Origin of the sequence: Gellertiella hungarica (genome assembly GCF_014197145.1) — a bacterium.
Lineage (GTDB): Bacteria > Pseudomonadota > Alphaproteobacteria > Rhizobiales > Rhizobiaceae > Gellertiella > Gellertiella hungarica.
Genome location: NZ_JACIEZ010000005.1, coordinates 167,008 through 279,569, shown reverse-complemented (window position 1 = coordinate 279,569; position 112,562 = coordinate 167,008). Strand labels below are relative to the sequence as shown.

At 65.6% G+C, this 112,562-nt stretch carries 99 protein-coding genes and 4 pseudogenes (2 of these 103 only partly in view); 56 read left to right on the top strand and 47 right to left on the bottom strand.

What is annotated here, in order from left to right:
* Positions 1-839, top strand: the 3' portion of a protein-coding gene (locus tag GGR23_RS14585) for a DUF2336 domain-containing protein (RefSeq protein ID WP_343066689.1). Its footprint begins 259 nt before the window's first position; the window shows 839 of its 1,098 coding nt (coding positions 260-1,098); the start codon falls outside the window, past its left edge; it ends in the stop codon at positions 837-839.
* A gap of 689 nt (positions 840-1,528) precedes the next feature.
* On the opposite strand, the gene GGR23_RS14580 is transcribed toward GGR23_RS14585, so the two are convergent.
* The 3 genes from GGR23_RS14580 to GGR23_RS14570 form a co-directional block, all read right to left on the bottom strand.
* The gene (locus tag GGR23_RS14580) at positions 1,529-3,127 is read right to left on the bottom strand and encodes a calcium-binding protein (RefSeq protein WP_183367023.1); all 1,599 of its coding nucleotides are present in this window, start codon (positions 3,125-3,127) and stop codon (positions 1,529-1,531) included.
* A gap of 191 nt (positions 3,128-3,318) precedes the next feature.
* Positions 3,319-4,608 carry a calcium-binding protein gene (locus GGR23_RS14575; RefSeq protein WP_183367022.1) on the bottom strand — a complete coding sequence of 430 codons (1,290 nt, stop codon included), beginning with the start codon at positions 4,606-4,608 and terminating at the stop codon, positions 3,319-3,321.
* A 164-nt stretch (positions 4,609-4,772) separates the two neighbouring features.
* Positions 4,773-6,938 (bottom strand): transglycosylase domain-containing protein, encoded by a 2,166-nt coding sequence (locus tag GGR23_RS14570; protein ID WP_343066688.1) that lies wholly within the window; start codon positions 6,936-6,938, stop codon positions 4,773-4,775.
* Between the two features lie 413 nt (positions 6,939-7,351).
* Between GGR23_RS14570 and GGR23_RS14565 the strand changes: the two genes are divergently transcribed.
* Positions 7,352-7,813 (top strand): YcgN family cysteine cluster protein, encoded by a 462-nt coding sequence (locus tag GGR23_RS14565; protein ID WP_183367020.1) that lies wholly within the window; start codon positions 7,352-7,354, stop codon positions 7,811-7,813.
* 1,067 nt (positions 7,814-8,880) lie between these two features.
* Here GGR23_RS14565 and GGR23_RS14560 read toward each other — a convergent pair.
* Complete coding sequence (locus GGR23_RS14560) at positions 8,881-9,315, bottom strand: hypothetical protein (protein ID WP_183367019.1); 435 nt, start codon at positions 9,313-9,315, stop codon at positions 8,881-8,883.
* A 527-nt stretch (positions 9,316-9,842) separates the two neighbouring features.
* On the opposite strand from GGR23_RS14560, the gene GGR23_RS14555 reads away from it, so the two are divergent.
* The 3 genes and pseudogenes from GGR23_RS14555 to GGR23_RS14545 all read left to right on the top strand — a co-directional run bounded on the left by GGR23_RS14555 (position 9,843) and on the right by GGR23_RS14545 (position 12,446).
* Positions 9,843-10,316 carry a hypothetical protein gene (locus GGR23_RS14555; RefSeq protein WP_183367018.1) on the top strand — a complete coding sequence of 158 codons (474 nt, stop codon included), beginning with the start codon at positions 9,843-9,845 and terminating at the stop codon, positions 10,314-10,316.
* Positions 10,317-10,404: 88 nt separating this feature from the next.
* Positions 10,405-11,955 (top strand): annotated as a pseudogene (locus tag GGR23_RS14550) (DNA-packaging protein).
* A 188-nt stretch (positions 11,956-12,143) separates the two neighbouring features.
* The gene (locus GGR23_RS14545; protein WP_183367017.1) at positions 12,144-12,446 is read left to right on the top strand and encodes a Dabb family protein; all 303 of its coding nucleotides are present in this window, start codon (positions 12,144-12,146) and stop codon (positions 12,444-12,446) included.
* A gap of 572 nt (positions 12,447-13,018) precedes the next feature.
* Here GGR23_RS14545 and GGR23_RS14540 read toward each other — a convergent pair.
* The gene (locus tag GGR23_RS14540) at positions 13,019-13,390 is read right to left on the bottom strand and encodes an endonuclease domain-containing protein (protein WP_183367016.1); all 372 of its coding nucleotides are present in this window, start codon (positions 13,388-13,390) and stop codon (positions 13,019-13,021) included.
* A gap of 479 nt (positions 13,391-13,869) precedes the next feature.
* On the opposite strand from GGR23_RS14540, the gene GGR23_RS14535 reads away from it, so the two are divergent.
* The 20 genes and pseudogenes from GGR23_RS14535 (at position 13,870) to GGR23_RS14440 (ending at position 30,237) form a co-directional block, all read left to right on the top strand.
* Positions 13,870-15,015 (top strand): phage portal protein, encoded by a 1,146-nt coding sequence (locus tag GGR23_RS14535; RefSeq protein ID WP_183367015.1) that lies wholly within the window; start codon positions 13,870-13,872, stop codon positions 15,013-15,015.
* Between the two features lie 193 nt (positions 15,016-15,208).
* A complete protein-coding gene (locus GGR23_RS14530; RefSeq protein ID WP_382341789.1) occupies positions 15,209-15,604 on the top strand; it encodes a DUF6107 family protein in 396 nt (131 codons plus the stop codon).
* A gap of 38 nt (positions 15,605-15,642) precedes the next feature.
* Positions 15,643-16,229, top strand: a pseudogene (locus tag GGR23_RS14525) (HK97 family phage prohead protease).
* Complete coding sequence (locus tag GGR23_RS14520; RefSeq protein WP_183367014.1) at positions 16,226-17,530, top strand: phage major capsid protein; 1,305 nt, start codon at positions 16,226-16,228, stop codon at positions 17,528-17,530. Before GGR23_RS14525 ends, GGR23_RS14520 begins: the two are co-directional and overlap by 4 nt.
* Positions 17,531-17,954: 424 nt before the next feature.
* Positions 17,955-18,524: a head-tail connector protein gene (locus GGR23_RS14515; RefSeq protein WP_183367013.1), complete on the top strand. Its 570-nt coding sequence runs from the start codon at positions 17,955-17,957 to the stop codon at positions 18,522-18,524.
* Between the two features lie 2 nt (positions 18,525-18,526).
* Complete coding sequence (locus GGR23_RS14510) at positions 18,527-18,862, top strand: phage head closure protein (RefSeq protein ID WP_183367012.1); 336 nt, start codon at positions 18,527-18,529, stop codon at positions 18,860-18,862.
* Positions 18,859-19,281 carry a tail completion protein gp17 gene (gene gp17 / locus GGR23_RS14505; RefSeq protein WP_183367011.1) on the top strand — a complete coding sequence of 141 codons (423 nt, stop codon included), beginning with the start codon at positions 18,859-18,861 and terminating at the stop codon, positions 19,279-19,281. Before GGR23_RS14510 ends, gp17 begins: the two co-directional genes overlap by 4 nt.
* A gap of 26 nt (positions 19,282-19,307) precedes the next feature.
* A complete protein-coding gene (locus tag GGR23_RS14500; protein WP_183367010.1) occupies positions 19,308-19,715 on the top strand; it encodes a phage major tail protein, TP901-1 family in 408 nt (135 codons plus the stop codon).
* Positions 19,715-20,077: a gene transfer agent family protein gene (locus GGR23_RS14495; protein WP_183367009.1), complete on the top strand. Its 363-nt coding sequence runs from the start codon at positions 19,715-19,717 to the stop codon at positions 20,075-20,077. Before GGR23_RS14500 ends, GGR23_RS14495 begins: the two co-directional genes overlap by 1 nt.
* On the top strand, positions 20,074-20,334 hold the full coding sequence (locus GGR23_RS14490; protein ID WP_183367065.1) for a rcc01693 family protein: 261 nt from the start codon (positions 20,074-20,076) through the stop codon (positions 20,332-20,334). The genes GGR23_RS14495 and GGR23_RS14490 overlap by 4 nt, the downstream gene beginning before the upstream one ends.
* Positions 20,324-20,896: a phage tail tape measure protein gene (locus GGR23_RS14485; RefSeq protein ID WP_183367008.1), complete on the top strand. Its 573-nt coding sequence runs from the start codon at positions 20,324-20,326 to the stop codon at positions 20,894-20,896. The genes GGR23_RS14490 and GGR23_RS14485 overlap by 11 nt, the downstream gene beginning before the upstream one ends.
* Positions 20,897-20,908: 12 nt before the next feature.
* Entirely contained in the window at positions 20,909-21,544 is a 636-nt protein-coding gene (locus tag GGR23_RS14480) for a DUF2460 domain-containing protein (protein ID WP_183367007.1), read from the top strand.
* Entirely contained in the window at positions 21,541-22,431 is an 891-nt protein-coding gene (locus GGR23_RS14475) for a DUF2163 domain-containing protein (RefSeq protein ID WP_183367006.1), read from the top strand. The genes GGR23_RS14480 and GGR23_RS14475 overlap by 4 nt, the downstream gene beginning before the upstream one ends.
* A complete protein-coding gene (locus tag GGR23_RS14470) occupies positions 22,428-22,895 on the top strand; it encodes an NlpC/P60 family protein (protein ID WP_183367005.1) in 468 nt (155 codons plus the stop codon). The genes GGR23_RS14475 and GGR23_RS14470 overlap by 4 nt, the downstream gene beginning before the upstream one ends.
* Complete coding sequence (locus GGR23_RS14465; RefSeq protein WP_183367004.1) at positions 22,883-26,725, top strand: baseplate multidomain protein megatron; 3,843 nt, start codon at positions 22,883-22,885, stop codon at positions 26,723-26,725. The genes GGR23_RS14470 and GGR23_RS14465 overlap by 13 nt, the downstream gene beginning before the upstream one ends.
* A 51-nt stretch (positions 26,726-26,776) precedes the next feature.
* Complete coding sequence (locus tag GGR23_RS14460) at positions 26,777-26,986, top strand: hypothetical protein (RefSeq protein WP_183367003.1); 210 nt, start codon at positions 26,777-26,779, stop codon at positions 26,984-26,986.
* Between the two features lie 103 nt (positions 26,987-27,089).
* Positions 27,090-27,380: a hypothetical protein gene (locus GGR23_RS14455; RefSeq protein ID WP_183367002.1), complete on the top strand. Its 291-nt coding sequence runs from the start codon at positions 27,090-27,092 to the stop codon at positions 27,378-27,380.
* 50 nt (positions 27,381-27,430) lie between these two features.
* Positions 27,431-28,129 (top strand): response regulator transcription factor, encoded by a 699-nt coding sequence (locus GGR23_RS14450; protein WP_183367001.1) that lies wholly within the window; start codon positions 27,431-27,433, stop codon positions 28,127-28,129.
* A complete protein-coding gene (locus GGR23_RS14445; protein ID WP_343066687.1) occupies positions 28,126-29,529 on the top strand; it encodes an ATP-binding protein in 1,404 nt (467 codons plus the stop codon). The genes GGR23_RS14450 and GGR23_RS14445 overlap by 4 nt, the downstream gene beginning before the upstream one ends.
* A 264-nt stretch (positions 29,530-29,793) precedes the next feature.
* Positions 29,794-30,237 (top strand): hypothetical protein, encoded by a 444-nt coding sequence (locus GGR23_RS14440; RefSeq protein ID WP_246365431.1) that lies wholly within the window; start codon positions 29,794-29,796, stop codon positions 30,235-30,237.
* A 382-nt stretch (positions 30,238-30,619) separates the two neighbouring features.
* Here the strand turns inward: GGR23_RS14440 and GGR23_RS14435 are convergent, their stop codons facing one another.
* The 9 genes from GGR23_RS14435 to GGR23_RS14395 form a co-directional block, all read right to left on the bottom strand.
* Positions 30,620-31,081, bottom strand: coding sequence for a cytochrome c-type biogenesis protein (locus GGR23_RS14435; RefSeq protein ID WP_183367000.1), 462 nt, complete (start codon positions 31,079-31,081; stop codon positions 30,620-30,622).
* Entirely contained in the window at positions 31,078-33,072 is a 1,995-nt protein-coding gene (locus GGR23_RS14430) for a heme lyase CcmF/NrfE family subunit (RefSeq protein WP_183366999.1), read from the bottom strand. Before GGR23_RS14430 ends, GGR23_RS14435 begins: the two co-directional genes overlap by 4 nt.
* Positions 33,069-33,524, bottom strand: coding sequence for a cytochrome c maturation protein CcmE (gene ccmE, locus GGR23_RS14425; protein WP_183366998.1), 456 nt, complete (start codon positions 33,522-33,524; stop codon positions 33,069-33,071). The genes GGR23_RS14430 and ccmE overlap by 4 nt, the downstream gene beginning before the upstream one ends.
* Entirely contained in the window at positions 33,525-34,679 is a 1,155-nt protein-coding gene (gene ccmI / locus GGR23_RS14420) for a c-type cytochrome biogenesis protein CcmI (protein ID WP_183366997.1), read from the bottom strand.
* Between the two features lie 128 nt (positions 34,680-34,807).
* Positions 34,808-35,287, bottom strand: coding sequence for a type II toxin-antitoxin system YhaV family toxin (locus GGR23_RS14415; protein WP_343066686.1), 480 nt, complete (start codon positions 35,285-35,287; stop codon positions 34,808-34,810).
* Positions 35,288-35,290: 3 nt separating this feature from the next.
* Positions 35,291-35,611, bottom strand: a complete 321-nt coding sequence (locus GGR23_RS14410) for a type II toxin-antitoxin system PrlF family antitoxin (RefSeq protein WP_183366996.1) — start codon at positions 35,609-35,611, stop codon at positions 35,291-35,293.
* A gap of 149 nt (positions 35,612-35,760) precedes the next feature.
* Entirely contained in the window at positions 35,761-37,158 is a 1,398-nt protein-coding gene (locus GGR23_RS14405; protein WP_183366995.1) for a sensor histidine kinase, read from the bottom strand.
* Positions 37,159-37,170: 12 nt separating this feature from the next.
* The gene (locus GGR23_RS14400; RefSeq protein ID WP_382341774.1) at positions 37,171-37,905 is read right to left on the bottom strand and encodes a response regulator transcription factor; all 735 of its coding nucleotides are present in this window, start codon (positions 37,903-37,905) and stop codon (positions 37,171-37,173) included.
* A gap of 447 nt (positions 37,906-38,352) precedes the next feature.
* Complete coding sequence (locus GGR23_RS14395) at positions 38,353-39,924, bottom strand: Do family serine endopeptidase (RefSeq protein ID WP_382341813.1); 1,572 nt, start codon at positions 39,922-39,924, stop codon at positions 38,353-38,355.
* A gap of 574 nt (positions 39,925-40,498) precedes the next feature.
* On the opposite strand from GGR23_RS14395, the gene GGR23_RS14390 reads away from it, so the two are divergent.
* The 3 genes from GGR23_RS14390 to GGR23_RS14380 are packed head-to-tail and all read left to right on the top strand — an operon-like array spanning position 40,499 to position 44,175.
* The gene (locus tag GGR23_RS14390; protein ID WP_183366993.1) at positions 40,499-43,438 is read left to right on the top strand and encodes a bifunctional [glutamine synthetase] adenylyltransferase/[glutamine synthetase]-adenylyl-L-tyrosine phosphorylase; all 2,940 of its coding nucleotides are present in this window, start codon (positions 40,499-40,501) and stop codon (positions 43,436-43,438) included.
* 19 nt (positions 43,439-43,457) lie between these two features.
* Positions 43,458-43,772: a DUF4160 domain-containing protein gene (locus tag GGR23_RS14385; protein WP_246365428.1), complete on the top strand. Its 315-nt coding sequence runs from the start codon at positions 43,458-43,460 to the stop codon at positions 43,770-43,772.
* Positions 43,759-44,175 carry a DUF2442 domain-containing protein gene (locus tag GGR23_RS14380; protein ID WP_183366992.1) on the top strand — a complete coding sequence of 139 codons (417 nt, stop codon included), beginning with the start codon at positions 43,759-43,761 and terminating at the stop codon, positions 44,173-44,175. The genes GGR23_RS14385 and GGR23_RS14380 overlap by 14 nt, the downstream gene beginning before the upstream one ends.
* 8 nt (positions 44,176-44,183) lie before the next feature.
* Here the strand turns inward: GGR23_RS14380 and GGR23_RS23465 are convergent.
* Positions 44,184-44,306: pseudogene (locus GGR23_RS23465) on the bottom strand (type II toxin-antitoxin system MqsA family antitoxin); the annotation flags it as partial.
* 203 nt (positions 44,307-44,509) lie between these two features.
* Between GGR23_RS23465 and GGR23_RS14370 the strand changes: the two are divergent.
* Positions 44,510-46,807, top strand: a pseudogene (locus GGR23_RS14370) (PAS domain-containing sensor histidine kinase); the annotation flags it as partial.
* A gap of 726 nt (positions 46,808-47,533) precedes the next feature.
* Here the strand turns inward: GGR23_RS14370 and GGR23_RS14365 are convergent.
* A complete protein-coding gene (locus tag GGR23_RS14365) occupies positions 47,534-48,337 on the bottom strand; it encodes a helix-turn-helix domain-containing protein (RefSeq protein WP_183366991.1) in 804 nt (267 codons plus the stop codon).
* A gap of 285 nt (positions 48,338-48,622) precedes the next feature.
* Between GGR23_RS14365 and GGR23_RS14360 the strand changes: the two genes are divergently transcribed.
* From GGR23_RS14360 to GGR23_RS14330, 7 genes are all read left to right on the top strand, one after another.
* Entirely contained in the window at positions 48,623-49,441 is an 819-nt protein-coding gene (locus GGR23_RS14360) for a ParB N-terminal domain-containing protein (protein ID WP_183366990.1), read from the top strand.
* 56 nt (positions 49,442-49,497) lie between these two features.
* The gene (locus tag GGR23_RS14355) at positions 49,498-49,809 is read left to right on the top strand and encodes a hypothetical protein (protein ID WP_183366989.1); all 312 of its coding nucleotides are present in this window, start codon (positions 49,498-49,500) and stop codon (positions 49,807-49,809) included.
* Between the two features lie 385 nt (positions 49,810-50,194).
* Complete coding sequence (locus GGR23_RS14350; protein WP_183366988.1) at positions 50,195-50,695, top strand: hypothetical protein; 501 nt, start codon at positions 50,195-50,197, stop codon at positions 50,693-50,695.
* 160 nt (positions 50,696-50,855) lie between these two features.
* A complete protein-coding gene (locus GGR23_RS14345; protein ID WP_183366987.1) occupies positions 50,856-52,928 on the top strand; it encodes a phage tail tape measure protein in 2,073 nt (690 codons plus the stop codon).
* Positions 52,925-53,500 carry a helix-turn-helix domain-containing protein gene (locus GGR23_RS14340; RefSeq protein WP_183366986.1) on the top strand — a complete coding sequence of 192 codons (576 nt, stop codon included), beginning with the start codon at positions 52,925-52,927 and terminating at the stop codon, positions 53,498-53,500. The genes GGR23_RS14345 and GGR23_RS14340 overlap by 4 nt, the downstream gene beginning before the upstream one ends.
* A complete protein-coding gene (locus GGR23_RS14335; protein ID WP_183366985.1) occupies positions 53,500-54,390 on the top strand; it encodes a Mu-like prophage major head subunit gpT family protein in 891 nt (296 codons plus the stop codon). The genes GGR23_RS14340 and GGR23_RS14335 overlap by 1 nt, the downstream gene beginning before the upstream one ends.
* Positions 54,391-54,405: 15 nt before the next feature.
* The gene (locus GGR23_RS14330; RefSeq protein WP_183366984.1) at positions 54,406-55,332 is read left to right on the top strand and encodes a phage protease; all 927 of its coding nucleotides are present in this window, start codon (positions 54,406-54,408) and stop codon (positions 55,330-55,332) included.
* Between the two features lie 666 nt (positions 55,333-55,998).
* Here GGR23_RS14330 and pepN read toward each other — a convergent pair.
* The gene (pepN, locus tag GGR23_RS14325) at positions 55,999-58,644 is read right to left on the bottom strand and encodes an aminopeptidase N (protein ID WP_183366982.1); all 2,646 of its coding nucleotides are present in this window, start codon (positions 58,642-58,644) and stop codon (positions 55,999-56,001) included.
* A 325-nt stretch (positions 58,645-58,969) separates the two neighbouring features.
* Here pepN and GGR23_RS14320 point away from each other — a divergent pair, with 325 nt between their 5' ends.
* Positions 58,970-59,899: a DMT family transporter gene (locus GGR23_RS14320; protein WP_183366981.1), complete on the top strand. Its 930-nt coding sequence runs from the start codon at positions 58,970-58,972 to the stop codon at positions 59,897-59,899.
* Positions 59,900-59,902: 3 nt separating this feature from the next.
* Here the strand turns inward: GGR23_RS14320 and GGR23_RS14315 are convergent, their stop codons facing one another.
* Positions 59,903-61,129, bottom strand: coding sequence for an MFS transporter (locus GGR23_RS14315; RefSeq protein ID WP_183366980.1), 1,227 nt, complete (start codon positions 61,127-61,129; stop codon positions 59,903-59,905).
* A 271-nt stretch (positions 61,130-61,400) separates the two neighbouring features.
* On the opposite strand from GGR23_RS14315, the gene GGR23_RS14310 reads away from it, so the two are divergent.
* Entirely contained in the window at positions 61,401-62,348 is a 948-nt protein-coding gene (locus GGR23_RS14310; protein WP_183366978.1) for a hypothetical protein, read from the top strand.
* A gap of 7 nt (positions 62,349-62,355) precedes the next feature.
* Here GGR23_RS14310 and GGR23_RS14305 read toward each other — a convergent pair whose 3' ends face one another.
* The 4 genes from GGR23_RS14305 to GGR23_RS14290 all read right to left on the bottom strand — a co-directional run bounded on the left by GGR23_RS14305 (position 62,356) and on the right by GGR23_RS14290 (position 66,229).
* The gene (locus tag GGR23_RS14305; protein WP_183366976.1) at positions 62,356-62,544 is read right to left on the bottom strand and encodes a hypothetical protein; all 189 of its coding nucleotides are present in this window, start codon (positions 62,542-62,544) and stop codon (positions 62,356-62,358) included.
* 208 nt (positions 62,545-62,752) lie between these two features.
* The gene (locus GGR23_RS14300; RefSeq protein WP_183366975.1) at positions 62,753-63,631 is read right to left on the bottom strand and encodes a uracil-DNA glycosylase; all 879 of its coding nucleotides are present in this window, start codon (positions 63,629-63,631) and stop codon (positions 62,753-62,755) included.
* 47 nt (positions 63,632-63,678) lie between these two features.
* Positions 63,679-64,959, bottom strand: a complete 1,281-nt coding sequence (locus GGR23_RS14295; RefSeq protein ID WP_183366974.1) for an Hsp70 family protein — start codon at positions 64,957-64,959, stop codon at positions 63,679-63,681.
* A gap of 493 nt (positions 64,960-65,452) precedes the next feature.
* Positions 65,453-66,229, bottom strand: a complete 777-nt coding sequence (locus GGR23_RS14290; protein WP_183366973.1) for an ABC transporter substrate-binding protein — start codon at positions 66,227-66,229, stop codon at positions 65,453-65,455.
* Between the two features lie 191 nt (positions 66,230-66,420).
* Between GGR23_RS14290 and GGR23_RS14285 the strand changes: the two genes are divergently transcribed.
* The gene (locus GGR23_RS14285; RefSeq protein WP_183366972.1) at positions 66,421-67,389 is read left to right on the top strand and encodes a LysR family transcriptional regulator; all 969 of its coding nucleotides are present in this window, start codon (positions 66,421-66,423) and stop codon (positions 67,387-67,389) included.
* 81 nt (positions 67,390-67,470) lie between these two features.
* Positions 67,471-68,610, top strand: a complete 1,140-nt coding sequence (locus GGR23_RS14280; protein ID WP_183366971.1) for an NAD(P)/FAD-dependent oxidoreductase — start codon at positions 67,471-67,473, stop codon at positions 68,608-68,610.
* Between the two features lie 411 nt (positions 68,611-69,021).
* Here the strand turns inward: GGR23_RS14280 and GGR23_RS14275 are convergent, their stop codons facing one another.
* From GGR23_RS14275 to GGR23_RS14265, 3 genes are all read right to left on the bottom strand, one after another.
* Positions 69,022-69,813, bottom strand: a complete 792-nt coding sequence (locus tag GGR23_RS14275) for an SDR family oxidoreductase (protein WP_183366970.1) — start codon at positions 69,811-69,813, stop codon at positions 69,022-69,024.
* Between the two features lie 39 nt (positions 69,814-69,852).
* Complete coding sequence (locus tag GGR23_RS14270) at positions 69,853-71,271, bottom strand: FAD-binding oxidoreductase (RefSeq protein WP_183366969.1); 1,419 nt, start codon at positions 71,269-71,271, stop codon at positions 69,853-69,855.
* Positions 71,272-71,338: 67 nt separating this feature from the next.
* Positions 71,339-72,094: a DUF3667 domain-containing protein gene (locus GGR23_RS14265; protein WP_183366968.1), complete on the bottom strand. Its 756-nt coding sequence runs from the start codon at positions 72,092-72,094 to the stop codon at positions 71,339-71,341.
* Positions 72,095-72,383: 289 nt separating this feature from the next.
* On the opposite strand from GGR23_RS14265, the gene GGR23_RS14260 reads away from it, so the two are divergent.
* The 3 genes from GGR23_RS14260 to GGR23_RS14250 all read left to right on the top strand — a co-directional run bounded on the left by GGR23_RS14260 (position 72,384) and on the right by GGR23_RS14250 (position 75,740).
* Positions 72,384-74,048, top strand: coding sequence for an electron transfer flavoprotein-ubiquinone oxidoreductase (locus tag GGR23_RS14260; RefSeq protein WP_183366967.1), 1,665 nt, complete (start codon positions 72,384-72,386; stop codon positions 74,046-74,048).
* Between the two features lie 340 nt (positions 74,049-74,388).
* Positions 74,389-75,033 (top strand): HAD family hydrolase, encoded by a 645-nt coding sequence (locus tag GGR23_RS14255; RefSeq protein ID WP_183366966.1) that lies wholly within the window; start codon positions 74,389-74,391, stop codon positions 75,031-75,033.
* An 83-nt stretch (positions 75,034-75,116) separates the two neighbouring features.
* Complete coding sequence (locus GGR23_RS14250) at positions 75,117-75,740, top strand: L,D-transpeptidase (RefSeq protein WP_183366965.1); 624 nt, start codon at positions 75,117-75,119, stop codon at positions 75,738-75,740.
* A 20-nt stretch (positions 75,741-75,760) separates the two neighbouring features.
* On the opposite strand, the gene GGR23_RS14245 is transcribed toward GGR23_RS14250, so the two are convergent.
* From GGR23_RS14245 to GGR23_RS14220, 6 genes are all read right to left on the bottom strand, one after another.
* Positions 75,761-76,087, bottom strand: a complete 327-nt coding sequence (locus GGR23_RS14245) for a BrnA antitoxin family protein (RefSeq protein WP_183366964.1) — start codon at positions 76,085-76,087, stop codon at positions 75,761-75,763.
* Positions 76,063-76,347, bottom strand: a complete 285-nt coding sequence (locus GGR23_RS14240; protein WP_183366963.1) for a BrnT family toxin — start codon at positions 76,345-76,347, stop codon at positions 76,063-76,065. The genes GGR23_RS14245 and GGR23_RS14240 overlap by 25 nt, the downstream gene beginning before the upstream one ends.
* A gap of 112 nt (positions 76,348-76,459) precedes the next feature.
* On the bottom strand, positions 76,460-78,088 hold the full coding sequence (locus GGR23_RS14235) for an ABC transporter ATP-binding protein (RefSeq protein WP_382341755.1): 1,629 nt from the start codon (positions 78,086-78,088) through the stop codon (positions 76,460-76,462).
* Entirely contained in the window at positions 78,063-79,211 is a 1,149-nt protein-coding gene (locus tag GGR23_RS14230) for an ABC transporter permease (protein WP_183366961.1), read from the bottom strand. The genes GGR23_RS14235 and GGR23_RS14230 overlap by 26 nt, the downstream gene beginning before the upstream one ends.
* A complete protein-coding gene (oppB, locus tag GGR23_RS14225; RefSeq protein WP_183366960.1) occupies positions 79,204-80,127 on the bottom strand; it encodes an oligopeptide ABC transporter permease OppB in 924 nt (307 codons plus the stop codon). Before oppB ends, GGR23_RS14230 begins: the two co-directional genes overlap by 8 nt.
* A gap of 59 nt (positions 80,128-80,186) precedes the next feature.
* On the bottom strand, positions 80,187-81,785 hold the full coding sequence (locus GGR23_RS14220) for a peptide ABC transporter substrate-binding protein (protein ID WP_183366959.1): 1,599 nt from the start codon (positions 81,783-81,785) through the stop codon (positions 80,187-80,189).
* A 592-nt stretch (positions 81,786-82,377) separates the two neighbouring features.
* Here GGR23_RS14220 and GGR23_RS14215 point away from each other — a divergent pair.
* Complete coding sequence (locus GGR23_RS14215; RefSeq protein WP_183367059.1) at positions 82,378-82,803, top strand: type II toxin-antitoxin system HicB family antitoxin; 426 nt, start codon at positions 82,378-82,380, stop codon at positions 82,801-82,803.
* Here the strand turns inward: GGR23_RS14215 and GGR23_RS14210 are convergent.
* Positions 82,800-84,161, bottom strand: a complete 1,362-nt coding sequence (locus tag GGR23_RS14210; protein WP_183366958.1) for a glutamine synthetase family protein — start codon at positions 84,159-84,161, stop codon at positions 82,800-82,802. The two genes, GGR23_RS14215 and GGR23_RS14210, sit on opposite strands and share 4 nt — an antisense overlap.
* Before the next feature lie 200 nt (positions 84,162-84,361).
* Here GGR23_RS14210 and GGR23_RS14205 point away from each other — a divergent pair, with 200 nt between their 5' ends.
* Positions 84,362-85,729, top strand: a complete 1,368-nt coding sequence (locus GGR23_RS14205) for an aspartate aminotransferase family protein (protein WP_183366957.1) — start codon at positions 84,362-84,364, stop codon at positions 85,727-85,729.
* Positions 85,730-85,766: 37 nt separating this feature from the next.
* Here GGR23_RS14205 and vapC read toward each other — a convergent pair whose 3' ends face one another.
* The 3 genes from vapC to GGR23_RS14190 all read right to left on the bottom strand — a co-directional run bounded on the left by vapC (position 85,767) and on the right by GGR23_RS14190 (position 88,193).
* Entirely contained in the window at positions 85,767-86,153 is a 387-nt protein-coding gene (vapC, locus tag GGR23_RS14200; RefSeq protein ID WP_183366956.1) for a type II toxin-antitoxin system VapC family toxin, read from the bottom strand.
* A 248-nt stretch (positions 86,154-86,401) separates the two neighbouring features.
* The gene (locus tag GGR23_RS14195) at positions 86,402-87,904 is read right to left on the bottom strand and encodes an AMP nucleosidase (protein WP_183366955.1); all 1,503 of its coding nucleotides are present in this window, start codon (positions 87,902-87,904) and stop codon (positions 86,402-86,404) included.
* A gap of 82 nt (positions 87,905-87,986) precedes the next feature.
* Positions 87,987-88,193, bottom strand: coding sequence for a hypothetical protein (locus tag GGR23_RS14190; protein ID WP_183366954.1), 207 nt, complete (start codon positions 88,191-88,193; stop codon positions 87,987-87,989).
* Positions 88,194-88,326: 133 nt separating this feature from the next.
* On the opposite strand from GGR23_RS14190, the gene GGR23_RS14185 reads away from it, so the two are divergent.
* Both GGR23_RS14185 and GGR23_RS14180 read left to right on the top strand, forming a co-directional pair.
* Positions 88,327-89,031, top strand: a complete 705-nt coding sequence (locus GGR23_RS14185) for a glutathione S-transferase N-terminal domain-containing protein (protein WP_183366953.1) — start codon at positions 88,327-88,329, stop codon at positions 89,029-89,031.
* Positions 89,032-89,272: 241 nt separating this feature from the next.
* Positions 89,273-89,530 (top strand): YjhX family toxin, encoded by a 258-nt coding sequence (locus tag GGR23_RS14180; RefSeq protein WP_183366952.1) that lies wholly within the window; start codon positions 89,273-89,275, stop codon positions 89,528-89,530.
* Positions 89,531-90,046: 516 nt separating this feature from the next.
* Here GGR23_RS14180 and GGR23_RS14175 read toward each other — a convergent pair.
* On the bottom strand, positions 90,047-90,385 hold the full coding sequence (locus GGR23_RS14175; protein ID WP_183366951.1) for a DUF2147 domain-containing protein: 339 nt from the start codon (positions 90,383-90,385) through the stop codon (positions 90,047-90,049).
* Between the two features lie 535 nt (positions 90,386-90,920).
* On the opposite strand from GGR23_RS14175, the gene GGR23_RS14170 reads away from it, so the two are divergent.
* Positions 90,921-91,166, top strand: coding sequence for an SEL1-like repeat protein (locus tag GGR23_RS14170; protein ID WP_183366950.1), 246 nt, complete (start codon positions 90,921-90,923; stop codon positions 91,164-91,166).
* A 237-nt stretch (positions 91,167-91,403) separates the two neighbouring features.
* On the opposite strand, the gene GGR23_RS14165 is transcribed toward GGR23_RS14170, so the two are convergent.
* The 3 genes from GGR23_RS14165 to GGR23_RS14155 all read right to left on the bottom strand — a co-directional run bounded on the left by GGR23_RS14165 (position 91,404) and on the right by GGR23_RS14155 (position 93,466).
* Complete coding sequence (locus tag GGR23_RS14165) at positions 91,404-92,519, bottom strand: pyridoxal phosphate-dependent aminotransferase (RefSeq protein WP_183366949.1); 1,116 nt, start codon at positions 92,517-92,519, stop codon at positions 91,404-91,406.
* A gap of 102 nt (positions 92,520-92,621) precedes the next feature.
* The gene (locus GGR23_RS14160) at positions 92,622-93,023 is read right to left on the bottom strand and encodes a DUF2177 family protein (RefSeq protein ID WP_183366948.1); all 402 of its coding nucleotides are present in this window, start codon (positions 93,021-93,023) and stop codon (positions 92,622-92,624) included.
* Between the two features lie 92 nt (positions 93,024-93,115).
* Positions 93,116-93,466, bottom strand: coding sequence for a hypothetical protein (locus tag GGR23_RS14155; RefSeq protein WP_183366947.1), 351 nt, complete (start codon positions 93,464-93,466; stop codon positions 93,116-93,118).
* A 328-nt stretch (positions 93,467-93,794) separates the two neighbouring features.
* On the opposite strand from GGR23_RS14155, the gene GGR23_RS14150 reads away from it, so the two are divergent.
* Positions 93,795-94,262 carry a glyoxalase superfamily protein gene (locus GGR23_RS14150; protein WP_246365422.1) on the top strand — a complete coding sequence of 156 codons (468 nt, stop codon included), beginning with the start codon at positions 93,795-93,797 and terminating at the stop codon, positions 94,260-94,262.
* Between the two features lie 407 nt (positions 94,263-94,669).
* Here the strand turns inward: GGR23_RS14150 and iolB are convergent, their stop codons facing one another.
* The 5 genes from iolB to GGR23_RS14125 form a co-directional block, all read right to left on the bottom strand.
* Positions 94,670-95,464: a 5-deoxy-glucuronate isomerase gene (gene iolB / locus GGR23_RS14145; protein WP_183366946.1), complete on the bottom strand. Its 795-nt coding sequence runs from the start codon at positions 95,462-95,464 to the stop codon at positions 94,670-94,672.
* Between the two features lie 372 nt (positions 95,465-95,836).
* Positions 95,837-96,733 (bottom strand): myo-inosose-2 dehydratase, encoded by an 897-nt coding sequence (gene iolE, locus GGR23_RS14140; protein ID WP_183366945.1) that lies wholly within the window; start codon positions 96,731-96,733, stop codon positions 95,837-95,839.
* Between the two features lie 18 nt (positions 96,734-96,751).
* The gene (iolD, locus tag GGR23_RS14135; protein WP_183366944.1) at positions 96,752-98,596 is read right to left on the bottom strand and encodes a 3D-(3,5/4)-trihydroxycyclohexane-1,2-dione acylhydrolase (decyclizing); all 1,845 of its coding nucleotides are present in this window, start codon (positions 98,594-98,596) and stop codon (positions 96,752-96,754) included.
* 34 nt (positions 98,597-98,630) lie between these two features.
* Positions 98,631-100,556: a bifunctional 5-dehydro-2-deoxygluconokinase/5-dehydro-2-deoxyphosphogluconate aldolase gene (locus GGR23_RS14130; protein WP_183366943.1), complete on the bottom strand. Its 1,926-nt coding sequence runs from the start codon at positions 100,554-100,556 to the stop codon at positions 98,631-98,633.
* Between the two features lie 101 nt (positions 100,557-100,657).
* A complete protein-coding gene (locus GGR23_RS14125) occupies positions 100,658-101,518 on the bottom strand; it encodes a MurR/RpiR family transcriptional regulator (protein WP_183366942.1) in 861 nt (286 codons plus the stop codon).
* A 33-nt stretch (positions 101,519-101,551) separates the two neighbouring features.
* Between GGR23_RS14125 and GGR23_RS14120 the strand changes: the two genes are divergently transcribed.
* From GGR23_RS14120 to GGR23_RS14095, 6 genes are all read left to right on the top strand, one after another.
* Positions 101,552-101,722 (top strand): hypothetical protein, encoded by a 171-nt coding sequence (locus tag GGR23_RS14120; RefSeq protein WP_183366941.1) that lies wholly within the window; start codon positions 101,552-101,554, stop codon positions 101,720-101,722.
* A gap of 4 nt (positions 101,723-101,726) precedes the next feature.
* Positions 101,727-102,905: a tetratricopeptide repeat protein gene (locus tag GGR23_RS14115; RefSeq protein WP_183366940.1), complete on the top strand. Its 1,179-nt coding sequence runs from the start codon at positions 101,727-101,729 to the stop codon at positions 102,903-102,905.
* A gap of 126 nt (positions 102,906-103,031) precedes the next feature.
* Positions 103,032-104,252 carry an NAD(P)/FAD-dependent oxidoreductase gene (locus GGR23_RS14110; protein WP_343066685.1) on the top strand — a complete coding sequence of 407 codons (1,221 nt, stop codon included), beginning with the start codon at positions 103,032-103,034 and terminating at the stop codon, positions 104,250-104,252.
* Positions 104,253-104,384: 132 nt separating this feature from the next.
* Positions 104,385-105,674 carry a glycerate kinase type-2 family protein gene (locus GGR23_RS14105; RefSeq protein WP_183366938.1) on the top strand — a complete coding sequence of 430 codons (1,290 nt, stop codon included), beginning with the start codon at positions 104,385-104,387 and terminating at the stop codon, positions 105,672-105,674.
* A 207-nt stretch (positions 105,675-105,881) separates the two neighbouring features.
* Complete coding sequence (locus tag GGR23_RS14100) at positions 105,882-107,618, top strand: type I secretion system permease/ATPase (RefSeq protein WP_183366937.1); 1,737 nt, start codon at positions 105,882-105,884, stop codon at positions 107,616-107,618.
* Positions 107,619-107,628: 10 nt separating this feature from the next.
* Positions 107,629-108,987 (top strand): HlyD family type I secretion periplasmic adaptor subunit, encoded by a 1,359-nt coding sequence (locus tag GGR23_RS14095; protein ID WP_183366936.1) that lies wholly within the window; start codon positions 107,629-107,631, stop codon positions 108,985-108,987.
* A 66-nt stretch (positions 108,988-109,053) separates the two neighbouring features.
* Here the strand turns inward: GGR23_RS14095 and GGR23_RS14090 are convergent, their stop codons facing one another.
* The 3 genes from GGR23_RS14090 to GGR23_RS14080 form a co-directional block, all read right to left on the bottom strand.
* Entirely contained in the window at positions 109,054-109,557 is a 504-nt protein-coding gene (locus GGR23_RS14090; RefSeq protein ID WP_281375736.1) for a helix-turn-helix domain-containing protein, read from the bottom strand.
* Between the two features lie 447 nt (positions 109,558-110,004).
* Complete coding sequence (locus GGR23_RS14085) at positions 110,005-111,042, bottom strand: aldo/keto reductase (protein ID WP_183366934.1); 1,038 nt, start codon at positions 111,040-111,042, stop codon at positions 110,005-110,007.
* A gap of 38 nt (positions 111,043-111,080) precedes the next feature.
* Positions 111,081-111,818 carry a GntR family transcriptional regulator gene (locus GGR23_RS14080; RefSeq protein ID WP_183366933.1) on the bottom strand — a complete coding sequence of 246 codons (738 nt, stop codon included), beginning with the start codon at positions 111,816-111,818 and terminating at the stop codon, positions 111,081-111,083.
* Positions 111,819-111,916: 98 nt separating this feature from the next.
* Here GGR23_RS14080 and GGR23_RS14075 point away from each other — a divergent pair, with 98 nt between their 5' ends.
* Positions 111,917-112,562, top strand: partial view of a UxaA family hydrolase gene (locus GGR23_RS14075; protein ID WP_183366932.1) — the 5' portion only. The gene runs 881 nt beyond the window's last position; only the first 646 of its 1,527 coding nucleotides appear in the window; its start codon is at positions 111,917-111,919; its stop codon lies beyond the right edge, outside the window.

Below are 112,562 nucleotides of genomic sequence, written 5' to 3'. Positions count from 1 at the left end.
CGGCCGTCTTCCTCACCTGCGTTCCCGTCATTTCCGATGCCGTGCTGGTGGAGATCGCCAGCCGCGAGGGCGAGCCGCATGCGCGCGCCATTGCCCGGCGCGACCATCTCTCTCCCGCCGTCATCGATGCGCTGGTCGGGCTTCGTTTCGAGCGCCAGCAAAAAAGACGGGAGCCTTCGCAAACTGCCGCAATACGGCCACAGGAGCCCACCATTCTCCAGCCCAGCCAACAATTTGGGCTGACAGAGGACACCGAGAGGATGCAGGAGGAATACCGGATGGAGACCGAGGAAACCGCACCGGAAAGCGCGATTTCCATGAACCCCGCCAGCGAGGCCGCGCCGACGGCCGAGGCCGATCGCCTTGCCCGCGAGGAAAAGCTCCGCCAGGACATCAAGGCCCTTGCCCGCCATCTCAACCCGCCGGAAAACGATCGCCAGGGCCTGCGCCACATCCAGCCCGTGGAAATGGCGCTCTTCGCCCGCTTCGCCAAGGCCGGCGAGATCGGCCTCTTCACCACCGCGCTCTCCTACGCGCTGTCGTCGACCCGCTGGCTCGCCGAGCGCATCCTGCTCGACATGTCCGGCCTGCAGCTCGCCACCACGCTGGTCAGCCTCGGCATGCCCGACGAGGAAGCCGCCGAGGTGCTCACCGGCATCTACCCCCATCTCGCCGTGCGCGAGGGCCACGGCACCAAGGCCGAGATCCTGCTGGAGTCGCTCGACCAGCGCGACTGCGACCTGCGCGTCGACAGCTGGCTGCGCGCCGACACCTACTCCTTCCCCGCCGCCGGCTCCGGCAAGGCCGAAGACGCCAAATTCCGCCGCTTCCGCCGCTAAGGATTGCCGCCGGAGGTTGTGGGGGTGGGGTCGAGTTTGCCGCACCGCACCCCCCTCTGTCCCTGCCGGGACATCTCCCCCAGGCGGACGAGCTTCGCTCGCCGCGAGGGGGGAGATCGACCGTGATTTTATGACTTCCCCAAACAATCAGCGTCTCATCTGCTGAAACGGTGGCGAGGGACTGCCATCATGCACCCCATCCAATCTCCCCCCTTGAGGGGGAGATGGCCGGCAGGCCAGAGGGGGGTGCGGTGCGGCAAACGCAACGCCTCGCTGGCCAGAGGGGGGTGCGGTGCGGCAAATTCGACGTGCGGGGAGGGCGGCAGGCGCACCCCCCTCTGTCCCTGCCGGGACATCTCCCCCTCAAGGGGGGAGATCGACATTGCGGTTTTTGATTTCCCCAGACAACGAGCGTCTCATCCGCAGAACGGTAGCTGGGAACTGCCCTCATTATCCCCATCCGATCTCCCCCTTGAGGGGGAGATGGCCGGCAGGCCAGAGGGGGGTGCGCATCCGCAAACGCAACGCTCCGGCAGGTCAGAGGGGGGGCGCATCCGCAAACGCAACGCTTCGCGAGGCAGGGGGTGCACCTCGGCAAACGCAACGCTGCGCGAGGCAGAGGGGGGTGCGCATCCGCAAACGCCACCCCGTGCGAATCCCAAAGGAGTGCCCCGCCCCCGGCGCGCCCCTCACACCACCCCCATGCCGATCGAGCCGGAGAGGTCCAGGAACAGCACGCGCAGCGGTTCCGGGGCGGTGCCGTCGAGGGTGGCGAGGGGGGTGAAGGGGGTGTCGGGGGCGGTGAGGAGGGAGAGGGTGCGGTGGCCGTCCCCGGTGTCGAGCCGGAGCCAGGTGGCGAGGTCGGCGGCGGTGGCGAGGCCGGGGAGGAGGGCGGTGAGGTCGATCACGTCGCCGTCCGCGAAGCTGTAGTCGAGGATGCGGTTGTCGCCGGCGTCCTGCTTGAAGCCGGTGAAGACGAAGCGGTCCGCGCCGGCGCCGCCCGCGAGCGTGTCGCGGCCTTCGCCGCCATCCAGCCAGTCGGTGCCGGCGCCGCCCGCGAGGCGGTCGTCACCCGCGTCGCCGGAGAGAACATCGTCGCCATCGCCGCCCGACAGCGCGTCATTGCCGGCATCGCCGCGCAGGAGATCCGCCCCGCCGCGCCCCTCGATCACATCGTCGCCATCGCCGCCGGCAAGCGTTTCGTTGCCGCCGAAGCCGATCAGGACGTCGTCCTCAGGGCTGCCCTCGGTCTCGTCCGTGCCGGCGGAAAGGGCGGTGGCATCCCCGTCGCCGGGCCCGTCGGAAAGGGCCGGCGGCAGGGCATCCTCCGGAATTTCATAACCCGCCGCCCTCCCGTCCGTCAGCGGGAGACCGGCCCGGAAGAGCGGAAGGTCGAGGCCAGCCGCCGCAAGGGCGAAAAGCGCCTCGGGGGAGAGGAGACCGGAGAGGAATTCGGAAAGCGGCAGGCCGTCCGCCCCGGTCTCGATGGACGCCGGGTAATCCACCCCCGTGCCCGAAATGTGCCCCTCCGGTTCCCGAAGGCCCTCCTGCACGCCCGAATTGTACGGTCCCGTGTCCGAAGGATCCTCCTGTGCGCCCGGAAGGTCTCCCGTATCTGATAGGTCCCCTAGCGTGCCCCAAAGGTCTCCCGCGCTCCGAAAACATCCGGTATCCGGTTGGTCTCCCGTATCCGGCAGGTCTCCCGCGCCCCGAAAATCTCCCGTGCCGGAAAGGTCACCCTGCGCGCCCGGAAGGTCCTCCTCCGCACCCCAAAGGTCCCCCTCCACACCCGCAAGGTCTCCGGTGCCGGCAAGGTCCTTATCCGCGCCCGAAAGGTCCGCCACGGCGCTTGAAAGGTCCGCCTCCGCCCCGGCACCGTCTGCCCCGGTGCCGTCGGTTTCGCCCCCGGCCGCATCGGCGGGGTTGCCGGCGGAAGGTCCGTCGTCGCCGGTTCCGTAAAGCGCCGCGAGGAGGGCTGCGAGCCAGTTGTCCGGCGTGTCCGGTCCGGCATGGTCGAGGGTGGCGAAAAGCGCCGTAACCGCATCGGTGGAGGCGTCGTCCGGCGCAAGCCCGGCGTCGTCGGGGGCAAGGCCGTCCATGCCGTCCATCGGCGATCGCCGGGTCGATGCGCCGTCCCCGGCGGGTGGCTCCGCGATCTCGGTAAAGTCCGCGCCGCCCGGGAGATCGTCCTCGCCGTAGAGGCCGGCGCCGGTCCCGAAGTCCTCGTCGGCATCCTGGGCCGCGGGGCCAAAGGCCAGCCGATCATCCTCTTCCCCAATGCCCGGCATGTCCACGGCGGCAACTCCCTTCCTCGATCCCTGCCCGCATCCGGCCCCGGCGGCTCCACCCGCTCAGGCTGCATTTCCTGCGACCACAAGCGGTAAAGCATGCAGGCGCGTGCATCAACGGAAATATGAAGGGAGTGTAAATTAGGGAATCAAATGGTAAACGGCGGGAGAGCCGTGCTCCCGCCGTGCCGTCAGGCGATCAGGAAGAAATCGGAAGCCACGATCTTGGGGTGGTTCTTGTTCTCGTCGGTGAAGGTGGCGACGAGCCGCCGGCCGGTCCAGCCGTCCAAGGCCGCGCTCCCATTCGCATCGTACCAGAGCTTGCCGGTCGTCCGGTCATAGAGGAAGAAGTCGTCGGCATCCTTTGCATAGGGGCCTTCGACGAACATGTCCTTCGTCAGCACGGCGCCCGGCTTCAGCCCGGAAAGGGCGGAAAAGGTGGAGATGCTGAGCGCGATCCGGTCTTCGTCGGAGACAAAATCCGTGATGAGGTCGGCATTGGCCTGAATGGTGCTGCCCAGCACCTTGGAGCTCGCCTTGTCGCGATAATAGGCGGTGCCGAAGACGAAGGTATCCCGCCCGGCGCCGCCCGTCAGCAGGTCGAAGCCCTGGCCGCCGTCCAGCCAGTCGGCGCCCGCGCCGCCGTTCAGCGTGTCCCGATCGTAGCCGCCCAGCATCCGGTCGTTGCCCAGCCCGCCCTCGAGCGTATCCTCGCCGGCGCCGCCGAACAGGCTGTCATTGCCGCCGAGGCCGGCAAGCAGGTTGTTGCCGCCATTGCCGGTGATGGCATTGTTCAGCTCGTTGCCGGTGCCGGAAAGATTGCTCTTGCCGCGCAACGCCAGATGCTCGAGATTGCTGCCAAGGGTGTAATCCGTATTGCCGTAGACATAGACATAGTCGATGCCTTCGCCCTGATTTTCCTCGATTTTCGCCGTGCTGCCGATGGCGATGCGGTAGATGTCGTCGCCCGCGCCGCCGCGCATGACGCCGCCGGCCCCGGACAGGATTTCGTCATTGCCGTCGCCGCCTTCAATCACATCGGTGCCTGCAAACCCGGCAAGCTCGTCGTTGCCGTCGCCGCCATAGAGAAAGTCGTTCCCGTTGGAGCCGCAGATCACGTCGTTGCCACCATGCCCGTACAAGGTAACGCCGGGGCCTTTCAGCATGGCGACCATCCTGTTGTTGGCACTGTTGCCATGGGCCACGCTCACGCCGGCCTCGACGGCCATCGCCTCCACTTCGTTCGGCATGGTGTAGCCTGAAACGGAAACCTGCACCGTATCGAAGCCCTCGCCGGGCAGCTCGACAATGTCATCCCGGAGGTTGTCGACAAAGTAATAGTCGTTGCCGGGTCCGCCCTCCATCCGGTCGGCCCCGCCCTTGCCGTCGATCGTGTCATTCCCCGCGTAACCGACAAGCCTGTCGTCTGCCTGACGCCCGACGAGCAGATCGTCCCCCGGCGTTCCCGAGTATGTTGCCATTGCCATCTCCTGTATCGATGAATGGCGGCTTTATATCCGAATATAAGAAAATAACAACGTTCCGAATCGCAGTCGTGCACAGCTTCAAGAAAACGTGAACGGGAGCCCATCCGCGCCGGCAGGGGTGGCTGCGGCGGGCTTGCCGGCGGGTTCCGGGAAGGGGATCACTCCACGCTGCCCACCTTGGCGGGGTCGGGCAGGGCAGGGGCTGTCTTCAGGTCGGCGGCGATCTCGCGGATCAGGCGGGTGGAATCGGCCGACAGCGAGCGCGGGCGCTGGAGCGGCGGCATCAGGGGCAGGCCGGTATCCTGGTTTTCCGCCACCTTCTGCCCCTCGTCCGGGGCTTCGCCTTCGGGAACGGCCGGCTCCGGATTGGCAATGCCGGGGATGGGCCGAAGCTCGATGCCCTGATGGGCATAGTCCATCAGCCGCTTGAAGGTCATGGCGGGCAGCGAGCCGCCGGTCATGTTGTTCGACGAGGTATAGTCGTCGTTCCCGAACCACACCGCCGTGGTGTAGTTGCCGGTAAAGCCGATGAACCAGGCATCGCGATAGGCCTGGGTCGTGCCGGTCTTGCCGCCGACGACGATGCCGCGCTCCAGCGCCGCCTTGCGCGCCGTGCCGATGACGGGGATCTGCACCAGCATCGTGTTCATCGAGGCGAGCGCCTGTTCGGACAGCACGCGCCGGGCCGGCGGCTCGTCCCGGTCGAAATCGTAGACCACCCGGCCGTCGTCGGAGACGATCTGCTGGATGCCGTGCCGGCGCGACTGCACGCCCCCCGCCGGGAAGACCGCATAGCCGGTCGCCTGGTCGAGCACCGTCAGCTCCGAGGTGCCGAGCGGAATGGTCTTGTCCCGGCGGATCGGCGTTTCCACGCCGAAGGCCTTGGCCATGTTGACGATGGCGTCGATGCCGAGCACGTCCTTGGCCAGCCGGACGGGAATGGTGTTGATCGACTTGGCGATCGCCGTCGTCAGCGTCACCCGGCCGGAATAGGAGTTGTGGTAGTTCTGCGGCGACCAGCCGCGCCAGGTGATCGGTGCATCCACCACGACCGTTTCCGGCGTCATGCCCTTTTCCATCGCCGCGGCATAGGTATAGACCTTGAAGGAGGAGCCCGGCTGGCGCAGCGCCTTCGTCGCACGGTTGAACTGGCTCTCGCCGTAATCGCGCCCGCCCACCATGGCGCGCACCGCCCCGCCATTCTCGATCATGACCAGCGCGCCCTGCTTCACCCGGTAGCTCTCGCCGAATTCGCGCAGCGAGGTTTCCACGCTGTCTTCCGCCGCCCGCTGCAGCCCCATGTCGATGGTGGTGCGCACGGTGAGCGTATGCTCGGGAAAGCGGCTGGCAAGCCGCTGCACCTCGTCGAAGGCCCAGTCGAGGAAGAAATCCGGCGAGGCGATCTCGCCCCGGTCCACCACGGTTGCCGGGTTGCGGCGCGCCGCCACCACCTGGCCCTCCGACATCAGCCCGCCCTGGACGAGGTTGGTCAGCACCTCGTTGGCGCGCGCCCGCGCTGCCGGCAGGTTCACATGCGGGGCATATTTCGCCGGCGCCTTGAACAGGCCCGCCAGCATGGCGGCTTCCGCGAGATTCACGTCGGTAATGTTCTTGCCGAAGTAGAATTTTGCCGCCGCTGCCGCGCCGAAGGTGCCGCCGCCCATATAGGCGCGGTCGAGATAGAGGCGCAGGATCTCCTTCTTCGACAGGTTGGCCTCCAGCCACACGGCGAGGAAGGCCTCCTTGATCTTGCGCTCGATGGAGCGCTCGTTGGAGAGGAACAGGTTCTTGGCGAGCTGCTGGGTCAGCGTGGAGCCGCCCTGCACCACCTCGCCGGCGCGGGCATTCTCGCTGATCGCGCGCACGAGGCCGAAGAAATCGATGCCGAAGTGATCGAAGAAGCGCCGGTCCTCGGTGGCCAGCACCGCCTTGACGAAATGGTCCGGAAGCTCCTCGATCGGCACGCTGTCGGCATGGATGATGCCGCGATGGCCGATCACGTTGCCGTAGCGGTCGAGGAAGGTGACGGCGAAATCGCCGCGGTTCTTCCAGTCGCCCTTGGTGGCCTCGAAGGCGGGCTGGGCGAGCGCCAGCATCAGCACCGCGCCGGCCGTGCCCCAGGTCGCGGCCTCGCCCATCAGTTCGAAGACCGCGCGCGTGAGACCGCGCACGCGGAAGCGGCGGAAGAAGATGGTGATCTCTTCCCAGATCTCGGCGGCGCGATAGCCGGCATTCCACAGGCCCGAATCGATCCAGGAATCGATTCTCAGCAGGAGGAAGCGCTTTCTTTTTCCGCCATTCGGGGGTGGGGTCCTGTCCGTCACGCCTGCCTGCATTCCCGGTTTGCTTGAGAGGGGACGTGCTCCGGCCGGTCCGTCTTGCCGTCCGAATCAGCACGCCGCTGGTGCACCATGAAGGGTGCCAATCCTTAATGCCCGTTTGCCAGCCGCAGCCATTTCCGAACCCGCCTTGACCTTTGCCGCCGAAGGGGCCAAGAGCTTGGTCTTGAAGGCGGCGCAGCCGGCCTCCGGTCCCGATTGTTGGGCGATTTCGAGGCAAAGGACAAGGGCCGACAACAGGCCGGCGCCGAAAAAGATGCAATTTGTCGTTGGCTGTTGCCGGCACGCATGCTCCCGTTGCAGGGCGGCCTGCGGCGGCACCGCCCGCGACGCTGAAGGCGGCCGGTTTCGGCCGGGCCCTCGAGGGGGCTCGCCCCCTGCCGCGGAGTGACGATGCCATGAGCGAACCCTTCTGGAAGGTGAAGACGCTGGAGGAGATGACGCTTCCCGAATGGGAAAGCCTCTGCGACGGCTGCGGGCTGTGCTGTCTCAACAAGCTCGAGGACTGGGATACGGGCGAGGTGGCCTTCACCTGCATCGGCTGCCGGCTGCTCGACGGCGACACCGGCCGCTGCCGCTCCTACGAAAACCGCCAGGAAATCGTCGAGGACTGCATCCAGCTTACCCCGCAGGCGGTGCGCGACATCGCCTGGCTGCCGCCCACCTGCGGCTACCGCCTCGTGCGCGACGGCGAGGACCTCAAATGGTGGCACCCGCTCGTCTCCGGCGACCCCGACACCGTCCACGCCGCCGGCATCTCCGTCCGCGGCCGCATCGTCGCGGAAGAGGGCATCGACGTCGAGGACTACGAGGACTACCTCGTCGACTGGCCGCTGACGGTGGGGAACGACAAGGGGTAGGTTGATGGGGGTGCATCCCGCAAGGCGTTGCGTTTGCCGAGGTGCACCCCCCTCTGTCGCTGTATGGCGTCGAGTTTGCGGCGCCGCACCCCCCTCTGTCGGCTTCGCCGACATCTCCCCCTCAAGGGGGGAGATTGGCCGTGCCTCGCACTGTGTTTCCTTTGCCGCACCGCACCCCCCTCTGCCCTGCCGGGCATCTCCCCCAGGCGGACGAGCTTCGCTCGCCGCGAGGGGGGAGATCGGGATGGGGTTGATGCGGGCAGTCCCTCGCAAACGTAACTGCAAATGAGACACTTGTTATTTGGGGAAATCAAAAACCACGAAGTCGATCTCCCCCCCTTGAGGGGGAGATGCCCCGGCAGGGGCAGAGGGGGGTGCGGCGCGGCAAACTCGACGCCGCGCGAGGCACCCTCAATCTCCCCCCTTGAGGGGGAGATGTCGGCGAAGCCGACAGAGGGGGGTGCACATCCGCAAACTCGACCTTTAATCTCCCCCCTTGAGCGCCGCCGGCCACAAAAAAAGCCCGCGAGGGGCTATGGGGTCCTGTCGCCCGCCCGCGTCCATGGCCCGAGGGAAGAAGCCGGGAGGCGGGCGGGGGGACAGCGCGGAGGCCGGGGCCTCAGCGCAGGCCGAAGAAGGACAGGATGGCGAGCACGATGACGACGGCGCCGACGATCCAGATGATCTGATTCATGGAACTTCTCCTTTGAAACGGCCGGTCCTCACGGTCCGGCAAATGGGTTTTATCAACGTCCGGTCGCGCTATTGCCGGCCGGAGCCGCGCCTCCGGGGTATCAGCGGAAACCGGCGTAGCTCAGGATCGCGAGCACGATGACGATGGCGCCGACGATCCAGATAATGCGGTTCATGCCTCTCTCCTTGTCGCCCGGGCGACCTTGCTGCCCGGTGAGAGTGAAATCCCCAAGCGGGCCTTTTGTTCCCCTTCGCTTCGCTGCCCCGGCAAAATTTTTGCGCGCTGGGCTTCGGAACGGCGCCGGACGGCCAAGAAAAAAACCCGGCCGCGCGGGAAGCGGGCCGGGTTTCCGGAGAGAGCGGGCGAGGCGGCGTTAGCCGCCGTTGGTGCCCGAGCCAGAGCCCGAGCCGGAGCCCGAACCGTCCGAGCCGGAGCCCGAACCGCCGGAGCCGGAGCCGCCGCTGTTGGTGGAGCCGCCATTGGTGGCGCCGCCGGTGTTGCTGTCATTGTCGCTGTTGGTGGTCGAATCGTCCGGGTGGCTGTTGGCATTGCCCCCGGTCGGGGTCTTGGAAGCGTCGCTGCAGGGCTGTTCATTGCCCGTGGAGGACGTGCCGGTGGTGTTCTTGGTGCTCTCGTCCACGCAGTTTTCCGTGGACGGCATGGTCGTCGTGCCCGTGGTGGTGGTGCCATCCATGGTGGTGCCGTTCTGCATGGTGCCGGAACCGGCTGCCGTCTGGGCAAAGGCCGGGAGGGCGGCGGCGGAGGCAAAGAGCGCGGCGGCAAGCGCCGTGTTGGTCAGGGCTTTCATCGGATAGTCTCCTCTGGTCGAATGGATTGCGCCGCTTGTCCACCCTGCAGAAGCACCTCTTCCTGGGAGGGCCCCTTGCCGGGGCAGGGGTTCTTCTACAAGGCGGGATCGCGGGCGGCAGCGCCGCCCCGCCGAAGAGGGACGCAATCTCTCCGGCAAGGAAGAAACACCTCCCGGCGAGGGAAGTTCCGATTTTTCTTTGCCCGGAACCGGGGCCGCATGCGGGAACTTTTTGCCGGACCGGACATTCGGGACCCGCCGGAAAGCCCAGCGAAACGGGCATTTTCGAGCGGATTCGCCGGAAAGATCAACCGCTTGCCCGCAATTTGAGGAAAATTGAAGGTAATAGGAAAAATGTCCTTGACAGCGTGACGCCGCCGGTGTAGGGTACTGGCATGATCGGAAAGCTGCGGCCGGCGGGATGCCCGCCTGCTGCTGGCATGACCTTCCGCATCGATCCGTCTTCCCCCCATATCCGTCTTTGCCGTGCGCCGGCCCGAGGGCCTGCCAAACCGGGAGCACCCGTCATGGAAAACGATGCCCTTGCCGCCGTCTCCGGCGACGAGCCGCCGAGCCTTGCCTCGATGGCGGACCTGATGGCGCGCATCCGCGTGGAGCTCGACCAGCAGTTCCAGCTCTTCACCATGGCGCGCAGCCATGCCGAACGGCTGATGCGGCCCGACCTGCCGGAGGCGGAGCAGAAGCTTCTCCGGGCCGACATGAAGGCGGCCGTCGATGCGCTGTCGGTGATCGTCCGCACGCTGGAGAAGGTGGACGAGATGGAGCGGCGGCTTGCCCGCGAGCAGGCGGAGCTTGCCGCCCTTGCCGTCACGGAGGCGGATTACGACCGCGTCTGGGCCGATGTCGCGGCTTCGATGGAGGAACGCATCGCCGAGCGGCTGGTGCTGAAGGCCGGCCCGAACAGCCCTCCTTCCGATCCGGACTGGGGCCCGGGCGGAGGGAGCGGACCGCCGCAAGGGGCGGATGCCCATGCGGTCTGACCGACGGGGCGGAGGACCGCCCCTTTCTGCCAAGGGGCCGAGCAAGCGAAAGACAAGGCGGGCGGACAGGGTGCGGGCGGATAAAACCATGACGGCGCTGGGCGCGACGGCAAGGGAATACCGCGCCGACATCGTCCGCATCGAAAAACACCGCTCCGAAAGCCGGGCGGCGCTCGACAATATCCGCTCCGGCGAGACGCTTGCCGGGCAGATCGGGCACGGCTTGCCTGCGGTTCCGGTCTCGGACCCGGTTCCGGTTCCGGCTCCGGCTCCGGTCTCGGTCGCGGTCGTGGCCGCAAGGCCCGGTCCGGCGGCGGCACCGTCGCCGGATGCCGGCGCTGCGGGGAGGGGCGCGGCAGCGAGCGCCGTTCCGCCGGCTCTTTCCGAAGCGGTCCGCGCGCTTCCGGCTCCCGCTCTCCTGCGGCTTTCGCGGGATTTCCGGCTGATCGGACGGGCAAGCCAGCAACCGCCTGCGGGCGACTGGCGGCTCTGGCTGCTGATGGGCGGGCGCGGCTCCGGCAAGACCCGGGCCGGGGCGGAATGGGTGCAGGTGCTGGTGCGCCGGGCCGGCCCGCGCACCGACCTGCGCATCGCGCTGGTGGCGGAAACGCTCTCCGATGCCCGCGAGGTGATGGTGGAGGGCGTTTCGGGCCTGCTGTCGATCGCGGCGGGCTTCCGGCCGGATTACGAAAGCTCGCGCCGCCGGCTCGTCTGGCCGAATGGCGCGGTGGCGTAGATCTTTTCCTCGGAGGATCCGGATTCGCTGCGCGGTCCGCAGTTTCACCACGCCTGGTGCGACGAGCTGGCGAAATGGAAACACCCGCAGGACACCTTCGACATGCTGCAGTTCGGCCTTCGGCTGGGGGTGCATCCCCGGCAGGTGGTGACCACCACGCCGCGCCCGCTGCCGCTTCTCAAGGCGATCATCGCCGATGCCGGCACGGTCGTCACCCGGCTTTCGACGGCGGAAAACCGCGCCCATCTGGCGCCCGGCTTCATCGCCGCGCTCGAGGCGCGCTATGGCGGCACCCGGCTTGGCCGGCAGGAACTCATGGGCGAGCTGATCGAGGACCGCGCCGATGCGCTGTGGAAGCGGAACCAGCTGGAGCGGCTGGTGGCGCCGCTGGCCGGGCCGCTCTCGCGCATCGTCATCGGCGTCGATCCGCCTTCGGGCAGCGGCGCCGGCTCCTGCTGCGGCATCGTCGCGGCGGGAATGGATGCGCTCGGCCGGGCCGTGGTGATGGCCGACGGCTCGGTGGAGGGCGAAAGCCCCGCCGGCTGGGTGCGGGCGGTGGTGCAGCTTTTCCGCCGCTTCGAGGCCGACCGCGTGGTGGTGGAGGTGAACCAGGGCGGCGACATGGTATCGGCGCTGCTCCACACCGCCGCCGAGGCGCTGCCGGTAACGCCGGTGCACGCCTCGCGCGGCAAGTTCACCCGCGCCGAGCCCGTCGCCGCGCTCTACGAGCAGGGGCGGGTGGTGCATGCGGGGCATTTTCCGCATCTCGTCGACCAGATGTGCGATTTCGGGCCGGAGGGGCTTTCGGGCGGCCGCTCGCCGGACCGGCTCGACGCGCTGGTCTGGGCGCTCACCGCGCTGATGCTCGTCCCGGGCGGCGAACCCCGCATCCGGGGCCTGTGAACGCCCGGGGCGGCATCGCGCCCCTCCGGGCGGGCATCCGCCGGAGGGACCCTCCGGCGCGGCGCGGAGCCGCGCGGCGGGAGGAAATTCGCCGCATTGAACTTGGGGGGTGACCATGGTATCCGCCGGTCCGTCTCGTCCGGCCCCGGCCCCTTTCGCCGCGGGCCGCCATGCCCGGAGTGTGTCCCTTGATCCGCCACATCGTCTTCTTCACGGCCCGCGAGGGCCAGGACGTCGAAACCATCCGCGACGGCCTCGCGGTGCTGTCCGGCATCCCCCACGCGCTGAAGCTCGAGGTGGCCCTCAACAAGAAGACCGACCAGCTGGGCAACGAGGTCGACATCGTCGTCTACGGCGAATTCGCCGACGAGGCGGCACTTGCCGCCTACAAGGCCCACCCGCTCTACCAGAAATCCATCGACCTCGTCCGCCCCTTGCGCGACCTCCGCCTCGCCGCCGACTACGATACCGCTACTGCCACGGGTAGGTAGGGTGTTTGTGGGGGGGGCGATGGGTGGCGTTTGCCGTGCTGCACCCCCCTCTGTCCCTGCCGGGACATCTCCCCCTCAAGGGGGGAGATCGACCGTGGATTTTATGGTTTCGCCAGACAATAAACGTCTCATTTGCTGAAACGGTGGCTGGGGACTGCCCACATAAACCCCCATCCCGATCTCCCCCCTTGAGGGGGAGATGGCCGGCAGGCCAGAGGGGGGTGCGGTGCGTCAAACGCAACGCCCCGCGAGGCAGAGGGGTGCGGTGCGGCAAATTCGACGTATTGCAGGGCGGCAGGCGCACCCCCCTCTGTCCCTGCCGGGACATCTCCCCCTCAAGGGGGGAGATCGACCGTGGATTTTAAGATTTCCCCAGACAATAAGCGTCTCAATTGCAGATACGTTTGCGAGGGACTGCCCGCATCAACCCCATCCGATCTCCCCCCTTGAGGGGGATATGGCCGGCAGGCCAGAGGGGGGGTGCGGTGCGTCAAACTCCACCTAGTGCAGGCCAGAGGGGGGGCGGTCCTGCAAACGCAACGCCCCCGCAAGCCACCAGCCCCCGCCCATCCTCAGAACGCGGGAATTCCGACGGTGATCAGCACGTGGCGGCAGACGCCGGCGCAGTCTTCGAGCACCTCGTGGTTCCAGAATCGCAGCACGGTCCAGCCGGCGCGGGCAAGCGCGCGGTCGCGGTGGCGGTCGGCGTCGGCGAGCGGATCGAGGGCGTGGTGGCAGCCGTTGAACTCCACGATCAGCCGTTTTTCCGGGCAGGCGAAATCCACCACATAGCCAAGGATAGGCATCTGCCGGCGGAAATGCAGGTTCTCCAGCCGATGCGCCCGCACCGCATTCCAGAATGCCAGCTCCGCATCCGTCATCCCCTTGCGCATCCGCCGCGCATTCTTCCGCCGCTCCGGCGATACGGGATGATGCGAGGGCATGGGAGGACGCCTTCTATCGTGAGGACGTGCTTATTTAGAATGATGTTATGCGGGGTGTAAAGGGGGGAGGTCAATGGTGGCCTTCAAACCGTCGAGTTTGACGTACCGCACCCCTCACTGCCTCGCACGGCGTCGAGTTTGCCGATGTGCACCCCCCTCTGCCCTGCCGGGCATCTCCCCCTCAAGGGGGGAGATCGGGATAGGGATTCTTGGGGCAGTCCCCAGCCAACGTATCGGCAAATGAGACGCTTGTTATTTGGGGAAACCACAAATTCCACGGTCGATCTCCCCCCTTGAGGGGGAGATGTCCCGGCAGGGACAGAGGGGGGTGCAGCACGGCAAACTCCACATAGTGCGGACAGAGGGGGGTGCAGCGCGTCAAACTCCGACATGGTGCGAGGCAGAGGGGGGTGCGGTCCGTCACACTCCACGCCCCGCGACGCACAGGCGACACCGGAAACAGCAGGAGAGGAAAGACGATGCTGAAGGGATGGATGCGACGGGTGGTGAAGGGGCGGCAGGCGATGGGGGGCGGGCCGGTGGCGGCGGCGATGGCGGGGGTGGAGGTCGAGGGGCGGTCCTATGCGGCGCTGGCGCGGCGCGGCTATGCGGGCAATCCGGTCGCCCATCGCGCCGTGCGGCTGGTGGCGGAGGCTGCCGCCGCGGTGCCGCTGGTGCTGCAGGCCGAGGAGCGGGAGGTGCCCGGCCATCCGCTGCTGGCGCTTCTCGCCCGGTCGAACCCGCTGATGGCAGGGCCGGAATTCCTGGAGACGCTCTACAGCCACCTGGCGCTCGACGGCAATGCCTTCGTCGAGGTGGTGACGGTGGCGGGCGAAGCGCGCGAGCTCTATCCGCTCCGGCCGGACCGGGTGCGGATCGAAACCGGGCGGCAGGGCTGGCCCGAGGCGCTGGTGGTGGAAACCGGGGCCGGGCCGCGGCGGCTCGCCTTCGAGGGGCGGATCGGCGATCCCCTGCACATCAGGCTCTTCCATCCGCTCGATGCCACGCGCGGCCTTGCGCCGCTCGCCTCGGCGGCAGGGGCGATTGCCCTGTCCAATGCCGCGACCCGGTGGAACCGGGCGCTGATCGACAATTCCGCCCGCCCTTCCGGGGCGCTGGTCTACCAGCCGAAGGAGGGCGGCAACCTGTCGCCGCAGCATTACGAACGGCTGAAGCGCGAGCTGGAGGAGGGCTATGCCGGCGCGCAGGCGGCCGGCCGGCCGCTGCTGCTCGAAGGCGGGCTGGACTGGAAACCCATGTCGCTCACCCCGCGCGATCTGGATTTCGCCGAGGCGAAGAACGGCGCGGCGCGCGACATCGCGCTGTCGCTCGGCGTGCCGCCGCCGCTGCTCGGCCTGCCGGGCGACAACACCTATTCCAACTATCAGGAGGCAAACCGCGCCTTCTACCGGCTGACGGTGCTGCCGCTCGTGGCGCGCACCATGGCGGCGCTGGTGCAGGGCCTGACCCGGCCCGCCGACCGGGTGCGGATCGACCCCGATCCCGACGGCATCAGCGCGCTGTCGGCCGAACGGGGAGAGCTGTGGGCGCGCGTTGCCGCCGCCCCCTTCCTCACCGACGCGGAAAAGCGCGAGGCGCTGGGCTACGCGCCCGATCCGCGCTGAAAGACAAGCTTTCCCAATGCCTTGCCGCGATTGCCGGAATCCCTTCGGCAAGGCGCGCACCGAGACTTCGACCGGCTGAGGCGCCCGTTGAAGGCATCCCGCCAAGGGATTCATCCGTCACCTCTTTTTCCGTTTCGCGACTGCCGGGCAGGCCCGGCGGCGGCGAAACCCCATGCCATGAAAGGAACCCGCCATGACTGACCTTACCGGCGCGGACGGCTGGCTTGCCGAACGCATTGCGGGATCGACGGCCGGCGCCGCCGTCTCGCTCGTCTACCTGTTTCCCGGAAGCCACCGGGAAGCGGCCACCCGCTTTCTCACCGGGGTCTGCTGCGGGCTGGTCTTCGGCGGCCCGGCCGGGCTGTGGCTCGAGGAAACGCTGGGGCTCGGCGACCGCCTGTCCGGTCCCGAACTGGTGCTTTCGGGCTCGGCGCTGGCAAGCCTCGTCGCCTGGTGGGGGCTCGGAATTCTCGCCCGCATCGCCGCCAGCAAGGCGCGGATGCCGGGCGGCGCGGCACCCACGGGCAGCGCCGGTGGCCCGGGCAAGGCCCGCACCGGCGGCGACGCAGACGGGGAGGCAAGGCCGTGACCCCTTCCACCGAACCCGGGCCCGGGGAAGCGGCGGGGCTGCCGGCCCCCGTCCGGCGCATCGCCCCGCTTGCCGTTTCCGGCCTCGGCCGCCAGGGGCGCTTTACCGGCTATGCCAGCGTCTTCGGCCGGCCCGACCTTGCCGCCGACGTGATCGAGCACGGCGCCTTCCGCCTGTCGCTGGAAAGGCGCGGGCCGGAGGGCGTCCGCATGCTCTACCAGCACGACCCCGCCGAGGTGATCGGCCGCTGGATCGTGATCCGCGAGGACACCCACGGGCTCTATGTGGAGGGGCAGCTCACCCCGGCGCCGCGCGCGCTGAGGAGGTTCATGCCCATCTGCTCAACCGGGCGATCGACGGGCTGTCCATCGGCTTCCGCGCCATGCGCACCCATCGCGAGACGCGCGGCGGGCTTCGCCGCATCCTGGAGGCCGATCTCTGGGAAATCTCCATCGTCACCTTTCCGATGCTGCCGGAGGCGCGGGTCGGCGCGGTGAAGCAGGCGGCGCTGCCGCCCGCCGCATCCGCAGCCGTTCCCGTCCGCCACCGGCGCTCGCCCTTCGGCCCAAGATCCCTTTCACACCCATCATCAGGCAACAGCACGTCAGGAGGACTGCGCCCATGATCGAGACCAAGACCCTTGCCCCCGCCCATGCCCGCCCGCCGGAAGCGGGGGCCGCGCCCGGCCGCGCGCCCGACATCAAGGCCTGGCCGGACGGGCTTTCCGGTGCCCATGACGAGCTGATGGGCGCCTTCGAGGCCTTCCGCGAGGCCAATGACCGCCGGCTCGGCGAGATCGAGAAGAAGCTCGCCGCCGATGTCGTCACCACGGAGAAGGTGGAGCGCATCAACCGCGCCATCGACCAGCAGACGCGCCTTCTCGACGAGCTTGCGCTGAAGGCGGCCCGCCCGCCGCTGGGCGAGCTGCGTCCCGAGGGCGCCGCCCATGCCCCGCCGGAGCTCAAGGCCGCCTTCGAGGCCTATGTCCGGCGCGGCGACGAGGGGCCGCTGCGCGATCTCGAGGCCAAGGCCTATTCCGCCTCCGTCTCCTCCGATGGCGGGGTGGTGGTGCCGCCCGAAATCGACACCGCCATCGGCCGCCGCGTGGCGATGATCTCGCCCATGCGCCGGCTGGCCACCGTGCGGCAGATCTCGGGCGCGGTGCTGAAAAAGCCCTTCGCCACCAACGGGCTCGCCACCGGCTGGGTGGCCGAAACCGCCGCCCGCCCGCAGACCGGCAGCCAGACGTTGGCCGAGCTGTCCTTTCCCACGCAGGAGCTGTTCGCCCAGCCCGCCGCCACCCAGGCGCTGCTCGACGATGCCGCCGTGGACATCGAAAGCTGGATCGCCTCGGAGGTGGAAATCGTCTTCGCCGAGCAGGAAGGCACCGCCTTCATCGCCGGCGACGGCGTCAACAAGCCCAAGGGCCTCGTCACCTACAACACGGTCGCCGACGGCGCCTGGAGCTGGGGCAGCATCGGCTATGTCGCAACCGGCGTCGCCAACGGCTTCCGCGCGCAAAACCCCTCCGACACGCTCTTCGACGTCATCTACGCGCTGAAGGCCGGCTATCGCCAGAACGGCACCTTCCTCATGAACCGCAAGACGCAAGGGGAAATCCGCAAGCTGAAGGACACCACCGGCAACTACATCTGGCAGCCGCCCGCCGCCGCCGGCACCCCGGCCTCGCTCGCCGGCTTCCCGCTTGCCGAAAGCGAGGACATGCCCGACATCGCCTCCGGCGGCATGGCCATCGCCTTCGGCGACTTCCGCGCCGCCTACCTCGTCGTCGACCGCATGGGCACCCGCCTCATCCGCGACCCCTACACCGCCAAGCCCTACGTCCTCTTCTACGTCACCCGCCGCGTCGGCGGCGGCGTGCAGAACTTCGAGGCCGTCAAGTTCGTCCGCTTTGCGGTGAGCTGAGGGGCGTTTGCGTGTGACGCACCGCACCCCCCTCTGCCCCTGCCGGGGCATCTCCCCCTCAAGGGGGGAGATTGAGGGTGCCTCGCACGGCGTCGAGTTTGCCGCACCGCACCCCCCTCTGTCCCTGCCGGGACATCTCCCCCTCAAGGGGGAGATCGACCGTGGAATTTATGGTTTCGCCAGACAATGAGCGTCTCAAATGCAGAGAGGTTTGCGAGGGACTTCCCCGAGAAACCCCATCCCGATCTCCCCCCTTGAGGGGGAGATGCCCGGCAGGGCAGAGGGGGGTGCGGTTCGGCAAACGCCACGCCCGGCAGGGCAGAGGGGGGTGCGCATCGGCAAACTCAACGCCCGCCAGGGCAGAGGGGGCCACCACGGCAAACCCCGCCACCCCCGTTTTCAACCACATCAAAGGAACATCGACATGACATACATCACCACCCGGCCGCCGGTGGCGGAGGCGATGGGGGTATCGGACGTGAAGGCGCATATGAGGATCGGGGGAGAGGCGGAGGATGCCTATCTGGCCGGGCTGGTCCGGGTTGCTCGCGAGCACATGGAGCGGGCGACGGGGCTGTGCCTTGTCAGCCAGGGTCTGCGGCTTGTGCTTCCGGCGGTCTCCCGCGACGGCGTCGTGCAGATCCTCAAGGGTCCCGTGCAAGCGATTGATGCGGTTACGCTTTACGATGCGGATGGCGTGGCGCGGAGCCTGGCGGCGGAGGGGATTGCCTTCGAGCGCGAGGGGCCGCCGGCCCGGCTCTGGCTCGGGCGCGGCTTCGAGCCGGGGCAGGCGGAGAACGGCGTGGAGATCGATTTCACCGCCGGCTTCGGCGAAGCGGGCGCCGATGTGCCGGACAGCCTGCGCCGGGCGCTGCTGCTGCATGTGGCGGCGATGTACGAATACCGCGGCGCGGTGGGGCTTGCCGACCAGCCGGCGGCGATCCCCGACGGCTACGAGCGGCTCGTGCAGCCCTTCCTCGGGCGGAGGCTCTGACCATGGCGGGCGCGACCATCGATGCCGGGCGCTTCCGCCACGCCGTGGTGCTGGAGCGGCCGCTTTCGGGCGCAGACGGCGCGGGCGGCACGATTGCCGGCTTTGCGGCGGAGGCGGACCTCTTCGCCCTCGTCGAACCGGGGGCGGCGGAACCTGCCGAGGATACGGGCTTTGCCCTGCCGTATCGGCGCATGGCGGTGACGATCCGCTTTCGCCCCGGCGTGACGGCGGGAAGCCGCTTCCGCCTCGGCGACCGGCTGCTTGACATCGAGCACGCCTTCGATCCCGACGAAACCGGCCGCTACATCCGCTGCCTCTGCCGGGAGGAGGGGCCATGAGCCGCGCCGCCCTGCTGCTCGGGAAGGCGGTGGCGGCCGCCCTTGGCGGCGATGCGGCGCTCGCGCGCAAGCTCGGCGCCCCCGGCCGGGTGCTCGACCGGATGCCGAAGGGGGGCATGCCCTTCCTGCTCCTCGGGCCCATCGACAGCCGCGACTATTCCACCGCGACCGAACCCGGCGAGGAACATCGGCTGACCCTCGAGATCTGGACCGGGGCCGATCATCCGGCGCTGGCCAGCGAGATCGCGGCTGCGGCGCGCGCCGCCCTCGATGCGCTTGCCCCGGATCTCGGCGCGGGCGTGACGCTGTGCAGCCTTGCCCACGAGGCCACCCGCGCGCGGCGCATGCCCGCCGCCCGGGCGCTCGTCACCGCCATCACCTTCCGGGCCGTCACCGAGGACGGCCCGGCCCATCCTTGATCGCTTTTCATGACGGAGGACCCGATATGGTCACGCAGAGGGGCAGGGATTTCCTGCTGAAAATCGGCAATGGCAGCGGCTATGAAACGGTCGCGGGCCTGCGCAGCCGCAAGCTTTCCTTCAATGCCCAGACGATCGACATCACCGATGGCGAAAGCGCGGGACGCTGGCGGGAGCTGCTCGCCGGCGCGGGCATCCAGCGCGCCTCCATCTCGGCCTCCGGCCTCTTCAAGGACGCGAGCTCCGATGCGCTGATCCGCAGCGCCTTCTTTGCCGGGGAGGTGAAGACCTTCCAGATCCTCATTCCCGATTTCGGCACCGTCACCGGGCCGTTCCAGATCGCGGCGCTCGATTATGCCGGCGAATACAACGGCGAGATGAGATTCGAGATCGCGCTGGAATCGGCCGGCGCCATCAGCTTCGGGAGCGTGTGATGGGACGGTCCAAGGCATCCGCAAGGGCAAACCGCCGTCGCGGCGAGGTGGAGGCGGTGATCGGCGGCGAACGCCGCATCCTGTGCCTCACGCTCGGCGCGCTGGCCGAACTCGAAACCGCCTTCGCGGCGGATACGCTCGCCGATCTCGCCACCCGCTTCTCCGGCGGGCGGCTGAAGGCGGCGGATCTGGTGCGCATCCTGGGCGCGGGCCTGCGCGGCGGCGGCAATCTCTTCACCGACGAGGACGTGATGACGCTCGACATCGAGGGCGGGGTGGCGGCGGCGGTGGAGGTGGTGACGGCGCTGATGGCCGCCGCCTTCGGCACGCCGGACGAGGGGGCGGCACCCCACCGCCCCTGAGCGCCGCAGCCGCCGGGGCCGCCAGGCCCGCCGCCTTTCCCTGGGCGGCGGCCATGCATTTCGGCCTCGGGCGGCTGCGGCTTTCCCCTTCCGACTTCTGGGCGATGAGCCCGCGCGAGCTTTGCGCCGCCGCCGGACCGGCGCGGGAGGCCGCCGGCCCCGACCGGCCGGCGCTCGACGCGCTGATGGCCCGCTTCCCCGACCGCCGGGGCGCAGGCGAGACAGACCCGATCAGGAGACCGCGAAATGACCGGTGAGACCCCAACTTCCGCCCTTGCCCCCGCCGCCGGAGAGGCGGCAGCCCTCGGGCCGCTCCTTGCGGATCTCGAAATCCGCAGCGACCGGCTGGGCGCTGCGCTTTCCCGCGCCTTCGCCGATGCCGCGAGCGGGGCGAAGGGGCTGGACGAGGTGCTGAAGGGACTGGCGCTGAAGCTTTCGTCGCTGGCCCTCGATGCCGGGCTGAAGCCGCTCGAGGACCTGCTGTCCCGCGCGGGCGGGCAGCTGCTGGCGGGACTTTCCGGGGCAGACGCGCCCGCCGTCACGCCCTTTGCCGATGGCGGGGTGATTGCCGCCCCGGCCTATTTCACCGGCGCGGGCGGCGGGCTCGGGCTGATGGGCGAGGCCGGACCGGAGGCGATCCTGCCGCTCCGGCGCGGCGCGGACGGCTCGCTCGGCGTGTCGGTCTCGGGCGGTGCGCCGCCCGGCGGCACCGTCGTCTTCAACGTGACGGCTGCCGATGCGGAGAGCTTCCGCCGCTCGGAAGCCGCCCTTTCCGCCATGCTGGCGCGCGCGGCCCGGCGCGGCGCGCGGCATCTCTGAAGGAGGCGCGCCATGGCCTTTCACGAGATCCGTTTTCCGCTGCGGCTGGCGCTCGGCGTCAGCGGCGGGCCGTCCCGCCTCACCGACATCGTGAGCCTGTCCAACGGCCGCGAGGCCCGCAACCAGCGCTGGGCCAATTCCCGCCGGCGCTATGATGCGGGCTCCGGCATCCGCTCGATTGCCGATCTCTACACGGTGATCGAGTTCTTCGAGGCGAGGGCGGGCGCGCTGCACGGCTTCCGCTTCCGCGACCCGCTCGACTTCAGGTCCTGCCGGCCGGAATGGAGCCCCACGCCGCTCGACCAGAGCCTCGGCACCGGCGATGGCCGCACGCTGTCCTTCCCGCTCGTCAAGCTCTACGGCGACCGCGCCGGTAGCTGGGCGCGGCGGATCGCAAAGCCGGTGGCCGGCACCGTGACCGTCGCCGTCAACGGGCGGCTTGCGCCCGCCGCAGACCTGACGGTGGATGCGGTCTCGGGAACGGTGACCTTTGCCGAGGGGCGCGCCCCGCCCGCGGGGGCTGCCGTCACCGCCGGCTTCGAATTCGACGTGCCGGTGCGCTTTGCCACCGACCGGCTGGAGGTGAGCCTCGAGGCCTTCAACGCCGGCCGCTTCCCCGTCATTCCGCTGGAGGAGATCGAACCATGAGACGGCTTTCCGCCGCCCTTGCCGCCCATCTTGCCGGGGGCGCGACCACGCTTTGCCATTGCTGGAAGGTGACCCGCCGCGATGGCGTCGTGCTCGGCTTCACCGACCACGACCGCGACATCGCCTTCGGCGGCGTCACCTTTCGCGCGGGCTCGGGCTTCACCGGCCGCGCCTATGCGGAGGAGGCGGGCCTGCCCGCCGCCGCCGGCGAGATCGAGGGCGCCTTCTCGAGCCCGCTGATCACGCCGGACCATCTCGCCGCCGGGCTCTATGACGGGGCGGAGGTGGACCTCCACGCCGTCAACTGGGCACGGCCGGAGGAGCGCGTCTTCCTCAGCCGCCGCGACATCGGCGAGGTGACGGTGGAGGGAAACCTGTTCCGGGCGGAGCTTCGCCCGCTCACCCACCGGCTGCACCAGCCGCAGGGGCGGGCGCATGTCCGCACCTGCTCCGCCGAATTCGCCGACAGCGACTGCGCCCTCGTGCCGGTCCCGGGCCGCCACCGGGGAACGGGGCGCATCGCCGCGCTGCTTTCGGAAAGCCGCCTGGCGGTGACGGGCCTTTCCGGCTTCGACGGCGACGATTTCTCCCTCGGGCGGCTGACCTTCGAGAGCGGGGTGCTGGCGGGCACCGTATCCGGCATCGCCGCCTCGGCGAAGGAGGGCGACCGGCACATCCTCGATCTCTGGCTGCCGCCGGGGCTGATGCCCGCCGTCGGCGACCGGGTGGGGGCGCTGGTCGGCTGCGACAAGCGCTTCGAGACCTGCCGCAACCGCTTTGCAAACGGGCTGAACTTCCGCGGCTTCCCGCACATGCCGGGGCCGGATTTCGCCTATTCCTATGCCGACAGGGACACCGCCCATGACGGGCGGGCGCTGGTGCCATGACCGGCCGGGGCGCAGAGGCGCTTGCCCTTGCCGAGACCTTCCTCGGCACGCCCTACCGGCACCAGGGCTCGACCCGCGGGATCGGCTGCGATTGCCTCGGGCTGGTGCGCGGGGTCTGGCGCGCGCTCTACGGGCGGGAGCCCGAGCTTCCGCCGCCCTATCGCCGCGACTGGGCGCTCGATGCGCCGGGCGAACCGCTGATCGAGGCGGCGGAGCGGCATTTCGGGCCCGCGCTTGCCGCCTGCGCCCGCGCGCCCGGCGATCTCCTCGTCTTCCGCTGGACGGCGGAAGGCCCGGCGACCCATGCGGGCATCCTCGCCCTTCCCGACGAGGCGGGCGAGACCTTCATCCACGCCTATGAGCAGGTGGCGGTGACCCGCTCGCCGCTCGTTCCCTCCTGGCGCCGGCGGATTGCCGGCGTCTTCCGTTTTCCGATGGAGCCGAGACAGCCATGGCAACCGTGATCCTTCAGGCGGCGGGCGCAGCGCTCGGCAGTGCCTTCGGGCCGCTCGGCGCCGCCGCCGGCCGGGCGCTGGGCGCGCTCGCCGGCAGCGCAATCGACAATGCCCTTTTCGGGGCGGGCGGGGCCGGTCCCGCCCATCTGCCGACCGCCCGCATTCCCGGGCCGGAGGAGGGAACGCCGATCCCCCGCGTCTACGGCACCGTGCGGATCGGCGGCACGCTCATCTGGGCGACCCGTTTCCTGGAGGAGGCGGTGGAGGAGCGCGATGGCGCAAAGGGCAGCGGCCGCTCCGGCGAAACCCGTTTCACCTACAGCGTCAGCCTGGCGCTCAGCCTCTGCGAGGGGCCGATTGCCGGGGTGCGCCGCGTCTTTGCCGACGGGCGGGAGCTCTCGCTCGACGGCATCGAGATGCGGGTCTATCGCGGCACCGCGGGCCAGCAGCCCGATCCGCTCATCCTGGCCAGACAGGGCGCGGGCAAGGCCCCCGCCTATCGCGGCCTTGCCTATGTGGTCTTCGAGAACCTGCCGCTCGGCCCCTTCGGCGACCGCATTCCCGTGCTGCAGTTCGAGGTGATCCGCCCCGTCGGCGCGCTGGAACGGCAGGTGCGGGCCGTGACGCTTATTCCCGGCGCGACCGAGCATGGTTACGATCCGCAGACCGTGACGGAAAGCATGGGCGGCGGATCTTCCCGGCGGCTCAACCGCAACACGCTCTCCGGCCAGAGCGACTGGACCACCTCGCTCGACGAACTTCAGGCGCTCTGCCCGGCGCTCGAAACCGTGGCGCTCACCGTTTCCTGGTTCGGCACCAGCCTCGATCTCGGCGAATGCGCGGTGGTGCCGGGGGTGGAGGTGCCCGTCCGCAGCGGCGAAAGCCGCAGCTGGACCGTGTCCGGCCTGACGCGCTCCGGCGCGCGGCTGATCAGCACCGCAGGCGGCGGCCCGGCCTATGGCGGCACGCCCTCCGATGCCTCCGTCATCGCGGCGATCCGCGACCTCAGGCGGCGCGGGCTGAAGGTGGTGCTCTATCCCTTCCTGCTGATGGACATTCCCGCCGGCAACACGCTTTCCGATCCCTACGGGGCCGCCCGGCAGGCGGCCTATCCCTGGCGGGGGCGGATCACCTGCCGCCCGGCGCCCGGCCTGCGCGGCTCGCCCGACCGCACCGGCGCCATCCCCGGCCTCGTCGCCCGCTTTGCCGGCACGGCCGCGCCGGAGGATTTCACCCCCGGCGAGACGACGGTCGCCTTTCGCGGGGAGGGCTTCGGCTTTCGCCGGATGATCCTGCATTACGCCCATCTCGCCCGGCTTGCGGGCGGGGTGGACGGCTTCCTCCTCTCGTCCGAACTGCGGGGGCTGACGACGCTGCGCGACGGGGAGAACCGCTTTCCCTTCGTCGCCGAACTCGTGAAGCTCTCCCGCGAGGTGGCGGCGATCCTCGGCTCCCGCACGAAGATCACCTACGGGGCGGACTGGAGCGAATATTTCGGCCACCAGCCCGCCGACGGCTCGGGCGATGTCTTCTTCCATCTCGATCCGCTCTGGGCAGCCCCCGACATCCACGCGGTCGGGATCGACAATTACCTGCCGCTTTCGGATTTCCGCGACGGGGACCTGGCAAGCGCCCATCCCGACGGCTTTTCCCATGCGGAGGATCCGGCGGCGCTGCGGGCGGGCATCGTCTCCGGCGAGCGCTTCGACTGGTACTATGCCAGCGAGGCCGACCGGGCCGCCCGGCGGCGCACGCCGATCACCGACGGGGCGGCGGGCAAGCCCTGGGTCTTCGCGCCCAAGGACATCGCGGGCTGGTGGTCGAACCGGCATTACGAGCGGCGCGGCGGACGGGAGCTTGCCACCCCCACCGCCTGGATGCCGCGGATGAAGCCGGTCTGGTTCACCGAGCTCGGCGCGCCGGCCATCGACCGGGGCGCGAACGAGCCGAACCTCTTCTCCGATCCGAAATCCGCCGAAAGCAGCCTGCCCGCCTTTTCCCGCGGGCACCGGGCCGACAGCGCGCAGCGCCGCTTCCTCGAGGCACATTACCGGCACTGGACGGGTGGACAGGCGCCCGCCGGCATGGTCTCGCCCGCCGACATCTTTCTCTGGTGCTGGGACACGCGGCCCTATCCCGTCTTTCCGCATGGCAGCGTCTGGTCCGATGGCGGCAACTGGCGCACCGGCCACTGGCTGAACGGGCGGCTGGGCGCGGGCACGCTGGCCGACACCATTGCCGCGATCCTGCGCGATCACGGCATGGCCGATGCGGATGTCTCCGGCGTCAGCGGCGACCTGCCGGGTTACGTGCAGGCGGACATCGTGCCCGCGCGGGCGCTTCTCGAGCCGCTGGTCGCCGCCTTCGGGCTCGACGTGCTGGAGGAGGGCGGGCGGCTGGTGTTTCGAAGCCGCGCCGAGGCGAGCCTGCCGGCCATTCCCCTCCCGGTGCTGGCCGAACGGCCGGGCGAACCGCTCTTCTCCGAACTTCGCGGCGAGGCATCGGCCGTGCCGGAGGGCACGCTCCTGTCCTTTTCCGATCAGGCGGCCGATCACGAGCCGGCGCGGGCGCGGGCGGCAAGCCTGTCCGGCGGCGGGACCCGGCTTGCGGACATCGCGCTTCCCGCCGCGCTCGACGCGGGCCTTGCCGAGCGGCTGGCCGCGGCGCATCTGCGCGATCTCGGCGGCGCGCGCCGGGTGGTGCGCTTCCGCCTGCCGTCCTCTGCGCTTGCCGTCGAACCGGGCGATGTCGTCACGCTGCCCGGCCTTTCCGGCCGGTTCCTCGTGACCCGCATCGACGAGGAGCGCGAAAGGCTCGTCGAGGCGAGGAGCTTCGCCCCGGCCCCGGGCGGGGTGAGGGCGCTGCCGCCGCCGGTGCCGAAGGCGCCGCGCCTGCCGCCCGGCACCGGCTTTTCGCCCGAGATCGTCTTCCTCGACCTGCCGCGCATGGGCTCCGGCGAGACCGCCGGCGTCATCCGCGTCGCGGGGCTGATGCGGCCATGGCGGCCACTCATCCTGTCCACGACCCAGGGCGACGGCAGCGCCGCCCGCCTGACGCTCGACCGTCCCGCCACGATCGGCCGGCTGGCGGAGGCGCTCGCCCCCGCCGGCATCTACGGCCGTTTCGACGGCAAGCGGACGATCCTCGTCGATTTCGGCTTCGGCGCCCCCTCGTCGGCAAGCCGGGCGGCGGCGCTTGCCGGCGAGAACCGCATCGCCATACGCCAGCCCGACGGCACGGCGGAGATCGTCGGCTTCCGCAATGCCGAGGAGATCGCGCCCGGCCGCTTCCGCCTCTCGGGCCTCCTCAACGGGCTCGACGGCACGGACGAGGCCGGACGCCGGGGCGCCGCCGCCGGCGCGGTCGCGGTGCTGATCGGGCCGGCGGTGAAAAGCCTCCCGCTCGGCGAGGCGGAGCGCGGGCGCATGCTTGCCTATCGCGTCACCGGAACCGGCGCGCTCGGCGGCACGGCAGGCCCCTTCGCCTTTGCGGGCGGGCTCGGCGCCGAACGTCCGCTCGCGCCCGCCCACTTCCGGGCGGAGCGGACGCCCTCCGGCGACCTCCTCTTCCGCTGGGTGCGGCGCGGCAGGATCGACGCGGATGACTGGGAGGCAAGCGACATCCCCCTCGACCAGGAGACGGAGCGCTACCGCCTCGACATCCTCAAGGGCGGCTCGGTCGTCCGCCGCTTCACGCCCGGCGAGCCGCGCTGCCTCTATTCCGCGCTCCAGCAGCAGGCGGACGGGCTTGGCCCCGGCGATCCGCTGGAGGCGGAGCTTCGCCAGATCGGCCGGCGCGTGCCGGAGGGTGTGGCGCGGCGCATCCCGCTTCCCGCCTGAGGCCGTCACGGCCCGTCAACCGCAACCCTTCCGCAACGAAAGGAGCCAGCCATGGCCGAAACGAAATACTGGTACCAGTCGCGCGCCGTCTGGGGCGCGATCGCCGCGCTCGCGGCAACGCTGATCCGCGCCTCGGGATACGATCCGGGCATGGGCGGCGAGGCGGCGCTGGCCGATGCCGCGCTCAACATCGCCACCGGAATCGGCGCGCTCGGCGCGCTCTACGGCCGGCTTGCGGCGACGAGCACCATCGTCCGCTGAAGCCCTCCGGGGGACAAGGGCCCGCTTCGCCACATTCATTTGCCATTCAGTTGTCATGGGGTAAGTATTCCCTCATAGTCGCAGTGGTTGAAACGGGTACGTGATGGCGTCCAGGCTTTCCATGATGGTCCTTGCCTTCGGGCTGACCGGTCTTTCCGGGCCGCTCGCCGCCATGCCCGCCGATCCGCTCGGCGGGTTGGCCCGGGCCCGGGGACCGGTGCATCTCGCCGGCGGGGATTGCTCCGCCGCCGCCCAGCAGGTGGTGGACGAAACCAATGGCCAGCTGCTTTCCGCCGAGCCCACCCGCGACGGCCAGAGCTGCATCATCACCGTGCTCGTGCAGGGGGATGGCACCACGCGTCCGCGCAGGATAAGGGTTGTGGTGCCGATGTAGGGCGACGATTCTTCGCCCGCCGTTCTCTCAACAGGACAGGTCAGATAGCCATGCGCATTCTCGTGGTCGAAGACGACGCCCATCTCAACCGCCAGCTTACCGAGGCGCTGAAGGAAAACGGCTATGTGGTCGACCAGGCCTTCGACGGCGAGGAGGGCCATTATCTCGGCGATGCCGAGCCCTATGACGCTGTTATCCTCGATATCGGCCTGCCCGGCATGGACGGCATCACCATTCTGGAAAAATGGCGCGCCGGCGGCCGCACCATGCCCGTTCTCATCCTCACCGCCCGCGACCGCTGGTCGGACAAGGTGGCGGGCATCGATGCCGGCGCCGACGACTATGTCGCCAAGCCCTTCCATGTGGAGGAAGTGCTCGCCCGCATCCGCGCGCTCATCCGCCGCGCCGCCGGCCATGCCTCCTCCGAGATCGTCTGCGGCCCCGTGCGCCTCGACACCAAGAGCTCCAAGGCGACCGTCAACGGCGAACCGCTGAAGCTCACCTCCCACGAATTCCGCCTGCTCTCCTACCTCATGCACCACATGGGCGAGGTGGTGTCCCGCACCGCCCTGGTGGAGCACATGTACGACCAGGATTTCGACCGCGATTCCAACACCATCGAGGTGTTCGTCGGCCGCCTGCGCAAGAAGATGGGGGTCGACCTCATCGAGACCGTGCGCGGTCTCGGCTACCGCATGCAGCCGCCCGGTGACGGCAAGGCCGAGCCGAAGGCCGGGAAAGCCAAGTGAAGCCGAGGCTCACCTCGCTCACCGCCCGCGTGCTGCTGCTCGCCACGCTGTGGTCGGCGGTGGCGCTGGTGGTGATCGCGGTCGTCATCTCCACCCTTTACCGGCAGGGCACCGAGCGCGGCTTCCAGGAGCTGCTGCGCGCCCAGCTCTACAACGTCATCAACTCCGTCTCGGTGGGCGAGGACAAGCAGCTCGCCGGGCGTCCCGAGCTCGGCGACCTGCGCTTCTCCCAGCCCGCCACCGGCTGGTACTGGATGGTGGAGCCGCTCGGCGACTTCAAGGCCGAGCCGCTGACATCGGCCTCGCTCGGCGTGACCCAGCTGGCCATGCCGCCGATCGCGGAGGTGCCCTTCGACGACAATTACGAGCGCTTCTATGTGGAGGAAGACGGCCAGGGCAACACCGTGCAGGTGGCCGAGACCGAGGTGGTGCTGGACCAGGACGGCCGCGCCGCGCGCTTCCGCGTCTCCGGCAACCGCGCCCTCGTGGAGGCCGACATCCAGGCCTTCTCCAACCGGCTCTATCTGGCGCTCGGCGGCTTCGGCATCGGCTCTCTCGTCGTCAATGCGCTGGCCATCCTCATCGGCCTCAAGCCGCTCGACCAGGCGCGCGCCGCGCTCGAGCGCATCCGCCGCGGCGAGGCCGAGCGCCTGCCGACCGATTTTCCCCGCGAGATCCAGCCGCTGGCCTCCGAGGTCAATGCCCTCATCGACAGCAACCGCCGCATCGTGGAGCGCGCCCGCATGCAGGTGGGCAATCTCGCCCATTCGCTGAAGACGCCGATCGCGGTGCTGCTCAACGAGGCGCGCGTGCTGGACAGGGGCCATGGCGAACTGGTGAAAAGCCAGGCGGAGGCCATGCAGGGCCAGGTGCAGAGCTACCTCAACCGCGCCCGGATCGCCGCCCAGCGCGATACCGTGCTGGCCCGCAGCGAGGCCGAACCCGTGCTCGAGCGGCTCTTGCGCGTCATGCGGCGGCTGAACCCCGGCCTCGCCTTCGACCTTTCCGTGGTGCCGCCCGGCCTCTCGCTCGCCATGGAGCAGCAGGACGTGGAGGAAACCGTCGGCAACCTGCTGGACAATGCCGCCCGCTTTGCGAAAAGCCGCGTCAGCGTCGCCGTCAGCCCCTCTGCCGAGGGGCCGAGCGCCGAGGAGGCGCAGCGCCGCGCCTGGGTGGAGGTGCTCGTCGACGACGACGGCCCCGGACTGGAGCCGGAAGAGATCACCGAGGCGCTGAAGCGCGGGCGGCGGCTCGACGAAAGCAAGCCCGGCACCGGGCTCGGCCTGTCCATCGTCACCGAGATCACCTCCGAATACGAAGGGCGCTTCACGCTGACCCGCAGCCCCTCCGGCGGCCTGCGCGCACGGTTGATCCTGCCGGGCGTTGCGATTTCAGGTTGATGTGCTCATGCACAATTTTCCCTCTTCGGCTGCCCTTTCCTGAGGCCGGGCGATTGAAATTGTGCTGCGCCGCGCCATAATACCGCAAAAGATCGCATGTTTCGCCATCCGGCATCCGACTTGCATGGATCTGCATCGAGCTTCCGTGCCGCCGGTCCGCCAGCCGGGGCGGGTCGATGCTGAAAATCCGCCGCATTTCTGCCGGAAGCGGAAGCGAACCATTGGCATGAACGGGATACCGCCCGCCGCGGCAGGAGAAATTGATTGTCTGCATTTGCTTCGTCGATTCGTTTGGCCCGCGCACGGCTCGTCGTGCTGCCGGTCGCCGCCCTCCTGGTTTCCGCCTGCACCACCACCACGCCCTATCTCGGCAAGAGCCTGTTCTCCGAGGCCCCGCCTTCGCCCTCCGCGCGCATCCTCGCCGCCCTCGACGGCGGCATCGTGGGCACCACCGAGGCCGACCTTTCCGACAATGACACCAAGCGGGCGCTGGAGGCGGAATACCGCACCCTCGAGGCCGCCCCCGCCGGCCAGCCGGTCATCTGGCGCGGCGACGACGCCAACGGCGAAGTCATGGCCGCCGCCCCCTACCAGGTCGGAACCCAGAACTGCCGCCAGTACTCCCACCGCATCATCGCCTCCGGCAAACAACTCCAGGCCCGCGGCTCCGCCTGCCGCAACAACGACGGCAGCTGGTCGCTGCTGTAAGGGGGATTGGCGCGGAGGAACGTGCCCCGCACGGCGTTGCGTTTGCCGAGCAGCACCCCCCTCTGTCCCCTGCACGGCGTTGAATTTGCCGAGCTGCACCCCCCTCTGTCCCTGCCGGGACATCTCCCCCTCAAGGGGGGAGATCGACATCGCGTTTTATGATTTCCTCAGACAACAAACGTCTCATTTGCTGAAACGGTGGCTGGGGACCGCCAAGATAACGGCATCCCGATCTCCCCCCTTGAGGGGGAGATGCCCGGCAGGGCAGAGGGGGGTACCGTACGTCAAACACGACGGTTTGCAGGGTAGAGGGGGGTGCGCATCCGCAAACGCGACGCCATACAGCGGCAGAGGGGGGTGCGGTGCGGCAAACCCGATGCCCTCACTCCTCCCGCATCAGCTCCTTCAGCCGGGCCTCTTCCTCGGGAGAGAGGGGCGCGGGGCCGGGAGTGGGGCGGGAGCGGCGAAGGGCGGCGGCGAGGAGGATGGTGCCGCCGATGAGGAGGAGGGCGGCCGGGGCGCCCCAGAGGAGGGCGGTCTTCAGGGAGAATCGCGGCTTCAGCAGCACGAATTCGCCGTAGCGCGAGACGACGTAATCGAAGACCTGCTCGTCGGTATCGCCGCGGGTGAGCCGTTCGCGGACCAGCACGCGCAGGTCCTTGGCAAGCTCCGCATTGCTGTCGTCGATGGACTGGTTCTGGCAGACCATGCAGCGCAGTTCGGCGGAGATTTTACGCGCGCGGGCTTCGAGCGCGGGGTCGGCGAGGATTTCGTCCGGATTGACGGCAAGCGCCGGCAGCGCGGAGAGCATCAGGAAGAAGGCGAGGGCGAGCTTGCGGATCATTCGGCCGCCTCCAGCCCGGGCGCGAGGGCGCCGCGATTGGCCGCCCGCCGCGGCGCGCCGACGCGCAGGCGCCGGTCGGAAAGCGAGACGAAGCCGCCCACCGCCATGATGACCGCGCCGAGCCAGATGCACAGGATGGTCGGCTTCCACCAGATGCGCACCACGATGCCGCCATCCGGGGTGGGATCGCCGAGCGAGACATAGAGCTGCGACAGGCCGAAGGTGAGGATGCCCGCTTCCGTCGTCGGCATCTGGCGCGCCACGTAGATGCGCTTCGAGGACCAGACATCACCGACGGTTGCGCCGCCCCGGCTGATGGTGAAATGGGCGCGGCTTTCCGTGTAGTTGGGGCCCTTGGCGTCCTTCATGCCGTCGAAGCGGAGCTGGTAGCCGCCCGCATCGATCACGCCGCCGGGCTTCGTCTCGGTGACCGTTTCCGTGGCAAAGGCCGAGACCGCGACGATGCCGATGACCGTGACGCCGAAGCCGAGATGGGCGAGCGCCGTGCCGAAGGCCGAGCGCGGCAGGCCGAAAAGCCGCCGGAAGGCCTGGTCCGTCGCCACGCGGCGGAAACCGGCGCGGCCCCAGAGATCGGCAAGCGCGCCGAAGACGATCCAGAAACCGGCGGCAAGGCCGAGGATCGCCATGACGGGACCGCCGTTTTCCGCGTAGTACATCGCGAGCGCCACCGCGAGCGCCGCCAGCACCGCCACGAACAGGCGCTGCGAGGCGCCCGCCAGATCGGCGCGCTTCCAGGCCAGCAGCGGCCCGAAGGGCAGCACGATCAGCAGCGGCACCATCAGGAGCCCGAAGCTGAGGTTGAAGAAGGGGGCGCCGACCGAGATCTTCTCGCCCGTCAGCGTTTCCATCAGCATGGGATAGAGCGTCCCGATCAGCACCGAGGCGGTGGCGACGGTGAGGATGAGGTTGTTGAGCACCAGCGCCCCCTCCCGCGAGATGGGGGCAAAGAGCCCGCCCGCCCGCAGCGTCCCGGCCCGGAAGGCAAAGAGGCTGAGCGCACCGCCGATGAACAGCAGCAGCAGGACCAGGATGAAGATGCCGCGCGTGGGATCGGAGGCGAAGGCATGCACCGAGGTGAGAACGCCCGAGCGCACCAGGAAGGTGCCGAGCAGCGACAGCGAGAAGGTGAGGATGGAGAGCAGGATCGTCCAGATCTTCAGCGCGTCGCGCTTTTCCATGACGAGTGCGGAATGCAGCAGCGCCGTGCCCGCAAGCCAGGGCATGAAGGAGGCGTTTTCCACCGGGTCCCAGAACCACCAGCCGCCCCAGCCGAGCTCGTAATAGGCCCAGTAGGAGCCCATGGCGATGCCGAGCGTCAGGAAGGCCCAGGCGCCGAGCGCCCAGGGGCGAACCCAGCGCGCCCAGGCCGCATCGATGCGGCCCTCGATCAGCGCGGCGACGGCAAAGGAGAAGCAGACCGAAAAGCCCACATAGCCGAGATAGAGAAGCGGCGGATGGATGGCGAGGCCCACATCCTGCAGCACCGGATTGAGGTCCTGCCCCTCGACGGGGGCGGGGTCCAGCCGGATGAAGGGATTGGAGGTCAGCACGATGAAGAGCGAGAAGGCCGCCGCAATCCAGCCCTGCACCGCCAGCACGAGCGTGCGCAGGCGCACCGGCAGGTTCGACGAGAAGGCCGCCACCATCGCCGAAAACAGCGTCAGGATCAGCAGCCAGAGCATCATCGAGCCTTCGTGATTGCCCCAGACGCCGGAGATCTTGTAGATCGCCGGCACCAGCGAATGGGAGTTCTGCCAGACGTTCATCACCGAGAAATCGGAGGTGAAATGGGCATGGGTGAGCACCGCAAAGGCAATCGCCACCAGCCCGAAGACCACGAGCGTGCCGATGGGGGCGAGCGCCATCAGCGCCGCATCGCGCTTCATGACGCCGTAGACCGGCACCACCGAGACGAGAAGCGAAACGACGAGCGAGATGACGAGGGCGAAATGGCCGAGTTCGACGATCATGGTGTCCTGGCCTCCTCGCCGCGCCACTCGCCCTGCTGCTTCAGCCGGTCGGCGACATCCTTGGGCATGTATTTCTCGTCGTGCTTGGCCAGCACCGTATCGGCGGTGAAGAGCTTGCCGTCCGCTCCGAAGACACCCTCCGCCACCACGCCCTGGCCCTCGCGGAAGAGGTCCGGCAGGATGCCCGTATAGGTGACGGGCACGAGGGTGCCGGTCGTATCGGTGACGGAGAAGGTGACCGTGGAGCCCTGGCCCCGCACGACGGACCCCGTGGCCACGAGCCCGCCGAGCCGGATGCGCGTGCCGGGCTGCACATTGGCCTTGGCGAGATCGCCCGGCACGTAGAAGAAGGACACCGACTGGCCGAAGGCGAACATCACGAGAAAGACGGCGGCCATGATGAAGGCCACCCCGCCGCCGATCACCGCCAGCCGCTTCTGTTTGCGCGTCATTTACATGCCTCCTGCGGCCGGAATGCCCATGCTGTCGGCCAGCGCCTTCAGCTGGCGTCCCTGGTCGGTGTCGGCGGGGAAGGTCTTCAGCGCGCTCGCGAGCGCATCTGCCGCCTTGTCCTTCATGCCGAGCACCGCATAGGAGCGGACAAGCCGCATCCAGCCCTCGAAATTGTCGGGTTCGTTCTTCAGGCGGGCCGAAAGCGTCTCGACCATGCCCATGATCATCTGCTGCCGGTCGCCTGCCTCCATGCCTGCGGCGGCGGCGATATCCGCCTCCTCGGGATTGCCCGGCGGTGCCGCCTCCGGCGAGGGCGCGGGCTTCGACGGATCGGTGGCGGCCACATGCCGGTCGACCAGCTCCAGATAGGGGGCATCCGCCGGGGCATCCTTGCGGATCGCCTGGAAGGCGGCAAAGGCTTCCGCCCGCTTGCCCTCCTGCTCGAGCTTCAGCGCCAGATAGAAGCGGGCGCGGGCATCGCCGGGGGCGAGCTTCAGCACCTCGGCCAGCTGGGCGGCGGCCTCGTCGCCCACCTTGCCGCCGTCAAGCGCGATCAGCGCCTCGGCAAAGCTGCCGGAGCGCTCCGCGGACGGACCCAGCAGCCGCACCGCATTGCGATAGGCCTCCACCGACCGGTCGAAGACCTGGTTGCGGTAATAGATCGGCGCGATCAGCTCCCAGCCCTGTCCGTCTTCGGGGTTCTGCAGCAGGTGGCGCTCCACCTTCGCGAGCAGGAGCTCGATGTTCTGCCCGGGATTTTCAAGCCGTGCCTCGAGCGGCTGGTCGGGAAGGCCGGGCGCGCCCGTGAGAAGATAGAGCGGCACGCCGAGGGCCGGAAGCGAGAGGATGACCAGCATTTCCGCCACGCGCCGGCGCAGCGGCCGCGTCTCGGTCCGATCCGCCTCCGCCTGGTCTCCCGCCGCAATCAGCCGGCGGCCGATCTCGGCGCGCGCATAATCCGCCTCCGCCGGCGAAATCAGGCCGTTGTCGAGGTCGCGGTCGATCTCCTTCAGCTGGTCGCGATAGACCGCCAGCTCCTTGGCCCGGTCATCGGCGCCGGAGACGGCTGCGCCCTTTCCGGCGCGCGACAACGGCAGGAGGAGAACGATCGCCACGAGGGCGGTCATGACGGCAACGGCGATCCAGAACAACATGGCCAGTCAGATACTAAAATGCGCGCCGCAATCCAATCGGGAATAGTCCGTATACGCGGATTTGAGGCGTTTGGCCGCAATTTGATTGAGGTCAAGGCGGAAAGGCAGGATTTCGGGGCGGGATGGGCCTAGTTGTCCGTAGCGAGCCCCATGTCCTCGCCCTCAAGCGGCGCGCTTGCCTCGGCCATCAGGCTTGCCCAGTCATCCGGCGGGCGGCCGCGCTCCAGCATCCGGGAAAACACCCGGTAGGCATCGGTCCGGCTTTCATAGGCGCGCTTCGTATCCTCGTCGTTGACCCAGGCGAGAACGATGATCTTCTCTTTTTCATGGAAGCGGAAGAAGAGCCGGTATTGCTGGACATATTTCCCGCGAAACCAGTGCCGGTAGGCGGGGCCAAGCGTGTCGCCCAGGCGAAAGCGCGGATCGGCGGGATTTGACGGGATCTCCACAAAGGCCATCCGGCGTGTCGCCGCCAGAAGCTTGGCGGCGCGGCGCTGCCGGTAATTTTCCGGGTCGGCGCGGCGATCGCGCTCCACATCGGCCATCATCTGCCGCAGGGCAGAGACAAAGAGCGGATGAAGCAGAACCGTCCAGCCGTTGATCTTCACGGATCAGGCGTCCGGCAAGGCGGCGTCGAGGTCGACCTGCACCCCGTCTGTCAGCTGGTCGATCTCGTCCAGCAGGCCGGGATCGGCCGCAACCAGATTGCCGCGGGCAAGATCTGCCGCAAGAAAGGCCAGAAAGGCACCGATGGCGGGGTCTTCATGAACCTCTTCCTGCTTTGGCTCGATCACGATTCGACCGTCCGACAGCAGGCGAAAGGTGATCGCCCCCTTGCTGACACCCAGCAAACGGCGGATCGGCGCAGGCACGGTGGTCTGGCCGCGTTCGGTAATTGTCGCGTCGATGGCAAAGGTGGTCGTTGGTGTCATGGCCTCGATCTCCCGTCTTCCGCGAAGGTAATGCATTTGCATTGTAACCACAAGGGCAGCCGTTCCGGGAGACGGAATGCCCATTTTTTTGGGCAATCGCCCATGAATATGGGCATTCCGATTCCTGTTCTACCGGGCCGAAAACGCCCTCAGAACCTGAGCGTCACCGTCAGGCCGGGATGGTCGGGGGAGGTGGGGTCGGTGTCGGCAAGGGTGATCGTGCCGCCATGCAGCATCATCACCGCCTCGGCCATGGCGAGGCCAAGCCCGGTGCCGGGTTTCGAGCGGCTTTCGTCGAGGCGCACGAAGCGTTTCATCACGTCGGCGCGCCGGTCTGCGGGAATGCCGCGGCCGCGGTCGGAGACCGAGAGCGCGACGCCCCCGCCGTCATGAGCGAGGCTGACCCGGATCAGCCGCTCGATGCCTTCGCCGTCGCCATACTTGATGGCATTGTCGATGAGGTTGGCGAGTGTCTGGCCGATTAGCTCGCGGTTGCCCTTGATGCCGATGCCGGGGGCGATCTGCGCCTCCAGCCGGAAGCCCGCCTCCTCGGCCACCGGCTCGTAGAGTTCCACGCAATCGGCGGCGATGGCGGAGAGATCGAGATCGGTCAGCGAGGCAGCCTGCGAGCCCGCCTCCACGCGCGAGATCATCAGCAGCGAATCGAAGGTGCGGATGATCTGGTCCGCCTCCGCCTGGATGCCCTCGAGGCTTTGCCGGCGCGCCTCCTCGTCGCCGGCGGCGAGCGCCTCGTTGGCGCGGTTCTTCAGCCGGGTCAGCGGGGTCTTCAGATCGTGGGCGATGTTGTCTGAAACCTGCCGCAGCCCCTCGTTCAGCCTGCCGATCCGCTCCAGCATCTCGTTGAGCGAGAGGGAGAGGCGGTCGAATTCGTCGCCGGAGCCGGAGACCGGCAGCCGCTGGGCGAGATCGCCGGCCATGATCTTCTTGGAGGCGTCGGAGATGCGGTCGATCCGCCTCAGCGCGTTGCGGCCGATGAAGAACCACAGGATCAGCGCGCCGACCCCCATCACGCCCACGGTCACGAAGATCGCGCGGCGCACCAGAAGCCTGAGCGCCCCCGGTTCGGCAAGATCGCGGCCGACGAGGATGCGCATGCCGTTGTCGAGGAAGACGATGCGGGCGATCGCCACCCGCGGCGGATGCTGGCGCGCCTCTTCCTGATAGCGGCGATAGGCGAAGGGTTCCGCCGTCCAGCCTTCCCGGTCGAAGATGCCGGGCGGCACGGAGGCGACGTTGCCGGCGAGAACCTCGCCCGCCGGGCCGGCGATGATGTAGAGGTTCGCCCCCGGCTGGCGGGCGCGGATATCCATCACCCGGGCCAGCTGGCCGATCCCGCCGCGCTCATAGGCGCGTTCGATGGCGGAGACTTCCTGGTTCAGCGATTCCCTGATCTCGGTGATCAGCAGCCGTTCCGACATCGCGGTGACATAGAGCACCAGCGCGCCGGCGGCGAGCGCGAACAGCAGGATGAACAGGGCGGACAGGCGCACCGCCGTGGACAGGAAGAGCAGGCGGAAACGCGACATGGCGGCTTGTCCTCAGTCCCCGTCCTTGATCATGTAGCCCGCGCCGCGGATCGTCTTGAGCAGCGGCGGGCTGCCCGGCTTCTCGATCTTGCCGCGCAGGCGCGAGATATGCACGTCGATGACATTGGTCTGGGGATCGAAATGATAGTCCCACACATGCTCCAGCAGCATGGTGCGGGTCACCACCTGGCCGGCATTCTTCATCAGATATTCGAGCAGGCGGAATTCGCGCGGCTGGAGCATCAGGTCCCTGCCGGCGCGGCGCGCGGTGTGGGAGAGCCGGTCGAGCTCGAGATCGGCAACGCGGTAGACCATGTCCTGCTCCGGCGTGCCCTTGCGCCGGCCCAGCACCTCGACGCGCGCCAGAAGCTCGCTGAAGGCATAGGGTTTCGGCAGGTAATCGTCGCCGCCGGCGCGCAGCCCCGTCACCCGGTCGTCCACCTGGCCGAGCGCGGACAGGATCAGCACAGGGGTGTGCACGCCCTTGCGGCGCAGCTCCGCAATCACCGACAGCCCGTCCCGGCGCGGCAGCATCCGGTCGATCACCATCACGTCATAGCTGTTCTCCAGCCCCATGAAGAGGCCGGCCTCGCCGTCGCTCGCATGATCGGCCACAATGCCCGCCTCGCGGAAAGCCTTCGCCAGATAGGCCGCAGCCTCAAGGTCGTCTTCGATGACAAGGATCTTCATGGCCGCAATCTTAGCGTCCCCGCCGGCCTTTCGGCAATCCTGCGCTTCGCTGTCCATGGTGGAACTCCTCGGGTTCGGGTGGGGCGGGGTGGGGTGTTCGGGGTGTTGCCTCGCGCGGCGTCGAGTCTGCCGTGCGGTACCCCCCTCTGTCCCTGCCGGGACATCTCCCCCTCAAGGGGGGAGATCGAGGGTGCCTCGCGCGGCGTCGAGTCTGCCGTTCTGCACCCCCCTCTGCCCCTGCCGGGGCATCTCCCCCTCAAGGGGGGAGATCGACCGTGGGTTTTGTGGTTTCCCCTCACAACAGGCGTTTCATTTGCAGAGACGTTTGCGAGGGACTGCCCACTTAAACCCCATCCCGATCTCCCCCCTTGAGGGGGAGATGCCCGGCAGGGCAGAGGGGGGTGCGGTACCTCAAACTCGACATAGTGCGAGGCAGAGGGGGGTGCGGCGCCGCAAACACCCCGCCGCCCGGGGTAACGGGGGGCGGGAGCCCCCCGGAGTGCCTTATCCCTTGTTGGAGATGTCGAGCGCGATGAAGCGGGTGCCTTCCTGGCTTTCGACCTGGAAGAGGGCCTTCGGGCGGCCCTGGTTGCGGGCCTTGTCGATGACCTTTTCGATGTCCTCGGGCGTCTTGACCTCCTGGTTGTTGACGGAGGTGATGGTTTCGCCCTGCTTCATGCCCTTGTCGGCGGCATCGGAGACGGGGTCGACGTCGGTGACGGTGACGCCGGTGCCGTCCTCGGCCGGTGCGACCGAGAGGCCGAGGCCGGCGAGCGCCTTGTCGGTCGAGGGCTGGGTCTGCTCGTCGCCCTGCTGCTCGTCCGCCTGCGCCTGGGTCTGGTCGGCGGGAAGCGCGCCGAGCGTCAGCGACAGCACCTCGCTCTTGCCGTCGCGCCAGATGGTCACTTCGGCCTTGGAGCCCGGACGGAAGCCGGCGATGCGCTTGGCGAGATCGCGGGCGTCCTTGATCGGCTCGCCGTTGACGGCGGTGACCACGTCACCCTTCTTCATGCCGGCCTTCTGGCCGGGCGAGCCTTCCTGCGGGGCGACCACCAGCGCGCCCGAGGCCTCGGACAGGCCGAGCGAGTCGGCGATGTCGCGGGTGACGGGCTGGATCTGCACGCCGAGCCAGCCGCGCGAGACCGAGCCGTTCTTGATCAGGTCGTTGACCACGCCCTGCGCCACCGTGGAGGGGATGGCAAAGGCGATGCCCACATTGCCGCCCGAGGGCGAGAAGATGGCGGTGTTGATGCCCACCACCTCGCCGGAGAGGTTGAAGGTCGGGCCGCCGGAATTGCCCTTGTTCACGGCCGCATCCACCTGCAGGTAATCGTCATAGGGACCGGAGCCGATGTCGCGGCCACGGGCCGAGATGATGCCCGCGGTCACCGTGCCGCCGAGGCCGAAGGGATTGCCGACCGCGACCACCCAGTCGCCGACGCGGACCTTGCTGTCATCGGCGAACTTGACATAGGTGAAGGTGCGCTTCGCCTTGTCATCCACCTTCAGCACGGCGAGATCGGTGCGGCTGTCCTTGCCGACCAGCTTGGCGTCGAGCTCGGTGCCGTCGTTCATCACCACCGTATAGGCCTCGCCGTCGGACACCACGTGGTTGTTGGTCACCACATAGCCGTCGGCGGAGATGAAGAAGCCGGAGCCCTGGGCGGTCGGGCGCAGATGGCCCTTGCCATGCGGCATCTTGTGGGGATTGCGCCGGCCATTGCCGTCACCGTCGAAGCCCGGGCCGCCGAACTCCTTGAAGAAGCGCTTCAGCGGATGATCGTCGGGCAGCTGGTCGAAGCCTTCGCCGCCGAAATTGAAGGAGAAGCCGTTGCCGTTGTCGGCGGTCTCGTCGATGTTCGTCTGCACGCGGACGGACACGACCGCCGGGCTGACGGCGCCCACCACATCGGCAAAGCTCGGCACCTGCGGCGCCTGCACGGCCACCGGATCCGCATGCGCGGCGATCAGACCCTGCGGCACCCCGGAGACGATCACACCCGCGGCAATGATGCCGGCGGCGGACGCCTGAAGAGCGGATTTCACGGAAAATAGACCCTTGATGCGCGTGATCATGTTCATCTGCCTTCTCTTGCTGTCGACCCCGTCCGGCGGGGCCAGTGTTCGATGATGAAGATATAGGTGCCGTCACCTTACGAAGAACTGTCCGCAGCATGAATTCTTCGTAATGTTGATGGTTCCGGAAAAGGTGGAGAGGGGTGGGTGCGGCCTGTTTGCAGGGCGTGGAGTTTGACGAGGTGCACCGCCCTGTGGCCTGCATGGCGTGGAGTTTGACGCACCGCACCCCCCTCTGGCCTGCCGGCCATCTCCCCCTCAAGGGGGGAGATCGGGATGGGGATTCTTGGGGAAGTCCCCAGCCAACGTATCTGCAAATGAAACGCTTGTTGTTTGAGGAAATCAAAAACCGCAATGTCGATCTCCCCCCTTGAGGGGGAGATGTCGGCGAAGCCGACAGAGGGGGGTGCACATCGGCAAACGCGACGCCGTGCGGGACAGAGGGGGGTGCAGCACGGCAAACTCAACGCCCCGCCAGCCGCCCCTCCGCAGACACGCCGCCTCTCGACGGCGCGGCAGGGGGCCTGCTACATCTCGGGCGAAGCAGTGTGCCGGGGAGGATGCGCGGTTGGACATGGCGAGCCTGAAGGATATCACGTCCCATCCGTTGCGGCCGATGAGCCAGGCGGAGGTGAAGTCCGTGCTGTCCGACCTGAGGGACATCGCGAAAACCGAGCCGGTGGTGGCGGCGTTGGTTGCGGGCGAGGGGGTGCTGAAGGATTTCGTGGTGGCGGCCTTCACGCTCTCGCCCTTCCTGCGCGAGGTGCTGAACCGCGATCCCGGCCTGCTGGTGCTGGCGCTGACGGAGCCGCTGGAGCCGCAGCTCGAACGGCTGGTCGGGGAGGCGCGCAACAGCTGGCGGCCGGATGCGGAGGGGCGCGAGCCGTCCGAGGCCGAGGTGATGGCGCGGTTGCGCCGGGCCAAGCGCAGCATCGCCTTCCTGGTGGCGCTCGCCGATCTCGCCCGCCTGTTCGACGGCCGCAAGACCACCGCCTGGCTGACGCGGCTTGCCGAAAGCTCGGTGGCGGCGGCGATCGATCATCTGCTGCTGGCCGCAGACGGCGGCAAGATCACGCTGAAGAACCGGAACAATCCGAGCGAGGGGAGCGGCCTGATCGTGCTCGGCATGGGCAAGCTCGGCGCGGGCGAGCTCAACTACTCCTCCGACATCGACCTCGTGGTGTTCTTCGACATCGCCGCCGGCATCGTCGGCGATCCGCTGGATGCGACGGAAATCTTTGCCCGGATGATGCGCCGCCTGATCCGCATCATGCAGGAGCGCACGGCGGAGGGCTATGTCTTCCGCACCGATCTGCGCCTGCGCCCCGATCCCGGCTCCACGCCGCTTGCCGTGCCGGTCGAAAGCGCGATGATCTATTACGAGGGCCGCGGCCAGAACTGGGAGCGCGCCGCCTTCATCAAGGCCCGCGCCATCGGCGGGGATATCGCCGCCGGCGAACGCTTCCTGCGCGATCTCGTGCCCTTCGTCTTCCGCAAGTACCTGGATTATGCGGCGATTGCCGACATTCACTCGATCAAGCGGCAGATCCACGCCCACAAGGGCCATGGCACGATTGCGGTCAAGGGCCACAACATCAAGCTCGGCCGCGGCGGCATTCGCGAGATCGAGTTCTTCGCCCAGACCCAGCAGCTGATCGCCGGCGGGCGCATGCCGGCGCTGCGCTCCCGCGCCACGGAGGAAACCCTTCACCGCCTCGCCGAGGCGAAGTGGATCGACGAGGCGACGGCGAAGGAACTCACCGAATGCTACTGGTATCTGCGCGACGTGGAACACCGGGTGCAGATGGTGCGCGACGAGCAGACCCACCTGCTGCCGGAAACGGAGGCGGAGCTGAAGCGCATCGCCTTCATGCTCGGCTATCCGACGACGGCGGCCTTTTCCGAGGCGCTGGTGGAGGTGCTGAAGCGGGTGGAGCGCCGCTATGCCCGGCTGTTCGAGCAGGAAAACCGGCTTTCCACCGGCACCGGCAATCTGGTCTTCACCGGCCAGAACGACGATCCCGACACGCTGGAAACCCTGTCCCGGCTCGGCTTTTCCCGCCCCTCCGACATTTCCCGCGTCATCCGCACCTGGCATTACGGCCGCTACCGCGCCACGCAATCGGTGGAGGCGCGCGAGCGGCTGACCGAGCTGACGCCGGAGCTCTTGCGCGTCTTCGGCGAGAACAAGCGCGCCGACGAGGCGTTGCTGCGCTTCGACAGCTTCATCTCCGGCCTGCCGGCGGGCATCCAGCTCTTCTCGCTGCTCTCGACCAATCCGACGCTGCTGTCGCTGATCGTCACGATCATGTCGTCTGCGCCGCGGCTTGCCGACATCATCGCCCAGCGGCCGCATGTCTTCGACGGCATGCTGGACCCGGGGCTGCTTTCGGAGCTGCCGACCCGCGAATACATCGAGAACCGGCTGACCCTCTTCCTTGCCGGCGCGCGGCACTATGAGGAGATCCTCGACCGGCTGCGCATCTTCGCCGCCGAACAGCGCTTCCTCATCGGCATCCGCCTGCTGACCGGCTCGATCAGCGCGGAGCTTGCGGCGCGGGCCTTCACCCATCTCGCCGACCTCATCATCGCGGCGGCGCTGGATGCGGTGCTGGCCGAGGTGGAACAGGCGCATGGCGTCTTCCCCGGCGGGCGCGTGGCGGTGATGGGCATGGGCAAGCTCGGCAGCTTCGAGCTCACCGCCGGCTCCGACATCGACATCATCCTTTTCTACGACTACGACGACAGCGCAGCGGAATCGCAGGGGCCGAAGCCGCTCGATCCGATGCGCTACTTCACCCGCATCACGCAGCGGCTGATCGCGGCGCTCTCGGCTCCGACGGCCGAAGGCATCATCTTCGAGGTGGACATGCGGCTGCGTCCTTCCGGAAACAAGGGCCCGGTCGCCACCCGCATCCAGTCCTTCGAGAAATACCAGCGCGAGGAAGCCTGGACCTGGGAGCACATGGCGCTGTCACGCGCCCGGCTCGTCTGCGGCGACATCTCGCTGCGCAGGGAAGCCGACGCCATCATCGCCAAGGTCCTCTCGCGGCCCGGCGACATCGACAGGATCTCCGCCGATGTCCGCGAGATGCGCCAGCTGATCGAGACCGAGAAGCCGCCGAAGGACATCTGGGACCTGAAGCTCATTCCCGGCGGGCTGATCGACATCGAGTTCATCGCGCAATATCTGACGCTCGTCGCGCCGCTGAAGGGCATTCCCCTTCCGCCCCGCGGCCTCGATACCGCCGAGACGCTGAAGGCGGTCGGCGGAACGGCGATGGAGCCCGGCGACCTCGACACCTGCCTCGAGGCGCTGCGCCTCTATGGCGCGCTGGCGCAGATCACCCGGCTTTCCATCGACGGCCACTTCGACCCCAGGGAAGCCCCCGCCGGCCTCATCGATCTCGTCTGCCGCGCCGGCGACTGCCCCGACATCAAGACCCTGGAAGGCGAGGTGAAGCGGCTGTCGAAGGCGGTGCGGAAGGTGTTCTCGGCGGTGGTGAGGGCCTAGTTCCGTTCATTCTTGAATTATGAAAAACATTTGCGTGAACCGGGGGTGCATCTTCCCAAGCGCTTGGGTTTTTGATAGGATCAAGAATGCCGACTGTGATGCGGATCGGCGGATACCGGGTGGTCATCTATCTCAAGACCACCGACCTGCCCATGTTCATGTATTGGGCGAGGATGGATCTGCCGTATTCCCCCTCAATTGTTACAGGGGGCCGGTGGAACTCCGGGAAAGCCAAGGTTTGACGCGGATCGAGGCGCGCCGGATCTGTCTGCTTCTGGAGGACGCAGTGCAGGCGCTTTGCAGCGAGTGGAGACGCTACCATGCCGATATCTGACGAAAACTGGGAGGTTGCCGTCGCAAGAGGAGCGCAGGTGGCAAGGCGCGCCGCGACGGCGGTGGCTTATGAGCCCGCACGCCGGGCAATCATCTTGGAATTCGAAGACGGCTCCTTCTTCGGTGTCCCGGCTGACCGGCTGGAAGGGCTTCGCGATGCGAGCGAGACGGCCCGCGCCCATGTCCTGCTCCAGGGAGGTGGAACGGGTCTTCATTGGCCCGATCTCGATCTCGACTTTACGGTCCTTGGCCTTCTCGACGGCGTTTTCGGCACCCGCGCCTTCATGGCAAGCCAGCTGGGTGCTGCCGGCGGCCGGGCGCGCAGCGCCGCCAAATCCGCTACCGCCCGCGAAAACGGCCGCAAGGGCGGCAGGCCGAGGAAGAAGGTGATTTCTGACGCCTGACTGACTTCTTACCCTGCCCGCAGTCTTTCCAGCTCTTCGGGATGTTTCTCCAGCAGGCGGAAGAGATTGACCACCGCGGGGGAGGGTTCCACAGCGCCGGTTTCGTAGCGGGAAAAGGCATTATGCCCGCCGCCGGTGACGGCATGGCGGGCATCCGCCTATCCATGGCCCATACTACCCCAAAAGGGTAATTCGGCGAGGGATCCGTCCACTTCGGATCGCTTAACGAATCCTTACCAATTTTCGCTGGACAAGCCGAATCACCAGTGATTCATTAGGACAGATTCGCGGGGCGGCAATTCCCGAATCGACACGAGGAATCAGGGTTTTGACGATGATGGACGTGCGGCGGGCAACCGCGGCCGATGCTCGGCTGCGTTTCAAATTTCCGGACCGTGAGCAGGGGCTCGAGCGGCCCGATGTCGGCGCAAGACTGTTTTCCGAGCCTGTGGCGGCGCAGCTTTCGCGGCTGGAGCCGCTGCTGAAGCGGGCGATCCCGATCCTGATCGTCGCCTTCCTGATCGTCGTCGCGATTGCCCGCGTCGCCGGCATCCTGTCCCAGCAGACCCGCATCCAGGAAGCCGCGCGCGACAGCGTGGCCCTGTCCGCAGCCCTTGCCGCCAGCGCCTTTGCCGGCACGCCCGTCGATCTCTCCGATCACGGCGCGGTGGAAAAGCGGCTCCAGGCCGTGCTGCCGCAGGACCGCATGGCGCCGGGCACCTTCGTGCTGGTCGTCTCCGCCACCGGCCGGGTGACGGGCGCATCGGCCGCGGGCGAGGGCTTCGTCGGGCGCAACATCTTCAGCCTCATTCCGGAAGTGGCCTCCGCCGAGCGCTTCGACGGCCATGCCGGCATCTTCGAAACCACGATCGGCGACGTCGCCCATTACGCGACGCTGGTGCTTGTCGGCGACAAGGGCGACTTCCTGCTCGCGGCGCGGTCGCAGGCGGCGATCAACGATCTCTGGCGCGAGGAAATCGCGCTCAACGTCACGCTTTTCGCCGGCATTTCCTCCATCCTGCTGGTCATTCTCTATGCCTATTACAACCAGGTGAAGCGCGCGCGGGATGCCGACAGCATCTTCCTCGAAAGCAACCTGCGGGTCGAGCTCGCGCTTTCGCGCGGCCGCTGCGGCCTGTGGGATTTCGATTTCGCCAACCGCCGGCTCTACTGGTCGCGCTCGCTCTACGAGATGCTCGGCATGCCTCCATCCGACCAGTTCCTCTCCTTTGCCGATGCGGCGCGGCTGATGCATCCCGAGGACGACAATCTCAGCCAGCTGGCCCGCGCGGTCGCCAAGGGCGATTCCCGCCATGTGGACCGCGTCTTCCGGATGCGTCACGCCCAGGGGCATTATGTCTGGATGCGCGCCCGCGCCCAGGTGATCCGCAATCCCTCCGGCCGCGTGCACATGATCGGCATCGCCATGGACGTCACCGAGCAGCACCGGCTCGCCCAGCGCTATGCGGAGGCCGACCAGCGGCTGGCGGACGCCATCGAATGCACCTCGGAAGCCTTCGTCCTCTGGGACAAGCATGACCGGCTGGTGATGTGCAACGCCCATTACCAGCAGGCCTACGGTCTGCCCGACAGCGTGCTGGTGCCCGGCACGGAGCGGGCGGTGGTGAATGCCGCGGCGGCCCGCCCGGTCATCGAGCGGCGGCTCGCCGACGACAGCAAAGGCGGCCTTTCGCAGACCACCGAAGTGCAGCTCGCCGACGAGCGCTGGCTGCAGATCAACGAACGCCGCACCCGCGACGGCGGCCTCGTCTCGGTCGGCACCGACATCACGCAGCTGAAGCGCAACCAGGAGCGCCTGCGCGAGAGCGAGCGCCGCCTGATGGCGACGATCAACGACCTCTATACCTCCCGCCAGACGCTGGAGCGCCAGAAGGCCGAACTTTCCACCGCCAATGCCAATTACCAGGCGGAAAAGGAACGCGCCGAGGCCGCCAACCGGGCGAAATCGGAATTCCTCGCCAACATGTCCCACGAGCTGCGCACGCCGCTCAACGCCATCCTCGGCTTTTCCGACATCCTGCAGAACCAGATGTTCGGGGCGATCGGCTCGCCGAAATATCTCGAATATTCCAGGGACATTCACGAGAGCGGCAAGCATCTGCTCAACGTCATCAACGACATCCTCGACATGTCGAAGATCGAGGCCGGGCACATGAAGCTCAGCCGCGAGATCATCGATCTCCAGCCGCTGGTCGAGGAAAGCCTGCGCTTCACCGCCATCCCCGCCGCCCACAAGGGCATCTACATCGACCAGCGGGTCGAAACCGGCCTCACGCTCAATGCCGACCGGCGCGCCATGAAGCAGATCCTGCTCAACATCCTCTCCAATGCGGTGAAGTTCACCAACGAGGGCGGCCGCATCGCGGTCCGCGTGCGCCGCATCAACGGCCGCGCCGTCTTCACCATCGCCGATACGGGCATCGGCATCCCCAGAAGCTCGCTCGCCAAGATCGGCCAGCCCTTCGAGCAGGTCCAGAACCAGTATGCCAAGAGCCGCGGCGGCTCCGGCCTCGGCCTCGCCATCTCCCGCTCCCTCACCATGCTCCACGGCGGCATCATGCAGATCCGCTCCCGCGAAAGCTGCGGCACCGTCATCACCCTGAAGATCCCGTGTTGTTTGACACGATACTCCGGAAAACCGGGAACATGCGGGAATAACCGGGAATTGGTGGGAATACAATGAGTTAACTGACGGATGGCAGGAACAACGCCTGTCCGGAAAAAAGATCGAAAAACTGCTAAAAGAGCCCCATTTTCCGCTTTATGGTCGAGCGACTGCAGTTTCTTTGAAAACACTTTGAAAAATTGACTGAGGCTTTGAAGCAGCTTCAAATCACTGATTTTTCAGCTATCAATTTAAGTTATAACCTACTAAAGTTTTTTGCTCTCTGAGCTTCATCATTGGACAAATGCCAAACGCCAAAATCAACTCAGTTGAATCCATAAATATCAATGACATGGACAATTCACTAATCAATGAAGTGCATCCAACCCGTGATAAACCATGACCAGGGCAACCGCATCTCGGGAAGGTCTCCTTACGCGCTTGGGAAGGTATAGAGGGAGCAGCTCATAGGCAACAGCGAAGCTACCCCTGGCCCGCGTTTTTAACAGCCTGAGAAACGGCAGAAGCCAAACAGGCGTCACGTTCGGGTATGCAACCAGTTGTTGTGCTTCTCGGCGCGTAAGAGGCATGAGCGGCTTCCGGTTCTTGAAAGGTTAGGCGTTATATCCTTCCTCAGTTCGACCAAGCCGTGAACGTCTAATTGAGCCGCTTATTCGGACATGAAAAAGGGCGCGGTCCAATAGGCCGCACCCTCTATCTCGCTCCTGGCAATCAAGCCGTTTTCTGACTGAACGGATCGCCGCGCAGCTGGTCCAGGATACGCTCTACTGCGGACCGCTCGATTCTAAGGATTTGCGAGATTTGCGAAACTGAGTGCCCCTCCCCGAAGAGCCGCCTGGCGGTATCAGCGCGATAGGCCTGTACTGGCGATGCAGAGAAATCGGCTTGGTGATCCAGCTGGCCTGTCTCCGCATGCGGCACCTCAGCAGAGGGCACCGTAAGGTCCACATCAGCTATTTCGCGCCAGATTTTCATCTCAAGCCAAGGCAGCAAGCTTCCAACCGACAACAAATGTCTGTCGTCACCGGCTTTCTCAAGAAGCGCCATAGTGTAATTTCCCACCGCCGAGCCGTAGAGACGGCAGGTTGCACTGTCCCACTCGTGCATTTTGCAGTAGTCCATGTCCACGCCTGATGCGCTGTATGCAGCACACACCATTAATGAAACATGCTCGCGGAGATCGGGATCGTACGGCTTGCTGACAAACCGTCCCTGCTGCATTTGCTCGATCTCGATACGAGCGTTATCAAGTGCTTCGTCTAGGTGCAACATCGCCAGCTGGTGGATCAGGTGCACACCTTTGGAATAGACAGAGAAGTCGTCTGCGCTTTCCATCACAACGGCCACCATCGCCGCATGAGCACGCAGCATTTCCTGCGCAGCATCCACATCTCTTTGAATGCGCTTCCCGAGACGTTCAAAGGGCGGGCTGGATAACAGCCGTGGCACTCCCTCAGGTGCTTGGCGCTGTTTCTTGGACGCAGTTGTGCTATTGCTGTCTACAGCTTCGGGCATGAGGGGTACTCCTTTGCCTGTGGTTAGGCCGTGCGAGGTGTTGCGAGCACCTTGCGCGGCCGCTTGAAATGTAACTCCTAAGGCTATACACTGACACCAGTCACATTGCAAGCCTAAGGCTATACATGCCAGACATTAACCGAACCAAGACTGCGCAGCTCAACATTCGGATAAAACCGGAGCTTAAGGCTGTTGCAGATAAAGCGGCCTCTGATGACCATCGATCACTCACGTCGCTGATTGAGAAACTTCTCACGGATTATCTGCGGGAAAAGGGTTATTTGGATGGCTGAACTGCGCCGCGTTGCCATACCAACAATCTACGTGGGCGAGCGGCAGCGCCCCATAGATCACGGCCATGCGATGGCAATTGCAGCATCAATGGAGCAGCGCGGGCTAATCAATCCTATTACAGTGCGGCGAACACCTCACCAGAACAACGGGTCCACACCTTGGACCCTGGTTGCGGGAGGGCATCGCCTCGAAGCCGCCAAAATAAACGGCTGGACTGAAATTGACGTTATTCTTGTCTCGGCCGATGCAGTTGAAGCCGTGTTAATCGAACTGTCCGAGAACATCTTTCACAATGACCTGACTGCGATGAATCGCGCTATGTTCGTGGCCAAATTCCGCGAGATGTGGGAAGAAGCGAACGGGCAGATTGTTAAGGGAGGAGATCGGAGATCGAAGCGCGCAAAGTGCCAGGATGACACATTGATTTTTGCTCCTGGTAAAACGCTCGCAACTGAAGTGCAGAGGCGGCTCGGCATAGAGCGGAGAACTTACTACCGGGCGCTCACTATCGCTCTTCACCTACATCCGGACCTCAGGAGTGCCATTCGCGGCACCAAAAGTGAAGATGATCAACGGGAGCTGCTGAAGCTCGCGAAGCTCGACCCAGAAACTCAGATGAAAATCGCGGCGGCGATGCAAGAGGGCGCTGACTTGAAGGCAGCATTGAACCTGCTCCAACCGAAGTCGGCGCGCAATGTCATCGAAGTCGAGGTTGAAACCTATCTGAAAAAGAAAGCAGCGCTGGAGCGGTACCATGCAGACATGTCGCCAGCAGCTAAGCGTCTCCTAGAAGAGCGGTATGGCTCTTGACACGGATTCTTGTCGGGGCGTCTTATCGTCCTGCAAGTTGCTCTCTGGGGTTTCGTATGAATAAGGCATCAGATTTCGAACGGCAGATGCAGGAGCGCTTTAGCATCACTCCGGTAAAGACAAGACTTCTCTTGAGAATTGCCGAAGGCCTGACAGAAGACCTACGGAACGCGTTGCGCGGCAGTACGGTCGCTAGGGACATGGACGCCCTCCTGGTGCTCACGCGACTTTGCGCCAAAGACCAGCAGCGATTGGCGAAGGTGGCAGGCAGATTGCTTTCGTCGGAGGAGGCGGTTCAACTGGTCGCCAAGGGGCAAATTCAACCCGTCCTGGACTACTGCACTAGCGCTCAATGGCTGGATCGCTGATCTGCCGCCGACGAAATCGATTTCGAGGCACTTTCAAAGCCCGCTGACGGCATCAGTTGACATGTGCAGCCTCGTGATACCCGCGACGGGATAAACGCGTCTGAGGGCCGTTCTAAAACGGGCGCACAATCTCCAAAAAAAATCGCCAATGGCTGACAGTTGTCAGGGGGTGTCATCGGTCAGTCCCCTGCTACTGAAATCGTGCAAGGCTGCTGATCAGTGTTAGTAGCCTTCTGAGGAGTCTGGAGCTTGCCAGGAGACTTCGCAACCTCCTGGGGCGAATTGGCACCGTGCCGCCGCCTCGTCAAAAGCTTAGCGCCTCTACGGTGGCGGTTTTCGGGTTTGGGCTTCCTCAGGAAACCGCCACCCCTTCAGAGAGAACCATATGCAAGACGAACCAACAATCAAAGTTACCGTCAGAACCCCGCAATCGAAAGACGACGCTGAGGATTTCTTGGTCGAGGAGATCCTAATGCCGCCATTGGAAAAATGGCAAGAGCTCGACAATAGCAGGCCTCCTGCACCCGCATCGAAAGAGAATGCGAACCAAGGCCACGCCGCTCCCTTAAGGGCAGTTGAGCGGCCAATTGCAAAGCTGAGTTTCCTGAAACCAGTTGTAACGGAAGTTCCGCTCGAGTTTCCCTTCGAACACCCCGATCTCGGTGCCGTGCACATCGTAGCGGTACAGCGTCTCACCGTCGGGCAAGTAGGAGACATTCTCGACGCACGACAGAACGGCGCTCCCGATCTGTTTGACATTTATGCTGCTATGACCGGCCTGTCGGCTGAAGTTCTGCGCGGACTTGAGGCAGGCGATGGCGAGCGCGTTACGGGAGCCTGTTTTGATTTTTTGCCCCAACTGTTGCGGCCAGCTCAATCGGGATGACACGAGTTGTCATTGAGTTGTCGGCGTGGCGCTCAGTCATGGCGCGGGTTTCAAACAGTTTTTCCACATCGCTCGACACATTGAGAGCCATGCCTTGGGACGAAGCTTTGCGGTGGTATCCGGAAGCGCAGGCGGTCTACTCTGAGACTTGGGGACGAAAATGAAAGATCTTGATGTTTCGCTTAGACTGCGAATGGTCAATCAACTGTCCCGTCCGGCTAATGAAGCTGAGCGAGACCTGAAGGACATCAAGGAAGCGGCAGACCGAATTGGCCGTTCGAATGGCGCTGATCGGCTCAACCAGGATATACGTATAATTGGCCGCACCGCGGACAATGCGCAACAGAGTATCCGCGGGATTGGCGTAAGCTTGCAGGGCGTTGCGGGCGACGCCAGAGGCGCTGCAACAGCGATTGGCCGAATCAAGACAGAAGCCACGGAAGTCCGATCCGCCCTTTCCACCTTGGACAACGGCAGTCTTAATGGGCTGAAATCCGACGCAGCCAACGCGAAACAGGCCATCACTGAGATAGGCGCAGCAGCTGACGCAGCGCAGGCAAAGCTCCGCCAACTGAAAAGCGGTCCTCTTACCATGACGCCTCCAGGCGGGCGCGTGACGATGGCGGATGGACCATGGCGACCGCACACAGGAGGTTTGGCAAGTGCGGCAGAAGGTGCGCTGGACCAGTTCGGAGCACCGGTAGCACTCGGAGCAGGCGGTGCCTATTTGGTGGGGGCTGTTCCCGCCGCAGTAGCAGTTGCCGGTGGTGAGGCAATCCGCCGATCTGCTGCAGACGAGTTCACGCTCGATCAGATCCAGAACACGGGCGGTTTCAGCGACGAGGAAAAGAAGCGCTACGATTTCGAGCTGGGAAAGGTCGGTGCGAAATACGGTGTTGGGAAGCAAGGCGCGATGCAGGTCTTCGGATCGCTTCAGGCGGGTGGGATGGAGCACGAGAAAGCATCCGCCATGATGGAAAGCGTTCTTCGCTTTGCCAAGGCAACCGGCTCCGACCCTGTGGATGCCGCGAAAACTGCAACTGCCCTGAGCAATCATATGAAGATTTCGGCAGAGGGTCTCATGGCGGTATTCGACATGATGGCCGTGGGCGGGAAGGAAGGGATGTTTGAAATCCCCGATATGGCTAAGAATTTCCCGTCAATGCTCGCAGCGCTCGCGGTGGTTGGCTCGAAAGGCCCGAGCGGTGTCGCGCTCGCAACCGCCATGATCCAATCCATCAACAACAGCGCTGGCTCGCCGGATCAGGCCAAGACGTCCTTCGAGGCCATGCTCGGAGATATGTTAGCTCCGGAGGTCACAGACCGTGCCAAGAAAGATTACGGTATTGATGCATTCGCCATTCAGACGAAGGCAAAGGAGGACGGCGAAGACCCGACACTTGCCCTGATAAAGGCCTACAAGAAGGCGGTCGGCGGCGATCAGGAGAAAATGCGCAGCCTCTTCCGAAATAGCACAAGCTTCGGCGCACTTGCCGCAGTGTTCAAGGACCTCGACGCCATCGAGGCGCTGATGAAGAAAATGGAGGATGCGAAGGGCACGATTGACAAGGACTTCGGCAACGCAACCGACAACCTGTCCTCTCAAAGCGAGCGCCTCTCAGCAAATGTCGGGCAGGACATAAAGGATCTGGCCGCCCCGCTGCTCCCATATCTCACGAGCGTTGCGCGCTTCATCTCGCAGGCCATGGAAGACCGCAGGGAGAATCCGCAAAAAGACCCGCTGTCGCTTGTGCCGAATGCGCCTCTGTTTCAGGAGGGCATCCGGCTGTGGCTGCAAAATACCAGTTCCAAGCCAAAGGGACCGTCTCTTATCGACCGCTTCCTATACGGTAAGGCTGCGGACCCGGAATTTGATGCGAAGAAGCACTTCGGCATCGACCTGAGACCCTCTGCCGAGAGCTCTATGCAGGGCTACACGCAAGGGCTGGCAGAACAGGGGGCCAAAGCCGAACAGGAGGCACAAGGCATTGCTGAGCGGATCAAGGCTCTGCTCGGCTTCACTGTTTCGCCCGTCATCGCTCCGACCTATGTCGATCCTGGTGCAGCTGCTGCGCCAGCGGCAACTCCCGCGCCTGCAACACCGTCGCAAAAGAACACCTTCAACCAGACGATCACGTCGCCCAATTCAAAGCATGCCGCCGTTCAATCCGCCCGCGAAATCCGTCGAGCGCAGGCGAGGACGCTCTACGACACCGGGAGGCGGCTCGCATGAAAAAACAGCGCCTTATCGCTTATGCCGGTGCCGAAGACAAAGAATGGGCGGTCGTGACACAAATACGGGAGCTACTTGGAGATGACGCTGCGGAAGAATTAGCGACCATTTGCGGAGGGGAGAGAATTAGGCTCCCCTCACCTGCAAAGCTGACGCCCGAGCATCCACTGGCCTTGCGACTTGGATACCAGCTCGCACGCCGCATCGTTGATACAATTTCACCCGCCACCGGCGTCAGCAGCTTCTATGTGCCGAAGTTGCTTCCTATACGGCTCTCTCGGTTGCTGAGAGAGGATGGCCTAACCAGCAGAGAGATTGCTCAAAGATTGATGATCTCACAGCGTACGGTGTTTCGCTATAGGCAGCGCTTCAAAGAACAGAAAATTCAGGTTGGCGAGCCTTCGCGACCCCGCTCGCCGCCACTTACAAAGCAAGCCGAACGGGGCCGGCAAATCGTTGAGACCCTCCTGGCTGAGGGTCACTCGCCGTCGCAAATTCGCGACATTTTGAACGTGCCTGGGGAAGTTATTCTCACCATTCGGGCGCACCTCCACAAGGAAGGAAAGAGTTAATGCTTATCAGCAGGCAGAACCTTGATCTCGTATTCAAGGGTTTCCAGACAGTCTACAAGGCCAGCTTCGACGGCACCTCCAGCTACAAAGACACGCTGGCTATGGCCGTATCCAGTCAGTCACGAGAGGAGCAGTATGGCTGGCTCGGTCAGTTCCCCGCGCTGCGGAAATGGATCGGCGACCGGCAGGTGAAGGCCCTGACTTCTCATGGCTTCACGATCAAGAACGAGAAGTTCGAGAGTACTGTAGCCATCGATCGCGACGACATTTCGGACGACAGACTTGGCATCTACGCGCCCATGTTCTCTGAAATGGGGCGCGTCTCGAAACAACACCCCGATACGCTGATCTTCGACCTGATGATGAAGGGCTTCGAAACCGAGTGTTTCGATGGTCAGAACTTTTTTGACACTGACCACCCCAAAGACCCGCACACAGGTGTGACGGAATCGGTTTCGAACATGCAGGCCGGCAGCGGTCCAGCCTGGTATCTTTTTGATCTCAGCAAAATCATCAAACCGATAATCTGGCAGGATCGGGAGCCTTACGAATTCCAGACGGTCAATGACGACAGTGAGACGGGCGTCTTCATGTCGGATAAGTACCTCTACGGCATCCGCGCTCGGGTGAACTGCGGCTTTGGCATGTGGCAACTTGCGTTCGCTTCAAAGGCCCCGCTGAACGCGGAAAACTACGCCGCAGCGCGCGCCGCCATGTCGGCGTTTGAGGGCGATCAGGGCCACAAGCTGGGGATTACGCCGACGCACCTGATTGTTCCCACCTCGCTCGAAACCGAAGCGCGGACCTTGCTGATCGCTGACGAGATCGACGGAAGTTCCAACATATGGAAGGGCAGTGCCGAGATGATCGTAACTCCCTGGCTGAGCTAAAGGAAGGACCGGCCCATGGAGATCATCTCTGGTTTTGTCACCTTCGCAGCCGAGTTAACCAACGGCGATATCCCCGAATGGGTGAAGATCGCCCCGCGAGGCCGCGTCACGGCTCGCGACGGCAGAGTATTTGACGTTTCACCAGAAGCGCTGGTTGATCGGTTCAAGTCAGAGGGAATTTCAATTCCTGTCGATCTTAACCATGCGACCATTTTGAAAGCAGGCCGGGGTGAAGAATCCCCGGCATATGGATGGATAGAAGAGCTAGAGGCGCGGCCAAATGGGCTGTACGGGCGCGTAAAATGGCTAGCTCGCGGAAGGGCGATCCTGGCTGAACGCTCACACCCCTTTCTATCTCCGGCTTTTGGGGCAACGGACGAAAAAGGTCGAACCGTGTGGCTTCACTCCGTCGGCTTAGTCGCGACACCCGCCTTAGTCATGCCCGCCCTCGCGTCCGCCCAAACCCATAAGGGAGCACCTACGAACATGACAAACTCCAAACTTGCCGAAGCGTTGGGTCTCTCTCCCGATGTGTCTGAAAGCGATATATTCGCTGCTGTTGCCGATCTGAAAGCAAAAGCCAGTAGCACAAGCAACGTCATAAGCAGCGCCTCCGAAGCGATGGAGGTGCTGTCCGCAGAGGTGGGTAAAGCCAGGAGATCACGGATCGAGGCTCGTGTAGATCAAGCCATCAAAGCAGGCACTGCTACGCCTGCGCTCCGCGATTTCTGCATCACTCTTGCCGACCTCGACGAAGGGATGTTCGAGCAGTTCTGCGCGAAGATGGGTACTCCCTTTGCCTACCTTTCGACCCCTGCTATCACCAACGAACAAGAAGCTCGGTTTTTGGAACAGCGACCGAAAGAAACAAGCGTTACGATGTCGACGGATGCTCAGCGTTTGGCCGCTCAGCTCGGCATTGACGTTAAGTCGATCCTTTAAAAAGGCTCCGCTGGGGCTTGCCCTAGATCGCTCGCTTTAGTTGTGAGCTCCAGCCCGTCTTTGAAGCACCGGATGCGACCGCTCACGGGTGCGTCTCTCCCGTCAGATTTGCCTCAGAAAATGAGGTGTAACGCCACTCTCGAAGGCTCCTCGAAACTGTTACAAATATGCTTTGAGTGAGATCCGCTGCAAGGGGGCCAAAAAATCGATTTTCCGGATTTGCGTGTCAAAATTCCGGAAATCCGTGTCACGCTACATCCCGGATTGCGGCTGCTGAGGGGAGGGGGCGCCGCTCGGCGTTGCGGATGTGCACTCCCCTGTGCCCTGCACAACGTTGAGTTTGCCGTTCTGCACCCCCCTCTGTCGGCTTCGCCGACATCTCCCCCTCAAGGGGGGAGATTGAGCGCCGCGTTTGCCGATGTGCACCCCCCTCTGTCCCTGCCGGGACATCTCCCCCTCAAGGGGGGAGATCGACATTGCGGTTTTTGATTTCCTCAAACAATGAACGTTTCATCCGCTGAAACGGTGGCTGGGGACTTCCAAGATAACGGCATCCCGATCTCCCCCCTTGAGGGGGAGATGTCCCGGCAGGGACAGAGGGGGGTGCGGTTCGGCAAACTCCACGCAGTGGGGGTGCAACGCGACAACCGCCGCACCCCGATCCCCTTATCCCAGCATGCGGTCGACGATGTCCTTGACGTCGCGGGAGAGCGCGGGGGTGGACTGGATGGAGCGGAGGGCCTTTTCGGCTTCGGCGCCGCGGGTGGGTTCGAGCATGCGCCAGGAGCGCATGGCGGTGAGCAGGCGGGCGGCGAGCTGGGGGTTGCGGGGGTCGTGATCGAGGATCTGGGCCGCGAGCAGCCGGTAGCCGGCGCCGTCCCGGCGGTTGAAGCCCGTGGCGTTCTGGAACGAGAAGGCGCCGATGAGGGAGCGCACGCGGTTGGGGTTGCGGGCGTTGTAGAGCGGATGCTCCATAAGCGCCTCGATCCGGCCAAGGGTGGCTTCGCCGGGAATGGTGGCCTGCACGGAGAACCACTTGTCCATGACGAGCGCGTTGTCGCGGAAGCGGGCCTCGAAGGCGGCGAGCGCCGCGCGGGTTTCGGCGGCATCGGGGAAATGATGGGCCAGCACGCTCAGCGCATGGAACTGCACCGTCATGTTGTCGGCCTCCGCAAAGGCGCGGGCGGCGCGGGCGGGATCGCCCTCCGCAAGCGCCAGATAGGAAAGCGCGGCATTGCCGAGCGCGCGGCGTCCGGCGCTCGATGCATCGGGGCTGTAGGGTTCGTGAAGGCCCATGGCCGCATGGATGGCCTCGAAATCGGCCCGGCCGGCTTCGGCGACCGCATGCAGCACGGCGCGGCGGGCGGCATGGTTGGCGTCGGGATCGCTGTTTTCCCCGAGCGCGCGGGCAATGTCGGCTTCCGAGGGCAGGGCGAGCGCCTGGGCGCGGAAGGCCGGCTCCAGCGCGCCGTCTCGGGCCGTGGCAATCAGCGCCTCGATGAGGGCCGGTGAGGCCGCCGCATTGCGGCCCTCGGTCAGATGGCGCACGCCATCCAGCATGTCCTTGAGCGCGAGATCGGTGATCGCCTGCCAGCGGCTGAACAGGTCGCCGTCGTGACGGGCAAGATGGGCGCGGTCTGCCTCCGCCTGCGGGAAGGACAGGTTGACCGGCGCGGAGAAGCTGCGGTTGATCGACAGCACCGGCCGTTCGCCGATGCCGGCAAAGGTTACGACCTGGCGGCTTTCCTTCAGGTGCAGCACGCCATCCGCAAAATCGGCACCCGAAACGGATGCGGGCGCGAGCTCCTCGCCGGAGGCACCGAGAAGGCCGAGCGCGAGCGGGATGTGCATCGGCTTCTTCGAGGGCTGGCCCGGGGTGGCGGGGATCGCCTGGTCGAGCGTCAGCGTATAGGTGCGGGTCGGCGCGTCATAGGCCTCGGCCACGGTGACGACGGGCGTGCCCGCCTGATGATACCACAGCGAGAACTGCGAGAGATCGGCGCCATTGGCATCCTCGAAGCATTTCACGAAATCCTCGACGGTCGCGGCATCGCCGTCGTGGCGTTCGAAATAGAGGTCCATGCCCTTCTTGAAGCCGTCGCGCCCGAGGATGGTCGCAATCATGCGGGTGACTTCCGAGCCCTTCTCGTAGACGGTCGCGGTGTAGAAGTTGTTGATCTCGCGATAGGCCGTGGGGCGCACGGGATGGGCCAGCGGACCGGCATCCTCGGCAAACTGCTCCTGCTTGAGGTGCCGCACCTCGGCAATGCGCTTCACCGCGCGGGAGCGCTGGTCGGCGGAGAATTCGTGGTCGCGGTAGACCGTCAGGCCTTCCTTGAGGCACAGCTGGAACCAGTCGCGGCAGGTGATGCGGTTGCCGGTCCAGTTGTGGAAATATTCATGCGCGATGATCGCCTCGATATTGGCGTAATCCGCGTCCGTCGCGGTCTCCGGATCGGCCAGCACGTACTTGTCGTTGAAGACGTTGAGGCCCTTGTTCTCCATCGCGCCCATGTTGAAGTCGGAGACGGCGACGATCATGAAGATGTCCAGATCGTATTCGCGGCCGAAGACTTCCTCGTCCCACTGCATCGAGCGCTTCAGCGCATCCATGGCATAGGCCGCGCGCGGCTCCTTGCCGTGCTCGACATAGATCTTCAGCGCCACTTCGCGGCCGGAAAGGGTGGTGTAGGTGTCTTCCACCACGCCGAGATCGCCGGCGACGAGCGCGAAGAGATAGCTCGGCTTCGGATGGGGATCGAACCAGGCGGCAAAATGCTTGTCCGGGCCGAAGCCCGCGCCGCCGAGGAAATTGCCGTTCGACAGAAGCAGCGGATTGGCCGCCTTGTCGGCAATGATGTTGACCGTGTAGGGCGCCAGCACGTCCGGCCGGTCGGGGAAATAGGTGATGCGGCGGAAACCCTCGGCCTCGCACTGGGTGCAATAGATGCCGTTGGTGCGGTAAAGGCCCATCAGCTGGGTGTTGGCGGACGGGTTGATGAAGGTCGTGACGGTGATCTCGAAGGGCGTTTCGGCCGGCAGGCCGCGGATCTCCAGCCGGTCCGGCGCAACGGTGTAACGCTCCGGAGGCAGCTCCGACTGGTCCAGCAGCAGGCCCGACAGCGTAAGCTCGTCGCCGTCGAGAACCAGTGCCGCCTCCGGGTCCGTCCCCTCGCGCCGGTGGAAGATCAGGCGGCTTTCGACCTTGGTTTCCGTGGGATCCAGCTCGAAGGTGAGATCCACCCGCTCGAGAACGAAAGGAGTGGGGCGGTAGTCTGCCAGGTGGATGGCCTGGCCTGTTTCTTTGCGCATGGTCGTTCCCGGTTCGGATCTTTGGTCTTGAGCTGTCATTCTGGCGCGCCTCGGAAACCCCTCGGGAAGTGTAAGTAGCCAGTCCTGCTACAGTGATGCTGGCATACAATTCTGAATTATTATTAAAATTGACGTTAATTAACCCCAGAACGACATCGCGCTGAAGACGTTCCGGGAAAATCCCCGCCCGTCCATCATATCTATTTGCCGCGGCATCACCTTTTTTCATGACCCGGCCACGATGGGTCGGATAGAGTGCCGGGGCGGCGGCGCTTGCCGCCGCGATCGTGCCGAGCCCCGTGCACTGCCCCTCGTGAAAGATGCCATGCCCGATATCTCTTCCGGCCCCATGCGGGGCATTGCCCTGAAACTGTGTTCCGTCGGAATCTTCCTGGCGATGCAGACGCTCATCAAGCTCGCCGGCACGGGGGTGAATGCGGGGCAGATCACCTTCTACCGGTCCGCCTTCGCGCTGGTGCCGATCATGGGCTACCTGCTCTGGCGCGGCGAGCTCCGGTCCTCCTTCGTGACGGAAAGCCCCTTCGGCCATTTCAAGCGCGGCTTCATCGGCGTGCTGTCCATGGGCTGCGGCTTCTACAGCCTGACGGTATTGCCGCTGCCGGAATGGATCGCGCTGAACTATGCGATGCCGCTCTTCTCGGTCTTCTTTGCCTGGGCGCTGCTCAGCGAGCCGGTGCGCATCTATCGCTGGAGCGCGGTGGCGGTGGGGCTTGTGGGCGTGCTCATCATCCTCTGGCCGAAGCTCACCCTGTTCGAAACGGAAGGATTCGGATCGGATGCCGCCATCGGGGCGATCGTGGTGCTGTTCGGCGCGGCCGGCGCGGCGTTGGCCATGATCCAGATCCGCATTCTGGTGAGGACGGAAAAGACCACGACGATCGTCCTCTATTTCTCGATCACCTCGGCGCTGCTCGCGCTTCTGACGCTGCCCTTCGGCTGGAGCTGGCTTTCGCTTCACCAGACGCTGCTGCTGGTGCTGGCCGGCTTTGCCGGCGGCGTGGCGCAGATCTTCCTGACGGAAAGCTACCGCCACGCGGAAGTCTCGACCATCGCGCCCTTCGAATATTCCTCGATCCTGTTCGGCATTCCCGTGTCGTGGCTGCTGTTTTCGGAGGTGCCGGCCCCGACCATGCTGGTCGGCACGGCGATCACCATCGGGGCGGGCATCTACATCATCCACCGGGAGCAGAAGCTGCAGCGGGCAACGCGCGTGCCGGAAATTTCCGTCCGGTAGGCCTCAGCCTTCCGAGAGCGGCGACACGCCTTCCGTCCCCTGCATGGGGATCGGCATGGCGTGGAAGTCTGTCGCCGCATCCCGCGTGTCGGTCACGCGGCGCTGCATGCGCCAGAAGGCATAGCCCGCATAGAGCGCAAAGGCGGTCGCCAGGAACCAGAGCAGCCCGTTCGGCCCGACATATTCCATGGCCGTGCCGCCCATCAGCGGCCCGGAAACCGTGCCGAGACCGTAGAGGATCATGATGCCTGAGGAGATCATCACATATTCCTCCGGCTCCGCGCGGTCGTTGGCATGGGCGACGTTGAGCGCATAGACCGGATAGAGCACGGTGCCGACGAGGAAGGCGCCGGCATAGAGCAGGTAGGTGCTGAAACCGCCGGCAAGGCTCATCGCGGCACAGGCGAGAACGCCCGTTATCCCGCAGCCGATCATCACGTATCGGCGGTCGATCCGGTCCGACAGACGCCCGATGGGCATCTGCGAGACCGCTCCGCCGGCGAGCGCCGCAGCCAGCAGCGTCGCGCCCTCGGCGGTGCTGAGGCCTGCCTTCTGCGTATAGACGCCGCCGAGGCTGGCCCAGGTGCCCGAAAGCGCGCCCGACAGCAGCGAGCCCCAGAAGGCGATCGGCGAACGCTTCAGCAGACGGGTGAGGTTGAAGGTCGCCTTGGCGATCGGCGCGGGCGTTTCCGCCGTCGACAGCGCGGTCGGCAGCAGAGCCAGCGAGAAGATGACGCCGCAGAGAATGAAGAGGTCCGGCTTGTCGATGTCGCCGAGCGGCACGAGATACTGCCCGCCGATGGAGCCCACGAGGCAGGTGATCATGTAGACCGAAAACAGCGTGCCGCGATTGTCGTTGTTGACCCGCTCGTTCAGCCAGCTTTCGATGATCAGGTAGGCGCCGGCAATGGCAAAGCCCGACACCATGCGGAAGAAGAACCAGGCGCGCCATTCCACCATCAGCGCGCAGAGGAGAATGCCCACCGTCAGCAGCGTGATCAGCGCCGCGAAGACCCGCACATGCCCCACGCGCCGCACGAAGAAGGGCGTGACGATGCAGGACAGGGTGAAGCCGAACGTGTAGCCGGTCGCTATCAGCGAGATCACGATGGTCGACCAGCCCTCGTTCAGCGAACGGATCGGCAGCATGTAGTTCATCAGGCCGAATCCCACCATCATCAGCAGGGTGGAGGCCATGAGGCTGGCGATGGAAAACAGGCTGCGAAGCATGGAGAAATCCCGTGGCTGGCGAGGGCGGAAGCGCGCGGCTCCCCGATATCATCGCGAAAGCGGCAGACTGATGGCGGCGTCAATTGCGACAGGCGTTTTTCCGTTACGGATCGGCGTTTTATTTAAATGCCTTACATTAACCGAACATTAGTATTGTTCTTGATTTAAAAGAACAAAAAGAGCAATTTGCCTGTGCGGACGGGATGAGAGTCTGTCCGATCTGCGGAACAGGCGGCTGGTTTGCCGTCGGGTTCAAGCACCGGGTCAAGTAATGCAAAATCTGGCAGTGCCAACATCTTCATCCTCGCCGCCGAAAGAGCAGGCGTCCGGAGAGCCGTCGCGTCCCCTCGCGCCGGAGGTCATTGCCGCGCATCCCGGCCTGCTTCAGGCGCTCGCGGCGCTGGCCCACGGCCTGCGCGCCGTCTTCGGCACCAATCCCCGCCTTGGCCGCACGCTTGCCTCCCACCAGCGCTGGCTGCTGGCGCAGGGCGCCGTCGCGCTGCATCTCGAATACCGCCCCGAAGACAAGAATTCCGGCCTGACGGTCGGCCGCCTTCGCGACCTCATTACCGCCACCTCCGCCGCAAGCCGCAACACGGTGCTCAACTTCATGGAAGAGATGCGCCATTACCGCTACGGCCGGGACGTGCCGCCGCCGGACGGCACGCGCAGCCGCCGCCGCCGGGTGGAGGTGACCGAACTTGCCGAAGAGGCCATGCGCCGCTGGTTCGAGGTCAATCTTTCGGTTCTCGACAGCATCGATGGCGGGACCCGGCACGAGATCTGCCTGTCCGAACGCGGCCTCTTTGCGGATGCGCAGCCGCGCATGGCGCGTGCCTGCCTCAGCGATACCCGCTGGCTGGAGCCGCCGCCGAATGTCGGGCTTTTCCAGTGGACCGAAGGCGGCGCCCTCGTCATGGACGAGCTGGTGGCGCGCTGCGCCGCCATCGAGCCGGACGAGGACGGGCGCTACAGCGTCGGATCGATCAACATCCGCTCCATGGCCGACGAATACATGATGTCGCACACCTATCTGCAGCGCCTGTTCCGCAAGGCGGCCGAGGCCGGCATCATCGGCTGGAGCGGCCAGCGCCGGAAGGCGGATCTCTGGATCTGCAAGCACTTCCTGCTGGAATACGGCGCCTGGCAGGCGGTCAAGCTTTCCCACCTCGACCACGCCTTCCACGCGGCGATTGCCGCGGCTGCTCCGGCGGCCTGAACGCCCCTCAGCGGAACTCGAAGGGTCCTTCCCCGCGGCGTGCCGCGCGCGATCCCGGGCGGCTGAGGCCGAGCGCGCTCAGCTGTTCGTTGGTGGCAAAGCAGGCGGGCCGCCCCCGGACCGACAGCCGCTGCATCAGAATCGCGGCCTGAAGGCTTTCGAAAGCGGAATGGACACGGTTGATACGATTGTTCATGGCGGTCGATCTCTGTCTTCAGATCCGGTTGAACGTGCGGATTCGCGTGGAGCCCACAAGAACCCTGCGGTCGACCTCCCCCTACAGGCAGAATAAGACAGACTGTTGAAATGTCATCGCCGCGAAGCGCCGGGCAGCCATGCGCTGGGCGCAGGGAATGGCCTCAAATCCGCCGGTTTCTCCTGTCCGTCCGGCCGCGGCGACCGGCTCAGCCGAGACCGAGCTCGTCGAGCTTCTGCCGGAAGGCGAGAAGATCCTGCCAGGCGAGGCGCTTCGAGGCGGGCGCGCGCAGCAGATCGTCCGGATGCAGGCTCGGCAGCGCCGGAATGGCCCTGTCCTCCACCTGCAGCCGCTTCCACTCGCCGCGGATCAGCTGGATCGAGGCATTGGGATCGATGAGGTAGCGCGCGGCGAAATTGCCCAGCACCAGCACGATGCGCGGATTGCAAAGCGCGATCTGCCGCTCGACGAAGGGGCGGCAGATATCCATCTCCGCCTGTGTCGGCTGGCGATTGCCCGGCGGACGCCAGGGCAGGGCCGTGACCGCGGCGACCTTCTCCCGCGTCAGCCCGATGGAGGAGAGCATGCGGTCGAAGAGCGCGCCGGAGCGCCCGGCAAAGGCGGTGCCGCCGGCATCCTCGTCCGAGCCCGGAATGGCGCCCACCACCATGATGCCCGTATGGCATTCGCCGCCGGCAAGGATGGTGGAGCGCGCGCCGCGCTTCAGCCCGCAATGATCGAAGGCATCGATGGCGCCCCGGAGATCCTCGAGTGTCATGGCCGCGGCCGCGACCCGGCGCGCCTCGGCAACCGCTTCCTGATCGGGGAGGGGAATGGGCTGGGCGCCGGCGGGTGCCGGGCGCTGGGGTGCGGCACCGCGCTCGCCCCGCTGGGGCTGGCCTGTTGCCTGCGGCGCGGCCGCGGCGCGCTGTGCCTGCATCGCCATGCCGCGCGCCTGCCGCTCGGCGGCAAATTCCGCAAAGCGATCCACCGGCTCGTCTTCCATCAGCACGTCGACGCCCGCATCCGCATAGAAATGCAGGAGGGCCGCGAGCGCGTCGGGCGGAAGGTCTTGGAGCTGGATCATGGGTTCGACCTTATCCGACCCGGGCGCGGCTTTTCAAGCGCGCTGCCTCAGGCCGTCCACTCCGCAATGTCGTCGCGCTCGCCGATGAGGGCCAGCCCATGGGCGATGGAGATCAGCTCGCCGCCGCTTTCGATGCGGTCCGCCGCAAAGCGTTCGGAAAAGATCCGGCGCACGGCGGGCACGAAGGAGGTGCCGCCGGTGAGGAACACCTTGTCTATCGCGCCGGCCGGTGTTTCGGTGCTGGCCAGCACCTCGTCCAGCGCCCCTTCGATGCGGGCGAGATCCGGCGCGATCCAGCGCTCGAAATCCGCACGGCGGACGGTCTTGCGGCCCGCCGGACCGAGCGGCGCGAAATCGAACTCCGCCTCCTCGGCCGAGGACAGCGCCATCTTCAGCCGCGACACCGACTGGTAGAGCGGGAAACCCTCGTCGTGATCGACGAGATCGATGAACAGCTCCAGCATGTCGGGCCGGTCGGCGACGCGCACCAGCTTCTTCAGCTCCTGGAACTCCTTCGAGGTCTTGAAGATCGACAGCTGGTTCCACCGGCCGAAATTGGCGTAGTAGCCGCCGGGCACCTCCAGCTTCTTGTCGAAGCTGCGGAAGGTCGTGCCCTTGCCGATCTCCGGCGACACCACGTTGTCGACGATGCGGAAGTCGAAATGGTCGCCGGCAACGCCCACGCCCGAATGGCCGATCGGCCGTGCGCGCAGCCGCCCCGCCTCCCGCTCGAAGCGGATCAGCGAATAGTCGGTCGTGCCGCCGCCGAAATCGGCAACCAGCACGGTGGCATCGCTTTTCAGCTGCTGGGCAAAGAAGAAGGCCGCCGCGACCGGCTCGTAGACATAGTGGATATCGGGAAAGCCGAGGCGCGACAGCGCCTCGCCGTAGCGCTGCAGCGCCAGCGCCTCGTCCGGATTGGCGCCGGCAAAGGCCACCGGCCTTCCCACCACCAGCCGGCCCGGCTCCTGCGGCCAGGCCGCCCCCGCGTAAGCCCTCAGCCGATCCACGAAGGTTTCCATCAGGTCCTCGAAGCTCGTGCGCCGGGCAAAGATCAGCGTCGCCTGGAACAGCGGGCTTGCCGCGAAGGTCTTGATCGACTGGAGAAAGCGGCAATCGCCGGGATTGTCGATGAACTGCCGTATCGCGGCCTGCCCGGCCTCCGCATTCAGCGTCATGTCGCGCTTCTTCAGGAAGGACAGCGCCGTGCGCATCGCATCCTGCTCGCCCGCCGGGCTGACGAAATGCATCGACCGCGTCGCCCCGTTCTCCGCCGACGCCATCACCGAATTCGTCGTGCCAAAATCAAAACCCAATGCCCGAGCCATGCCCGTCACTCCTGTCTGCCGCTGTCGGTGTGGGAAATGGCGGGCCTGGTTCCACCGGCGCCACCGCGAAGGACGCGCCTGATGCCACGTTCGCCCCGCATTGGCAAGGGGGCGGCTGCGGGTTCGGGTGGTGGCGTGGGGTTTGTTGTGCTGCACCCCTCTGCCGGCTTTGCCGATCGGCACCCCCCCTCTGGCCTGCCGGCGTTGCGTTTGCAGATCTGCACCCCCCTCTGGCCTGCCGGCCATCTCCCCCTCAAGGGGGGAGATCGGGATGCTGTTATCATGGCAGTCCCCAGCCACCGTTTCAGCGGATGAGACGTTCATTGTTTGAGGAAACCAAAAACCGCAAGGTCGATCTCCCCCCTTGAGGGGGAGATGTCCCGGCAGGGACAGAGGGGGGTGCGGTGCGGCAAACTCGACGCCGTGCGGCGCTGCATACGCGCCAATCTCCCCCGAAAACCAAAAGGGCGGGGATGACCCCGCCCTTGGCACCTCACTTCATCGTGTAGACGTCGATGGGGAAGTACTTGTCGTTGATCTTCTTGTAGGAGCCGTCGGCGCGGATTTCGTCGAGGGCCTTGTTCAGCTTTTCGCGCAGGGCGTTGTCTTCCTGGCGCACGGCGATGCCGACGCCCTCGCCGACGAACTTGGGATCGGTGATCGGGTCGCCGACGATCTTGCAGCATTCGCCGTCCTTGCTCTTGGTCGTCCAGTCGAGCAGCGGCAGCATGTCGCCGACCTGCATGTCGAGGCGGCCGTTCACCATGTCGAGGTTCACCTCGTCCTGGGTGGGATAGAGCTTGATCTCCGCATCGGCATAGACGGCGGAGATGTAGTCCGCCTGGGTGGTGCCGGACTGGGCGCCGATGGTCTTGCCCTGCATCGCTTCCGGGCTGAAATCCGTCAGGGGGCTATCCTTCGGCACCACGCGCGTCATGGCGGCGAGGTAATAGGGATTGGTGAAGGAGACCTGCTTCTTGCGCTCTTCCGTGATGAACATCGAGGCGATGATCATGTCGTACTTCTTGGCGAGAAGGCCCGGAATGATGCCGTCCCAATCCTGCGCGACGACGGTGCATTCCGCCCCCATCTTGGCGCAGAGCGCCTGGCCGATCTCGACGTCGAAGCCGGTGATGCTGCCGTCGGCCTCGATCTTGTTGAAGGGCGGATAGGCGCCTTCCGTGCCGATGACCAGCTTGTCGGCCGCACCGGCGGAGGCTGCAACAAAGCCCGCGGCGGCGAGAACCAGGGCTGCGATGGTTTTTTTCATGTCGTGTTCCCCAAATGAAATGCCACTGATCAAAATACCGGTCTAAGGCCCCTCGGGCCGCCGGCTTTCTTGTCGGTCGGCGCCAGGAATGGCCCGGACTTCCGACGCTGGACACTTTAGCGTTCAAAGTGCATAAGCGAAATAGATACTGAAGATAGTCGGAATTGTTTCTGTTGATGAGGAGGGGGCGCATGGCCCGGCATCGTCTCGAGCGTTTTGCCCACAATCTCGACTGGAACCTGCTGCGCACCTTTGCCATCGTCGTGGAGGAGGGATCGATCACCGCGGCGGCAAGCCGGCTGCTTCTGCAGCAACCCGCCGTGAGCATGGCGCTGAAGCGGCTGGAGCAGACCGTCGGCCACCGGCTGATCGACCGCCGGCCGGGGCGCTTCGATCTCACGGAGGCGGGCGACCGGCTCTATCGCCAGTGCCGGGACATCTTCGCGGCGGTGGTGCGCCTGCCGGAATCGCTCGACCAGGCCGGCGAGGACGTGACGGGGCATGTCAGCATCTATTCCGTCAGTCACGTGCACAGCCCCTACTGGGACGAACGCCTCTCCAGCTTCTTCGCGGCCCATCCCAAGGTCAGCCTCAGCGTGACCATCCAGACCACGACGGACGTGATCTCCGCCGTGGAGCGCAACCTCGCCACCATCGGCATCTCGGATGGCGTCATTCCCGAGGGGCTCGACCGCGCCCCCTTCAAGCAGGAACGCTATGCGCTTTACTGCGGGCGCGGCCACCGGCTGTTCGGGGTGCGGGGGGTGACGCTGGATGCGCTGCGCGGCGACCCCTACGTCACCTTTCCGGCCGACATGCTGGGCGGACCGCACATGAGCGCGGTGACGGCGGTGCGTGCGCTCGGCTCCTTCGGGCAGGAAGTGCGCGCGGTATCGAGCCATGTCGAGGAGGTGCTGCGGCTTATTGCGGCCAATGTGGGCATCGGCATGCTGCCGGTGCATCTCGCCGGTGCGGCGGTGAGGGCGGGCCGGCTCTGGCAATTGCCCCCCTACGACAACCTGCCGGTGACTGATGTCTTCCGCTTCACCAATCCCAACGCCATGCTGAACGCCGCCGAGCAGCGCTTTCTCGCCCATGTGGCGGATACGGCGTTTCTGCCCGAGGAGATCGAGCCCAGCGAAGACTATTTTTCCTATTGATACCCATCTTCGAGGGTATAAATTTGAAAGCGGGTTCGCCCCCTTCTAAAGCTCCTTGCCTGTAACAGGAGGGCAGGGCGCATGGATCGGGTGGATGTGGCGATCATCGGGGGCGGCATTGCGGGTGCATCGCTTGCGTGGTTTCTCGGCGGGCAGCAATCGGTGGCCATCCTCGAGGCCGAGGATCAGCCGGGCTATCACGCCACCGCGCGCTCGGCGGCAGAATTCGTGCTGAACTACAATCCGCCGGCCGTTTCGGCGCTGGCGCGGGCGGCACGGCCCTTCTTCGACAATCCGCCGGAGGGCTTTGCCGCCGTTCCGCTTCTCGTTCCCCGGGGCGGGCTGGTCATCGCGCATGAGGAGGATGCCGCACTTTTCGAGCGTCAGGTGGCGGAGCTTGCGCCACGCGTCCCGGGCCTTGCGGTCCTGACGCGGGCGGAGGCCGTTGCCCGCATGCCCATCCTCGATCCGGACAGTTTTGCCCATGCCTATTTCGATCCGGAATACTGGGACATCGAGGCGGATGCGCTGCTGCAGGGCTATCTGCGCGGCGCACGGCACCGGGGTGTGGCGCTGCGGCTGAAGTCGGGCGTGCTCGATCTCGACAGGCAGGGCGGGCTCTGGCGGATCGAGACCGCCTCCGGTCCGCTTCTGGCGGAAACGGTGGTCAATGCCGCCGGCGGCTGGGCCGACCGGGTGGCAATGCTTGGCGGGGTCGCCCCGCTCGGGATCACGCCGCTGCGGCGCACGGCCATTCTCGTCGATCTGCCCGACGGGATCGATGCCTCCCGCCTGCCGGAACTCAACGACATCGCCGACGCCTTCTATTTCAAGCCGGATGGCGGACGGCTCCTCGTTTCGCCCGCCGACGAGACGCCCTGCGAGCCCGGCGACGTGCAGCCGGAGGAGATCGATATCGCCTGGGCAGTGCATCACCTGGAGTCACACAGCTCCCTCGGCGTGAAGCGGGTGGCCAAGGCCTGGGCGGGCATGCGCACCTTCTCCCCGGACCGCCTGCCGGTCGTCGGCTACGATCCGCAGGCGCCGGGCTTCTTCTGGCTGGCCGGGCAGGGCGGCTTCGGCATCCTCACATCCCCCGCCCTCGGCGCCCTCGCCGCCGCCCTCATCCGCCACCACCCTGTCCCCGCCCACCTCGCGGCAGAGGGGATTACGGAGCAGACGTTTTCACCGGCCCGGTTTGGTACGGCGCGGGGGGCATGACGGGGGTGTGGGGTGGGGGTGCCTGCAAACCGTTGAGTTTGCGGATGCGTACCCCCCTCTGCCCGCAAGGCGTCGAGTTTGACGCACCGCACCCCCCTCTGGCCTGCCGGCCATCTCCCCCTCAAGGGGGGAGATCGGGATGGGGTTTATGATGGCAGTCCCCAGCAGACGTTTCTGCAAATGAGACGTTCATTGTTTGAGGAAACCAAAAACCGCAATGTCGATCTCCCCCCTTGAGGGGGAGATGTCCCGGCAGGGACAGAGGGGGGTGCGGTAAGGCAAACTCGGCGCTCGATCTCCCCCCTTGAGGGGGAGATGCCCCGGCAGGGGCAGAGGGGGGTGCGGTGCCTCAAACTCGACGCCCGCCCGGGACAGAGGGGGGTGCGGTGCCTCTACCTCCACGCCCCCCGCTCAGACGCTGCGGGCGGCGCCGCCGTCGCAGCGGATCATCGATCCCGTGATGTAGCTGGCGCGTTCGGAGAGGAGGAAGGCGGCGGTGGCGCCGAATTCTTCGGTGGTGCCGTAGCGGCCGGCGGGGATGGCGGCTTCGGATTCGGCGCGCACGGCCTCGAGGCTGCGGCCGCTCCGCTCCGCCGCGCGCCGGTCCAGGTCGTCGAGGCGGGCGGTGAGGATGCTGCCGGGCAGCAGCATGTTGACGGTGACGCCCTCCGCGGCGACCTCGGAGGCCAGCGTCTTCGACCAGCCCGACAGTGCCGGCCGGAGCGTGTTGGAAAGCGCAAGACCCGGAATGGGCTCGATGATGCCCGAGGAGGCGACCGTCAGGATGCGCCCGAAGCCGCGCTCCCTCATGCCCGGCAGGACCGCATGGGTGAGATCGATGAGGCGCAGCACCATGGCATTGAAATAGGTGGTGAGCAGGTCGGGCGTGAGGTCGGCGGCGCGGCCGGGCGGCGGTCCGCCGGAATTGTTGACGAGAATGTCGAGCGCCCCGCCATAGATCTGGCTGACCGTGGTGGTCAGGCGCTCGACCACATCCTCCTGGAAGAGATCGGCTTCCGTGAAGAAGGCGCGGCCGGGCCCGGCGTCGTTCAGCCGGGACGTGCGCTGGGCGAGCTCGTCGCGGTTGCGGCCGCACAGGATGACATCCGCGCCTTCCTGCACCAGCGCCGCGGCAATGCCCGCGCCAAGCCCGCGCGAGGAGGCCAGCACCAGCGCGCGCTTGCCCATCAGACCAAGATCCATGCAATGTCCTTTCCTTGACGTGAGGCGCCTTCGCCGGAGTCAGCCGCCTGCCGGCAGGGCGGTGAAGGGCACCTTGCCGGGATTGAAGAGCAGATCGGGATCGAGCGCCTGCTTGATGCTGTCGGCCATCACCCGCTTCACCGGATCGGAATAGGTGAGGTAGGCGTGCCGTTTTTCAAGGCCGATTCCGTGCTCGGCGGAAAAGCTGCCGCCGAGTTCGCGCACGCCCTCATAGACGGCGGCTTCGATCGCCCGCTGGCGGTCCGGCCCCACCGCGCCGGCATGGGTGATCGAGATGTGCAGGTTGCCATCGGCCATGTGGCCGTAGACATAGGCGCCGTGAAGCGGATCGACCTGAAACAGCCTTGCCCGGAAATCCGCCACGTAGCGGTCGAGGCTGCCCGGCGGCACGGAGATGTCGAAGGAGGGCGCGTCCGGGTGTTCGCGATAGATGAAATCCGCCTCCTCGCGAAGCTGCCAGAAGCTGCGGGCCTGGCGGAGCGATTGGGCGACGAGGCCGGAGGTGATGCCGGCGCCTTCCCAGTGCTGCGCCAGAACCGTTTCCAGCCTCTCGCGCGCCGCATCCGCCGTTTCGCCCGAAACCTCCACCAGCAGCACGCAGGCGGTCCCGGCGGGAAGCCAGCCGGCATCGAAGCCGTGATTGCGCGCGCTGTCGTCGAAGAAGTGCCGCCACATCAGCTCGGCGCCCTCGAGCTCGATCCCCGTCTCGGCCTGCAGCGCCCCCGCCAGCCGAAGCGCATGGGCGGCAGAGGGAAGACCGATCAGCGCCGACGCCCGCTCCGTGCGGAAGGGTTCGAGCTTCAGCACCGCGCGCGTGACGAAGCCGAAGGCGCCTTCGCCGCCGATCAGCAGATGCTTCAGGTCGGGGCCCGCCGAAACCTTGATCACGCGGGTGAGGTCGGAGAACACCGACCCGTCCGGCAGAACCGCCTCAAGCCCCAGGACCTGATGACGCATGACGCCGTTGCGGAAGGCAAGGATGCCGCCGGCATTGGTCGACACCATGCCGCCGATGGTGGCCGTGCCGCGCGCCGCAAGATCGATGCGCGGCGTCAGGCCCAGCGGCCGAAGCCGGTTCTGGAGCGCCTCCAGCGTCACGCCCGCGCCGACCGTGACCGTCATTTCATCCGCATGGATGGCCTCGATGGCATTCAGTCTGGCAGAGCTGAGGATCAGTTCGCCGGGCCGGGAGATGCCGCCGCCGGCAAGCCCGGTGCGCCCGCCCTGCGAAACGACGGGAATGCGATGAGCCCGGGTAAAGGCGACGAGGGCTGCGGCCTCCGGCGCGGAGGCGGGCATCGCCATCACGCCGGCCGCAAGATTTGCCGGGTGTTCGCCGGGCGCCCGGCCGGACAGATCGGAGGGTCCCGCAAGCGAGAGTGCGGGGAAGGCGGCGCGAAGCGCGCTCTCGAGCGCGTGCGGATCGGTTGCTGTCATGGAATGCCTGTCCGGTGGGTCGGTCCAAGGCTATGACAAAACCGGTCCCGGCTTCAAGCGCCCTGTGCTAGAGAGGGCCGCTCCAGCTTTGCCAGAGCAGCATGCCCAGAACGAGAAGCCCGACGCCCGAGAGAGTCGCCGTGAGATAGGCAAGGGCAACCCGAAGCCATTGCCGGGGATGGCGCGCTCCGAGAAACTGGCCGATGGCGAAGATGGTGTAGGTCGCGCCGACCGCATAGTGCAGCCCGCTCGGCGGCACCCGGTGAAAGGGCGTGAACAGAAGATCCACCAGGGACTGGATGAGCAGGTTCTCGGCCATGATGTAGGTCATGGCGATGGTGTATTCCGGCAGGCTCCAGCCTTCGCGCCGATAGAAGACGTAGCGGATCAGAAGGGCCGAAAGCACCGCCTGAAGGAGCGCGATCTGGTAGAAATGCTCGACAAGCCAGCGCGCCATGTGGACCGCCGCGGCATCCGAAGCGTCCGGGCCGGAAAGGCCGAGAGCGGCCGGATCGATCCCGCCGCCCCGCTCGCCGTAGAGACCGAGCACCCAGTAGTGGAAAGCGGCCAGGATGAGCAGGTAATTGACCGGCTTGACCAGGAGGTTGCGGTTTTCGGAGAGATAGGCGCGGATCTGGTGCCCGGGAGCAAGCAGCAGCCCGAAGGCCGTCTGCCGGAAGCCCTTCTGCAGCCAGCTTGCCACGAACTCCATCGCCATCGCGGAAAAGGTCAGGCGCGGCGGGTCCGTTTCCAGCCCGCACTTGCTGCAGAACCGGCCGTGGCGGTCGTGCTGGCAGGGGGTGATCCGGAGCGGTTGGAACATGCGGCAATCCTTTTGGATCATGCTCTAACCTGCGCCTTGCCACGGGGCAAGCGGCATGGCGGGGCAGGGCGGCTTTCCGCAAGCCGCGATGCGCCTGTTGCGTGCAACAATATTGACGTGAACGTTAACGTAAACTACTTTCATTCCCGCTTGGCATTCGCATGTGCAAAATGAGGGGTTCTGCGTCGCAAACCCGGCTCGACAAGCTTCTTTTCATTTGCCAAGAGAGAATGCGAAATTCGGGGAAGGGGCCGCCCGGGATGCGGCCGCGAGTGGAGACTGTACGAAAATGAGCGAAGCGATGGAGCTGCCCGAACGGGAGAGCATGGAATTCGACGTGGTGATCGTTGGCGCGGGCCCTGCGGGCCTGTCTGCGGCCATCCGTCTGAAGCAGGTGAACCCGGAGCTGACGGTGGTCGTGCTCGAGAAGGGCTCGGAAGTCGGCGCGCATATCCTTTCCGGCGCGGTTGTCGACCCCATCGGCATCGACCGCCTTCTGCCCGGCTGGCGCGAGGAAGAGGGGCATCCCTTCAAGACCGAGGTGACCGACGACCACTTCCTGTTCCTCGGCCCGGCCGGCTCGATCCGCCTGCCGAACGCCTTCATGCCGCCGCTGATGAACAATCACGGCAACTACATCGTCTCGCTCGGCAATGTCTGTCGCTGGCTGGCGACCAAGGCGGAAGAACTCGGCGTCGAGATCTATCCCGGCTTTGCCGCATCCGAAGTGCTCTATAATGACGAAGGTGCCGTCATCGGCGTCGCCACCGGCGACATGGGCATCGGCCGCGATGGCCAGCCCGGCCCCAACTATACCCGCGGCATGGCGCTGCTCGGCAAGTACACGCTGATTTCGGAAGGCGTGCGCGGTTCGCTCGCCAAGCAGCTGATCGCCAAGTACAAGCTCGACGAGGGCCGCGAGCCCGGCAAGTTCGGCATCGGCATCAAGGAACTCTGGCAGGTAAAGCCGGAAAACCACAAGCCCGGCCTCGTCCAGCACTCCTTCGGCTGGCCGCTGGACATGAAGACGGGCGGCGGCTCATTCCTCTATCACCTCGAAGACAACATGGTGGCCGTGGGCTTCGTGGTGCACCTGAACTACAAGAACCCCTGGCTCTATCCCTTCGAGGAATTCCAGCGCTTCAAGACCCATCCGGCAATCCGCGGCACCTTCGAGGGCGGCAAGCGCCTCTCCTATGGCGCGCGCGCGATCACCGAAGGCGGCTGGCAGTCCGTGCCGAAGCTCTCCTTCCCGGGCGGCGCGCTCATCGGCTGCTCGGCAGGCTTCGTCAACGTTCCCCGCATCAAGGGGTCGCACAATGCGGTTCTGTCCGGCATGCTCGCGGCGGAAAAGCTGGCCGAAGCCATTGCCGCCGGCCGCGCCAATGACGAGCCGGTCGAGATCGAGAACGAATGGCGCAACACCGACATCGGCACCGATCTCAAGCGCGTGCGCAACGTCAAGCCGCTCTGGTCGAAGTTCGGCACGGCGGTCGGCGTGGCGCTGGGCGGCCTCGACATGTGGACCAACCAGCTTTTCGGCTTCTCCTTCTTCGGCACGCTGAAGCACGGCAAGACCGATGCGGCTTCGCTGGAGCCGGCCGCCCAGCACAAGAAGATCGAGTATCCGAAGCCGGACGGCGTTCTGACCTTCGACCGTCTCTCCTCGGTGTTCCTGTCGAACACCAACCACGAGGAAGACCAGCCGATCCATCTGCAGTTGAAGAACCCGGAGCTGCAGAAGTCGTCCGAACTGGACGTCTATGGTGGCCCGTCGAACCGCTACTGCCCGGCAGGCGTCTATGAATGGGTGGAGAAGGACGGCAAGCCGGTCTTCGTCATCAACGCGCAGAACTGCGTGCACTGCAAGACCTGCGACATCAAGGACCCGAACCAGAACATCAACTGGGTGCCGCCGCAGGGTGGGGAAGGGCCGGTTTACCCGAACATGTGATGTTCGGGCGAGGCCCGCGCGAACCATGGCGGCAGGGATGTGACCGGGGCCGGAGTGTCATCCGGCCGGGATCGCAACCCGCCGGTTCCGGCAAGCTCAGGCCCTCCGGGCGTTTCCCGGCCGGCCGCAAAAGAGTGACCCTGCCGGCTTAAGTGACGAACCGGCAGGGTCTGCGTCCTGCAGGCGGAGACCCCCCTACCGCCGAGGATGCATGACGACCGTTCCCCCGGAACGAACCGTGCGTGATTTCTAAATTAGAACAGATTCATTAAAAGAGGCTTATCCTCCCGTCAAGGTCTGCCTTTGGCGGGGGCGAAGGCCGCGTGTCCGGGAGATGCAGGTGATCAGGGCCATCATTTTCGATCTCGACGGCACGCTTGTCGACAGCGAGCTGATTGCGGCGGAAACGCTGGCGAGCCTTCTCCCCGAGATCGGGCTCGATGGCGCCGAAATCGCGGCGCGCTATCGCGGATGGCGTTTCGCCACCATCCTGTCAGAGCTTGGAAAGTCCACCGACCGTCTGCTCGACGATGCGTTCATCGCCACCTATCGCGCCGCTGCCGGGCATCGGTACGAGCGCGAACTCAAGGCCTTTCCGGGTGTTCACGCGGCGCTGGAGGCGCTCGATCTGCCGATCGCGATTGCCTCGAGCGGGCCGCCGGAAAAGATCGCCCGCTCGCTGGCGATCACCGGTCTTTCCCGCTTCTTTCCGCGTCATGCCTACAGCGCCTATACGCTGAACAGCTGGAAGCCGGAGCCGGCCCTCTTCCTGCATGCGGCCGGGGCGCTGGGTTATCCTGCGGGTGACGTGCTGGTGGTGGAAGACAGCGGCGTCGGTCTGGAGGCCGCGCGCCGGGCCGCGATGCGGGCGGTGCTGCACGATCCGGAAGGGAAGGGCGAGCATGACGTGCCGCGCTTTTCGAGCTATGCCGATTTCGCCCCCTTGCTGGCCGGATTCCGAGGCGCCGCGGCCGGCGAAATGTAAACGGTTGCGAAGCGGTCTTTACCGTCGGTTAACCATAATTCCCTTAGGTTTCCTGCCATAACCAAATCTAAAGGGTTTTCTCCATGTCCCTCTCGCGTCGCGGTTTCCTGCTCGGCCTGCCGGTTTTCCTCGCCGGCTGCGCCACGAATAACGATCAGGCGAAATATGCCGCCATTCCGGAGGAAAGGTTTCCGCTGGACAAGGTGCCGCTGGAGAAGATCAAGCCGGAACTGCGCCGCACCGAAGTGGCCTACGAGACAAAGCATCCTGCCGGCACGATCGTGGTCGATACCCCGGCCCGCAGGCTCTACTACGTGCTCGGCAATGGCCGGGCCATGCGCTACGGCATCGGCGTCGGGCGCAACGGCTACTCGCTGGCCGGCTGGGCGCATGTGGGCCGCAAGGCGGAATGGCCGAGCTGGACGCCGTCGCCCAACATGCTCAGGCGCGATCCCAAGAAGAACATGAAATATGCCGGCGGCGTGCCCGGCGGGCCGAACAATCCGCTCGGCGCCCGCGCCATGTATCTCTACCAGGGCGGACGCGACACCATGTTCCGCATCCACGGCACCAACCAGCCGCAATCCATCGGTCTTGCCATGTCCTCCGGCTGTGTCCGGATGATGAACCACGACGTGATCGACCTCTACAGCCGCGTTTCCGTCGGCGACCGGGTCTATGTCATCCAGGGCGTGCGCGACGTCTGACGAACGGCGGGCCAATGCCCTCAGGCCGGGTCCAGCCCGGCCGCCTTGCGCAGGGCCGCATTCATGCGGCTCTGCCAGCCCTTGCCCCCGGCCTTGAAATGCGCGACCAGATCCGCATCGAGCCGAAGCGTCACCTGCTTCTTCGGGCTCTCCACCGTCGGCCGCCCGCGCTGGCGCTGCATTTCGACCAGCGCTTCATAGATTTCCGGCGGCAGCGCCTCCTTGGCGGGGCGCATCGAGCGAAGCTCTTCCTCGGTCAACTCGGGCGAATCGACGTCGTCCCAGTCGTCCTTCGTGTAGCCGCGACCGGGCACGAATTCCTTCAGTGTCGGATAGATCTTGACCATAAGAACTCCTTTCTTTCCCGGGCGCTCGCGGGCCTCAGGGATATGAGAGAGATCGCTTCCCTGCCGAGAAGAGCAAAAATCACGATCACGATCGTTCCCGACAAGACACCTGTCGCCTTGAGCCGGTGCTGACCGTATCTCGACATGTGAGCAGCGCCGAAAACAGCGGTGACCCAGTCGAAGTGGTCGATCTGCTCAAAATCAAAACCGTGCTTGGCCAGATTGCTGATGCGCTTCCGCTCGTCCCAAATGATCTTCATTAAATGTAACTACAAAAAATAAAAGAGTCAATTCAGTATATCCGGATATATGAAAAAGAAAATGGCCGGGTTGCGCCCGGCCATTGTCGCTGTTCCAGGTCGGCTGCCGTCCTCAGTGGGTGAAGGCGGCGGCGATCAGGGTTTTGGTGTAATCCGCGCGCGGTGCGTCGAAGATCATCTCCGTATCGCCCTGTTCCACGATCTTGCCGTCCTTCATCACGATCACGTGGTCGGAGATCGCGCGGATCACCGAGAGGTCATGGCTGATGAAGACATAGGAGAGGCCGTGTTTCTCCTGGAGGTCGCGCAGGAGCTCGATGACCTGCCGCTGGACGGACCGGTCCAGCGCGGAGGTGGGCTCATCGAGCACGACCACTTTCGGCTTCAGGATCATCGAGCGGGCGATGGCGATGCGCTGGCGCTGGCCGCCGGAAAACTCGTGCGGGTAGCGGTTGCGGGTCGCGGGGTCGAGCCCCACTTCCTTGAGTGCCGCCACGGCACGGGCATCCCGCTCCGCCTTGGAGAGCTGCGGTTCGTGGACGAAGAGCCCCTCGGTAATGATCTCGCCCACCGTCTGGCGGGGCGAAAGCGAACCATAGGGATCCTGGAAGACGAGCTGCATCTCGCGGCGATAGGGACGCATCGCGGCCCGGTCGAATTTCGAGATTTCCGTCTGGCCGAAACGCACGTAGCCCGCCGAGGGCAGGAGCTTCAGCAGTGCCCGCCCGAGGGTGGACTTGCCGGACCCGCTCTCGCCGACGATGCCGATGGTCTGGCCCTGTTCGAGACGGATGCTCACGTCGTCCACCGCGCGGAAGGTGCGCGTGCCGCCGGCCAGGAAGCCGCCGCCGATGGCGAAATCCACGGTCACGTTGCGCCCCTCGAGAATGACGGGGCTGCCGGGCGGCGGAGGCGGCTTGTGGCCGGAAGGTTCCGCTGCCAGCAGCATCTTCGTGTAGTCCGCCTGCGGGCGCTCGAAGATGTCGTCTCTCGGTCCCTGCTCGACGATTTCGCCGCGCCGCATCACCACAACCCGGTCGGCGACGTGCTTCACCACGCCGAGATCGTGGGTGATCAGGATGATCGCCATGCCGAATTTCTTCTGCAGGTCGGCCAGCAGCCTGAGGATCTGCGCCTGGATGGTCACGTCGAGCGCGGTGGTGGGTTCGTCGGCGATCAGCAGGTCCGGATCGTTGGCGAGCGCCATGGCGATCATCACGCGCTGGCGCTGACCGCCGGACAGTTCGTGCGGATAGCTGTCGATGCGCCGCTCCGGCTCGGGGATGCCGACGAGCTTCAGGAGTTCCAGAACGCGGGCCCGGGCATCGCCCTTGCTCATCCCCTTGTGGTGGATGAGGGGTTCGGAGATCTGCCGTCCGATCCGGTAGAGCGGGTCGAGAGAGGTCATCGGTTCCTGGAAGATCATGGTGATCTTGGAGCCGCGCACCCCGTTCAGCACGCGCAGCGGCGCATTCACCAGCTCTTCGCCGGCATAGCGGGCCGAGCCGGACACGCGGCCATTGGCGGCCAGCAGTCCCATGATGCCCATCATGGTCTGGCTCTTTCCGGAGCCGCTTTCGCCGACGATCGCCAGCGTCTCTCCCCGGCTGACCGAGAAGCTCACGCCCTTGACCGCCTGGACTGTGCCGTCGGGCGTGTCGAACTCCACCTTCAGGTCCTTCACGTCGAGGACCGTTTCCATCTTTTCCGTCATGTCAGCGGTCCTTCGGATCGAGGGCATCGCGCAATCCGTCGCCGATGAAGTTCAGCGAGAAGAGCGTCAGCACGAAGAAGACCGAGGGGAAGATCAGCTGCCAGTAGGCAGACTGGATGTTGCGTGCACCCTCGGCGATCAGCGTTCCCCAGCTGGCGAGCGGCGCCTGCACGCCGAGCCCTAGGAAGGAGAGGAAGCTTTCGAGCAGCATCACCTGCGGCACCACGGAGGTGACGAAGACGATGACAGGGCCGATGGTGTTGGGGATGATGTGCCGGCGGATGATCTGCCAGTCGGTGAGGCCGAGCGCCTCCGCCGCCCCGACGAATTCCCGCCGCTTGAGCGACAGCGTCTGGCCGCGCACGATGCGGGCCATTTCCAGCCATTGCACCGCCCCGATGACGATGAAGATCAGCGTGATCGACCGCCCGAAGAAGACGACGAGCACCACCACCAGGAAGATGAAGGGCAGCGAATAGAGGATTTCGACGAAACGCATCATCACGTTGTCGACCCGTCCGCCGATATAGCCGGAGGTCGCGCCATAGAGCACGCCGATGCCGAGCGAAACGAGGGATGCGGCAACCCCGACTGCTATCGAGATCTGGCCGCCCAGCATGACGCGGGCGAGCAGATCGCGGCCGTTGTTGTCGGTCCCGAAGAGGAAGTATTCCTGGTCCACGTGACCGGTCAGCGTCATCGACAGCTGGTCGGCCGCGGTTTCCTTGACTTGCGTGTTCTCGAACTCGTTGGCGCGGTCGAAATAGCGCACGGCGCGCGGATCGATCGGCTTCGAGCCGGCGATCACCGCTGTGTAGGTGCCGTTCTCGACCTCGAAGGAGGACAGGGTGACGCGGGCGCGCTTGGCGGCGTTCTCCGCCACTTCCTTCAGCGTTTCCGGATCGGGCCGCGGCGAAAGGCTGGGAGCAATGGTGACGTAGGAGGGGAACACCTCGTCGTAGCCATGCTTCAGGAAGACCGGGCCGACATAGGAAAAGAGCACGATCAGCGCCAGCATCAGGCAGCCCAGCATGGCGGCCTTGTTGCGCCGGAAGCGGATCCAGGCCAGTTGCGACAGGCTGCGGCTCGGCCGTTCGTCTGCCGGCGGCATCTCCGCGGCGGCCACGGTGGCGATGGTTTTCTCAGTCATGGCGCACCCTCGGATCGAGCAGACCGTAGAGAATGTCGACGATCAGGTTGAACAGGATCACGAAGACGGCGATCAGGATGACGGTGCCCATCACCAGCGTGTAGTCGCGGTTGAGCGAGCCGAGCACGAAGTAGCGTCCGACACCGGGAATGGCGAAGATGGTTTCCACCACCGCCGAGCCGGTGAGTAGGGCCGCGGCGCAGGGGCCGAGATAGGTTAGCACCGGCAGCATGGCGCCCCGCATGGCGTGGGTGATCACGACCACCCGCGGCGGCAGGCCATAGGCCCGTGCGGTGCGGATGTGATCGGTGTGCAGAGCCTCGATCATCGAGCCGCGCGTCAGTCGGGCAAAGACCGCAAGCTGCGGCAGGCCGAGCGAAAGCACCGGGAGCACGAGGAAGCGGAACGAACCGTCGCCCCAGCTTCCCGCCGGCAGCCAGCTCAGCATGATCGCGAAGATCAGGGTCAGAACCGGGCCCATCACGAAGTTCGGCACGGTCACCCCGATGGTGGCGATCACCATCAGCGTGTAGTCGATCCAGCCGTTCTGGCGCAGCGCCGCGATCGTTCCCAGGAGAACGCCGCCGACCACGGCAACGAGCAGGGCCCACAGGCCGAGCTCGATGGAATAGGGCAGGGCCTTGCCGATCAGCTCGGCAACGGTGTTGTCCTTGTAGACGAAGCTTGGCCCGAAATCGCCCATCGCCGCATTGGACAGATAGGTGAAGTACTGCTTCCACAGGGGCTGGTCGAGGCCATAGGTCTTCATCACGTTCGCCATCGTCTGGGGGGCCAGCGGGCGCTCGAGGTTGAAGGGGCCGCCAGGGGCGAAGCGCATCATGAAAAAGGAGATGGTGACGACCACGAAGATCGTCGGAACGGCGCTCAGGAGGCGCCTCAGCACAAACTGGATCATGGCAAAAGACCCGCCGCCGGATCGGGTCTCGATCCGGCGGGCGGGCTCCCTCTACGGCGTTATTCGGCGACGCTCAGATATTTCGAGAGATGTTCGTTCACGGCGTTGTCTTCCCAACCCTTGATGCGGTCGGAGACGAGCCAGAGGTTCGCGTAATTCATCAGCGAGGCGATGGGCTGATCGCGGTTGATCATTTCCTCCGCCTTCTTCATCAGCTCCATGCGCTTGGCCGGGTCGGTCTCGTCATAGGACTGCTTCAGCAGCGCATCATATTCCGGGTTGTTGTAGTGCCCGTAGTTGAAGCTCTTGTTGGTGGAGATCATCAGCGACAGGAAGTTTTCCGGATCGCCGTAGTCGGCCGACCAGCCGGCGCGCGCCACGTTGAACTTGCCGCCTTCGGTCAGGTAGGCGTAATGGGCCGACACATCCGAATTCTGCAGGCTGACCTTGGCGCCGAAGGTGTTCTTCCACATGTCCGCCACGGCGGTCGCGACGCGCTCGTGGTCGGTGTTGGTGTTGTAGCGGATCTCGATGTTGAGCGGCTTGCCGCCTTCGCCGTAGCCGGCTTCCTTCATCAGCTCGAGAGCCTTGTCCTCGCGGTCGATCTGCGACATGGAGGCCCATTCCGGAACCGGGCCCTTGCCGTAGCCTTCCATGCCTTCCGGAACGAGGTTGTAGACCGGCAGCTGCGCGCCGTTATAGATCTCGTTCGCCAGGAATTCCCGGTCGATGGCCATGGAGAGCGCCTGACGGACGCGCACGTCGCTGTAGGGCTCCTGGCGGGTGTCGAAGGAATAGTAATAGGTGGAGAGCGCCGGGGTCACGCGGACCTGGTCCTTGTACTGCTCGCGCAGGCGTTTGATCTCGCTCGAGGAGAAGTGATAGACGGTGTCCAGTTCCTTCGCCTCGAAGCGGCGGATATTGGCCGCATCGTCTTCGGACGGATAGAAGATCACCTTGTCCAGCTTGACGTTGGCCGCATCCCAGTAGTTTTCGTTCTTCGCCACGGTAAGGCTGTCGTTCGGGATATGCGCCTCGAGCTTGAAGGCGCCGTTCGACACCATGTTGCCCGGCTTCACATAGTCCTTGCCGAACTTTTCCACATTGGCCTTGTTGACCGGCAGTGCCGTCATGTGCGCCATCAGCTGCGGGAAGTAGGGGGTCGGACGCTCGAGCGTGTATTCGACGGTCTTGGCATCCACGGCCTTGACGCCCAGCTGGTCGACCGGCACTTCGCCCTTGTTGACCTTCTCGGCATTCTTGATCGGATAGAGGATGTTGGCATATTCGGCGGCGGTCTTCGGATCCTCGACGCGCTGGGCGGAGAAGACGAAGTCCTCGGCGGTCACGGGCGACCCGTCGGACCACTTGGCATTTTCACGCAGCTTGAAGGTGTAGACGGTGCCGTCTTCCGAGACGGTCCAGCTTTCGGCCGCGCCGGGAACGATCTTGCCGTCGGCGGAGTAGATGGTCAGGCCCTCGAACAGGTCCTTGAGAACGAAGGCTTCGATATCGACCGACACATGGGCGCTGTCCAGCGTCTGCGGTTCGCCCGAATTGCCGCGATGGAACACGGCTTCCGCGAGCGCCGGGCTGGCGCCGATCAAGAGGGAGCCCAGAAGCAGGGCTGCATGCCACTTCGTTCTCATGAGGGACATTGATGTTCTCCTTCCCCATTCGTGGTTTTTATTGAGAAGCAGAGCAAAGTCCAAAATTGTCCTCGTGACAACCCGTCAACCTTCGTATTTTCCGTGAACGTAAACGGCACGGCGGGGGAAAACACTATTTTTTTGCTGAAATGGAAAGCTTTTGACGCCTTGGCGACAGTTCATGTCTCAAGCGGGGCAAAAATTGCAACTTAATGTCGGTGCAATGACGATTTCATGACGCTTTTCGGACAGGGCCTTCTCGCGACCTGCATCCTGCAGGCCGCCTGATCCCCTTCGTATCATGTGGATAAACATGAGCGATGCGGAATATACTGCTGTCTCACGCGCGATTCCGTGGGACTTCTGGCTGGCGCGGGGCGCAACGGAGTGGTCGAGATGCCCCTTGGTCAGGCGCTGGCATGTCCTCGCCGACTTCGGGAAATGGGCCGGTTCTATCCGACGTGCCGGCGGCAAGAGGCCGGCGCCCGCGTCTTTCTTGATGGGAAAAGGACGAGCGGGACGGTCGATGAGCCGCGCCTGCGGTCTCCGGCGGACGGGAAAGCAACTGGCATGTCGAAGGGAGGGTTGGACGATGACGCTGATGAACTGCCTCTACCGGGCAACGGTGAGACCCGATCCCGATGGCGGGTTCCTCGTTACCTTCAGCGATGTGCCGGAAGCCGTGACTCACGGCAAAACGCGTGCGGAGGCGCTTGCAAGCGCCGGTGAGGCCCTTGGCCTCGCCCTGCGCGGCATCGTCGCTGATGGCGGACGCCTGCCGGAAGCTCGCGCCATCGAGGGTGTTCCCGTTTCTCCCGCTGCGCAGGATGTCATCAAGCTCGCGGTGATCGCCGCCTTTCAGGAGGCAGCGATCACCAAGACCGAACTGGCGCGCCGTCTCGGACGCACCGAGACCGAGGCCAGGCGCATCCTCGATCCGGACCACGGCACCAAGCTTCCGCTTCTCCAGCAAGCTCTTGAAGCGATGGGCAAAAGGCTGGTGATCTCGCTGATGGACGCTCCCTAGATCCGGGCGAGGTAGGTCTGGTAGTCGAAGTCCGAGACGGTGCGCAGATAGGTGATGGCTTCCTTGCGCTTGGTGTCGCCGTAGAGCTTCTGATAGGCGGGCCCGAAGATGTCGGCGATGAAGGGCGAGGCTGCGAATTCCTCGACCGCCGTCAGGAAATCATGCGTCAGGCGGCCGGGGTTCTCGGGCGCGCTTTCCGGTGTCACCGGCTCGCCGGGATCGATTTCGTTCTCCAGCCCGTAGAGCATGCCGCCGAGAATGGCAGTCAGGAGCAGGTGCGGATGGGCATCGGCCCCGGCGACACGGTGCTCGACGCGGGCGGCCGGACCATTGGCATCGGGAATGCGGATCGCCGTACCGCGATGGGCAAAGCCCCAGGTGAGATCGACCGGCGCGAAGGAATTCGGCTGGAACCGGCGATAGGAATTGGCAAAGGGCGCGAAGACGAGCTGGCACTCGCGCATGGTCTTCAGCATGCCGCCGCACAGGTGCTTGAGTTTCACCGGATCGCCGCCCCGGGCATCGAGCACGTTGTTGCCGTCCTTGTCGATCAGGCTGGCATGGACATGCAGGCCGGAACCGGCGTGATTGCCGTAAGGCTTTGCCATGCAAGTGGATTTCAGCCCGTGCTTGCGCGCGGCTTCCTCGACGATGCGCTTCAGGTAGATGCAATCGTCTGCCGCCGCGAGCGCATCCGGGCGGTGGTTGAGATTGACCTCGAACTGACCGGGGCCGAACTCCGCGGTGGTGGCATCCGCGGGCAGTTCCATGGCGCGGGCATAGGCGCGCACGGTCTGCAGGTAGTCGTCCAGCGCGTCCACGGCGCGCATGTCGTAAAGCTGGTAGCCGTTCGGCTCGTCACGGTAGCGCAGCGCCTTCGGCGGCGTCGGCCGGCCGGTCTCGTTCCAGTCGCCCTCGACCACGTAGAATTCCAGTTCGGTCGCCACCACGGGGGTGAGTCCGAGCTTGCGATAGCGCTCGAGCAGGCGGGCAAGGATCGCCCGGGGATCGAGGAACATCGGCTGGCCGTTCATGTCGTGCATGGTCGCCAGAACCTGGCTCGAGCCCGGCGGCGCCCAGGGCAGCGGCACATGGGTGCGCCGGTCTGGAACGCAAAGCCCGTCCGGATCGCCGACCGACTGGGAGAGGCCCGTCAGGTCGTCGTTGTCGTCGCCCCAGATGTCGAGCGACTGGGTGGAGGAAGGCAGGCGCACCTCGCCCTTCCAGACCTTCTTCTCGGCTTCTAGCGGAAGTTGTTTTCCCCTGAGGTCTCCGTTCATGCCCACCAGCAGAAGCTCGATCCTCGGCACCGCGTGTCCGGTTGCATTCACGGCATTGCGCACTTGTGATTCTGTCATGTTCCCCCACTCTTTTTCAGAGCTTTTCACGGTCCGTCCCGAGCCAGCGCGCTCCGCTCCCTTGCAAAACAAGTGGCTCAAGTACATGCTCACAGCGTAAATCTCATGCCAATCCATCAGTCAAGACGGGGCATTCGATGCGAGCCAGGCGAAGATCCGGCCCGAATGCTCCCATCGTGGAGGACCAACAGAAAATGCCAATGAATGCCGCTCACGCCCGTTCCAACATCGGTGCCATCGATGCAGCCCATCACATGCACCCGTTTTCGGACATGAAGAAGCTGAATGCCGACGGCACCCGGATCATTCAGCGTGCGGAAGGCGTTCACATCTTCGACAACCACGGCAAGAAATACCTCGATGGCTTTGCCGGCCTCTGGTGCGTGAACGTAGGCTACGGCCGCAAGGAAATCACCGATGCCGTGATGCGCCAGATGAACGAGCTGCCCTATTACAACACCTTCTTCGGCACCACGACCGAGCCGGCGACGCTGCTCGCGGAGAAGATCATCTCCCATGCCGGCCCGCGCTTCAGCCACGTGTTCTTCACCGGCTCCGGCTCGGAGGCCAACGACACCTGGTTCCGCATGGCGCGCGTCTACTGGAAGACGCTGGGGCATCCGGAAAAGAAGGTCATCATTTCCCGCAAGAACGGCTATCACGGCTCCACGGTCGCCGGCGCCTCGCTCGGCGGCATGAAGTGGATGCACGAGCAGGGCGACCTGCCGATCCCCGGCGTGGTGCACATCGGCCAGCCCTACTGGTATGTGGAAGGCGGCGATCTCTCGCCCGAGGAATTCGGCCTCAGGGCGGCCGGGGAGCTGGAGGAGAAGATCCTCGAGCTGGGCGCCGACAAGGTGGCGGCCTTCGTTGCCGAACCCATCCAGGGCGCCGGCGGGGTGATCATTCCGCCCTCGACCTACTGGCCGGAAATCGCCCGGATCTGCAAGAAATACGATATCCTGCTCGTCAATGACGAGGTGATCTGCGGCTTCGGCCGGCTCGGCACCTGGTTCGGTCACCAGTATTACGGGCTGGAGCCGGATCTCTGCCCGATCGCCAAGGGCCTGTCCTCCGGCTATCTGCCGATCGGCGGCGTCATGGTCTCGAAGCGGGTCGCGGACGTGCTGATCAACGAGGCCGGCGACTTCAATCACGGCTTTACCTATTCCGGCCATCCGGTCTGCGCTGCGGCAGCCCTGGAAAACCTGCGCATAATCGAGGACGAGAAGCTGGTCGAGCGCGTGCGCGACGACACCGGTCCCTATTTCGCCAAGGCCTGGAAGAGCCTGGAGGACCACGAGGTGGTCGGTCAGGCCGAAAGCGTCGGCCTGATGGGCGGGCTGCAGCTTGCCGCCGACAAGACCACCCGCCGCCGCTATGCCAAGCCCGAGGATGCGGGCGTGGTCGTGCGCAATCACTGCCTCAAGAATGGCCTGGTGCTGCGCGCCACCAATGACCGCATGCTGGCCTCGCCGCCGCTGATCATCACCCGCGCGGAGATCGACGAACTGGTCACCACCCTGCGCGGCGGCCTGGACCACCTGCGCGATACGATGCCGCGCTGATTGCACCTGTCAGGCCGGCCCCGCCTTCCGGGGCCGGTCAGATCAGCTTCAGCCCCAGATGCTCCGCCATCGGCCGGAAGTCGCGGTCGAGATGGAGCAGCGAGAACCCGTTCTCGATGCAGAAGGTGCCGATGATCAGGTCTATCGTCTTGCGAACGGTGATGCCCCGCCGCCGCAGCGCACGGTAATTTTCCGCGGCCTTGATGGCGAGGGTGGGGGAGCAGATGGTGGATGGGCCAAATATCGCGAGCTCTCTTTCGATCCGCCTTGCATCGCTGTCGGTTCTCGCGCCTTGAAGCACTTCCGTCAGCACTAGGTCCGGAACGAAAATGCGAAGCGGGTCCGCATGCCGGAGCTTCTCGATCTGTTCATTGTCATGGCGTTGGAACCACCCGATCCATACGGAACTGTCAACGACGATCATTTGGCAGCGTGGTCGGCCTCGCCGAGGCGCATGGCATCAAGATCGCTGCCCCAGCCAATTCCTCAAAGCCTGTCCAACGCAGCTTTCCGGGCCAGCCGTTCCTCGTCCGAGGAGCGCACCGTGATAGCGGTTGCCGTCTCCGTTGATCGAGGCGTCGTGATCGTGGGTGCGGTTGCGCTTTTGGCCATGGGCTGCCCGTGCAGGTTAACTCCCTTATATCGTAGCAGCCCGAGGCAAAATATGCAACATTACTGAAATGCCGTCTCGAAGAAGCTCCTGAGCTTGCGGGAATGCAGCTTCTCCGGCGGCATCGCGGCGAGTTTCTGGACGGCGCGTATGCCGATCTGAAGATGCTGGGCGACTTGCGTCTTGTAGAAGGCGGTTGCCATGCCGGGCAGCTTCAGCTCGCCGTGCAGCGGCTTGTCGGAGACGCAGAGCAGCGTGCCGTAGGGCACGCGGAAGCGGAAGCCGTTGGCCGCGATGGTGGCCGATTCCATGTCGAGCGCCACCGCGCGGGCCTGCGACAGGCGCTTCACCGGGCCGCGCTGGTCGCGCAGTTCCCAGTTCCGGTTGTCGATGGTGGCGACGGTGCCGGTGCGCATGATGCGCTTCAGCTCGTAGCCCTTGTATCCCGTGATTTCCTCCACCGCATCCTCGAGCGCCAGCTGCACTTCGGCAAGCGCCGGGATCGGCACCCAGACGGGCAGATCGTCGTCAAGCACGTGATCCTCGCGCATGTAGGCATGGGCCAGCACGTAATCGCCGAGCCTCTGGCTGTTGCGGAGACCGGCGCAATGGCCGAGCATCAGCCAGGCATGCGGCCTGAGAACCGCGATGTGGTCGGTAATGGTCTTCGCATTCGAGGGGCCGACGCCGATATTGACCAGCGTGATGCCGGCATGTCCCTTGCGCTTCAGGTGATAGGCGGGCATCTGCGGCAGGCGCGCGAGGATGCCCGGCACGTCCGGCTCGGCATTTCCGGCCGAGGTGACGATGTTGCCGGGCTCGACGAAGGCGGCATAGCCGTCTCCGCCCCTGGCCATCAGGTCCCGCGCGAAGGCGCAGAACTCGTCCACATAGAACTGGTAGTTGGTAAAGAGCACGAAATTCTGGAAGTGCTCGGCCGATGTCGCCGTGTAGTGCGAGAGGCGGGCGAGCGAATAGTCGATCCGCTGCGCCGTGAAGGGGGCGAGCGGCGAGGGTTCGCCGGGCGGCGGGATGTAGTCGCCATTGGCGATCTCGTCATCGGTGGTCGAAAGATCCGGCGCATCGAAGATGTCGCGCAGCGGCAGGTCGATGATGGATGATGCGGCCGCTTCCACATGGGCCCCCTCGCCGAAGGCGAAGTGGAGCGGGATCGGCGTGGAGGATTCCGAAACCACCACGGGCACATGGTGGTTGCGCATCAGCAGGCTCAGCTGCTCCTTGAGGTAATGCCGGAAAAGATGGGGGCGCGTCACCGTCGTGGTGTAGATGCCGGGCGCCGTCACATGGCCATAGGACAGGCGCGTATCCACATGGCCGAAGCTGGTGGTTTCGATCGCGACCTGCGGATAGGTGGCGCGATAGCGCCCGAGAACGGGGTCGCCCTTGCTGAGCCGGGTGAAGGCATCGGTGAGAAACGCGGTGTTGCGCTCGTAGAGCGCCGTCAGCGCGTCCACCGCGGCGGCCGCATCGGTGAATTCCTGGGGCGCCTGCAGGGGAGGGGAGATGAAACCGTTGGCGGAAGGAGAAGAGATTCGTTTTTCCATGCGCCATTATAGATCGGCCATTCTGACACGCAAACGACACTTCGCGGCGAGGGCGTGCCATGCACAGCGGCCTTTGCCCGCCTCACAGCGAGGATACGCATTTGTAACCGGAGACGGTGCTGCAATAGGCGAGGGGCTGGTAGCGGTTGCTCTCGTGCCGGTTCATCTCCACCGCGCCGGCCATGGCAAAGGCGAAGAGCGCTGATCCCAGAGCCAGGATGGTGAAGCGGCGGGCGAGCACGAACATGTTGCGGACCTCGAGCAAGCGTGACCAAATGGCGTCGGTCACATCTGTTTCTTGTTGTACCGATAATGCTCCATGTCTTCTGAACGGGTGCTGAGATGGCAATTCATGTCCGGTTCAGCTTGCAGACCGCCTCGCCGCGCCCTATCTGCCCGAAACCATCCTGCGGAGATATCCCATGAGCGCGCCCATCGATCTCTATTACTGGCCGACCCCGAATGGCTGGAAGATCACCATCATGCTGGAAGAGCTTGGCCAGCCCTATGCGGTGAAATATGTCAACATCGCCAAGGGCGAGCAGTTCGAGCCGGAATTCCTGAAGATCGCGCCGAACAACCGCATGCCCGCCATCGTCGATCCCGACGGCCCGGGCGGCGAGCCTATTTCCGTCTTCGAAAGCGGTGCCATCCTGCAATATCTCGGCCGCAAGTTCGGGCGTTTCTATCCGCAGGAAGAGCGGGCCCGGGTGGCGACCGAGGAGTGGCTGTTCTGGCAGGTGGGCGGTCTGGGTCCGATGGCGGGCCAGGCGCACCATTTCCGCCAGTATGCGCCGGAAAAGGTCCAGTATGGCATCGATCGCTATACCAACGAATGCAACCGCCTCTATGGCGTCATGAACCGCAGGCTGGCGGACCGGGAATTTCTCGCCGGTGAATACACCATCGCCGACATGGCCTGCATCGACTGGATCATCCCGCACGAGCGGCAGGGCCAGGATCTCGCCGATTTCCCGCATCTGAAGCGCTGGTACGAAACGATGAAGGCGCGGCCTGCCGTGCAGCGCGGCATCGATGTCGGCAAGGAGGAGCGGGCCCGCGCCGCCGACCTTTCCACCGACAAGGCGGCCCAGGCGGTGCTATTCGGCCAGCGCGCCCGCGACTGAACCATCGGGCGCAGCCCTCGCGAAAATTCGGGATCGGCCGGCAGTTGACGCCACCGGCCGCCCGGCATTATCTCTGTGGCCGTCAGGCAGACCTCTCAGGAAGGGCCTTTTATGTTGGAGCTTGTATCGAACCGCTAACCGTCTCGCATCCCGCGGGACCGTAATGGCGCGAGGTGGCGTCACCGCAACCGGTGACCATGCGCACCCGTGCCCTTTCCAGGTTCGCATACAGGCTTTTCCCATGAACATTTCCCGTGACGAACAGCGCGTGCTGCACGCGTTGGCCCAGGGCGGCATCATCCGCCACGAACGCGCCGAAAACGGCAGGGTTCTCCGCGTCTTCTGCTTCACCCGCGATGGCTTCGTGCTCTCCAACTGCACGCTGGAGATCTTCCAGCGCCTCCGCCGCAAGCGGCTGATCGAATCCCGCGAGTCGAGCCCCTACCGCATCTCCGAAAAGGGCCGCCGCGCGGTCCGCTCGCAGATGAACAACCGGTAGGGTGGGGGCGTGGTGCATGCCTCTGCGGCTTGCGTGGCGCCGGATGTAACGCACGGCGGCCCTCTGCCCGCAAACCTTAGAGTTTGCCGCACCGCACCCCCCTCCGTCGGCTTCGCCGACATCTCCCCCTCAAGGGGGGAGATCGAGCGTCGCGTTTGCCGGACTGCACCCCCCTCTGCCCTGCCGGGCATCTCCCCCTCAAGGGGGGAGATCGGGATGGGGTTTAGGTCGGCAGTCCCCAGCCAACGTATCGGCAAATGAGACGCTTGTTGATTGGGGAAACCCTTAAACCACGGTCGATCTCCCCCCTTGAGGGGGAGATGTCCCGGCAGGGACAGAGGGGGGTGCAGGACGGCAAACTCAACGCCGTGCGAGGCAGAGTGGGGCAGCACGGCAAACCCGACGCAGTGCGAGGCAGAGGCGGGCGTGCAGTCCGCCGAACTCCGCGCACGCCGCCCCGAAACGGAAACGGCCGCCTTGCGGCGGCCGTCTGCTTGTCTTTCCTGCCGGCCCCGGTCAGAGGCGGGTCCAGGTCTGCGATTTGCACAGAACCATCAGAACGCAACCCTTCATCTTCAGGGAATTGCCGTTGACGGTGCCCGAGCCGCTATAGGTCTTGTCGTCCTTCGGGTCGGTGATCTCGCCCTTGTAGCTGTTGCCGGAACCGGCCAGCTTGCCGATGGTCTTGCCGGCATATTTGCCGGTCTTCAGCGTGACGCAGAAGCCGGCGCTGCATGGGCCGATGGCTGCGGTTTCGCCGCTGGCGGTCTTCCAGTTGCCCTCGATGGGCTCCGCCGCGAAGGCGGGCGCCGTTGCCATGATGATGGCCGCTGCAAGCAAAGTCTTCCGGATCATTCACATCCTCCCAAGATGTCCTGTCTCTCCGATCAGCCCGGCGGGCTGCCTCGAGCAAAGTCTGCTTCTCCCTCCGCGATCTGTCAAAACATTCCTTCCGACAGGACGCGATGACGAATGGTAACTGACGCGCACGTAAAGGTAAACACCAAAAGGCGTGCTCCCGGCGGCGTTTTCCCGCCCTCCTTTCAGCGGCCATCCTTGGCGATGGTTAGGGAAGGGTGAAACCGGCGCGCTTAACGGAAGGTTTCGCCGAGCCGAAAATCCTGCATTTCCCGGCCGTTCCATGTTTAACGGATCGTCACGTTTACCGCTCGTTCGGATTTCGTTTGTCTCAAATTAATCATGCATTTTAAGCGAGTATTGAAAGGAGTTTGGCATATTCACCTCAACAAGAAGCGAGGCACACCTCGCCACTCGCCGGATGGCTCGAAAGCTGCGGAAAGACAGCGGAGCCAAGGCCGGAGAAGCCCGATCAAGTGGCTGACAAAACAGGGAAAAGCGACAACGCAACGATTTGACAGGGACAAGAACAATGGCACAGTTTGACACTCAGACTTCCGAAATCCGACCCGATGCTCTTTGCGAAATGGGTCTCAAGTATGCAACCGGGCGTGGTTGCGACGTGGACCTCGTCGCCGCCCACAAATGGCTGAACATCGCCGCCATCAAGGGCTCCGACCGCGCCGCCGAGCTTCGCTCGGATGTGGCCGCGTCGATGAGCAAGATGCAGCTGGCCGCCGCGCTGCGCGCTGCCCGCGAATGGATGACGATGCACTGATGCCAGCCGCGCCGCAGCCTGCGGCGCCTGAAGATTTCCAGGAATTGACAAGGACCTCCAGGGGTCCGGCAGCCCGCAAGTCACGGAAGAGGACACGGGAAGAGACCGGAAACCGCGATGCGGATGCCATGACATCCGCCGGAGGCAAAGTGGCGGGGCTTTTTGGACGGGGCCAGTGTCACCACATCGCAGGACCGCGACCGGCAGGGACAAGGCCGGCGCGGTCCTCTTTATTTTTCAGCGCCGGAGACCGGCGAGAACCTTCGGCAGCGCCTCGGCGAAGAGATCGATGGCCGCGTCCGGCCCGGTGCTGACGCGGATGCAGCGGTTGAGCGGCGCCACCCCCGGCATGCGGATGAACACGCCAAGCTCCATGAGCCCGTCGACGATGGCCCGGGCCCGGACCCCGTCGCCACCGGCGTCTATGGCAACGAAATTGGTGGCGGAGGGAAGGGGCAGCAGCCCGTTCTCCGCCGCGATGGAGGCAATGCGATCCCGCGAGGCCGCGATGCGGCGAACCACATCGCGCAGATAGTCCTGATCCTTGAGCGCCGCGAGCGCCGCCTCGGTCGCCAGCCGGTTCATGCCGAAATGATGGCGGATCTTGTCGAAGGCGGAGGCGTTTCCCGGCGTGGAGATCGTGTAGCCCACGCGCGCGCCGGCCAGCCCGTAGGCTTTCGAGAAGGTGCGGGTGCGGATGACATTCGTGCGGTCGACGAGCGCATCGGCCGGGGGCAGGGCGCTTGCCGGCCCGGTTTCGGAATAGGCCTCGTCGAGGATCAGCAGCGTGTCCTCGGGAATGGCCCGGGCGAAGGCGACGATCTCGTCCGCCTCCCACCAGCTTCCCATCGGGTTGTCCGGGTTGGCGAGATAGACCAGGCGGGCCTTCTCTCGGCGCGCCGTTTCGAGAAGACCGTCGAGATCCTCCCGGTCGTTCGCATAGGGAACGGTCACCAGCCGGCCGCCGAAACCGGCAACGTGATAGTTGAAGGTGGGATAGGCGCCGAGCGAGGTGACCACCGTCTCTCCCCCCGAGATCACCAGCCGCACGATGAGGCCCAGAAGCCCGTCGATGCCCTCGCCGATGCCGATATGGCCGGCCGGCAGGCCGAGATGCCGGCCAAGGGCCTGCTTCAGCGCGTGGTTTTCCGGATCGTTATACTGCCAGATCTCCCCCGCATGGGCCTTCATCGCCTCGATCACCGAAGGGGCGGGCCCGAAGCCGTTCTCGTTCGCGCCGATGCGGGCCGCGACCCTGAGCCCCCGGTTCCGTTCGATGGCCTCCGGGCCGACGAAGGGCACGGTGGCCGGCAGGCTTTCGACGAGGGGCGTGAAGCGGGAAAAGGCTGACATGGCAGGCGCGTCCTGATCGTTCTTGGAGACCCGACCCTAACGGGATTCGCGGGGGCGGCAAATGCCCCCGCGCCACAGCCGGTTCCGGCAGCCCTTGTTCCGTCAGGCAAACCACTTCAGGGCGAGATAGCCGCCGGCCGCCGAGGCAGCGGTCACGACCGTGCCCCAGATGATGTCGACCACGGTCACCACGACCGGCCAGTCCTTCAGCGTTGCGAGGTTCGTGAAGTCGTAGGTGCCATAGGCGGCGAAGCCCAGCACCGCGCCGAAGCCGAGCGCCGTGGCAAGCGAGGCCTGCGAAAAGCCGGGAACGCTGGCCAGAATGGCGACGGCAACCGCATAGAAGAGATAGAAGAGCGCCGCGATGGCAAAGTTCGGCTGCTCCGCCATCAGATGGCCGAGCTTCGGAACGTAGAAACTGCGGGCCATGAGCCCGAGCCAGATCGCATCCAGCACCAGCAGGGTTACGATGGCGCCCCCATAGGCAACGGCATAGGTTTTCATGTCAGCTTCCCCTGTCGAGTGTATCGGTAAGGGGAAGATAGGGTGCGGATCCGGCCCGTAAAGGCTCGCCTGGCTTGGCTTGCGTTTGCGGCTCAGTGAGCCTCGAAGGAGAGCTTCAGCACATGATGCAGGAATTCCGCATCGATCAGCATGTTGAAGCCGACGGTGACCTTCTCCTCCTCGCGCCGCATCAGCGTGCAGCCGATTTCGTCGTGGATGCCGAGGATCTCCAGAAAGAAGTTCTTCGGGATGTCGGTGAAGGGGCTGACTTCAAGCACCGCGCCGTAAAGCGAGATGCGGCGGATCAGGCAGCGGACATGGTTCTTGGTGCTGAGGTGGTGGCCGACGAAGATGATCTTGCCCGGCCGGTCAATGGTGAAGCTTTCGAAAGCCTTGTCAGGGGCGTCGCTCTTGTTGCCGAGATCTTGAACCTGCAGAGACATGATGGGCCTCCCTTCCAACTCCTTGGATGCAAGAATAACCGGAAATACCTTCATCTTCGTTTCCAGTTTTGCTCAAAAAGCCTGAAATCCCGCAATGTGGGACAGGACGCTGTGCCAGGGCGGGAAAGGCCCCGGGGCCCTCGGCTTGACAAGGTGCGGCCGACGGCGCGATAAGGGGCGCGGCTCGAGGCGCCAGCCGTCCGCAGGTTCGCAGGAACCATGGTGAAGTCCTCCCTCCGACGAAGACATGATCACGCCCCTGGGCAACATGCCTCGCACCTGGCAACGCGGACCCCGGATATTCAGACAGGCATGTTCCTTGAAAGGCATGACCATGAATGACGGCAATTCACGATCGCCCGTGGAGGCGATCCAATCCTACAAGCAACAGGCAAGGCGGCTGCGCGAAGCGCTGGCGGAAGAGGGGCGTTCCCTTTCCCATGGCGAAGCGCTGGAAATGGTGGCCCGCCAGCACGGCCACCGGGACTGGAACACCCTGTCCGCCACGGAGCAGAACCGTCCGCCCCGGCGCAATTCCGCACCGGATTTCACCGTGGGCTCGATCATCTCCGGGCGCTATCTCAACCAGCCCTTTGTCGGCGAGGTCCTGTCCGTCACCGCGCTTGCGGATGGCGAGCACTTCCGGCTGGCGATCCATTTCGCGGAACCCGTGGACGTGGTGACCTTCGACAGCTTCTCCGCCTTCCGCCAGCGCGTGCACGCCACCGTCAACCGCAAGGGCATCTCGCCCCAGCGAACCTCGAACGGCCTGCCGCATCTGGTGATCGAGGGGTGAGGGGAGCGGGGCGGCAGGCGCTCGGGACTGTTCGATCTTCTGCGAACCGGCCAACGGCTCTTCCCGCACGCGCCAGCATCGACAGGCCGGCGGAATGGCTTTCCGGGTCGGGCAGCCTGTCCGGCCGGGCGCGGCTGGTCCCGACCCGCCGCGCCATTTCGGTCTTGTCGGACGGAAGTCGTCCATCGGCTGATGAAACTGCCGGGCAATGACCGGCTTTGCGGCCGATGCATCGAGCCCTCCCGGGATCCCTTCTTCTCGGCGGACCTCATCGAAACGAGGGCGCCGGCGGCTTCCTGGCGCCTCGTCATCCGTCTGGCAGGCACCGGGCCGGATGGACCCTTCCGGTCCTGTCAGGCCCCGCAGACGATGCGTGGGTGCAACCGAGGCTCAGACGGCTCCGATGTTCACTTCAGCAGCCACGCGTGCTCCGGGGCATTGTGGAATTTCCACGTCCGCTTCGGGCCGGCCATGACGTTGAGGTAATAGAGGTCGTAGCCGTGGATGGTGGCGCAGGGATGATATCCCTTCGGCACCAGCGTCACATCGCCGTCTTCCACCGCCATGGCCTCGTCGAGGGAGCGGTCGTCGGTATAGACGCGCTGGAAGGCGAAGCCCTGCGGCGGGTTGATCCGGTGGTAATAGGTCTCTTCCAGGAAGCTCTCGTTCGGCAGGTCGTCCTGATCGTGCTTGTGGGGCGGATAGGACGAGGTGTTGCCCGCGGGCGTGATGACTTCCACCACCAGCAGGGATTCGGCCGGCCGGTTCTCGGGCAGGATATTCGTCACGTGGCGGACATTGTTGCCCTTGCCGCGCACCTCCTGCGTCAGCTCGTCCTTGCCGATCACGCGGGCGGGGAGCGAACCGCCCTCGCCGGGCGCCGAGCAGACCGCAAGCTCCACCTCCGTCTCGGCCGTCACCGCCCAGCGGGATCCCGCCGGCACATAGACCGATGCCGGAAGCCCCTCGAAGGGCGACATGCGGCTGCCCACCACGCCAAAATTCTCGCTGCCGGCAGTCACCTTGCCCTTGCCCGAGACGAAGACCAGGCAGACCTCGTTGGTTTCGGTCTCCTCCGCGGCGCTCTCCCCCGGCTTCAGCCGGTAGACATCGAAGCCCACATAGGTCCATCCCGCGCTCTCCGGCGTCACGTGAACGACCCGGCCCGACGTGCCCTGCGGCTTGACGTGAAGTTTCGACATGTCTTTCGCTCCGTATGGTTCGTTGACTTGTGGCAGTGCCCTGCCGGGCGCCGAGATTGCCGTGCTGCACCCCCCTCTGTCCCTGCCGGGCGTGGAGTTTGCCGTACCGCACCCCCCTCTGTCCCTGCACGGTGTGGAGTTTGCCGTACTGCACCCCCCTCTGTCCCTGCCGGGACATCTCCCCCTCAAGGGGGGAGATCGACCGTAGTCTTTTGGTTTCCCCAAATAACAAGCGTCTCATTTGCAGAAACGTCTGCTGGGAACTGCCATCATAAACCCCATCCCGATCTCCCCCCTTGAGGGGGAGATGCCCGGCAGGGCAGAGGGGGGTGCGGTACGGCAAACTCCACGCCGTGCCGGGCACCCGCCCCGTTACGTGTCCAGTCCGGCTTCCCGCGCGAAGGCCTTCAGCGACTTGAGGCCGAGCGACTGGTATTCGAAGGGGTTGCGGACCAGCGGGTCCTGCTCGGCCTCGATCACCACCCAGCCCTGATAGCCGTGTTCGGCCGCAACCTTCAGCACCGGCACGAAGTCGACGCCGCCCTCAGGGTCGCCGGGAACGGTGAAGACGCCGCGGCGCACGCCCTCGAGGAAGGAAAGCCGCTCGCTCTCGACCACCTGGCGCACGGCCGGGCGGACGTTCTTGGCATGGATGTGGCGCACGCGATGCATGTAGTCGCGGGCGAGGCGTACCGGATCGGTGCCGCCGAACCAGGCATGGCCGGTATCGAGAAGCAGCTTGGTGGCCGGGCCGGTATGCTTCATCAGCAGGTCGATTTCCTCGCCCGTCTGGACGACGGTGCCCATGTGGTGATGGTAGACGAGATCGATGCCCTGGTCGGCGCAATACTGCGCGATGGCTTCCACGTCGGCGCCGAATTTCGCCCACTGGTCGGGGGCAAGGTTCGGCTTGTCGGCAAGCGCCTTGCCGTCGTCGCCATGGATGGCGTTCGAGGTTTCGCAGACGATGCAGACCTTGCAGCCATGGGCCTTCAGCAGGTCGAGATGCGGCTGGATGGCCTTCTTCTCGTCCTCGACGGAATGGGCGAGCAGGTTCAGCGAATGCCAGCCGGACACGAAGACCAGCTTGTGGGCGGAGAGCACCTTGCGCAGCTCTTCCGGATCGGTCGGCAGCTTGTGGCCCTTCTCGATGCCGTCGAAGCCGATCTTCTCGCAATCGGAGAGGCAGTCCTCGAGCGACAGATGGGCGCCGATCGAGCGATCGTCGTCATTCGACCAGGCGATGGGGTTGGTTCCGTAGCGGATCATGAAATCAGTCCTCGATGTTCAGCGCTGTTGCTTGCGGTTTTCTTCGTATCTGGCGCGGGCGGCCTGCACCTCGGCGCGCGGGGAGACTTCCGGCACGGCGACGTCCCACCAGTGGCCACCCTCCTGCGTCGTCACCAGCGGGTCGGTGTCGATGACGAAGACGGAGGTTCGGTCGTTGCCGCGGGAAGCCTCGATCGCCTGTTCCAGCTCCTCGATGGAGGAAACCTTGGCGGCGATGGCACCCATGCTTTCGGCATGCTTGCGGAAGTCGATGTCGGGCATCATCTCGATGCGGGCGTCCTTCAGGAGGTTGTTGAAGTTCGCGCCGCCGGTGCCCATCTGCAGCCGGTTGATGCAGCCGTAGCCGCGGTTGTCGAGCAGCACCACGTTGATCTTGAGCCCGAGCATGACCGAGGTCGAAAGCTCGGAATTCATCATCATGTAGGAGCCGTCGCCCACCATGACCGTGACCTCCTTCTGCGGATGGGCCATCTTGACGCCCAGGCCGCCGGCCACCTCGTAGCCCATGCAGGAGAAGCCGTATTCCATGTGGTAGCTGCCGGGGGCGGTCGCCGGCCAGAGCTTGTGCAGCTCGCCCGGAAGGCCGCCGGCGGCGCAGACCAGCACCGAGTTCTCGCCGCCGAGCTTCCGCGCCACCGCGCCGATCACGTCGGCATCCGAAGGCAGGTCGTTGCGGCTGGGGGAAAGGGCACGGGCGGAAGCCTCGTTCCACTTCGCCTTTTCGGCTGCCGCACGCTCCACATGGGCCTTCGGCGCCTTCCAGCCTTCCAGACCGGCGGTGAGCGCCTTCAGGCCCTCGCGCGCATCGGCCACCAGCGTGTGCGTCGCATGCTTGGCGGCGTCGAAGGCAACGGTGTTGAGGCCGATCATCCGGAGATCGGGGTTCTTGAAGAGCGCCCAGGAGCCGGTGGTGAAGTCCTGGCAGCGGGTGCCGATGGCGAGCACCAGATCCGCATCCTCCGCAATCGCATTGGCGGCGGAGGTGCCGGTAACGCCGACCGAGCCGAGCGCCAGGCGATGATCGTCGGGCAGCGCCGACTTGCCGGCCTGGGTGAAGACCACGGGCACGTCATGGGCTTCGGCGAAGGCCTTCAGCTGGTCTGTCGCGCGCGAATAGAGCACGCCGCCGCCGGCGATGATCACCGGCTTCTTCGCCGCGCGGATGGTGGCGATGGCGGTGCCGAGTTCCTCGCCGTCGGGCCGGGGCCGGCGGAAGGTCCAGATCCTCTCCTCGAAGAAGCTCTCCGGATAGTCGAAAGCCTCAGCCTGGGTATCCTGGCAGAGCGACAGCGTGACGGGGCCGCAATCCACCGGATCGGTCATCACCTGCATGGCGCGCTTCAGCGCCGGCATGATCTGTTCCGGGCGGGTGATGCGGTCGAAATAGCGGGAGACGGGGCGGAAGGCATCGTTGGCCGATACGGTGCCGTCGCCGAAATCCTCGATCTGCTGCAGCACCGGATCGGGCATGCGGTTGGCGAAGACATCGCCGGGCAGGAAGAGCACCGGCAGGCGGTTCACATGCGCCACGCCGGCGGCCGTCACCATGTTCAGCGCACCGGGGCCGATGGAGGTGGTGCAGGCCATGAAACGGCTGCGGAACAGCGACTTGGTATAGGCGATTGCCGCATGGGCCATGCCCTGCTCGTTATGGGCGCGGAAGGTCGGCAGCTCGTCGCGGACCTGGTACAGCGCCTCGCCGATGCCGGCCACGTTGCCATGGCCGAAGATCGCCCAGACACCGCCGAAGATCGGCACGGTCTCGCCGTCGATCACGGTCTTCTGGTTCTTCATGTAATGCACGATGGCCTGGGCCATCGTCAGGCGGATCGTCTTCACCATGGGGTGCCTCCCGTATCCTCTTTATCGTGTCCGTTCAAAGTCCGCGCGTCTTCAGCCAGGCCGCCGTCAGCTCGCCGAAGCGCGCCGCCATGTCGGCAATCGCCTGTTCGTCGGTCATCTGGCCCGAGAGCCACTGCCGCGCCGCATGGGCGAAGATGGTGCGCCCGACGGCAAAGCCCTTCACCATCGGCGATGCGAGCGTGGCGCGGAAGGCCTTTTCCAGTTCCGCGGCCGGAGCCTCGAGCCCCAGAAGCACGATGCCGCGGCACCAGGGATCGTGGGCCTCGATGACGGCCTCGATGTTCTTCCATGCCGCCGGCGAAGCCTGCGGCTCGAGCTTCCACCAGTCCGGCTTGATGCCGAGCGCATAGAGCTCGGCGATCGCGGTGGAGATGGTGGTGTCGTTGAGCGGCCCGTTCTTGCCGGCGATGATCTCCACCAGAAGCTCGCGGCCCACCTTGCGGGCGGCTTCGTAGAGCGAGCGCAGCTTTTCCTGCTGCTCGGCCTTCAGCGCCGCCGGATCGTCCGGGTGGTAGAAGCAGAGCGCCTTGATGCAGTGGTCGACCGGCCATTCCACCAGCTGGGAGCCGATGTCCTGGCTGAACTCGTAGCGCAGCGGGCGCGAGCCCGGCAGCTCAACCGGACGGCCGATCCACGAGAAATTCTTCTTGGCAGCGTCGAAGAAGGCTTCGCGGCCGAAACGCTCGTCGATCAGCATGCCGTAGCCCTCGCGGCCTTCCGCCACCCGAGCGGCCGCCGAGACGGCAAGCCGCTTGAAGGCGTTGATGCGCTGGTGCGGCACGTTCAGCTCGTCCGCCACGCTGACGAGCTGCGAGCGGTGGTCGATCGCCAGGGCCATCAGGAGCGGGATTTCCTTGCGCCGGGTGGTTGCCCAGTGAACGTGGTTGAGCGCCTCGTCCTTGCGCAGCGCGTGTTCCTTCGAACCGTTCCTCAGGAAGAATTCCAGCTCTTCCGCCGTCGGGATTTCCGGCGAGCACAGCAGGCGGGACACGGCAAAGGCGCCGCAGGCATTGGCGCGGGTGGCGGCATCCTTCCAGTCGCGGCCCTTGAGCCAGCCGGACAGGAGGCCGGACATGAAGCTGTCGCCCGCGCCGAGCACGTTGTAGACCTCGATCGGGAAACCCTTGCCGACGATGCCGTCTTCGAGGTTGTCGGTGATCTCGCCCTCATAGACGATGCAGCCCATGGGCCCGCGCTTCAGCACGATGGTGGCATCGGACAGGGAGCGGATGGTCCTGAGTGCGGAGAGCAGGTCGCTTTCGCCCGAGGCGATCAGCACTTCCTCTTCGGTGCCGACGATCAGGTCGCACTGGGGAAGAACGGTTTTCAGGTGGGCGGATACCTTGTCGGAGGCGATGTAGCGCTCCTCGCCGGCGCGATGGCCGGCAAGACCCCAGAGGTTCGGGCGGTAGTCGATGTCGAAGATCACCTTGCCGCCGTTTTCGCGGGCAATGCGCATGGCCTTGCGCTGCGCCGCATCCGGGCCGGGCTTGGAGAAATGCGTGCCGGAAACCAGCACCGCCTTGGAGGACCTGATGAAATCCTCGTCGATGTCGTCCTCGCACAGCGCCATGTCCGCGCAGTTCTCGCGGTAGAAGATCAGGGGGAATGTCTTGTCGTTCTCGACCGACAGGATGACGAGGGCGGTGAGCCGCTCCTGGTCGACCACGATGCCGCGGGTGTCCACGCCTTCGCGTTCCATCTGTTCCCGCACGAAGTTGCCCATCTGCTCGTCGCCGACACGGGTGACGAGCGCCGATTTCAGCCCCAGCCGCGCCGTGCCGATGGCGATGTTGGCGGGGCAGCCGCCGACCGACTTTGCAAAGGAGGCGATGTCCTCCAGCCGCGACCCTGTCTGCTGGCCGTAAAGGTCCACCGAGCAGCGGCCGATGGTGATGACGTCGAGCGGGGCATTGTCCTTGAAGCGGGCGGTGGCCATGATCCCTCCAGTCCGGATGGCGTTTCGCGGTGCCTGACGGCGGCACCGCTGCAATGCGCGCACTGAAACATACGTTCTGTTACGATGTCAATTCGGAATATTCATTCCGTTTTGCGTTTCACGCCCTTTTTCTGCCGGCGCCGCTCGGCAATGGCCACGGGAAGCGCCATGCAGAGCGCCATGGAGGCCGAAATCGACCGGAAGCCGGAAAAATCCGCTTCCGACACCTCGAAGAAGCAATCCGCTGCCCGGGCGAGCGGCGAGAAGGCCGAGTCCGTGAGCGCCACGACAGGAACCCGCCGCTCGCGCAGCGCCTCGGTCTGGCGCACCGTTTCGGGAGCGTAGGGGGAGAAGCTGATCGCAAGGGCAGCGTCGCGACCCGTTGCGAACTGGATCATGTCCGGATCGACGCCATTCGGCGAGGCGACGATCTGGTGGCGGATGCCGAGCTTGGAGAAGGCATAGGTCATGTGGGCCGCAAGCGGGTAGGAGCGCCGCTTGCCGAGGAGCCAGACGGTCTCCGCTTCCGACAGGATGTCGACGGCACGGGTGAAGGTATCGGCGGGAAGCTCCTGGGCAAGGCGGCTCAGCGATTGCACCGCCGCCGTGAGGAAGCCCGACAGCACCGCGGCTTCCGCGCCGCCTGCCTCCGAATTCTCCAGCGACTGAAGCCGTCCCTCGTAGGAGCTGTTCCGCTCCCTCAGGCGTTCCCGGAAGATGGTCTGGAGGTCGGAAAAGCCTGCATAGCCCAGATGGTGGGCAAGGCGCACCAGGGTGGAGGGCTGGACCTGCGAGGCGGCCGCGATGCTTGCCGCGGTGCCGAAGGCAATGTCGTCGGGATTGGCCAGCGCGAAGGCCGCGACCTGCGCCAGCCGCTTCGGCATCTGGTCCTGCCGCTCGATGACGGCAGCCCGAAGGCTGTCGAAATCGCGGGGCGGCGCGGCCTCTCGCATGTCCTGCATGGGACCTGTCCTCGCGTCACGGAAATTCCATGGATGAAACGGATATTCTATTTTCCGGGCATTGGCCAGACGAAAGACGGGGCGGGCCGCCTGCCTGCTGCAATGCCGCCTAACAAAGATGTGACCAATCGACTCTCCCGCCGTGAAGTATCTTTCCCGAAATGGGTCAAATCGGCCATGGCTGTGTGCAAGAGAGAGTTTTGAGTCGATGATGTCACGCCGCCGGCACCTGCCGTTGTTGAAATGGGCCCTGCCGGTTCTGGTCGGGCTTGTGCCGTTCCACGCCCGGGCCGCCGCCAATCTGGACATGACGACAGAGCCCGCCCGTCCCGGCGACATCTCCGAATGCTACCGCCTCGCGGGCGAACCCTATGCGCCGCCCGCCTATTCCGGCGTGGCGATCGAGGCCATCGAACCGGAGGCCGCGATCCGCGCCTGCGAAACGGCGCGGCAGGCAGAACCGCGCGATGCCATGCTGACCGATCTTGCTGCCCGCGCCTATCAGGCCCGGGGCGATTTCGAGACCGCGCGCCGCCTCTACGAGGAGGCGGACCGTGCCGGCAACGCCTATGGCAAGGCGAACCTTGCCTGGTTCTTCATCGAAGGGACCCTTGGGGAGACCGACGCGCCACGCGGGATCGCCATGCTCGAGGCCGCTGCCGCGACCGGCAACAGTCTGGCGCAATACTCGCTGGGGCTGATCTATCGGGAAGGGCGGGCCGATGTCGCGCCGGATCCCGGCAAGGCGGTCGGCTGGCTGGAAAAGGCCGCGGCCCAGGGCCATGCGATCGCCATGTACGATCTCGCGATCATGCTGCGCGACGGCGCAGGCGTGGCGGTCGACGAGAAGGCCTCGCTCTCCTGGCTGGAAAAGGCGGCAGGCCTCGGCGATGCCGATTCCATGGCGGCGCTCGGCTATGCATACGAGCAGGGGCTCGGGACACCCGTCGATTACGGCAAGGCGCGGGAGTGGTATGCCCGCGCGGCCGATGGCCAGCAGGTGGATGCCATGACCAATCTCGGCCGGCTCTACGAGGCGGGCGAGGGCGGAGAACGGGATTATGTCCGCGCCTTCGATCTCTACAGCCGCGCCGCCGAGGCCGGCAACCCGACGGCCATGGCCAACCTCGCCAATCTCTACGAGTTCGGCCTCGGCACCGATGCCAATCCGAAGCAGGCCGCCTACTGGCTCGCTCGGGCCATCATGGCCGGCAACGAGGATACGCTCGCCCAGCTTCTCACCGCGCCAGAGGATTTTTCCGCCGCCGTCATCGAAGCGCTGCAGGTCTTCCTGCAGGGGCGGGGTCTTTATGCGGGGGAGACGGACGGCAAGCTCAATCCGGAGACGGCGGCAGCGCTCTCGAAGCTTCCGGGCGCGCAGCCCTGAGCCACCATGGCCCCGGCCGGCGGTGTTGACGGGTCGGTATCGAGGCTTTACCCCTTCGCAGGACAGGCGGGCGAAACAGGTTCGCGGCTGGCATCATCGACGGAATTCAGGCTTGGGGGACGGTTCGTGGCAGGCAGACTGGTGATCGTTGGGGCAGGGCAGGCGGCATTCGCCATGGCTGCGAAACTTCGGGCGCTCAAGGACGAACGCCCCATCCTCATCCTCGGCGAGGAACCGGTGCTTCCCTACCAGCGCCCGCCGCTGTCGAAGAAGTATCTGCTGGGCGAGATGGAGTTCGACCGGCTGCTGTTCCGGCCGGAGGCATGGTATGCGGAAAATGCGGTCGAGATCCGCCTCGGCGTGACCGTCACAAGGATCGATCGCGCCGCAAAGACGGTCGTGCTCGAAAGCGGGGAAGCGATTTCCTACGAGACGCTGGCGCTCGTCACGGGGGCCACGCCGCGCCGTCTGCCCGCCTCCGCCGGGGGCGATCTGGCGGGGATCTACACCATGCGCTCGAAAGCCGATGCCGACCGTCTGGCCGGCGAGATGCAGGCGGGTCGCCGGCTGCTGGTGATCGGCGGCGGCTATATCGGGCTCGAAGCGGCTGCGGTTGCCCGCAAGCTGGGCCTCGAGGTCACCGTGATCGAAATGGCGCCGCGAATCCTGCAGCGGGTTGCGGCCCCCGAAACGGCGCGGACGATGCGCGAGATCCACGAGGCGGAGGGCGTGACGATCCGCGAGAACACCGGCCTCAGGACCCTTGTTGGAACCGACGGCCATGTCAGCGGCGCGGAGCTGTCCGATGGCACGGTCATTCCCGTCGATATCGTGATTGCCGGAATCGGCGTGACGGCGAACGACCGGCTGGCTGCCGAGGCGGGGCTCGAGACCGCGAACGGCATCGTCGTCGATGCCTTTGCCCGCACGGCCGATCCCGCCATCTATGCGGCAGGCGACTGCACCGTCCTGCCGTGGAAAGGCCAGCGCATAAGGCTCGAATCCGTCCAGAATGCCATCGATCAGGCCGAGGCCGCCGCCGCCGCGATGGCGGGCGGAAGCGAGCCCTACGAGGCCAGGCCGTGGTTCTGGTCCGACCAGTACGAGGTGAAGCTGCAGATTGCCGGCTTCAATCTCGGCTATGACGAAACGCTCGTTCGTCCCGGCCTGAAGCCCGATTCCTCGTCCGTCTGGTACTTCCGGGAGGGCAGGCTGATTGCCTGCGACGCGATCAACGACGCGCGGGCCTATGTGGTTGCCAAGCGCATGATCGAGCTGGGGATCACGCCCGACAAGTCGCTCGTCCGGGATCCGGAAGCGGATCTGAAGGCGCTTCTGAAGGCCTGAGGCTGGCGTATTCCGGCCCGAGCACGGCGCGGAAAGAGTTGCGCCGGCCCCGCGTATCGGCACTATCGCCATCGGCGGTACCGGTCCGGTGCCGCCATGCACTTCTACCGCCTCAAGCACCCGGATGCGCCCATGACCTCTGCCACTTCCTCCGTCGCCACGCTTCGCGCCGATGCCCGCGCCTTCTTCGATGCGGCGGTCCGCGCGGCGGATCCCGCCGGGGCGGTGGAAAAGGCGCTTCTGGCTGAAGGCGCTGCCATCGCCGCGGCCCGGCGCATCATTCTCGTCGCCTTCGGCAAGGCTGCCGTTCCGATGATGCGCGCTGCCTTGCCCTTCGCGAAGGGCAAGCTCGCAAGGGCCGTGGCGCTTACCAACTACGAGAATGTGGCACCCGTCGAGGGCGCCGATGTGCTGCCCGGCGGCCACCCGATCCCGGACGAGAACGGCTTGAAGGGCGCGGCAGCCATCGAAGCGGCGGTTGCCGGTGCCGAAGAGGGCGATCTGGTGATCGTTCTGACCTCGGGCGGCGGTTCGGCCCTGCTTTGCGCCCCCGCCGAGGGCATCGCGCTCTCGGACAAGATGGCCCTCAACGCCGCGCTCATCCGCTCCGGAGCGGATATCACCGAGATCAACACCGTGCGCAGCATGGTGTCCCGCCTCAAGGGCGGACGGCTGGCGCGGCTCGCCCATCGCGGCCAGCTTGTCGCGCTCGTGCTTTCCGACGTTCCGGGCGACGACCTGACCATCATCGCCTCCGGGCCGACGGTGCCGAGCCGGGCAACCGCGGCTTCGGCCATGGCCATCCTCGAGAAGTACGGGCTCGTCGACAGCCTGCCCGGACCGATTGCCCGGCATCTGCGGGAGACGGCGCCGAAGGAGGATCTTTCCGCCCCCATTCCCCATGCCCGCTCGCGGATCATCGGCTCCAACAGCCTGAGCCTGGAAGCGGCCAAGCAGGCGGCGTCGGACAAGGGCTACCGGGCCGTGACGGGTCATGTCTGGCTGGAAGGGGAGGTGGGCCTTGCCGCGGCCGATCTCTGCCGCATGGCGGCCGGGGAAGGCGCGGGGCCGGTCGCGATCGTTTCCGGCGGGGAGCCGGTGGTGGTGCTGACCGGCACAGGCAAGGGCGGACGCAATCAGGAACTGGCGCTGCGCTTTGCCGTTGCCGAAAAGGCTGCACCCCTTGGCCGCCCCTGGGCGTTCCTCAGCGGCGGGACCGACGGCCGGGACGGCCCGACGGAAGCGGCCGGTGCGGTCGTGGATGCGGGCACGCTTGGCCGTATGGAGGCGGCCGGCATCGATGTTGCGGCCCGCCTTGCGGACAATGACAGCAATCCCGCGCTTGCGGCCTCCGGCGATCTGGTGATGACGGGCGGAACCGGCACGAACGTGGCCGACATCCAGATCGTCCTGCTCGGCTGAAGGGCCGCGCCACACAGATTAATGACCGATGCGGCATATAAGCATCTTTTAAACCATCGGATGTGAGTGTAGTAGCCACACGCCCCTCATGCGTGGTAGCTAATGCTGGGCATTGGGGCGTCCAACACCGTTCTGCTTTCATTTATTCAAATTTATGACATTCAGCCGTATTATTTGGCGCGAAAACGCTGCGTCAGAAAGGACATTATGTCTCGGCACCGGCAAGCCACCCATACTCAGGCCATCGAACGGGCGATGGTGTCGATCAGGCGCTCGGCCCTGAGCGTCTTCATCTTTTCGGGCATCATCAACCTGCTCTATCTCACGGGCTCGTTGTTCATGCTGCAGGTGTATGACCGCGTTCTCTCCAGCCGTTCCGTGCCGACCCTCGTCGGGCTGGCGGTGCTGACGGCCGTTCTCTATGTCTTCCAGGGGGCTCTCGACGGTTTGCGCCAGCGCATCGTCGCCCGCCTTGGCCTTCGCTTCGACCGCGAGATCCTGCCGCTTGCCTTCGATGCGCTCCGCCTGCTGACGCTCTTCGGGCGCAACCCGACCGATGCACAGGCACCGATGCGCGATCTCGACACCATGCGCGGCTTCGTCAGTTCGCAGGCGCTGATCTCGCTCTTCGACCTGCCGTGGATCCCGATCTACATGATCTTCGTCTTCGCGCTCCACCCGCTGCTCGGCTACATCACCATCGCGGGTGCGGTTCTGCTGATCGCACTGACGCTCATCACGGAGGCGCTGAGCCGCAAGCCCTCGAAGTCGGTCATGGAGCTGGTCGGGCGGCGCCAGGCCATGGCGGAAGCGGCACGACGCAATGCCGAGAGCATCCAGGCCATGGGCTTTGCCTCCGCCTATTACAGCCAGTTCGATGCGGTGAACGAGCGCTACATGGACGCGCAGCGCGAACTGACCGACACGTCGTCCGTGCTCGGCTCCGTCGGCAAGGTGCTGCGCATGGTCATGCAGTCGGCCACCCTCGGCTTCGCCGCCTATCTGACGATCCAGGGCGAGTTGAGCGCGGGCAGCATCATCGCGGCCAACATCATTTCCGGCCGTGCCCTCGCGCCGATCGACATGATCATCGGCCAGTGGAAGTTCTTCGTCGCCGCCCGTCAGGCCCGCACGCGCCTCTTCGAGATCATCGGCAAGCTGCCGGCAAAGGGCGAACCGCTGGAACTGCCTGCCCCGGCCCGCACCGTTCAGGTGGAAAACGTGACCGTGGCGACACCCGGCGCGGAGCGGATGATCGTCAACAACATCTCCTTCTCCATCGAAGCGGGCGACGGCCTGGCGATCATCGGCCCGAGCGGTGCCGGCAAGTCCACGCTGGCGCGCGCCATCGTCGGCGCGGCGCGCACCGTGCGCGGTGCCGTCCGGCTCGACGGGGCGCCGCTGGACCAGTGGGACGAACGGGCGCTCGGCCAGCATATCGGCTATCTCCCGCAAAGCACGGAGCTGTTCGACGGCACGATTGCCGAGAACATCTCGCGCTTCGACCCGGCAGCCAGCGCCGAGGCGGTGATCGAGGCCGCGCAGGCGGCGGGCGTCCACGATCTCGTGCTGCGCCTTCCGGAGGGCTACAACACGAGGATCGGTGAAGGTGGCGTGGTGCTGTCAGGTGGCCAGCGCCAGCGCATCGGGCTTGCCCGCGCCCTTTACGGCCGGCCCTTCCTGGTGGTTCTGGACGAACCGGCCTCCAACCTCGACGGCGAGGGCGACAATGCACTGATGCGGGCCATCGCCGGCGTGCGCGAGCGCAAGGGCATCGTCATCATGATCGCGCACCGGCCGAGCGCCCTTGCGGTGGTCAATCTCGTGGCCGTGATCCAGGACGGCGCGCTCAGCCATTTCGGGCCGACCGAGAAGGTCATGCAGCAGCTCAACGGGCAGGGGGGCGCCACGCCCATCAACCGCCCGGCGGCCGTGAACTCGTGAGGACCGGACGATGATCCAGGAAAAGCAACCTTTCTCCGGCACGCCGCTTCTGCCGATGCCGCAAACCGCCGCCCGGAACCGCAACGACGGCCTGCGCCGCCAGATCCTGCTCGGCTACGGGCTGATCGCACTGATGGGCGTTGCCATCTTCGGCTGGGCCGCCACCACGAATATCAGCGGCGCGGTCGTCGGCGGCGGTCGCGTCATGGTGCAGAGCAACGAGAAGCTAGTGCAGCATCCGACTGGCGGTGTGATCGGCAAGATCCTCGTCAAGGACGGTTCGCGCGTGGAGGCCGGCGATGTCGTCCTTCGCCTCGACGATACGGCGGTCAGGGCCAATCTCGCCATCGTCGAATCGGGGCTCTCGGCGCTGAAGGCACGCCTTGCCAGGCTTCAGGCCGAACGTGACCGGGCGGAGACGATCCGCTTCCCGGACGACATGCGGGCCAATCCGTCGCAGGCCGACAGCGATTCCATGCGCAGCGAGACGCAGTTCTTCGAAACCCGCCGCCGCGCCCTGCTGAACCACCAGGCACAGCTTCGCCAGAAGATCGACCAGGTGAAGCAGCAGGTGAAGGGCTACGACGTGACCATCGACAGCCGCAAGCGCCAGTGGGACCTCGTCAAGACCGAGCTGGAAGCGACCCGCAAGCTCTACAGGCAGAACCTCTCCACCCGCTCGCAGCTTGCCGCGCTGGAGCAGAATGCGGCCAAGCTGGAGGGGGAATATGGTGCCCTGATCAGCGATCGCGCCGGCCTGATGGCGCAGATTGCCGAAACCGAAATCCAGATCACCGGCCTCGAGGAGGAAAACCTCGCCGACGTGATGAAGGATCTTCGCGAGACGGAAGCCAAGATCGCCGAGCAGGAAGCCCGCCGCATCGCGGCCCGCGACCAGCTGGCCCGCATCGACATCCGTGCGCCTGCCGCCGGCACCGTGCATGAACTTGCCGTCCACACGGTCGGCGGCGTGATCAATCCGGCCGAAACGCTGATGAAGATCGTGCCCGCCTCGTCGCCGCTGGAATTCGACCTCCGCATCAGCCCGACCGACATCGACCAGGTGCATGTGGGGCAGACCGCGCGGTTGCGCTTCCCGGCCTTCAACCGGGCCCACACGCCCGAGGTTGCCGGAACGGTCACCTTCGTGGCGGCGGATGCATCCGTCGACCGCCAGTCGGAGCGCTCGTTCTACGAGCTCAGGATCACACCGGAGCCCGACATCCACAAGAAGCTTTCGGATCGAGGCGTGGATCTGGTGCCGGGCATGCCGGTCGAAGCCTTCATCCAGACGGAGGAAAGAACGGCGCTCTCCTATTTCCTCAAGCCGCTGACGGATCAGGTCCGCCACGCCTTCCGCGAGGAATAGGCGGAAATCGCTTCGGGAGAAGGGTGACAAGCCGCCGGTCTGCCGGCGGCTTTCGCATGTCAGGGCTCAGGCGTTGCTTGCAAGCGCGGCGGTGAGCCCCGCCTCGAGCCGGCGGCGAAGCGCCAGCCTCAGGGCGGGCAGGTGGGCTTCCACCTCCTCCGGGTCGGACGGCGAAGCGCCCTTTGCGAGAAGTTCGTTGTACAGTTCCGCGGCAATGCCGGCTGCCTTTTCCGGGCCCAGCGGCAGGCCGAGCAGGGCGTGCATGTCCACGGCCATGGCCGCCAGCCGGATCATCGTGTCCGCAACCACATCGTCCGGCTCCGCCTCCGCCATGTGGAAGGGATTGCCCTCGCCGGTGAGCAGCCAGTTGAGATTGATCCCGAAACGGGAATGATAGGTGGCCAGCAGCGCCATTCCCGGCTCGCTGACACCTCGTTCATAGGTTCCCAGCGTATCGGGAGGCATGCCGAGCAATGCCGCCATGTCCTTGCGGAGTGGCATGCCCAGCGCCTTTCGCGCATCAGCCAGCCTTTGACCCAAGGCCGTTCTCGGTTTTTCAGGTCTTGCCATACCCTTTAACGACCGAACATCGTCTTCATGACGAGGTTTTCTCGTTATCCCTGTCTAACAGCCTGATTTTGCAGGCCAATTACCATTTTCCTCAACAAAAGGCGGTGGCCGCATACTGCCTTACAGCATGTTTCGGTGCTTTGCATAGGGCAAGATTTCCCCCACCAGAAGCTGAATTTCCAAGGCCGACGGCCTTCCTCATGGCATTCGTTTTCCGGTGATGGCACTCGCTCGTCCGGACGCGGAACGCATGTTCCCGCGCGGATTTCGCGAATGCCGATTTGCACGACACGTGCGGTGTAATAGCCTGAAGCGGACTTCAGTTCCCGCAAAAGCTGCGTGGTTTCAGAGCATTCGCGCGTCAACGCTAACGCCCTCTTAACCCTGAAGGGCCGGAATTCGCGTGTCGTGTTTCGAGACGGTACGGAATGTGCCGGAACGGAACGGCTACCGGGCCGGGGTGGGGGCGTCCTGGCGTATGAGGCCTTCGCTCTTCAGGTCGGCCCACAGGCCTGGCGGAATTTCTGCCGAGAGGAGCCGGGCATTGGCTGCGGTTTCGGCCGCGTTGATCATGCCGGGAATCACCGTGCGCACGCAGGGATGGGCATAGACGAACTGCATGGCGGCCGCGATCAGCGCGACCCGATGGGCGGCACACACCGCCTCGATGCGGCGGACCCGGTCGAGGATGTCGGCCGGGGCTGGACCGTAATTGTACTTCGCACCCTCGATGGCGCCGGTCGCCAGGATGCCGGAATTGAACGGACCGCCGAGTATGATGCCCACGTCCCGCTTCTCGCAAAGCGGCAGGAAGGTGGACAGCGCCTCCTGTTCCAGCAGCGTGTAGCGCCCCGCCAGCAGGAAGCAGTCGAAATCCGCCAGCCCCAGCAGCCTTTCGCAGACCTGCCATTCGTTGACGCCCGCGCCGATGGCTGTGACCGCTCCGGAAGAGCGCAGCTCGGACAATGCCCGGTAGCCGCCGAGATCGAACAGCTCGCGCACGCGCCGGTCGCTCATCTCCTGCGAGCCTTGCGAGAAGGCGCACACATCGTGAACCAGCAGGATGTCCACATGGTCGACGCCCAGCCGCTTCAGGCTCGCCTCGTGGCTGCGCATGACGCCGTCATAGGAATAGTCGAACACGATCCGCTTCTGGGGAACATCGACGAAGGCTTCCGGCGTGACCTCGTGCGGCGCGCAATCCAGAAGCAGGCGGCCGATCTTCGTCGACAGCACCAGCCCGTCGCGCCCGAGCTTCGGAAGCGCGCGTCCGATCCGCTCTTCGGAGCGTCCCAGCCCGTATTGCGGGGCGGTATCGAAATAGCGGATGCCGGCATCATGGGCGGCGACGAGGGCCGCTTCCGCATCCTCGTCCGAAACCTTCCGATAGAGATTGCCGAGCGCCGCGCCGCCGAAGCCCATGCGGGTGAGGGCAAGCGGCCTGGCGGTGCGGTTGTTCAGAAGCACGGTATCGGACGGTTTCATCGCGGGTATTCCTGGAGGAGATCGGGTGGCGGGATGGTTCAGGGAGCCTTGCCGGCCGGCCCCGCCGGACGGGGGCGGAAATAGTCGGGATGGCTTTCCCCAAGCGAGGCAAAACGGTTGATCAGCTGGCCGAGATGGAAGCGCATGGCCCTGTCTGCGCCGGCCGGATCGCGATTGCGGATCGCATCGACAATGGCGGCATGTTCGGCGACGACGGCAGCCGGGCGGCCTTCCTCCGGAAGCAGAAGAATGCGCGGGCGCTTGAGCTTCAGGGAGATCGTCGACACGGTGCCCACGAGGTTCGGATAGCCCGTCGCCTCCATCAGCATGGCGTGGAAGGCCTCGTCCGCCTCGTAGAAACCGGCATTGTCGCCGTCGTCGAGCAGCAGTTGCTGCAGGCGCAGGCTGCGGGTCAGCTGGGCCAGCTGCTCCGGCGTGTGATCGACCGCCACCTTGGCGACGGCCGCCGCCTCCAGCGCCTCGCGCATGAAGGACGCCTCGCGGATCTCCTCCAGCGAAAAGCGCGAGACGCGGGTCCCGCTCTGCGGCACCACGTCCACCAGGCCCTCCGCGGCAAGCCGGGCAATGGCCTCCGATACCGGCGAGCGCGACACGCCGAGCGCCTCGCAGATCGCCGCCTTCCGCAACATCGCCCCCGGCGCGTAGGCGAGGGAGAGGATGGCGTCGCGCAACGCCAGATAGACCCGCTGGGACAGCGGTCCTGTGGTCTCTATCCGTGTCAGCGGCGCGGCATCAAAGCCTGTCGTGGTGTCCATGGGGCCTCCATTGCATACTAACATGTTAGTTGACACATTTTTCCAGTCAAGCTAAACGGAATGGCATATGCCCGATCGGGCTCCACCGGATCAACGCCATGAATGCCTCTCACTCGACCATCAAGCTTCAACCGAGCGACAATGTCGTGATAGCGCTCAAGGATCTGGCGGCCGGCGCGGTCGTGGAGGGGCTCGAGGGCCCGCTGAAGCAGGCCGTGCCGCGCGGCCACAAGATCGCGGTGCGTGCCATTCCGGCGGGCAGCAACGTCTATCGCTACGGGCAGATCATCGGGCAGGCGAAGGCAGACATCGCTGCCGGCGAGCATGTGCACGTGCACAATCTCGGCATGGGCGAGCACACGCAGGATTATGCCTTCGCAAGCCAGAGCATCGCGCTGCCGCCGGTCACCGAGAGCCGCACCTTCATGGGCTACCGCCGGGCGGACGGAAAGGTCGGCACCCGCAACTATATCGGCATCCTCACCACGGTGAACTGTTCGGGTTCGGTCGCAAAATTCATTGCCGAGGCGGCGGAGAAGTCCGGCTTCCTCGATGACTACCCCAACATCGACGGCATCGTGCCGATCATGCATTCGAGCGGCTGCGGCATGTCGGGGGCGGGAAGCGAGAATTACACGACGCTATTCCGCACGCTCTCCGGCTATGCACGCAATCCGAATTTCGGCGGTGTGCTGCTGCTCGGTCTCGGATGCGAGGTGATGCAGATCCCCGATCTCGTCGGCG

What these genes read in the sequence shown, in the direction of transcription:
- GGR23_RS14540 (WP_183367016.1), bottom strand. Translation starts at nt 13,390, where the DNA reads ATGCCCTCGCATCATCCCGTATCGCCGGAGCGGCGGAAGAATGCGCGG.
- GGR23_RS14575 (WP_183367022.1), bottom strand. Translation starts at nt 4,608, where the DNA reads ATGGCAACATACTCGGGAACGCCGGGGGACGATCTGCTCGTCGGGCGT.
- GGR23_RS14355 (WP_183366989.1), top strand. Translation starts at nt 49,498, where the DNA reads ATGAATAAGGCATCAGATTTCGAACGGCAGATGCAGGAGCGCTTTAGC.
- GGR23_RS14085 (WP_183366934.1), bottom strand. Translation starts at nt 111,042, where the DNA reads ATGAAACCGTCCGATACCGTGCTTCTGAACAACCGCACCGCCAGGCCG.
- GGR23_RS14245 (WP_183366964.1), bottom strand. Translation starts at nt 76,087, where the DNA reads ATGGTCAAGATCTATCCGACACTGAAGGAATTCGTGCCCGGTCGCGGC.
- GGR23_RS14340 (WP_183366986.1), top strand. Translation starts at nt 52,925, where the DNA reads ATGAAAAAACAGCGCCTTATCGCTTATGCCGGTGCCGAAGACAAAGAA.
- iolD (WP_183366944.1), bottom strand. Translation starts at nt 98,596, where the DNA reads ATGGTGAAGACGATCCGCCTGACGATGGCCCAGGCCATCGTGCATTAC.
- GGR23_RS14495 (WP_183367009.1), top strand. Translation starts at nt 19,715, where the DNA reads ATGGGACGGTCCAAGGCATCCGCAAGGGCAAACCGCCGTCGCGGCGAG.
- GGR23_RS14155 (WP_183366947.1), bottom strand. Translation starts at nt 93,466, where the DNA reads ATGTCTCTGCAGGTTCAAGATCTCGGCAACAAGAGCGACGCCCCTGAC.
- GGR23_RS14180 (WP_183366952.1), top strand. Translation starts at nt 89,273, where the DNA reads ATGAACATTTCCCGTGACGAACAGCGCGTGCTGCACGCGTTGGCCCAG.
- GGR23_RS14455 (WP_183367002.1), top strand. Translation starts at nt 27,090, where the DNA reads ATGGCGTCCAGGCTTTCCATGATGGTCCTTGCCTTCGGGCTGACCGGT.
- GGR23_RS14265 (WP_183366968.1), bottom strand. Translation starts at nt 72,094, where the DNA reads ATGTTCCAACCGCTCCGGATCACCCCCTGCCAGCACGACCGCCACGGC.
- GGR23_RS14470 (WP_183367005.1), top strand. Translation starts at nt 22,428, where the DNA reads ATGACCGGCCGGGGCGCAGAGGCGCTTGCCCTTGCCGAGACCTTCCTC.
- GGR23_RS14185 (WP_183366953.1), top strand. Translation starts at nt 88,327, where the DNA reads ATGAGCGCGCCCATCGATCTCTATTACTGGCCGACCCCGAATGGCTGG.
- GGR23_RS14335 (WP_183366985.1), top strand. Translation starts at nt 53,500, where the DNA reads ATGCTTATCAGCAGGCAGAACCTTGATCTCGTATTCAAGGGTTTCCAG.
- oppB (WP_183366960.1), bottom strand. Translation starts at nt 80,127, where the DNA reads ATGATCCAGTTTGTGCTGAGGCGCCTCCTGAGCGCCGTTCCGACGATC.
- GGR23_RS14095 (WP_183366936.1), top strand. Translation starts at nt 107,629, where the DNA reads ATGATCCAGGAAAAGCAACCTTTCTCCGGCACGCCGCTTCTGCCGATG.
- GGR23_RS14410 (WP_183366996.1), bottom strand. Translation starts at nt 35,611, where the DNA reads ATGACACCAACGACCACCTTTGCCATCGACGCGACAATTACCGAACGC.
- GGR23_RS14235 (WP_382341755.1), bottom strand. Translation starts at nt 78,088, where the DNA reads ATGCCCTCGATCCGAAGGACCGCTGACATGACGGAAAAGATGGAAACG.
- GGR23_RS14555 (WP_183367018.1), top strand. Translation starts at nt 9,843, where the DNA reads ATGGAAAACGATGCCCTTGCCGCCGTCTCCGGCGACGAGCCGCCGAGC.
- GGR23_RS14260 (WP_183366967.1), top strand. Translation starts at nt 72,384, where the DNA reads ATGAGCGAAGCGATGGAGCTGCCCGAACGGGAGAGCATGGAATTCGAC.
- GGR23_RS14165 (WP_183366949.1), bottom strand. Translation starts at nt 92,519, where the DNA reads ATGTCAGCCTTTTCCCGCTTCACGCCCCTCGTCGAAAGCCTGCCGGCC.
- GGR23_RS14450 (WP_183367001.1), top strand. Translation starts at nt 27,431, where the DNA reads ATGCGCATTCTCGTGGTCGAAGACGACGCCCATCTCAACCGCCAGCTT.
- GGR23_RS14560 (WP_183367019.1), bottom strand. Translation starts at nt 9,315, where the DNA reads ATGAAAGCCCTGACCAACACGGCGCTTGCCGCCGCGCTCTTTGCCTCC.
- GGR23_RS14150 (WP_246365422.1), top strand. Translation starts at nt 93,795, where the DNA reads ATGACCATGAATGACGGCAATTCACGATCGCCCGTGGAGGCGATCCAA.
- GGR23_RS14480 (WP_183367007.1), top strand. Translation starts at nt 20,909, where the DNA reads ATGGCCTTTCACGAGATCCGTTTTCCGCTGCGGCTGGCGCTCGGCGTC.
- GGR23_RS14520 (WP_183367014.1), top strand. Translation starts at nt 16,226, where the DNA reads ATGATCGAGACCAAGACCCTTGCCCCCGCCCATGCCCGCCCGCCGGAA.
- GGR23_RS14090 (WP_281375736.1), bottom strand. Translation starts at nt 109,557, where the DNA reads ATGGCAAGACCTGAAAAACCGAGAACGGCCTTGGGTCAAAGGCTGGCT.
- GGR23_RS14280 (WP_183366971.1), top strand. Translation starts at nt 67,471, where the DNA reads ATGGATCGGGTGGATGTGGCGATCATCGGGGGCGGCATTGCGGGTGCA.
- GGR23_RS14220 (WP_183366959.1), bottom strand. Translation starts at nt 81,785, where the DNA reads ATGTCCCTCATGAGAACGAAGTGGCATGCAGCCCTGCTTCTGGGCTCC.
- GGR23_RS14295 (WP_183366974.1), bottom strand. Translation starts at nt 64,959, where the DNA reads ATGGCTCGGGCATTGGGTTTTGATTTTGGCACGACGAATTCGGTGATG.
- GGR23_RS14240 (WP_183366963.1), bottom strand. Translation starts at nt 76,347, where the DNA reads ATGAAGATCATTTGGGACGAGCGGAAGCGCATCAGCAATCTGGCCAAG.
- iolB (WP_183366946.1), bottom strand. Translation starts at nt 95,464, where the DNA reads ATGTCGAAACTTCACGTCAAGCCGCAGGGCACGTCGGGCCGGGTCGTT.
- GGR23_RS14290 (WP_183366973.1), bottom strand. Translation starts at nt 66,229, where the DNA reads ATGAAAAAAACCATCGCAGCCCTGGTTCTCGCCGCCGCGGGCTTTGTT.
- GGR23_RS14285 (WP_183366972.1), top strand. Translation starts at nt 66,421, where the DNA reads ATGGCCCGGCATCGTCTCGAGCGTTTTGCCCACAATCTCGACTGGAAC.
- GGR23_RS14385 (WP_246365428.1), top strand. Translation starts at nt 43,458, where the DNA reads ATGAAAAACATTTGCGTGAACCGGGGGTGCATCTTCCCAAGCGCTTGG.
- GGR23_RS14205 (WP_183366957.1), top strand. Translation starts at nt 84,362, where the DNA reads ATGAATGCCGCTCACGCCCGTTCCAACATCGGTGCCATCGATGCAGCC.
- GGR23_RS14100 (WP_183366937.1), top strand. Translation starts at nt 105,882, where the DNA reads ATGTCTCGGCACCGGCAAGCCACCCATACTCAGGCCATCGAACGGGCG.
- GGR23_RS14210 (WP_183366958.1), bottom strand. Translation starts at nt 84,161, where the DNA reads ATGACAGAATCACAAGTGCGCAATGCCGTGAATGCAACCGGACACGCG.
- GGR23_RS14130 (WP_183366943.1), bottom strand. Translation starts at nt 100,556, where the DNA reads ATGGCCACCGCCCGCTTCAAGGACAATGCCCCGCTCGACGTCATCACC.
- GGR23_RS14390 (WP_183366993.1), top strand. Translation starts at nt 40,499, where the DNA reads ATGGCGAGCCTGAAGGATATCACGTCCCATCCGTTGCGGCCGATGAGC.
- GGR23_RS14380 (WP_183366992.1), top strand. Translation starts at nt 43,759, where the DNA reads ATGCCGATATCTGACGAAAACTGGGAGGTTGCCGTCGCAAGAGGAGCG.
- GGR23_RS14175 (WP_183366951.1), bottom strand. Translation starts at nt 90,385, where the DNA reads ATGATCCGGAAGACTTTGCTTGCAGCGGCCATCATCATGGCAACGGCG.
- gp17 (WP_183367011.1), top strand. Translation starts at nt 18,859, where the DNA reads ATGAGCCGCGCCGCCCTGCTGCTCGGGAAGGCGGTGGCGGCCGCCCTT.
- GGR23_RS14405 (WP_183366995.1), bottom strand. Translation starts at nt 37,158, where the DNA reads ATGTCGCGTTTCCGCCTGCTCTTCCTGTCCACGGCGGTGCGCCTGTCC.
- GGR23_RS14120 (WP_183366941.1), top strand. Translation starts at nt 101,552, where the DNA reads ATGAAACGGATATTCTATTTTCCGGGCATTGGCCAGACGAAAGACGGG.
- GGR23_RS14160 (WP_183366948.1), bottom strand. Translation starts at nt 93,023, where the DNA reads ATGAAAACCTATGCCGTTGCCTATGGGGGCGCCATCGTAACCCTGCTG.
- GGR23_RS14115 (WP_183366940.1), top strand. Translation starts at nt 101,727, where the DNA reads ATGATGTCACGCCGCCGGCACCTGCCGTTGTTGAAATGGGCCCTGCCG.
- GGR23_RS14580 (WP_183367023.1), bottom strand. Translation starts at nt 3,127, where the DNA reads ATGCCGGGCATTGGGGAAGAGGATGATCGGCTGGCCTTTGGCCCCGCG.
- GGR23_RS14485 (WP_183367008.1), top strand. Translation starts at nt 20,324, where the DNA reads ATGACCGGTGAGACCCCAACTTCCGCCCTTGCCCCCGCCGCCGGAGAG.
- GGR23_RS14350 (WP_183366988.1), top strand. Translation starts at nt 50,195, where the DNA reads ATGCAAGACGAACCAACAATCAAAGTTACCGTCAGAACCCCGCAATCG.
- GGR23_RS14515 (WP_183367013.1), top strand. Translation starts at nt 17,955, where the DNA reads ATGACATACATCACCACCCGGCCGCCGGTGGCGGAGGCGATGGGGGTA.
- GGR23_RS14400 (WP_382341774.1), bottom strand. Translation starts at nt 37,905, where the DNA reads ATGGACAGCGAAGCGCAGGATTGCCGAAAGGCCGGCGGGGACGCTAAG.
- GGR23_RS14360 (WP_183366990.1), top strand. Translation starts at nt 48,623, where the DNA reads ATGGCTGAACTGCGCCGCGTTGCCATACCAACAATCTACGTGGGCGAG.
- ccmI (WP_183366997.1), bottom strand. Translation starts at nt 34,679, where the DNA reads ATGTTGTTCTGGATCGCCGTTGCCGTCATGACCGCCCTCGTGGCGATC.
- GGR23_RS14465 (WP_183367004.1), top strand. Translation starts at nt 22,883, where the DNA reads ATGGCAACCGTGATCCTTCAGGCGGCGGGCGCAGCGCTCGGCAGTGCC.
- vapC (WP_183366956.1), bottom strand. Translation starts at nt 86,153, where the DNA reads ATGATCGTCGTTGACAGTTCCGTATGGATCGGGTGGTTCCAACGCCAT.
- GGR23_RS14080 (WP_183366933.1), bottom strand. Translation starts at nt 111,818, where the DNA reads ATGGACACCACGACAGGCTTTGATGCCGCGCCGCTGACACGGATAGAG.
- GGR23_RS14330 (WP_183366984.1), top strand. Translation starts at nt 54,406, where the DNA reads ATGGAGATCATCTCTGGTTTTGTCACCTTCGCAGCCGAGTTAACCAAC.
- GGR23_RS14345 (WP_183366987.1), top strand. Translation starts at nt 50,856, where the DNA reads ATGAAAGATCTTGATGTTTCGCTTAGACTGCGAATGGTCAATCAACTG.
- GGR23_RS14500 (WP_183367010.1), top strand. Translation starts at nt 19,308, where the DNA reads ATGGTCACGCAGAGGGGCAGGGATTTCCTGCTGAAAATCGGCAATGGC.
- GGR23_RS14125 (WP_183366942.1), bottom strand. Translation starts at nt 101,518, where the DNA reads ATGCAGGACATGCGAGAGGCCGCGCCGCCCCGCGATTTCGACAGCCTT.
- GGR23_RS14510 (WP_183367012.1), top strand. Translation starts at nt 18,527, where the DNA reads ATGGCGGGCGCGACCATCGATGCCGGGCGCTTCCGCCACGCCGTGGTG.
- GGR23_RS14365 (WP_183366991.1), bottom strand. Translation starts at nt 48,337, where the DNA reads ATGCCCGAAGCTGTAGACAGCAATAGCACAACTGCGTCCAAGAAACAG.
- pepN (WP_183366982.1), bottom strand. Translation starts at nt 58,644, where the DNA reads ATGCGCAAAGAAACAGGCCAGGCCATCCACCTGGCAGACTACCGCCCC.
- GGR23_RS14435 (WP_183367000.1), bottom strand. Translation starts at nt 31,081, where the DNA reads ATGATCCGCAAGCTCGCCCTCGCCTTCTTCCTGATGCTCTCCGCGCTG.
- GGR23_RS14275 (WP_183366970.1), bottom strand. Translation starts at nt 69,813, where the DNA reads ATGGATCTTGGTCTGATGGGCAAGCGCGCGCTGGTGCTGGCCTCCTCG.
- GGR23_RS14230 (WP_183366961.1), bottom strand. Translation starts at nt 79,211, where the DNA reads ATGACTGAGAAAACCATCGCCACCGTGGCCGCCGCGGAGATGCCGCCG.
- GGR23_RS14430 (WP_183366999.1), bottom strand. Translation starts at nt 33,072, where the DNA reads ATGATCGTCGAACTCGGCCATTTCGCCCTCGTCATCTCGCTCGTCGTT.
- GGR23_RS14250 (WP_183366965.1), top strand. Translation starts at nt 75,117, where the DNA reads ATGTCCCTCTCGCGTCGCGGTTTCCTGCTCGGCCTGCCGGTTTTCCTC.
- GGR23_RS14315 (WP_183366980.1), bottom strand. Translation starts at nt 61,129, where the DNA reads ATGCTTCGCAGCCTGTTTTCCATCGCCAGCCTCATGGCCTCCACCCTG.
- GGR23_RS14530 (WP_382341789.1), top strand. Translation starts at nt 15,209, where the DNA reads ATGACTGACCTTACCGGCGCGGACGGCTGGCTTGCCGAACGCATTGCG.
- GGR23_RS14475 (WP_183367006.1), top strand. Translation starts at nt 21,541, where the DNA reads ATGAGACGGCTTTCCGCCGCCCTTGCCGCCCATCTTGCCGGGGGCGCG.
- ccmE (WP_183366998.1), bottom strand. Translation starts at nt 33,524, where the DNA reads ATGACGCGCAAACAGAAGCGGCTGGCGGTGATCGGCGGCGGGGTGGCC.
- iolE (WP_183366945.1), bottom strand. Translation starts at nt 96,733, where the DNA reads ATGATCCGCTACGGAACCAACCCCATCGCCTGGTCGAATGACGACGAT.
- GGR23_RS14535 (WP_183367015.1), top strand. Translation starts at nt 13,870, where the DNA reads ATGCTGAAGGGATGGATGCGACGGGTGGTGAAGGGGCGGCAGGCGATG.
- GGR23_RS14395 (WP_382341813.1), bottom strand. Translation starts at nt 39,924, where the DNA reads ATGATCACGCGCATCAAGGGTCTATTTTCCGTGAAATCCGCTCTTCAG.
- GGR23_RS14270 (WP_183366969.1), bottom strand. Translation starts at nt 71,271, where the DNA reads ATGACAGCAACCGATCCGCACGCGCTCGAGAGCGCGCTTCGCGCCGCC.
- GGR23_RS14460 (WP_183367003.1), top strand. Translation starts at nt 26,777, where the DNA reads ATGGCCGAAACGAAATACTGGTACCAGTCGCGCGCCGTCTGGGGCGCG.
- GGR23_RS14565 (WP_183367020.1), top strand. Translation starts at nt 7,352, where the DNA reads ATGAGCGAACCCTTCTGGAAGGTGAAGACGCTGGAGGAGATGACGCTT.
- GGR23_RS14300 (WP_183366975.1), bottom strand. Translation starts at nt 63,631, where the DNA reads ATGATCCAGCTCCAAGACCTTCCGCCCGACGCGCTCGCGGCCCTCCTG.
- GGR23_RS14170 (WP_183366950.1), top strand. Translation starts at nt 90,921, where the DNA reads ATGGCACAGTTTGACACTCAGACTTCCGAAATCCGACCCGATGCTCTT.
- GGR23_RS14215 (WP_183367059.1), top strand. Translation starts at nt 82,378, where the DNA reads ATGAACTGCCTCTACCGGGCAACGGTGAGACCCGATCCCGATGGCGGG.
- GGR23_RS14105 (WP_183366938.1), top strand. Translation starts at nt 104,385, where the DNA reads ATGACCTCTGCCACTTCCTCCGTCGCCACGCTTCGCGCCGATGCCCGC.
- GGR23_RS14310 (WP_183366978.1), top strand. Translation starts at nt 61,401, where the DNA reads ATGCAAAATCTGGCAGTGCCAACATCTTCATCCTCGCCGCCGAAAGAG.
- GGR23_RS14195 (WP_183366955.1), bottom strand. Translation starts at nt 87,904, where the DNA reads ATGGAAAAACGAATCTCTTCTCCTTCCGCCAACGGTTTCATCTCCCCT.
- GGR23_RS14305 (WP_183366976.1), bottom strand. Translation starts at nt 62,544, where the DNA reads ATGAACAATCGTATCAACCGTGTCCATTCCGCTTTCGAAAGCCTTCAG.
- GGR23_RS14320 (WP_183366981.1), top strand. Translation starts at nt 58,970, where the DNA reads ATGCCCGATATCTCTTCCGGCCCCATGCGGGGCATTGCCCTGAAACTG.